At 62.5% G+C, this 113,377-nt stretch carries 108 protein-coding genes and 3 tRNA genes (1 of these 111 running past the window's edge); 45 read left to right on the top strand and 66 right to left on the bottom strand.

The window, feature by feature from the left end; genetic code table 11:
* A protein-coding gene (locus ABEA23_RS12860; protein ID WP_345478405.1) for a putative RNA methyltransferase crosses the window boundary here: on the bottom strand, positions 1 to 611 show its 5' portion. Its footprint begins 241 nt before the window's first position; 611 of the gene's 852 nt are visible here — the first part of the coding sequence; it begins with the start codon at positions 609 to 611; the stop codon falls past the left edge of the window.
* 360 nt (positions 612 to 971) lie between these two features.
* On the opposite strand from ABEA23_RS12860, the gene ABEA23_RS12855 reads away from it, so the two are divergent.
* From ABEA23_RS12855 to ABEA23_RS12835, 5 genes are all read left to right on the top strand, one after another.
* Positions 972 to 1,373, top strand: coding sequence for a DUF3054 domain-containing protein (locus tag ABEA23_RS12855; RefSeq protein WP_345478404.1), 402 nt, complete (start codon positions 972 to 974; stop codon positions 1,371 to 1,373).
* A gap of 171 nt (positions 1,374 to 1,544) precedes the next feature.
* Positions 1,545 to 2,735: an alcohol dehydrogenase catalytic domain-containing protein gene (locus tag ABEA23_RS12850; protein WP_345478403.1), complete on the top strand. Its 1,191-nt coding sequence runs from the start codon at positions 1,545 to 1,547 to the stop codon at positions 2,733 to 2,735.
* A gap of 51 nt (positions 2,736 to 2,786) precedes the next feature.
* Positions 2,787 to 3,677: an SDR family oxidoreductase gene (locus ABEA23_RS12845; RefSeq protein WP_345478402.1), complete on the top strand. Its 891-nt coding sequence runs from the start codon at positions 2,787 to 2,789 to the stop codon at positions 3,675 to 3,677.
* 88 nt (positions 3,678 to 3,765) lie between these two features.
* Complete coding sequence (locus ABEA23_RS12840; RefSeq protein ID WP_345478401.1) at positions 3,766 to 4,020, top strand: DUF7218 family protein; 255 nt, start codon at positions 3,766 to 3,768, stop codon at positions 4,018 to 4,020.
* Positions 4,021 to 4,141: 121 nt separating this feature from the next.
* A complete protein-coding gene (locus ABEA23_RS12835) occupies positions 4,142 to 4,984 on the top strand; it encodes an SDR family oxidoreductase (protein WP_345478400.1) in 843 nt (280 codons plus the stop codon).
* 7 nt (positions 4,985 to 4,991) lie between these two features.
* Here ABEA23_RS12835 and ABEA23_RS12830 read toward each other — a convergent pair whose 3' ends face one another.
* From ABEA23_RS12830 to ABEA23_RS12815, 4 genes are all read right to left on the bottom strand, one after another.
* Positions 4,992 to 5,444, bottom strand: coding sequence for a sensory rhodopsin transducer (locus ABEA23_RS12830; RefSeq protein ID WP_345478399.1), 453 nt, complete (start codon positions 5,442 to 5,444; stop codon positions 4,992 to 4,994).
* Positions 5,445 to 5,447: 3 nt separating this feature from the next.
* Positions 5,448 to 6,671 carry a D-arabinono-1,4-lactone oxidase gene (locus ABEA23_RS12825; protein ID WP_345478398.1) on the bottom strand — a complete coding sequence of 408 codons (1,224 nt, stop codon included), beginning with the start codon at positions 6,669 to 6,671 and terminating at the stop codon, positions 5,448 to 5,450.
* A 187-nt stretch (positions 6,672 to 6,858) separates the two neighbouring features.
* A complete protein-coding gene (locus ABEA23_RS12820; protein WP_345478397.1) occupies positions 6,859 to 8,550 on the bottom strand; it encodes a catalase in 1,692 nt (563 codons plus the stop codon).
* Positions 8,551 to 8,741: 191 nt separating this feature from the next.
* Positions 8,742 to 10,343, bottom strand: a complete 1,602-nt coding sequence (locus tag ABEA23_RS12815; RefSeq protein WP_345478396.1) for an NAD-dependent epimerase/dehydratase family protein — start codon at positions 10,341 to 10,343, stop codon at positions 8,742 to 8,744.
* Between the two features lie 133 nt (positions 10,344 to 10,476).
* Here ABEA23_RS12815 and panB point away from each other — a divergent pair, with 133 nt between their 5' ends.
* Positions 10,477 to 11,328: a 3-methyl-2-oxobutanoate hydroxymethyltransferase gene (gene panB / locus ABEA23_RS12810; protein ID WP_044494848.1), complete on the top strand. Its 852-nt coding sequence runs from the start codon at positions 10,477 to 10,479 to the stop codon at positions 11,326 to 11,328.
* A gap of 6 nt (positions 11,329 to 11,334) precedes the next feature.
* Here the strand turns inward: panB and ABEA23_RS12805 are convergent, their stop codons facing one another.
* Positions 11,335 to 11,547 carry an SPOR domain-containing protein gene (locus ABEA23_RS12805; protein ID WP_044494849.1) on the bottom strand — a complete coding sequence of 71 codons (213 nt, stop codon included), beginning with the start codon at positions 11,545 to 11,547 and terminating at the stop codon, positions 11,335 to 11,337.
* 71 nt (positions 11,548 to 11,618) lie between these two features.
* Here ABEA23_RS12805 and map point away from each other — a divergent pair, with 71 nt between their 5' ends.
* The 5 genes from map to ABEA23_RS12780 all read left to right on the top strand — a co-directional run bounded on the left by map (position 11,619) and on the right by ABEA23_RS12780 (position 15,170).
* Positions 11,619 to 12,506, top strand: coding sequence for a type I methionyl aminopeptidase (gene map / locus ABEA23_RS12800; RefSeq protein WP_345478394.1), 888 nt, complete (start codon positions 11,619 to 11,621; stop codon positions 12,504 to 12,506).
* A 133-nt stretch (positions 12,507 to 12,639) separates the two neighbouring features.
* The gene (ppgK, locus tag ABEA23_RS12795) at positions 12,640 to 13,500 is read left to right on the top strand and encodes a polyphosphate--glucose phosphotransferase (RefSeq protein WP_345478393.1); all 861 of its coding nucleotides are present in this window, start codon (positions 12,640 to 12,642) and stop codon (positions 13,498 to 13,500) included.
* A gap of 200 nt (positions 13,501 to 13,700) precedes the next feature.
* Positions 13,701 to 13,868, top strand: a complete 168-nt coding sequence (locus ABEA23_RS12790; protein WP_345478392.1) for a hypothetical protein — start codon at positions 13,701 to 13,703, stop codon at positions 13,866 to 13,868.
* Positions 13,869 to 14,025: 157 nt separating this feature from the next.
* Positions 14,026 to 14,102 (top strand) — tRNA-Val (locus tag ABEA23_RS12785).
* Between the two features lie 321 nt (positions 14,103 to 14,423).
* Positions 14,424 to 15,170: a CPBP family intramembrane glutamic endopeptidase gene (locus ABEA23_RS12780; RefSeq protein WP_345478391.1), complete on the top strand. Its 747-nt coding sequence runs from the start codon at positions 14,424 to 14,426 to the stop codon at positions 15,168 to 15,170.
* Here ABEA23_RS12780 and ABEA23_RS12775 read toward each other — a convergent pair.
* The 4 genes from ABEA23_RS12775 to ABEA23_RS12760 all read right to left on the bottom strand — a co-directional run bounded on the left by ABEA23_RS12775 (position 15,167) and on the right by ABEA23_RS12760 (position 18,830).
* Complete coding sequence (locus tag ABEA23_RS12775) at positions 15,167 to 16,810, bottom strand: PH domain-containing protein (protein ID WP_345478390.1); 1,644 nt, start codon at positions 16,808 to 16,810, stop codon at positions 15,167 to 15,169. The two genes, ABEA23_RS12780 and ABEA23_RS12775, sit on opposite strands and share 4 nt — an antisense overlap.
* Positions 16,807 to 17,373, bottom strand: coding sequence for a PH domain-containing protein (locus ABEA23_RS12770; protein ID WP_345478389.1), 567 nt, complete (start codon positions 17,371 to 17,373; stop codon positions 16,807 to 16,809). The genes ABEA23_RS12775 and ABEA23_RS12770 overlap by 4 nt, the downstream gene beginning before the upstream one ends.
* A 103-nt stretch (positions 17,374 to 17,476) precedes the next feature.
* Complete coding sequence (locus ABEA23_RS12765; protein ID WP_345478388.1) at positions 17,477 to 17,956, bottom strand: anthrone oxygenase family protein; 480 nt, start codon at positions 17,954 to 17,956, stop codon at positions 17,477 to 17,479.
* 13 nt (positions 17,957 to 17,969) lie between these two features.
* A complete protein-coding gene (locus ABEA23_RS12760; protein WP_345478387.1) occupies positions 17,970 to 18,830 on the bottom strand; it encodes an NmrA family NAD(P)-binding protein in 861 nt (286 codons plus the stop codon).
* 147 nt (positions 18,831 to 18,977) lie between these two features.
* Here ABEA23_RS12760 and ABEA23_RS12755 point away from each other — a divergent pair, with 147 nt between their 5' ends.
* From ABEA23_RS12755 to lplB, 8 genes are all read left to right on the top strand, one after another.
* Positions 18,978 to 19,931: an AraC family transcriptional regulator gene (locus ABEA23_RS12755; RefSeq protein ID WP_345478385.1), complete on the top strand. Its 954-nt coding sequence runs from the start codon at positions 18,978 to 18,980 to the stop codon at positions 19,929 to 19,931.
* A 196-nt stretch (positions 19,932 to 20,127) separates the two neighbouring features.
* The gene (locus tag ABEA23_RS12750) at positions 20,128 to 21,696 is read left to right on the top strand and encodes a sodium-dependent transporter (RefSeq protein WP_345478384.1); all 1,569 of its coding nucleotides are present in this window, start codon (positions 20,128 to 20,130) and stop codon (positions 21,694 to 21,696) included.
* Entirely contained in the window at positions 21,696 to 21,806 is a 111-nt protein-coding gene (locus ABEA23_RS12745; RefSeq protein WP_260073910.1) for a methionine/alanine import family NSS transporter small subunit, read from the top strand. Before ABEA23_RS12750 ends, ABEA23_RS12745 begins: the two co-directional genes overlap by 1 nt.
* A 44-nt stretch (positions 21,807 to 21,850) precedes the next feature.
* Positions 21,851 to 23,053, top strand: a complete 1,203-nt coding sequence (locus ABEA23_RS12740; protein ID WP_345478383.1) for an MFS transporter — start codon at positions 21,851 to 21,853, stop codon at positions 23,051 to 23,053.
* Positions 23,054 to 23,193: 140 nt separating this feature from the next.
* Complete coding sequence (locus ABEA23_RS12735) at positions 23,194 to 23,397, top strand: helix-turn-helix transcriptional regulator (RefSeq protein ID WP_345478680.1); 204 nt, start codon at positions 23,194 to 23,196, stop codon at positions 23,395 to 23,397.
* Positions 23,394 to 23,927, top strand: a complete 534-nt coding sequence (locus ABEA23_RS12730; RefSeq protein ID WP_345478382.1) for a hypothetical protein — start codon at positions 23,394 to 23,396, stop codon at positions 23,925 to 23,927. Before ABEA23_RS12735 ends, ABEA23_RS12730 begins: the two co-directional genes overlap by 4 nt.
* A 57-nt stretch (positions 23,928 to 23,984) precedes the next feature.
* A complete protein-coding gene (locus tag ABEA23_RS12725; RefSeq protein WP_345478381.1) occupies positions 23,985 to 24,728 on the top strand; it encodes a hypothetical protein in 744 nt (247 codons plus the stop codon).
* A 7-nt stretch (positions 24,729 to 24,735) separates the two neighbouring features.
* Positions 24,736 to 25,782 carry a lipoate-protein ligase small subunit gene (gene lplB / locus ABEA23_RS12720; protein WP_345478679.1) on the top strand — a complete coding sequence of 349 codons (1,047 nt, stop codon included), beginning with the start codon at positions 24,736 to 24,738 and terminating at the stop codon, positions 25,780 to 25,782.
* 33 nt (positions 25,783 to 25,815) lie between these two features.
* On the opposite strand, the gene ABEA23_RS12715 is transcribed toward lplB, so the two are convergent.
* A complete protein-coding gene (locus ABEA23_RS12715; RefSeq protein ID WP_345478380.1) occupies positions 25,816 to 26,307 on the bottom strand; it encodes a DUF2000 domain-containing protein in 492 nt (163 codons plus the stop codon).
* Positions 26,308 to 26,411: 104 nt separating this feature from the next.
* On the opposite strand from ABEA23_RS12715, the gene ABEA23_RS12710 reads away from it, so the two are divergent.
* Entirely contained in the window at positions 26,412 to 26,813 is a 402-nt protein-coding gene (locus tag ABEA23_RS12710) for an Lrp/AsnC family transcriptional regulator (RefSeq protein ID WP_345478379.1), read from the top strand.
* A gap of 168 nt (positions 26,814 to 26,981) precedes the next feature.
* Here ABEA23_RS12710 and ABEA23_RS12705 read toward each other — a convergent pair whose 3' ends face one another.
* The gene (locus tag ABEA23_RS12705) at positions 26,982 to 27,374 is read right to left on the bottom strand and encodes a MerR family transcriptional regulator (RefSeq protein ID WP_345478378.1); all 393 of its coding nucleotides are present in this window, start codon (positions 27,372 to 27,374) and stop codon (positions 26,982 to 26,984) included.
* A 56-nt stretch (positions 27,375 to 27,430) separates the two neighbouring features.
* Between ABEA23_RS12705 and ABEA23_RS12700 the strand changes: the two genes are divergently transcribed.
* Complete coding sequence (locus ABEA23_RS12700) at positions 27,431 to 27,751, top strand: DMT family transporter (RefSeq protein ID WP_345478377.1); 321 nt, start codon at positions 27,431 to 27,433, stop codon at positions 27,749 to 27,751.
* Between the two features lie 41 nt (positions 27,752 to 27,792).
* Positions 27,793 to 28,653, top strand: a complete 861-nt coding sequence (locus tag ABEA23_RS12695; RefSeq protein WP_345478376.1) for an SMR family transporter — start codon at positions 27,793 to 27,795, stop codon at positions 28,651 to 28,653.
* A gap of 152 nt (positions 28,654 to 28,805) precedes the next feature.
* On the opposite strand, the gene ABEA23_RS12690 is transcribed toward ABEA23_RS12695, so the two are convergent.
* Positions 28,806 to 29,750 (bottom strand): AraC family transcriptional regulator, encoded by a 945-nt coding sequence (locus ABEA23_RS12690; protein WP_345478375.1) that lies wholly within the window; start codon positions 29,748 to 29,750, stop codon positions 28,806 to 28,808.
* A gap of 80 nt (positions 29,751 to 29,830) precedes the next feature.
* Between ABEA23_RS12690 and ABEA23_RS12685 the strand changes: the two genes are divergently transcribed.
* From ABEA23_RS12685 to ABEA23_RS12670, 4 genes are all read left to right on the top strand, one after another.
* Positions 29,831 to 30,628 carry an NAD(P)H-dependent oxidoreductase gene (locus ABEA23_RS12685; protein WP_345478374.1) on the top strand — a complete coding sequence of 266 codons (798 nt, stop codon included), beginning with the start codon at positions 29,831 to 29,833 and terminating at the stop codon, positions 30,626 to 30,628.
* Between the two features lie 83 nt (positions 30,629 to 30,711).
* The gene (locus tag ABEA23_RS12680) at positions 30,712 to 31,557 is read left to right on the top strand and encodes an SDR family NAD(P)-dependent oxidoreductase (RefSeq protein ID WP_345478373.1); all 846 of its coding nucleotides are present in this window, start codon (positions 30,712 to 30,714) and stop codon (positions 31,555 to 31,557) included.
* A gap of 154 nt (positions 31,558 to 31,711) precedes the next feature.
* Complete coding sequence (locus tag ABEA23_RS12675) at positions 31,712 to 32,701, top strand: aldo/keto reductase (protein WP_345478372.1); 990 nt, start codon at positions 31,712 to 31,714, stop codon at positions 32,699 to 32,701.
* 35 nt (positions 32,702 to 32,736) lie between these two features.
* On the top strand, positions 32,737 to 33,492 hold the full coding sequence (locus tag ABEA23_RS12670; protein WP_345478371.1) for an SOS response-associated peptidase: 756 nt from the start codon (positions 32,737 to 32,739) through the stop codon (positions 33,490 to 33,492).
* A 10-nt stretch (positions 33,493 to 33,502) separates the two neighbouring features.
* Here ABEA23_RS12670 and ABEA23_RS12665 read toward each other — a convergent pair whose 3' ends face one another.
* Genes ABEA23_RS12665 through ABEA23_RS12650 form a run of 4 tightly spaced genes read right to left on the bottom strand, consistent with a single transcriptional unit; the run spans position 33,503 to position 38,644 of the window.
* Complete coding sequence (locus tag ABEA23_RS12665; RefSeq protein WP_345478370.1) at positions 33,503 to 34,978, bottom strand: NCS2 family permease; 1,476 nt, start codon at positions 34,976 to 34,978, stop codon at positions 33,503 to 33,505.
* Between the two features lie 50 nt (positions 34,979 to 35,028).
* Positions 35,029 to 35,964: a MaoC/PaaZ C-terminal domain-containing protein gene (locus ABEA23_RS12660; protein ID WP_345478369.1), complete on the bottom strand. Its 936-nt coding sequence runs from the start codon at positions 35,962 to 35,964 to the stop codon at positions 35,029 to 35,031.
* 5 nt (positions 35,965 to 35,969) lie between these two features.
* The gene (locus ABEA23_RS12655; RefSeq protein ID WP_345478368.1) at positions 35,970 to 37,346 is read right to left on the bottom strand and encodes a 3-oxoacyl-ACP reductase; all 1,377 of its coding nucleotides are present in this window, start codon (positions 37,344 to 37,346) and stop codon (positions 35,970 to 35,972) included.
* 2 nt (positions 37,347 to 37,348) lie between these two features.
* Positions 37,349 to 38,644 carry an acetyl-CoA C-acetyltransferase gene (locus ABEA23_RS12650; protein WP_345478367.1) on the bottom strand — a complete coding sequence of 432 codons (1,296 nt, stop codon included), beginning with the start codon at positions 38,642 to 38,644 and terminating at the stop codon, positions 37,349 to 37,351.
* A gap of 165 nt (positions 38,645 to 38,809) precedes the next feature.
* Between ABEA23_RS12650 and ABEA23_RS12645 the strand changes: the two genes are divergently transcribed.
* The gene (locus ABEA23_RS12645) at positions 38,810 to 40,876 is read left to right on the top strand and encodes an acyl-CoA dehydrogenase family protein (RefSeq protein ID WP_345478366.1); all 2,067 of its coding nucleotides are present in this window, start codon (positions 38,810 to 38,812) and stop codon (positions 40,874 to 40,876) included.
* A 136-nt stretch (positions 40,877 to 41,012) separates the two neighbouring features.
* On the opposite strand, the gene pepN is transcribed toward ABEA23_RS12645, so the two are convergent.
* A complete protein-coding gene (gene pepN / locus ABEA23_RS12640) occupies positions 41,013 to 43,715 on the bottom strand; it encodes an aminopeptidase N (RefSeq protein ID WP_345478365.1) in 2,703 nt (900 codons plus the stop codon).
* A 68-nt stretch (positions 43,716 to 43,783) separates the two neighbouring features.
* Here pepN and ABEA23_RS12635 point away from each other — a divergent pair, with 68 nt between their 5' ends.
* Genes ABEA23_RS12635 through ABEA23_RS12625 form a run of 3 tightly spaced genes read left to right on the top strand, consistent with a single transcriptional unit; the run spans position 43,784 to position 47,214 of the window.
* Positions 43,784 to 45,415, top strand: coding sequence for a circularly permuted type 2 ATP-grasp protein (locus tag ABEA23_RS12635; protein WP_345478364.1), 1,632 nt, complete (start codon positions 43,784 to 43,786; stop codon positions 45,413 to 45,415).
* A complete protein-coding gene (locus ABEA23_RS12630; RefSeq protein WP_345478363.1) occupies positions 45,415 to 46,350 on the top strand; it encodes an alpha-E domain-containing protein in 936 nt (311 codons plus the stop codon). The genes ABEA23_RS12635 and ABEA23_RS12630 overlap by 1 nt, the downstream gene beginning before the upstream one ends.
* Positions 46,351 to 46,359: 9 nt before the next feature.
* Positions 46,360 to 47,214 carry a transglutaminase family protein gene (locus ABEA23_RS12625; RefSeq protein ID WP_345478362.1) on the top strand — a complete coding sequence of 285 codons (855 nt, stop codon included), beginning with the start codon at positions 46,360 to 46,362 and terminating at the stop codon, positions 47,212 to 47,214.
* Here ABEA23_RS12625 and tatC read toward each other — a convergent pair.
* The 11 genes from tatC to ABEA23_RS12570 form a co-directional block, all read right to left on the bottom strand.
* Positions 47,198 to 47,968 (bottom strand): twin-arginine translocase subunit TatC, encoded by a 771-nt coding sequence (tatC, locus tag ABEA23_RS12620; RefSeq protein ID WP_345478361.1) that lies wholly within the window; start codon positions 47,966 to 47,968, stop codon positions 47,198 to 47,200. The genes ABEA23_RS12625 and tatC overlap by 17 nt on opposite strands.
* Positions 47,969 to 48,099: 131 nt before the next feature.
* On the bottom strand, positions 48,100 to 48,399 hold the full coding sequence (tatA, locus tag ABEA23_RS12615) for a Sec-independent protein translocase subunit TatA (protein WP_345478360.1): 300 nt from the start codon (positions 48,397 to 48,399) through the stop codon (positions 48,100 to 48,102).
* Positions 48,396 to 50,330: a helix-turn-helix transcriptional regulator gene (locus tag ABEA23_RS12610; RefSeq protein WP_345478359.1), complete on the bottom strand. Its 1,935-nt coding sequence runs from the start codon at positions 50,328 to 50,330 to the stop codon at positions 48,396 to 48,398. The genes tatA and ABEA23_RS12610 overlap by 4 nt, the downstream gene beginning before the upstream one ends.
* Before the next feature lie 31 nt (positions 50,331 to 50,361).
* On the bottom strand, positions 50,362 to 50,763 hold the full coding sequence (locus tag ABEA23_RS12605) for an FKBP-type peptidyl-prolyl cis-trans isomerase (RefSeq protein ID WP_345478357.1): 402 nt from the start codon (positions 50,761 to 50,763) through the stop codon (positions 50,362 to 50,364).
* A gap of 6 nt (positions 50,764 to 50,769) precedes the next feature.
* Complete coding sequence (locus tag ABEA23_RS12600; protein WP_345478356.1) at positions 50,770 to 52,035, bottom strand: FKBP-type peptidyl-prolyl cis-trans isomerase; 1,266 nt, start codon at positions 52,033 to 52,035, stop codon at positions 50,770 to 50,772.
* Positions 52,036 to 52,135: 100 nt separating this feature from the next.
* Entirely contained in the window at positions 52,136 to 53,653 is a 1,518-nt protein-coding gene (pafA, locus tag ABEA23_RS12595) for a Pup--protein ligase (RefSeq protein ID WP_345478355.1), read from the bottom strand.
* Positions 53,654 to 53,656: 3 nt separating this feature from the next.
* Positions 53,657 to 53,857: a ubiquitin-like protein Pup gene (locus ABEA23_RS12590; protein ID WP_044494877.1), complete on the bottom strand. Its 201-nt coding sequence runs from the start codon at positions 53,855 to 53,857 to the stop codon at positions 53,657 to 53,659.
* Positions 53,858 to 53,925: 68 nt separating this feature from the next.
* Positions 53,926 to 55,653: a depupylase/deamidase Dop gene (dop, locus tag ABEA23_RS12585; RefSeq protein ID WP_345478354.1), complete on the bottom strand. Its 1,728-nt coding sequence runs from the start codon at positions 55,651 to 55,653 to the stop codon at positions 53,926 to 53,928.
* Positions 55,650 to 57,188 (bottom strand): proteasome ATPase, encoded by a 1,539-nt coding sequence (gene arc / locus ABEA23_RS12580; protein WP_345478353.1) that lies wholly within the window; start codon positions 57,186 to 57,188, stop codon positions 55,650 to 55,652. Before arc ends, dop begins: the two co-directional genes overlap by 4 nt.
* Entirely contained in the window at positions 57,185 to 58,186 is a 1,002-nt protein-coding gene (locus ABEA23_RS12575; RefSeq protein WP_345478352.1) for a tRNA (adenine-N1)-methyltransferase, read from the bottom strand. Before ABEA23_RS12575 ends, arc begins: the two co-directional genes overlap by 4 nt.
* 183 nt (positions 58,187 to 58,369) lie before the next feature.
* The gene (locus ABEA23_RS12570; RefSeq protein WP_345478351.1) at positions 58,370 to 59,104 is read right to left on the bottom strand and encodes an HAD family hydrolase; all 735 of its coding nucleotides are present in this window, start codon (positions 59,102 to 59,104) and stop codon (positions 58,370 to 58,372) included.
* Positions 59,105 to 59,198: 94 nt separating this feature from the next.
* Between ABEA23_RS12570 and ABEA23_RS12565 the strand changes: the two genes are divergently transcribed.
* Positions 59,199 to 60,065, top strand: a complete 867-nt coding sequence (locus ABEA23_RS12565) for a proteasome assembly chaperone family protein (protein ID WP_345478678.1) — start codon at positions 59,199 to 59,201, stop codon at positions 60,063 to 60,065.
* A 70-nt stretch (positions 60,066 to 60,135) separates the two neighbouring features.
* Here the strand turns inward: ABEA23_RS12565 and mshC are convergent, their stop codons facing one another.
* From mshC to ABEA23_RS12550, 3 genes are all read right to left on the bottom strand, one after another.
* Positions 60,136 to 61,431, bottom strand: coding sequence for a cysteine--1-D-myo-inosityl 2-amino-2-deoxy-alpha-D-glucopyranoside ligase (gene mshC / locus ABEA23_RS12560; RefSeq protein WP_345478350.1), 1,296 nt, complete (start codon positions 61,429 to 61,431; stop codon positions 60,136 to 60,138).
* 48 nt (positions 61,432 to 61,479) lie between these two features.
* Complete coding sequence (locus ABEA23_RS12555) at positions 61,480 to 62,307, bottom strand: undecaprenyl-diphosphate phosphatase (RefSeq protein WP_345478349.1); 828 nt, start codon at positions 62,305 to 62,307, stop codon at positions 61,480 to 61,482.
* 78 nt (positions 62,308 to 62,385) lie between these two features.
* Positions 62,386 to 62,655 carry a hypothetical protein gene (locus ABEA23_RS12550; RefSeq protein ID WP_345478348.1) on the bottom strand — a complete coding sequence of 90 codons (270 nt, stop codon included), beginning with the start codon at positions 62,653 to 62,655 and terminating at the stop codon, positions 62,386 to 62,388.
* A gap of 87 nt (positions 62,656 to 62,742) precedes the next feature.
* Between ABEA23_RS12550 and ABEA23_RS12545 the strand changes: the two genes are divergently transcribed.
* Positions 62,743 to 62,994 (top strand): DUF5703 family protein, encoded by a 252-nt coding sequence (locus tag ABEA23_RS12545; protein WP_044494890.1) that lies wholly within the window; start codon positions 62,743 to 62,745, stop codon positions 62,992 to 62,994.
* Positions 62,995 to 63,125: 131 nt separating this feature from the next.
* Here ABEA23_RS12545 and ABEA23_RS12540 read toward each other — a convergent pair whose 3' ends face one another.
* Together ABEA23_RS12540 and ABEA23_RS12535 are read right to left on the bottom strand one after the other, a co-directional pair.
* Complete coding sequence (locus ABEA23_RS12540) at positions 63,126 to 64,448, bottom strand: M20/M25/M40 family metallo-hydrolase (protein WP_345478345.1); 1,323 nt, start codon at positions 64,446 to 64,448, stop codon at positions 63,126 to 63,128.
* Positions 64,449 to 64,626: 178 nt separating this feature from the next.
* Positions 64,627 to 65,040 (bottom strand): hypothetical protein, encoded by a 414-nt coding sequence (locus tag ABEA23_RS12535; RefSeq protein ID WP_345478344.1) that lies wholly within the window; start codon positions 65,038 to 65,040, stop codon positions 64,627 to 64,629.
* Positions 65,041 to 65,126: 86 nt separating this feature from the next.
* On the opposite strand from ABEA23_RS12535, the gene ABEA23_RS12530 reads away from it, so the two are divergent.
* Entirely contained in the window at positions 65,127 to 65,684 is a 558-nt protein-coding gene (locus ABEA23_RS12530) for a TetR/AcrR family transcriptional regulator (RefSeq protein WP_345478343.1), read from the top strand.
* Positions 65,685 to 65,763: 79 nt separating this feature from the next.
* On the opposite strand, the gene ABEA23_RS12525 is transcribed toward ABEA23_RS12530, so the two are convergent.
* From ABEA23_RS12525 to ABEA23_RS12475, 11 genes are all read right to left on the bottom strand, one after another.
* Positions 65,764 to 65,836: transfer RNA gene (locus tag ABEA23_RS12525), tRNA-Ala, on the bottom strand.
* 102 nt (positions 65,837 to 65,938) lie between these two features.
* Positions 65,939 to 66,313 (bottom strand): ribosome silencing factor, encoded by a 375-nt coding sequence (gene rsfS, locus ABEA23_RS12520; RefSeq protein WP_345478342.1) that lies wholly within the window; start codon positions 66,311 to 66,313, stop codon positions 65,939 to 65,941.
* A gap of 12 nt (positions 66,314 to 66,325) precedes the next feature.
* Positions 66,326 to 67,756 carry a hypothetical protein gene (locus ABEA23_RS12515; protein ID WP_345478341.1) on the bottom strand — a complete coding sequence of 477 codons (1,431 nt, stop codon included), beginning with the start codon at positions 67,754 to 67,756 and terminating at the stop codon, positions 66,326 to 66,328.
* The gene (gene nadD, locus ABEA23_RS12510) at positions 67,753 to 68,397 is read right to left on the bottom strand and encodes a nicotinate-nucleotide adenylyltransferase (RefSeq protein ID WP_425577219.1); all 645 of its coding nucleotides are present in this window, start codon (positions 68,395 to 68,397) and stop codon (positions 67,753 to 67,755) included. The genes ABEA23_RS12515 and nadD overlap by 4 nt, the downstream gene beginning before the upstream one ends.
* Positions 68,398 to 68,493: 96 nt before the next feature.
* The gene (locus tag ABEA23_RS12505; RefSeq protein ID WP_345478340.1) at positions 68,494 to 68,673 is read right to left on the bottom strand and encodes a hypothetical protein; all 180 of its coding nucleotides are present in this window, start codon (positions 68,671 to 68,673) and stop codon (positions 68,494 to 68,496) included.
* A 114-nt stretch (positions 68,674 to 68,787) separates the two neighbouring features.
* On the bottom strand, positions 68,788 to 70,194 hold the full coding sequence (locus ABEA23_RS12500) for a glutamate-5-semialdehyde dehydrogenase (protein ID WP_345478339.1): 1,407 nt from the start codon (positions 70,192 to 70,194) through the stop codon (positions 68,788 to 68,790).
* Positions 70,191 to 71,348, bottom strand: coding sequence for a glutamate 5-kinase (proB, locus tag ABEA23_RS12495; protein WP_345478338.1), 1,158 nt, complete (start codon positions 71,346 to 71,348; stop codon positions 70,191 to 70,193). The genes ABEA23_RS12500 and proB overlap by 4 nt, the downstream gene beginning before the upstream one ends.
* Positions 71,349 to 72,944, bottom strand: a complete 1,596-nt coding sequence (obgE, locus tag ABEA23_RS12490) for a GTPase ObgE (protein ID WP_345478337.1) — start codon at positions 72,942 to 72,944, stop codon at positions 71,349 to 71,351.
* Positions 72,945 to 73,074: 130 nt separating this feature from the next.
* Positions 73,075 to 73,332 (bottom strand): 50S ribosomal protein L27, encoded by a 258-nt coding sequence (rpmA, locus tag ABEA23_RS12485; RefSeq protein WP_345478336.1) that lies wholly within the window; start codon positions 73,330 to 73,332, stop codon positions 73,075 to 73,077.
* Positions 73,333 to 73,391: 59 nt separating this feature from the next.
* Complete coding sequence (gene rplU, locus ABEA23_RS12480; protein ID WP_345478335.1) at positions 73,392 to 73,700, bottom strand: 50S ribosomal protein L21; 309 nt, start codon at positions 73,698 to 73,700, stop codon at positions 73,392 to 73,394.
* 181 nt (positions 73,701 to 73,881) lie between these two features.
* Entirely contained in the window at positions 73,882 to 76,572 is a 2,691-nt protein-coding gene (locus ABEA23_RS12475) for an Rne/Rng family ribonuclease (RefSeq protein WP_425577218.1), read from the bottom strand.
* A 591-nt stretch (positions 76,573 to 77,163) separates the two neighbouring features.
* Between ABEA23_RS12475 and ABEA23_RS12470 the strand changes: the two genes are divergently transcribed.
* From ABEA23_RS12470 to ABEA23_RS12460, 3 genes are all read left to right on the top strand, one after another.
* Positions 77,164 to 77,820: a vitamin K epoxide reductase family protein gene (locus tag ABEA23_RS12470; protein WP_345478333.1), complete on the top strand. Its 657-nt coding sequence runs from the start codon at positions 77,164 to 77,166 to the stop codon at positions 77,818 to 77,820.
* A gap of 136 nt (positions 77,821 to 77,956) precedes the next feature.
* Positions 77,957 to 79,054 carry an S-(hydroxymethyl)mycothiol dehydrogenase gene (locus ABEA23_RS12465; protein ID WP_345478332.1) on the top strand — a complete coding sequence of 366 codons (1,098 nt, stop codon included), beginning with the start codon at positions 77,957 to 77,959 and terminating at the stop codon, positions 79,052 to 79,054.
* Positions 79,055 to 79,100: 46 nt separating this feature from the next.
* Positions 79,101 to 79,739, top strand: coding sequence for an MBL fold metallo-hydrolase (locus ABEA23_RS12460; RefSeq protein WP_345478331.1), 639 nt, complete (start codon positions 79,101 to 79,103; stop codon positions 79,737 to 79,739).
* A 66-nt stretch (positions 79,740 to 79,805) separates the two neighbouring features.
* Here the strand turns inward: ABEA23_RS12460 and ABEA23_RS12455 are convergent, their stop codons facing one another.
* On the bottom strand, positions 79,806 to 80,537 hold the full coding sequence (locus tag ABEA23_RS12455; protein ID WP_345478330.1) for a lipoate--protein ligase family protein: 732 nt from the start codon (positions 80,535 to 80,537) through the stop codon (positions 79,806 to 79,808).
* A gap of 52 nt (positions 80,538 to 80,589) precedes the next feature.
* Entirely contained in the window at positions 80,590 to 81,186 is a 597-nt protein-coding gene (locus tag ABEA23_RS12450; protein WP_345478329.1) for a TetR/AcrR family transcriptional regulator, read from the bottom strand.
* A 54-nt stretch (positions 81,187 to 81,240) separates the two neighbouring features.
* Between ABEA23_RS12450 and ABEA23_RS12445 the strand changes: the two genes are divergently transcribed.
* Positions 81,241 to 82,275: an alpha/beta fold hydrolase gene (locus ABEA23_RS12445; protein ID WP_345478328.1), complete on the top strand. Its 1,035-nt coding sequence runs from the start codon at positions 81,241 to 81,243 to the stop codon at positions 82,273 to 82,275.
* A 493-nt stretch (positions 82,276 to 82,768) separates the two neighbouring features.
* Here the strand turns inward: ABEA23_RS12445 and nrdF are convergent, their stop codons facing one another.
* The 7 genes from nrdF to ABEA23_RS12410 all read right to left on the bottom strand — a co-directional run bounded on the left by nrdF (position 82,769) and on the right by ABEA23_RS12410 (position 90,202).
* Positions 82,769 to 83,761: a class 1b ribonucleoside-diphosphate reductase subunit beta gene (gene nrdF / locus ABEA23_RS12440; RefSeq protein ID WP_345478327.1), complete on the bottom strand. Its 993-nt coding sequence runs from the start codon at positions 83,759 to 83,761 to the stop codon at positions 82,769 to 82,771.
* 57 nt (positions 83,762 to 83,818) lie between these two features.
* On the bottom strand, positions 83,819 to 85,996 hold the full coding sequence (nrdE, locus tag ABEA23_RS12435; protein ID WP_425577182.1) for a class 1b ribonucleoside-diphosphate reductase subunit alpha: 2,178 nt from the start codon (positions 85,994 to 85,996) through the stop codon (positions 83,819 to 83,821).
* Positions 85,963 to 86,406: a class Ib ribonucleoside-diphosphate reductase assembly flavoprotein NrdI gene (gene nrdI, locus ABEA23_RS12430; protein WP_345478326.1), complete on the bottom strand. Its 444-nt coding sequence runs from the start codon at positions 86,404 to 86,406 to the stop codon at positions 85,963 to 85,965. Before nrdI ends, nrdE begins: the two co-directional genes overlap by 34 nt.
* Positions 86,407 to 86,418: 12 nt before the next feature.
* Positions 86,419 to 86,667 carry a glutaredoxin-like protein NrdH gene (nrdH, locus tag ABEA23_RS12425; RefSeq protein ID WP_044492616.1) on the bottom strand — a complete coding sequence of 83 codons (249 nt, stop codon included), beginning with the start codon at positions 86,665 to 86,667 and terminating at the stop codon, positions 86,419 to 86,421.
* Positions 86,668 to 86,995: 328 nt separating this feature from the next.
* Positions 86,996 to 88,000: a zinc-binding dehydrogenase gene (locus ABEA23_RS12420; RefSeq protein WP_345478325.1), complete on the bottom strand. Its 1,005-nt coding sequence runs from the start codon at positions 87,998 to 88,000 to the stop codon at positions 86,996 to 86,998.
* A 25-nt stretch (positions 88,001 to 88,025) separates the two neighbouring features.
* Entirely contained in the window at positions 88,026 to 88,817 is a 792-nt protein-coding gene (locus ABEA23_RS12415) for a glucose 1-dehydrogenase (RefSeq protein WP_345478324.1), read from the bottom strand.
* Positions 88,814 to 90,202, bottom strand: coding sequence for a GntP family permease (locus ABEA23_RS12410; RefSeq protein WP_345478323.1), 1,389 nt, complete (start codon positions 90,200 to 90,202; stop codon positions 88,814 to 88,816). The genes ABEA23_RS12415 and ABEA23_RS12410 overlap by 4 nt, the downstream gene beginning before the upstream one ends.
* A 164-nt stretch (positions 90,203 to 90,366) precedes the next feature.
* Between ABEA23_RS12410 and ABEA23_RS12405 the strand changes: the two genes are divergently transcribed.
* Positions 90,367 to 91,062 carry a FadR/GntR family transcriptional regulator gene (locus ABEA23_RS12405; protein ID WP_345478322.1) on the top strand — a complete coding sequence of 232 codons (696 nt, stop codon included), beginning with the start codon at positions 90,367 to 90,369 and terminating at the stop codon, positions 91,060 to 91,062.
* 19 nt (positions 91,063 to 91,081) lie between these two features.
* Here ABEA23_RS12405 and ABEA23_RS12400 read toward each other — a convergent pair whose 3' ends face one another.
* Positions 91,082 to 92,032 (bottom strand): phosphoglycerate dehydrogenase, encoded by a 951-nt coding sequence (locus ABEA23_RS12400; RefSeq protein WP_345478321.1) that lies wholly within the window; start codon positions 92,030 to 92,032, stop codon positions 91,082 to 91,084.
* A 3-nt stretch (positions 92,033 to 92,035) separates the two neighbouring features.
* Positions 92,036 to 93,493, bottom strand: coding sequence for a gluconokinase (locus ABEA23_RS12395; protein WP_345478320.1), 1,458 nt, complete (start codon positions 93,491 to 93,493; stop codon positions 92,036 to 92,038).
* Positions 93,494 to 93,583: 90 nt separating this feature from the next.
* On the opposite strand from ABEA23_RS12395, the gene ABEA23_RS12390 reads away from it, so the two are divergent.
* Positions 93,584 to 94,240 (top strand): bifunctional 4-hydroxy-2-oxoglutarate aldolase/2-dehydro-3-deoxy-phosphogluconate aldolase, encoded by a 657-nt coding sequence (locus tag ABEA23_RS12390; RefSeq protein ID WP_345478319.1) that lies wholly within the window; start codon positions 93,584 to 93,586, stop codon positions 94,238 to 94,240.
* Positions 94,241 to 94,267: 27 nt separating this feature from the next.
* On the opposite strand, the gene glpK is transcribed toward ABEA23_RS12390, so the two are convergent.
* Positions 94,268 to 95,776, bottom strand: coding sequence for a glycerol kinase GlpK (gene glpK, locus ABEA23_RS12385; RefSeq protein ID WP_345478318.1), 1,509 nt, complete (start codon positions 95,774 to 95,776; stop codon positions 94,268 to 94,270).
* Entirely contained in the window at positions 95,773 to 97,611 is a 1,839-nt protein-coding gene (locus ABEA23_RS12380; protein WP_345478317.1) for a glycerol-3-phosphate dehydrogenase/oxidase, read from the bottom strand. Before ABEA23_RS12380 ends, glpK begins: the two co-directional genes overlap by 4 nt.
* A 247-nt stretch (positions 97,612 to 97,858) precedes the next feature.
* Here ABEA23_RS12380 and ABEA23_RS12375 point away from each other — a divergent pair, with 247 nt between their 5' ends.
* The gene (locus ABEA23_RS12375; protein WP_345478316.1) at positions 97,859 to 98,842 is read left to right on the top strand and encodes a GTP pyrophosphokinase; all 984 of its coding nucleotides are present in this window, start codon (positions 97,859 to 97,861) and stop codon (positions 98,840 to 98,842) included.
* Positions 98,843 to 98,852: 10 nt separating this feature from the next.
* On the opposite strand, the gene thiD is transcribed toward ABEA23_RS12375, so the two are convergent.
* From thiD to chrA, 4 genes are all read right to left on the bottom strand, one after another.
* On the bottom strand, positions 98,853 to 99,683 hold the full coding sequence (gene thiD, locus ABEA23_RS12370) for a bifunctional hydroxymethylpyrimidine kinase/phosphomethylpyrimidine kinase (protein WP_345478315.1): 831 nt from the start codon (positions 99,681 to 99,683) through the stop codon (positions 98,853 to 98,855).
* A 5-nt stretch (positions 99,684 to 99,688) separates the two neighbouring features.
* Positions 99,689 to 101,407: a gamma-glutamyltransferase family protein gene (locus tag ABEA23_RS12365; RefSeq protein ID WP_345478314.1), complete on the bottom strand. Its 1,719-nt coding sequence runs from the start codon at positions 101,405 to 101,407 to the stop codon at positions 99,689 to 99,691.
* Between the two features lie 71 nt (positions 101,408 to 101,478).
* The gene (locus ABEA23_RS12360; protein ID WP_345478313.1) at positions 101,479 to 102,684 is read right to left on the bottom strand and encodes a DUF418 domain-containing protein; all 1,206 of its coding nucleotides are present in this window, start codon (positions 102,682 to 102,684) and stop codon (positions 101,479 to 101,481) included.
* 130 nt (positions 102,685 to 102,814) lie between these two features.
* Positions 102,815 to 104,053, bottom strand: coding sequence for a chromate efflux transporter (chrA, locus tag ABEA23_RS12355; protein WP_425577180.1), 1,239 nt, complete (start codon positions 104,051 to 104,053; stop codon positions 102,815 to 102,817).
* 58 nt (positions 104,054 to 104,111) lie between these two features.
* Between chrA and ABEA23_RS12350 the strand changes: the two genes are divergently transcribed.
* Positions 104,112 to 105,284 (top strand): SGNH/GDSL hydrolase family protein, encoded by a 1,173-nt coding sequence (locus ABEA23_RS12350; RefSeq protein WP_345478312.1) that lies wholly within the window; start codon positions 104,112 to 104,114, stop codon positions 105,282 to 105,284.
* Here ABEA23_RS12350 and ABEA23_RS12345 read toward each other — a convergent pair.
* From ABEA23_RS12345 to mptB (ABEA23_RS12330), 4 genes are read right to left on the bottom strand one after another with little or no spacing between them, the layout of a single operon-like run.
* Complete coding sequence (locus ABEA23_RS12345) at positions 105,243 to 106,214, bottom strand: AEC family transporter (RefSeq protein WP_345478311.1); 972 nt, start codon at positions 106,212 to 106,214, stop codon at positions 105,243 to 105,245. The genes ABEA23_RS12350 and ABEA23_RS12345 overlap by 42 nt on opposite strands.
* A 50-nt stretch (positions 106,215 to 106,264) precedes the next feature.
* Positions 106,265 to 107,638 (bottom strand): glycosyltransferase family 87 protein, encoded by a 1,374-nt coding sequence (locus ABEA23_RS12340; protein ID WP_345478310.1) that lies wholly within the window; start codon positions 107,636 to 107,638, stop codon positions 106,265 to 106,267.
* Positions 107,639 to 109,345: a polyprenol phosphomannose-dependent alpha 1,6 mannosyltransferase MptB gene (mptB, locus tag ABEA23_RS12335; RefSeq protein ID WP_345478308.1), complete on the bottom strand. Its 1,707-nt coding sequence runs from the start codon at positions 109,343 to 109,345 to the stop codon at positions 107,639 to 107,641.
* Entirely contained in the window at positions 109,335 to 110,936 is a 1,602-nt protein-coding gene (mptB, locus tag ABEA23_RS12330) for a polyprenol phosphomannose-dependent alpha 1,6 mannosyltransferase MptB (RefSeq protein WP_345478307.1), read from the bottom strand. The genes mptB (ABEA23_RS12335) and mptB (ABEA23_RS12330) overlap by 11 nt, the downstream gene beginning before the upstream one ends.
* 93 nt (positions 110,937 to 111,029) lie before the next feature.
* On the opposite strand from mptB (ABEA23_RS12330), the gene orn reads away from it, so the two are divergent.
* From orn to ABEA23_RS12310, 4 genes are all read left to right on the top strand, one after another.
* Positions 111,030 to 111,560, top strand: a complete 531-nt coding sequence (gene orn / locus ABEA23_RS12325; protein ID WP_345478674.1) for an oligoribonuclease — start codon at positions 111,030 to 111,032, stop codon at positions 111,558 to 111,560.
* Between the two features lie 145 nt (positions 111,561 to 111,705).
* Positions 111,706 to 111,781, top strand: a tRNA-His gene (locus ABEA23_RS12320).
* Between the two features lie 88 nt (positions 111,782 to 111,869).
* Positions 111,870 to 112,691 (top strand): hydroxymethylpyrimidine/phosphomethylpyrimidine kinase, encoded by an 822-nt coding sequence (locus ABEA23_RS12315; protein WP_345478306.1) that lies wholly within the window; start codon positions 111,870 to 111,872, stop codon positions 112,689 to 112,691.
* Between the two features lie 112 nt (positions 112,692 to 112,803).
* A partial coding sequence (locus ABEA23_RS12310; RefSeq protein ID WP_345478305.1) for a bactofilin family protein occupies positions 112,804 to 113,377 on the top strand: 574 nt, incomplete at its 3' end.

The following is a 113,377-nucleotide window of genomic DNA, read 5'->3' as shown; positions in this document are numbered from 1 at the left end:
TGTCCAAGTAAGCCTGAGCCACGGAGTTCGTGGAGGTGTCCTGGGCGCGGGATCACGACGACGGCGCGGCCCTTCGGCGTCAGCACACGGCGGTATTCGGCCGGATTGCGCGGGGCGAAGACGTTGATGAGCAGATCTGTGCTGGAATCCGCCAGCGGCAGGGGTTGCCAGAGGTCCCACGCCAGTGCGAGGCTTCGGGGGTGCTTCGCAGCTCGTTTCAGCCCCGCGGGGGAGAGGTCTACGGCAATTCCTCTGCTGGTGGGATGAGCGTCCAGCAGCTGGTGCAAGTAATGTCCGGTGCCGGCCCCGCAGTCCACGATGAGTGTCGGGTCAGCTGAGGCCGCGGAATCGCTCAGCGCCGCGGTCACCGTTGAGAAGATCCCGGAGTCCTGGACGCGTTCGCGTGCCATGATCATCTGTGCTGAGTCCGGGGTGAACTTCACGGCCTTTCCGGCCAGCAAGTTGACATAACCTTGTCGTGCTGCGTCGAAGCTGTGCCCAGTGGGGCAGTGCAAGCCGCGAAGTCGGGAGTCCTGGTAATCCACAACCAGCTGTTCTGCGCAGTGCGGGCATCTCACCGGCCACTGTTGTAACGGCCCCTGGTCAGTCATGTCTCATACAGTATCGGTCGAAGTCTGCCGGTGTTCATGCGGCCTACAGTGTGATGGAACGGCGCGACCCAGACTGTGGTGCTGCCAGTTCGGCGCGCATCCGCAACTAACGGTCGTATTGGTCCCAACGCTGTTCCTGTCGATGGGTCCTGGCCCTGCGCAGTTCGAGCCACGGTATTCTGCGCCTTCTCCGCAGCACTGTCACCCCGGTGTAATGCACCGATAATCTACATTATGTCAAGCAACAGATCTGAAGGTGGAGCAGCGGACCAGCCGGACTGGCGTCCTGCGGCACACTGACAACGTGGGCCACCACCCCGCCGTCCCCTTCCTCGTGGTGCAGCTATAGGCTTAAGTGACATGAGCACAACAGAGAGATCTCGGGGTCCAGTACGGCATTCAGCGATCATCACCTTGGTTCTGTTGCTGCTGGATGCGGCCCTGGTGGTGCTGTTTGCCGTCGCTGGTAACCGCTCGCACAGCACGGGACTGAGCGTCTCCGATGTCGCAGGTACCGCTTGGCCGTTCCTTATAGGGCTCCTCCTCGGGTGGGCGCTCACCAGGAGTTGGCACCAACCTTCGCGGCTGTGGCCCGAGGGCGTCGTCGTCGTACTCGTCACTGTGGCACTAGGAATGACGCTGCGCGTGCTGCTGACCGACGGCGGCTCTCCCCTGTCCTTTGTAGCAGTCGCCACAGGTTCCCTGGCACTGCTGCTGCTGGGCCGACGATTGGTGAGCAGTCAGATGCTTCGCCGACGTTGAGTCGACAGGCTCTCAGGCCCGTAGGTGACGGGCGGTTATGACTGACGGATGCTTTGACCTCTCTCTCGGCTGATGTCCAGCAGCTCCTAAGGTGCGGCGGCCTACGGTGGGACACGTCCAGCTCATCCGACCCGATCCGGGTCGAGTCGCCGACCGTAGGAGGAAGCTGACGTGAAAGCTGTCACCTGGCAGGGCACCCGCAAGGTATCTGTGGAGAACGTTCCGGATCCCACGCTGCAGCAGCCCAATGACGCGATTATTGAGGTGACGTCAACGGCCCTCTGCGGTTCGGACCTCCACCTCTATGAAGTGTTGGGGCCGTTTATGACCCCGGGCGATATTGTCGGCCATGAACCGATGGGCCGTGTTGTCGAGGCAGGTGCGGAGTCAAACCTCAACGTCGGAGACCGCGTGGTGATCCCTTTCCAGATTGCTTGCGGTAAGTGCTACTACTGCCGCAAGGGTTTGCAGACTCAGTGCGAAACGACCCAAGTGACTGAGCAGGGCATGGGAGCCAAGCTCTTCGGCTACTCGCAGCTTTACGGCGCAGTGCCCGGCGGACAGGCACAATTTCTTCGTGTGCCCCATGCTGACTACGGACCGATCAAAGTCGGCGACGAATTGCCTGACCACCGGTACCTATTCCTCTCTGACGTGCTTCCCACCGCTTGGCAGGCGGTGGCCTATGCGCAGGTCGAACCCGGGGATTCCGTTGCGGTGATGGGGCTGGGCCCGATCGGTCAGTTCGCAGCGCGTATTGCCAAGCATCTGGGAATGACCGTCTTCGCCATCGAGCCCGAGGCAGACCGCCGGGCGATGGCTGCCCGCCACGGCATCATCGTGCACGAACCCGGCGAGGAGTCCCTGACGGCCATTCGCGAGGCCACAGACGGCCGTGGCCCCGACGCGGTCATTGATGCCGTGGGCATGGAAGCTCATGGGGACGCGCAGTCAGCTCTCGGAAAATTTGCTCAGCTGACCGCGCAGTTCCTGCCGGAGAAGATCAGCCAGCCAATGATGGAGAATCTCTCCATGGACCGCTTGGCCGCTTTGTACGCCGCCATCGAGTTGGTCCGTCGTGGTGGGACCGTGTCGCTCAGCGGAGTGTACGGCGGCCAGGCCTCTCCCCTGCCGATGCTGACCCTCTTCGATAAGCAGATCAACGTCACGATGGGTCAGGCCAACGTCAAGCGCTGGGTGGATGACATCTTGCCGCTTGTGGAAGATGCCGCAGACCCACTGGGCATTGACGATTTTGTCACTCACCATCTGCCACTGAGTCAGGCTCCTGAGGCCTACGAGATGTTCCAGAAGAAACAGGACGGCTGCATCAAGGTGGTCTTTGATCCGCAGCTGGCCTGAGGTATACCCACTCGTCGACGCAACTCATCCCTGAGGAAGAAGGAGAACACGATGACGACCGAAACCACCCAGGATCCCCGCGACAAGTACAAGAACGACGACTACCCTGCCCATGAGGATCTGGGGCAGCCCGGCCTCACCGACGAGACAAGCCCCTCCCCCGATCACGGCGAGGAATCCTATGTGGGCCATGGCCGGCTTGAGGGCAAGAAGACTCTCATCACCGGTGGTGACTCCGGTATCGGGCGCGCAGTGGCGATTGCCTTTGCCCGCGAAGGTTCCGATCTCGCCATTGTGTATCTGCCTGAGGAGGAAGAGGATGCCCAGGCCACAGCGGAGCTAGTCCGCGAGGCCGGCCGCAAGGTGGCCATCTACCCTCAGGACCTGCGCGAGGCTGGTGCGGCAGAGCGCATCGTGAGCAGCACACTCGAGGATCTCGGCGGACTGGATGTAGTGATCCTCAACGCCGCCTACCAGAAGGCCCGTGAAGGCATCGCCGAGGTGGACATCGATGAGGTGAAGAAAGTCTTCGATACCAACTTGGTGTCCCATATCGCTATAGCCCGCGAGGCCGTGCCGCACCTGCAACCCGGGTCCTCCATCATCACCACCAGCTCGGTCCAGGCTGAAAATCCCTCAGCTGCCCTGTTTGACTATGCCATGACCAAGGCTGCGCAGAAGGCATTCACCGAGGCTCTGGCCCAGGAACTGGGACCGAAGGGAATCCGCGTCAATGCGGTGGCGCCCGGTCCCATCTGGACTCCGCTGATTCCGGCCACTGGGTTCCCGGAGGACAAAGTCAAGGAGTTTGGCACCGACACTCCCCTGGAACGTCCGGGCCAGCCCGCCGAGCTTGCCGGAGCCTACGTGTACCTGGCCAGTGAGGAAGCTTCCTACACCTCTGGCGCGGTCATTCCCGTGACCGGCGGTAAGCCCTTCTGAGTGAGTCCCGACGGCGCGCCCAGGCGGGCGAGCCCGGCGGCACGATCTGGCACACACGTTCTCAGCAACGTTGAATGAAGGAGACTCCATGGCTAACTCGGTGAAGGACGAGGAGCTCTACGAGAAGCTGCGCGAGGAAGGCAACTCCAAGGAGAAGGCCGCTCGGATCGCTAACTCTGCAGCCAATGAGGGGCGGCAGAAGCAGGGCGAGAAGGGTGGTAGCGCAGAGAACTACGAGGATCGCACGGTGGATGAGCTTCAAGACCGCGCGAAGGAACTCGGTATCGAAGGGTACTCGCAGATGAATAAGGGTGAGCTCATCGACGCTCTGCGTCATCACTGAACTTATCTGCTACACACAGCTGTGCCGTCGGGGCGTTTCCCTGGCGGCACAGCTGTGTGTGGGGCGGAACGCTTCCGAGAGTTAGGCTGAACTCCCTGCCCCCTTGTGAAAAGAGGCCACGATGCACAGCTCCTCTCCCGCACTACCGGCTCGGGTCCTGCTTGCCGGATGCGGCGATCTCGGCTCCAAGGTAGGTGCGCTTCTGCATGCTGGGGGTATCGAGGTGACCGGGCTGCGTCGTCGTGCCGCAGCCACTGATGTACCGTTCCCGGTCATGAGCCGGGATCTCAGCGCTCCCGACGGTGAGGCACTGCCGGAGGTCGACGCCGTCGTCGTGGCGCTCACCTCTGACACTTCTGACGCAGCCGGATATGAACGCACCTATAGACAAGGGCTCAAGGGGCTTGCTGCCGCGCTCCCCCATCGTGGCATACGAGTCATTTATGTCTCCTCCACCAGCGTGCTGGGAACCTTGGCCGGGCAGTGCGTCACAGAGGAAACCGTTCCGCAACCGGAACGTGCCACGGCCCGGGTGCTGCTCGACGCCGAAAACCTCGCACGAGAGCTGTTCCCTAACCTCACAGTGCTCAGACCCGCCGGAATCTACGGGCCGGGTCGCACACGGCTGATACATAAGGTCCGCAGCGGCGAACCCGTAGACCACGGACTTATCACCAACCGCATTCACCGTGATGATCTTGCGGCGGTGATAGTGCAGCTACTGCGTCAGCCGCAGCCGATACCCCTGCTGCACGCTGTGGACAAAGCGCCGGTGCCCCTCGGAGAGGTGCTCAGCTTCATCGCCGCGCAGCTGGGCGTACCCTCACCGCCTGATAGCGGCAGCGGCAGCCCTCACGGAAAGAGGATCGATGCCCGCATGATGCATCACCTGATGGAACCCAAGGGTCTGAAGTACCCCACCTACCGCGAAGGCTACCTGCAGGTGTTGGTGCCGCCCTCATAGACAGCACTCAGTCCAGCGGGACAGGGTTCAGGTGCGAGACCGCGAGATTGCCGCCACGGGAGTCGAGGTAGAGCAGCTGCGCTACCACCGGTCCATCGGCATCGAGTACCAGCCCGTAGGGCGCGTCCAACGGCACCGCTTCAGGTTCGATCAGGTCATTGATCCGTTGGTGTTTGACCCTCTGGGGTTCCACAAGGATCTCGTAGGGTCCCACCGGTTCACGATCAGCGTGGAACACGGTGACGCTTACACAGACCGGGGCGGCGGAAGTATTGAGCAAACAGAGCGTATTACGTGAGGTGAACTCCGGTTCGGCCCCTGTGCTCTGACTCGGCGCAAATCCCGCAGAGAAGACCCACTGCTTTCTCCCCAGGTCCGCGCCCCTTACTGCCGAAGTCTTATCCCTGACTGTGTCGGAGACGGTGTCCTTCAACTGACTGAGCGAATCTTTCAGCGCCATCGGCTACTCCCCTGTCTCAACGAATAGTTCACGCAAGTAGTCGTTCAAGAAGACGCCCTCTGGGTCCATGTCCTGCCGGATCTGCTGGAATCGCTCCCACCCTGGGTACAGCGGAGCCAACTCAGCGGCTTCCAGGGTGTGCTTCTTGCCCCAGTGCGGCCGGCCATCGAACTCACGGAAGAGCGGTTCGAGATCATCAAAGTAGGCCTTATAGGGCAGCGTGTTGTTCTGCAGCAGAGCGATGGTCATTGTTGGTGCGCCCTGGCGGTAAACAGTCTCCGCGTTGGAGATCAAGCCATGATCGGCAGCGATAGTCCGCACCAGCACACGCCAACCCACAGTGGCGCGGTGTTTGGCTTTGACGCGTTCTCTCACCTGCTTGAAGGCTTCCAGCTGGGTATCCAGTGGAAGCATGTATTCCATTTCTTCGAAGTGCAGGGCTCGATCATTGGGGATGATCTCGTAGTTCGGCCCGGTCTCGTCCTTCTTCAGTTCACCCTCAGGTTGAAGATCAGGCTCTTCGCCTGGTTTGTTCAGCATGCGTACCTGCGCGAGGTCACTGCGCGGATACCAGTAGAAGTCGACACTGCGGTTCACCTCGATCAGTTCGGCGAAGTTCTCCAGAACCCAGTCAATATGCGTGATGTAGTTCTGCCGGTGAAGCTCATAGGCCTCTTCCAGGCGCAGGGTCAGGGAGGTGAAAATACCCAGTGACCCCAGGGACACTTGAGCTGCACGCAAGAGATCATGATCTTCGCCCTCCCCCGCGTCGACGCCGAAGGGAACCTCCTCGCCCAACCCGTTGATCAGACGGCCGCCGATCATGGTGGAGGATAGGTTGCCGAGCCGAACTCCGGAGCCGTGAGTTCCCGTCCCGATGGCACCGGCAATGGCCTGGTAGTCGACGTCGCCGAGGTTCTCCATAGCCAACCCGTGTTCGGCGAGCTGACCTCCCAAGTCACTTAATCCTGTTCCCGGCAGAACTCTTGCCTGCTGACTCTGAGAGTCGGCCTCGATCACGCCGGCGAGGTTCTCCAGAGAGACCAGGGTGTCATTGGTATTGAAGATGGGAACTGATGAATGTCCTGAGCCCACAGGCCTCACGGTGCCACCGCGTCCTCGGGCCGCGGTTACGAGCTCCGCGACTTCCTCAGCACTGGAAGGCGCTGTTCGCCGGGCGGGTGTGAAGGAGATGCTGCCAGACCAGTTGGTGAACGTCTCAGCCATGTCGGTACCCCTGATGGTCGCGTGCGTTTCCGCATGTCAGTCTTCCCACCTGACCTGGACATTCGCTAGATACTGCCCCTATACGACGACGGCGCCAGAGACAGTCCCATGAGACCGTTCTCTGGCGCCGTGGCGCAGTGTCTTACTGACCTGGGCTGATTGTCCTCAGCCCTGGACGGCAAGAGCCTTAGTTGGCTGGCGCATCCTCGCGGGTGTACTCGAGGTCGCCCAATCCTTCGAGCACCTGCTCGGCTGTCACCTGGTGGTTCACCACGGAGGAGGTCCAGGTGCCCCATACGGTGGGATCGATGGTGTCACCGTTATTGCCGAGGTTCTCCAGACGCTTCTTCTCATCCTCAGTGAAATTCTGAGTGGGCAGCGGCTGCAGGTGCTTCACATCCTCAGCGGTCTTGTTGATGTACTCACCCACACGGGCGCCGTACTCGTCGTGGACCATGAACAGGTGCCACAAGAAGCGCTCCTGAACCTGAGGTGCTGCCTGCTGGATCATGCCACCGAGCTCCTTGACCAGCTCGTCGCGCTCCCACTGGTTCATGGTGGAGTAACGAGCACGGGCCTGCAGGTAATCGTTGGTGCGCTCGAGATTGGAGGAAGCCAGGGTGCCGTTGACCGCAGGTGGGTTATTCGGCTTCTTCTCCGCTTCGACGAGACCGCCGGTGACCGAAGGCTCGTAGTTCACGTGCGGGTTCTGGCCCGGTGCCAGGTCCACGCCGTAGCTCATCTGCCCGCCGCGCTGATTGGTGTGCACGCGTCCCTTGACGCCCTTGGGCGAGTTCACCGGCAGCTGCAGGTAGTTGGGGCCCACGCGGTAGCGCTGGGTGTCTGAGTAGGAGAAGGTTCGTCCCACCAGCATCTTGTCGTCGGAGAAGTCCAGGCCGTCCACCAGCACACCGGTGCCCATGGCGATCTGCTCGTTCTCGTTGTGGTGGTCCTCCACGTTGCGGTTCAGCGTCATTGTGCCCACGTGGCGCAGCGGGAACTGGTCCTCGGGCCAGATCTTGGTGTCATCCAGCGGATCCCAGTCCAGCTCCGGGTGATCAGTGTCTTCCATGATCTGCACGTACATGTCCCACTGCGGGTACTCGCCGCGCTCAATGGCGTCGAAGAGGTCGCGGGTGGCATGACCGGTGTCCTGGCCCTGCACCTTGGCGGCCTCGTCACTGGAGAGCGATGCCACGCCGGCACGCGGGTGGAAGTGGTACTTCACCAGGACGGTCTCGCCTTCGGCGTTGACCATCTTGTAGGTGTTGACGCCGAAGCCCTCCATGTGGCGGTAGGTCGCGGGAATGCCGCGCGGGCTGAAGAGGTGCGTCAGCATGTGCATGGACTCGGGGGTCTGGCTCATGAAGTCCAGGATGCGGGCGGGCTCCTGGCGGAAGGAGACCGGATCCGGCTTCAGCGAATGGATAACATCGGGGAACTTGATGGCATCACGGATGAAGAAGACCGCGAGGTTATTGCCCACCAGGTCCCAGTTGCCGTCCTCGGTGTAGAACTTCACGGCGAAGCCACGGGGATCTCGTGCAGCCTCGGAGGAGTCGCGACCACCGATCACTGTGGAGAAGCGAATGGCCAGCTCGGTCTTCTTACCCGGCTCCTGGAACAGCTTGGCGCGAGTGTACTTCGACGCCGGCTCATCACCGATCTTGCCCGTGGCCTCGAACTCACCGTAGGCGACGAAGCCGCGCGCGTGCACCACTCGCTCCGGGATGCGCTCGCGGTCGAAGTGGGAGATCTTCTCCAGGAAGTGATAGTTCTCCAGGGTTGCGGGGCCACGGGAACCGATGGTCCGCATGTTCTGGTTGTACTGGACAGGGTGGCCCTGTCGCGTCGTGAGAATCTGGTCGTTATCTGCCATGTCTCTCCTTTTTCGCTGTGCGGTCAACTACAGCAGCGCCGGTGCGACGCCACCGCTCCCCTCGCCTGAAGAGGCCGCACGGTATGAGTGGACACCTCCAGTCTAGGCCTTATTACTAGTAATTCAGAACAACCTGGTCGCTTCAATTTCTGAGAGTTTCCTGACAGTCACCTCGCATCCAGCCGGGAGTACTAGTTCCCCGGGACGAATGTCTCGCGGTCGGTGCGGAATGCGCGCTCACGTGCATAGCGGTGGACCTGTTCAAGGGCGTCACGCTGATGATCGGCCGCTGCACTGAGTTCATCAAACACCTCCGGCGGTACGCCCAACGCGTCGGTGAAGCACCGCAGCACTGTCCATCCGTGTTTCTTGGCAGTCACCGCGCCCATCATGAGTTCGGCCTCCAGCACCATGGCCGAAGGCGACCGTGTGAAAGGTGGCCGCCCGTACGGCTTCAGGCGAGACACTCGCTCCCCCACCCAGAGCAGCGGTGCCTGTAGTCCCGGCCGAGGAAAACCCTGACGCTTCATCAGCTCAGCGAGGAAATCATGCTCATCCCCGATCGCCACTGCGACTTCAGACAGCCGTGCATAGACGGGAGTATCGATGAAATCATCTGCCATCGCGCGGATACGCTGCAGTCCAGCCGTGGCACCGGAAAGGTGATCCGCCATGTATTGACGCAGCAGCGTCACGTCGACGTCGTCGTCCTCCATCAGGTGGTCCGCTGCAGGTAGGGGATACTTCTGCGTGGCATCGGTAGTCCGCGGGCGCATGGGGATCGAGGATTCACCGCTGCCCTCCCCCAGGCCCTCAATGAGGTCATCCAGGGCTTGGGCCGCGGACATAGTGGGCTGCCACCCGAGCTCAGCTTTGGCTCTGGAGTTATCCATGATGGGCACCCTTGTTGCCATGTCTAGCCAGCCTTCATCCATGGGCAGCAGGTGCATTCGGTGAGCCGCCTTGACCAGTGACCGCAACGGTGCAGCGGGCAGCGCGATACTGGCCCGAGTTTTATCTCTGTGTGCGACGACTTTGGCGATGGTTTCCCCGTCGAGAAGGTCATCGGCGCAGATATTGAAACCACCGTGTGCACCACGCAGTACAGCTTCTGCATAAGCGGAGGCGACGTCACGAGCATGGACTGCCTGAGAGCGGACTCCTGCGGGCATAGGCACCATTGGCGGTCGCAGGGTCTTCAGAATCTGCACCGGGGCCCAGCGTCCGGCGAAGTAGCGCTGGATCTCGGCCCCCGCACGGCCCTGAAAGATCAGTCCGGGTCTGATGCGCGCCAGCGTGATTTCCGGATGCGCAGTCTCGAATTCATCGCAGACGCGTTCTTGGGCCGCCTTGTCCACGCTGTAATGCGAGGTGGGTATGCCCTCTGTGGGCCAGTCCTCGGTCCGTGGCTCGTCGTCTTCCACCGGGGAGTAAGCGCCCACAGACGAGGCCACTGCAATGTGCTTGACCCCCGCCGTCGCGGCGGCCTGCAGAACATGTCGGGTTCCCTCGACATTGACCCGACGCAGCAGCTCACGTTTTGAATTGGGCTGGATGAGCCATGCCAGATGGATCACGGCGTCCACGTCAGCAAAGTGCTCGGCGAGATTCTGCACCGAGTCCGCGAACTGGATGTCGGCCGTCTTCCAGTCCGCGTAAGCGTAAGGTGTCGCGTCGAGCTCCGGGAGGCGCCGAGCAATACCCAGCACCGAACTGACCTCGGGACGCGAATGCAGTTCCTCAAGCAGTGCGGTTCCGGTGTTTCCTGTGGCCCCTACGACGGCAATGCGCATCTCTACCAGCTCCTATTGCTCTTATGGCGGCGCGGCTCGTAGTCCTTAGGTGACCATGCTCACCTGGACATACGCTCAGGGCCAGCCCGATTTCTCAGCGATTACGTGCTCGTGTCGCGCTAGGGTGGTTGCCATGTCGAATGAGGAGCAGAATCCCTATGGTGCCGCGCAGACTGCGGCTGTGAACCCCAAACGAATGCGCACAGTTCACCTGAAGCAGTTCAAGGATGCTGGCCAGAAGTTCAGCATGCTGACCTCCTATGATGCGATGACTGCGCAGCTCTTTGACGCAGCCGGTGTGGAGGTCCTTTTAGTGGGAGACTCTGCGGCAAATGTGGTGATGGGCCGCAGCACCACACTGCCCATCACCGTGGAAGAGATGCTCGTCTTCGCCAAATCCGTAGTCAACGGTGCCACTCGGGCCCTGGTAGTAGTGGACCTTCCCTTCGGCTCCTACGAGGTCTCGCCGCAGCAGGCAGTAGAAACCTCCGTACGTGTACTGAAGGAAACCGGAGCCCAGGCGGTAAAGCTGGAAGGCGGGGCAGCCAGGGCTGAGCATATCCGCGCTGTGGTAGCAGCCGGTGTACCGGTGATGGCACATGTGGGATTCACTCCGCAGTCCGAACACGCCATCGGCGGTTACCGAGTGCAGGGCCGCGGGGAGGCTGCTGAAGCCCTGCGTGCTGATGCACTGGCGGTCGAGGAAGCAGGGGCTTTCGGTGTAGTCATGGAGATGGTCCCCGCTGAGATCGCCGCGCAGCTGGAGTCCGAACTGACCATCCCCACTATCGGAATCGGGGCCGGTGCTGCGACTACCGGACAGGTGCTGGTCTGGCAGGACATGCTGGGCCTGGGCAGCGGTCGGGTGCCACGGTTCGTCAAGCAGTACGCGAATCTGCGCGAGGTCATCACTGAAGCGGTCACGGCATACCGCGCCGATGTCACTGCCGGCACCTTCCCTGCCGCTGAGCACACCTTCGAGTAGGCGGGCTCAGCGGGCGTCGTCGTCCTCTGCGGTGAAACTGTCGAGCAGAGAATCCTCCTCCGCCTCGTCCTCATCCCAGCGCTCGTTATTGGCCTGGACTTTCTCCATGGCCTTCAGGGCTTCCTCCCGAGTGGCATAGGGGCCCAGGAGGTGCTTCCAACTGGACTGAGCGCCTTCTTCGACTTCACCGCTTCGCAGGTTGTACCAGTAATCAGTCATGTACCCAGCCTACGCCGGCCCCCACTGTCCAGGCTGTCTTCCCACGTGCTTGCGGCGATAGGATGGCAGCCATGGCTTCTGCACTTTCGACTGCTCCCGTAGGCACTCTGACCAAAGGCACCGTCTCCCCCGAGCGTGCCGTGCCGGCTTCAATCGCCAAGCCGAATTATGTGGGGCTGGCGGAGCCGCCGCGCTATACCGGGCCTGATGCCTTTGACGCAGAGACCATCAACAAGATTCGCAAGGCCGCTCAGCTGGCCGCAGATGCCATGGTCGCCACCGGTGAGCTCGTTAAGCCCGGTGTGACGACAGATGAACTGGATGCTTTCGCCCATCAGTACCTCATTGACCGCGGCGCCTATCCGTCGTGCCTGAACTATAAGGGCTTCCCCAAAGCCATCTGCACCTCGGTGAATGAGGTGGTATGCCATGGCATCCCCGACTCCACAGTTCTCAACGACGGGGACATCGTCAACCTGGACATCACCGCTTACCTTGATGGAGTTCACGGCGATCACAACGTCACCTTCCTCGTCGGCGACGTCGACGAAGAATCTCGTCTTCTGGTGGAGCGCACTCATGAAGCCATGATGCGTGGAATCCGCGCGGCTAAGCCGGGACGCCCCATCAATGTCATCGGCCGGGCCATCGAAGTGTACGCCCGCCGCTTCGGCTACGGCACAGTGCACGAGTTCATCGGCCACGGGGTGGGTCCGGCATTCCACACGGGATTGGTGATTCCGCATTATGACGCGGCGCCGGAATACTCCCAGCTCATCGAACCCGGCATGGTGTTCACCGTTGAGCCGATGCTGACACTGGGCACCCGCCACTGGGATATGTGGGAAGACGGATGGACTGCAGTCACCCGAGACCGTAAGCGGACCGCTCAGTTTGAGCACACAGTGGTCATCACCGACGACGGAGCCGAGATTCTTACGCTCCCCAGCCAGTCCTAGCCGGGCCACCGGCGTCGTCGTGACGGGCCGCTGTGCCCCTGGACACACTCAAGCACGATAGTCTGTATCCGCACTGGCGCAGCGTCGCGCCCTTTCCTGCATTCCCTTGTTCTATCAATGCTCGTGGAGAACTATGACCAAGCCAGATAAGAAGGCCCCTGCCACTGAATCTCTCGGCCCGGCCAGCGCGACGCTGCCGGACCTGCCCAAACGGGCCATTGGCATCGATGTCGGCGGCACCGGGATCAAAGGTGGCATCGTCAATCTGCGCAAGGGCACTCTGATAGGAGATCGGTTCCGCATCCCCACCCCGAAACCGGCAACCCCTGAGGCGGTGGCCGAGGTGATCGGTCAGATCCTTGAGGAGTTGTTGGGGCGCGAGAAGGCGCCGTCGCGGACAGACCTGGTGGTAGGTGTCACCTTCCCCGCCATTGTCATTGACAATGTGGTGCTGACCGCGGCAAATATCGACGAATCATGGCTCGACTGCGACACGACAAAGCTGCTCCAGCACCTGCCTGGACGTGTGGCCACTCTGAATGATGCTGATGCGGCTGGTCTGGCGGAGGCCCGCTATGGTGCAGGTGCTGGCAGGGCCGGCACCGTAATGATGGTGACGCTGGGAACAGGCGTAGGCAGCGCGTTGGTGCACGACGGCGTCCTGGTGCCGAATTCAGAGTTGGGCCACCTGGAATTCGAGGGCGTCGTCGCAGAGACCAAAGTTTCCGCCTCGGCACGCGAACGCGCGGACCAGCCCTGGGATGAATATGGCGAGACGCTGCGTCGGTATCTGAAGCATGTAGAGCGCATTCAGCCCGTGGGACAGTTCATCATTGGTGGCGGCGTCTCCAAGCGAAGCGAGGATTTCCTCCCCTATGTCACCGGATTGCGCGCAGAGGTGGTTCCCGCCGTCTTGGTGAATAACGCTGGCATTGTCGGCGCTGCGCTCTACGCCGCGGAACAGGCGCGACTGGCTGAGGTGCGCGCGGCCTAGAACTTGCAACGAATCAGCGCCTTCGTCTTCCAGCGTCGTGGAAGATGAAGGCGCTGATTCGTGTCTCGGAAACTTTCTCCCGATATCCCGTGATCTTCAGCACAAAATCCATGTAAACGCGGTGTTACAGGAATGTTTCATGAAAGGCTTCTCTTGAACTCACCGACACCAAAGAATGGATACAGAAAGGACGAGGCCGAATGAACGCTCTCAAGCAGAAGCTCTTCAAGACCGGAGTCGACAAAGCCCCGCATCACCGCATCCTGCAGATGCTCAGCGCCTCCGAGCGCCGCGACTTCGAGGTCGGACCCCACGACCTCCCCTTCCGCAGCCAGCCAGCACGCGACGTCATGGCTGTGACTCGCTAAGACAGCTCAGCAGCACACATGCGCCTCGCCGCTCCGGACACTGCACCGGCGGCGTGGCGCTTTTGTTTGTACACGTTCTGGGCTGTTCGACCAGCGTGTCCACAGCACTGCCGGAAAGACAGTACAATAGATTCTCGTGCCCAGCAGATGGGCGCATGGGCCGATAGCTCAGTTGGTTAGAGCACTGCGTTTACACCGCAGGTGTCGGGGGTTCGAGTCCCTCTCGGCCCACCAGAATGATAGGGAAGTAGATTCTGATCTCCCCCCCCCATTGGTGGCAGACCATTCCTCTGGTGCCTGACATGCCGTGGAGTTTGCCGCAATTACATGGACCGGTGACCAGGCCCTGAGCCACTAGCTCGGCGGGGCCTCTGGATGTGCTCTGAAAGTCACCCATGACTCACGGCACTGTTGCCCTCGATAATGCGGGCCCTAGGGTGAGAGACACCCGACACTCTGGAGCAGGAACCGATGACAACGGACAGCTTCCGTCAACCGCCTCTCACGATACGTATACTCATTGTCTTCGCCGGCACAGTCACGATCTGGACCTTGATGAGATGGGCCAGCAGCACTTTCGGCGACGACGAGCTCACCATCTCCACACGATTCATGAACGCGCTGCTGGTCTGCGGTCTGGCTGTGCCGATGCTGATCGCAGCTCGCCGATACCTGGACCACCGTCCATTCGCCGACCTCGGTCTGCAAAGCCCGCGCAGAGCGTGGCAGCCATTCCTCGTCGGAGTGGCAGCGTTCGTGGTGCCCTCCGCCCTTGGCCTCACCATTGCCCTGGCGACTGGATGGGTGGACCTTCAGCCGCAGGTCCCATGGACCACGATTCTGGGTTGGGCGGCACTGCTGATCGTCCTCGTTTTCACCTTCGAAGCACTGCCTGAAGAGCTGATATTCCGCGGCTACCTCCAGCGGAACCTGACTACGGTGATGCCGCCCTGGGTGGCCGTGCTAGGACAGGCTGTGCTGTTCACCGCCTTCGGTACTGGCCTGTGGGTGGCTTCCGAAGGGTGGGGCGTCCTGACCGAGCGCGGGATCATGTTCTTCGCAGTGGCGGTGGTGCTCGGTCTACTCCATATTCAGACCGGAAGCCTATGGACTCCGATCGGGTTCCACCTTGCATTCCAGGTCACGGCACAGAGTCTGCTCAGCGACCGGATGACCACCAGCAACGAGAACGGGTTGCTGCTGGCGGGCGTCGCCAGCGCCTTCGTCCTGGCAACAACAGTGACCGCTTTCCTGAGTCAGCGCCAGCATGTGAACTGGTCACGTCCTGAACCGGAGCTCTAGCTGGGCGAAGCACCAGCCTTCGTCGCAGATAGTCCGTGTTCATCAGCTAGTCCATGACTAGCAGCAACGAACGGGTCAAGAAGACCTGGTGCAGCTTCAAGCGCGAACTGAAGACTGTCCAGTCGGTCCATATCAGGGGCATCGTAGCCGCCGTCTCCGGCGGCAGTCATCGCAGACACTGTGCGCAGCTTCAGCCACCTCTGCAGTACTGATTCCCGGATCACAATGGTGCTCACCGCAGACCGTTCCAGGACAGTAGTGGCCCGGTTCAGCAACCCCGAGCGCATGATCACATAATTCTCGTTAATCTTGTGACCCAAGGCCCGGTAGGCGACGAGTGCTGCCAGCAGACACAGCGGCCACACAATCAATACGCCCCAGATCGCCTGGTACGGGATAACACCGGTGACTGCCAGGACCGTGAGCGCCGCGCCGATGACAACGGCGAATAGTGTCGCCCACCACAACCGGCGCCACAGCGCACGGCACGGATGGGAGTGGAGATCCAACTCGAAAGGGTTCTCGGTGGCCCCGAGTACAGCACCGGCCACCGCTTGGGCCCGTTTCCGCGGGCCGCGTGGAATGATCGCCGCTGGATCAGAGGCCGCCCACTGGTCTAGCCCGGTAGTGATCACACTGGTATCACTGGCACCCATCCAGCGCCAGAGAACAGGCTGGGAGATTTGAGCCCCGCGGATCCTGCTTTCGTCACGGATGATCTCCCGCCTCGTGAAGAGGCCCTTCCGGGTCCGCAGCATGGTGCCATCCCTGCCGGAGACCCGAGCCAGTTCCAGGTTCCAGTTCTCGGTGAAGTAGAGGACGCCCAGCCCCACCGCACCAAATGCGCCGACGCCAACAACTGCAATGAGCACCGAACCCGCCAGGCCAATCGACTCCCAGTCCAACAGTCGGGCTAGAAATCCGTAGAGATCAAATCCGACACTGCTCACCAACCAGAGTGAGCCCCATCCCAGTCCTAGAGCCAGGACATAGGCCCAGATATTGAACATGTTGTAGATGAACCAGCTGGGCTCGAACCGGGCGAGGACTCGCACAGGCTCATTGCAATGCTGCGCAGCAGGACTCTGGTGACCGTCGTCGCTGGTGGTCTCTGAGGTGTCCCCCGGCAGTGCCGCATCCTTGTGCAACTCGTTCTGCAGCGCCAGGGCATCAGCTGCACTAAGGGCGTCCAATGACAGCGCCGATTCACCAGTTGCCGCCTGCTGGCCTGCCCCAATGTTCACCACGCGCATCCGGGCCAATCGGTGACGCAGCTTTGCCGCGGTGTCCACGCTGCGGATCCTGTCGCGCTGTATAGAGCGGTGTTGCCGCCAGATGACGCCGGTTTTCAGTTCCACAAAGGTCTCGGTGATTCTGAAGCGGGTATACGTCCACCTCATCACATCGAATATCGCGCCCACGACGCCGACGACTGCCAGGCCGATCAGTGGCCAGAGCTGACCGCCGGTGGTATCGCCGTCGAAGAACACGATGGCGGCTGCGGCCGGGAGAACCGACAACACACTTATAGCCAAGTCCGCCCAGATGATCCGGGCGCTCAGCCGCTGCCACGCCGTCGTAGTAGACACGGAGCTGGGTACTTCCTGGCGGCCTGCAGCCTGCTCGGCTACGGCACTCATGTGGCATCCCCCGGGATCTGCTGAGTGATCTCGGTGAGGTCCTGGGCCAGCCGTGCGGCCCGCTGGTGATCCAGTCCGCCGATGTCGATCGCACCGTAGGAGGACGCTGTGGTCACCCGCAGTGTGGAGAGCCCCAACAGTTGTTCCAAGGGACCGCGCAGCGCATCTACGGTCTGCACACGGGATAGTGGTGCCGCTCGCCACTCACGCACCAGCCAACCACTCCTGGCATACACCGCTTCCGCGGTGGTCTCCCACCGATGAACCCGGTACCGCCACAGCGGTTCGACGATGACCCCGACCACGAGCAACATCACCGCGCCGATAACGGCCAGGATCAGCCACGACCGGGCAGCTTCCCACCATACGTAGGCCACAATGGTCGCAGCCAGAACCGGTGCGCATAGCAGAAAAGACTGCAGAGCCCACCACCCGACGGCTCGCCGTTCAACTTTGTGCTCGGGCAACCGCAGAGAGAGTGTGGAGCTGGCTGGAGTGCTCGGCACAGTGCCGGCATTCTCATGGGCACTTGCAGCAGAGATGGTGTGGGCGTCAGTAGTCACTGCTTCAGTCTGGAAGCCGACGCTGGTGCGTCAGAAGTGCCGAAAGTCATGTAAGCGGCAGTGACGGTCAGAACCACATCATCGCTGACCTTGCCACCTCACCTCATCCGAGGCTCAGCGATACGGCGAACAGAATGAGTGCACCCGAGCTGCTGAGAGTCCGGGCGAAGTTCCATCGGTTCCAGCGACCCTCAAATCGTCGGCGTGCGGCTCGGCAGTCCTGATCGCTGGTGATAGGAGATCTTTCCAGTTCACGGTTGAGCGGCACATTCCCTAGTGCCGTGATGCCAAAGCTGAGTACCGAGCAGACTGCCCCGGCTGCAATCCATGGCAGGGACGTTGGATCTCCGTGCCACAGTTGCAGTGTGATGCTGACGACCGCAGCCAGCGGGGCGACGATGAACACCGTGAGGAACATGCCGTTGAGGATGGCCGCATTGATCGCCCGGAATGAGCGAACATAGGTGCGGTCATCGACTCTCCGGAATCCCGGGCTGACGGCGACGCTGAAGACGAAGAACACTCCGGCCAGCAGTCCGTTGGCGATGGTCGCCGTTACCAGTGCCGCATCAATAGGGTCCACGGCAAAGTCCACCTCAGGCGCTCAGAACGTGGGCGATGGTGGTCTCCACTGGTGTTGAGACGTCGATCCTGCGATTGCCGCGCGGGGCCAGCAGGCCCTGTTCATCGGCTCGGTGGAGTTCGGCCAGGCTCTCGGCGATGTGCGGAGGTAGACCGGAATTGATCAGTGTGGGCCCCCATGCCTCTTCAGGGATGGTGACGACTTGAAGCTCACGTCCCAGTGCTGAGCCCAGCGCGATAGCGACGTCGCGCTCAGAGTATTCGGGTCCGATGAGATCAAGTGTTTCGCTTCTTTCCGGTGGTGATTGCAGGGCGCGGGACGCTGCTTCTCCAATGTCTGCGGTGGCCACCATCGGCAGCGGAACATCGGCCGAAGCGGCAAACACGGGGTAGATTCCGTCCCCGCGGACGCTGTCGAGCACATCGGTGAACTTTTCCTGGAAGTGGCCCGAGCGCAAAGCTGTCAAGGTGGTGCCGGTAGCCAGCAGGGCTCGTTCCATCCGGTGCAGGCCAGCGATGGGACCGGTCCCCTCTGCAAGGTCTGCTCCTCCTGAGGAGAGCATGACGACGTGAGGAACCTTCTGGTCCGCGACGGCGCCGGCAAGAGAGTTGATTAGTCTGTCGGCGTGGACGGCGAGATCTTCAGCGGTCATATCGAAGGGAAGCAGCACGAAGAACCCGGTACAGCCTTTGAGTGCTTCACCCAGTGCCGCGCGGTCCTCCAGATCAACGCATCGGGCTTCAGCCCCCTGCTCTTCCCATCCTTGCGCAGCGCTTTCGCCGCGCACCAGGACTCGGACCTCCGCTCCTGCGGCAAGCAGATTCCGTGCTGTGGCTGATCCGACTCGGCCTGTGGCTCCGGCGACGACATACATAACAGTTCCCTTCGGGTAACGGTGATTGATTACGCTATCAACGCTAGTTGGAGAACTCTGGCTGTACCATGCTTGTTCGGACGAGACTCTTGCTCATTCGTCCAGGTTAGTCAGCTTCTGGTCATCGCCTTGTGACAGGATTGCCTCATGGAGGCAACCCGCGAACAGGACCGAGATCGGCTGGCGCGTGTGCTGCACACCCTGCGAATGCGCAGCACGTTCTACTGCCACGCCGAACTGACTTCGCCGTGGGCACTGGAGATGCCTGCGATTGCGGACTCAGTGAGCTTCCATGTGGTGACGGCAGGAACGTGTTGGCTGCAGCTTCCAGACGAAAAGCCGCTCGAGCTACGCGCCGGGGACCTCGTACTGGTACCACACGGCCTTGGACATCTGTTGCTGAGCGAGCCAGATGCGACGCCGAGCCAACGGGTCGATCTTCTCCCCCAGCAGTACTTGAGCGAGCACTATTCGCTGCTCAGGCACGGTGGCGGGGGATCTACCGCGCAGCTGATCTGTGGAATTGTCTCATTCGATGAACCCGCAGCCCGGCTTCTCATGCGAAGTCTTCCCTCTCTACTGTTTGTTAACGGGAGTAGCGTCTCCGCTGCAGCCTCGATTCACGACACCCTGCGCCTGATGGCAAGTGAGCTCGGCCATCCGCAGCCGGGTGGCGAAGCGGTGGCCACGCGATTGGCCGATATCCTCGTGGTGCAAGCCATCCGTGGCTGGCTCGGGACCGCGGAAGATGCCACTCGGGGGTGGCTCGGGGCGCTGCAGGATGATCGAATCGGGCGCGCAATTGAAGCCATTCACGATGACCCCGGGCATGCGTGGACTCTGGAACGCCTCGCGCGGGTGGCCGCCATGTCACGGTCCTCGTTCAGCGCGCAGTTTACTCGCTTGGTGGGGGAATCGCCGATTGCCTATCTCACCCGTTGGCGAATGCACGTAGCCCATTCCCGGCTGCGCAATGAAGACACTACAGCGGCACGACTGGCCGCTGAGCTTGGCTACCAATCCGAAGCAGCATTCAATCGAGCTTTCACACGAATCATCGGGCACACACCCGGTTCCATCCGGAGGCAGCGAGGGCGTTGACTGCGCCGCCCGTGGTGTCTTTCGCCGGGGTCGCCGACAGGGCGATGACCAGCCGCCAGCGCAGAGTCCGCGCCGCTAGCGTTCCACGTGCTGGAATGATGCCCTGCACGGTTACCTCGGCAGCAGCACCCTGGATAGACTCCCTGCGTTCTGACGGTGCACACCTATGCCGTCCACGTTTCGACGAAGGATTCACATGAGCGAATCAGCCGCCACCTCAAAGCCTCGCCTTCGCGAGAGCTTCTCCGGCCGCACCGCGTTCATCCTCGTTGCCATCGGCTCTGCCGTGGGCCTGGGCAATATCTGGAGATTCCCGTACATCACCTACGAAAACGGTGGCGGGGCATTCCTTATCCCGTACCTGATCGCGCTGCTGACTGCCGGCCTGCCCATTCTCTTCTTCGACTACGCCGTCGGACATAAGTTCCGCGGGTCTCCACCGCTGGCGTTCAAGCGCATGCACCGCAGCGCGGAGCTCGTGGGCTGGTTCCAGGTGGGTATCTGCTTCCTGATCGCCATCTACTATGCCGCGATCGTTGCATGGGCGGCGATGTACACCTGGTTCTCCCTCACCCAAGCCTGGGGCGACGACGCCGAGGGCTTCTTCTTTGCCGAGTTCCTGCAGTACGACGGCGGAGGCACCGAGGGCAGCGGGATCTCGGTGGACTTCGTCGCTCAGGTCGGCTGGCCATTGATCGCGGTGTGGATCCTCATACTCATCGCGCTGGCCACTGGTGTGCGCAAGGGACTGACTGCAGTTTCCATGTGGGGCCTGCCCCTGCTTTTCCTGATGTTCGCCATCCTGGTGGGCTACTCACTGACGCTCGACGGCGCGATCACCGGCCTCAACGAGCTCTTCACCCCGGACTGGGGCGCCCTGACCAGTGCCACGGTGTGGATTCAGGCCTATGGTCAGATCTTCTTCAGTGTCTCGGTCGGCTTCGGCATCATGATCACCTATGCCTCCTATTTGAAGCGCAAGTCCAATGCCACAGGGTCTGGACTCGTGGTGGGCTTCGCCAACTCCTCCTTCGAGCTCCTGGCTGCCATCGGCGTCTTCTCAGCACTGGGATTCCTGGCCGTGGCCGCCAATACCGCCGTCGATGAAGTAGCAACTTCAGGACTGGGACTGGCTTTCGTTGCCTTCCCCACCATCATCTCCCAGGCACCGGCTTCGGCCCTGCTCGGCGTGCTCTTCTTCGGCTCCTTGACCATCGCGGGCATCACCTCGCTGATCTCCATCCTGGAGGTAGTGGTCTCCTCAGTGAAGGACAAGACCGGCTGGTCCCGACCGGTCTCGGTGGCGGTGGCCGGCGGTTCGGCGGCGATCCTCTCCGTAGTCCTCATCGGCGGGGTATCAGGCGTGACCATTCTCGACGTCGTAGATGCCTTCTCTAATAACGTGGGCATTGTCCTGGGAGCCTTCTCCGCGGTACTGCTGGCCACCTGGGTCTACCGGAAGCTGGATGTGCTGGCCGCAGCTCTTAACGCTTACGGCTCGTTCAAGGTGGGACCCATCTGGAAGGGGCTCATCGGCGTCGTACTCCCCGTGGTGCTGGGTGTGCTGCTGGTGATGGACATCCGTGACAAGATCACCAACGGGTACGGAGACTTCGATACTTGGGTGGTAGCCACCTTCGGGTGGGGTTCACTTGCCCTCGTGGTGGTTGCCGCCATCGGCCTGAGCCTGATGCCCTGGCGCAGCAATTCCGCGATGCATATGGAAAGTCCTGACCACGAGCAGGTTGAACGGGAGAAGATCTGATGGATATCGACGCTGTCATCATGATGATCGTTGCACTGGTGACCGTGTGGGGCGGCCTGCTGGGCGCTGTTCTGCACCTCTCCCGCCATCCCGAGGACACCTCCGAGTAGGAGTCGAGACTCATGGGCAGTGATGAAGGACTGGTCGTCACGCGATGACTGGCGCCTTCGACGGCGCGGCCGCTAGGTTTCCTCGCCGGTCTCGCATTGCAGCCACGCTCGCCTTTGCGACTAATGGCGCACTGCCTGCTTCTCTGCTGGCCCGCTATGCCGAGGTCAAGGAGCTCCTTGGTGTAGAAGCCGCCTTCTTCGGTCTAGTTGTCGCCGGCTATTCCTTGGGCGGTATGGTCGCACTGCACCTTCCCGGCGTGGTCTCCCGCTGGATCGGCGTCCCGAGATCGGCCGGACTAGGCACGGTGTGGATTGGATTGGCCCTGATACTGGCCGCCTGGGGCGCCACAGCGGGCAGCCCATGGGTTGTGCTGATTGGCCTTGCCCTGGCGGGAGCAGGCGATGCCGTGGTGGACGTGGCGCAGAACTCGCAGGGTATTCGGGTGCAAGAGGCCTATGGCAGGTCGCTGCTGAACTCTATGCATGCCGGCTGGAGCATCGGTGCCGCGGCCGGCGGTGCCGTGGGCACTCTTGCTGCTGTGGCGGGCCTTCCCCTGATGATTCACATGAGCATCTGGGCGGCCCTCTGCATGGCGACCATGCTACTAGCAGCACGCGCATTCCTGCCGGAGAAGACCGCAGCGCCGCTGCACCAGGATGCGCCAACTCCGCCTCGCATCGGCAGAACTCGCATGGCTGTCATACTGCTGCCGCTGGCCTTGGTGGCTCTGGCCGGCATTTCGGTGGAGGACGCCGGAGCCAATTGGTCTGCAGTTCTCCTTGCCAGTGAGCGCGATCTGCCCGCGGCATCCGCTGGAATCGGCCTCAGTGTGCTGCTCGGCGCGCAGTTCATTGGGCGTCTGCTCGGGGACAGAGTCATCGATACTCTAGGCCGACACGGAACACTGCTACTGAGCCTGACTGCCATCATTGCGGGACTTCTGGGTGCCGCCTGGGCTCCAACAGTGGCTCTTACTTTGGCAGGACTGGCGCTGGCCGGGCTGGGAAGTGCAGTCACGGTGCCCATTGCTTTCGCAGACGCAGATGCGGTACCCGGCCTCCCCGCACACAGCGGGGTGACCTGGATCAGTTGGGCCATGCGCACGGCAGCGATTGGACTCAGCCCGCTCATCGGGGCCAGCAGTGCAGTGTTCTCCCTGCCGGTGGCATTGACCGGACTGACACTTATCGCCTTGATTGCCCTGGTACTGCAGCTGTGGCGCGGGGTTCAGCCGTCGAGCCGGTGAAACCCCAAGAACGGAGCTCCGCGCCTCTTAAGGTGGATGTCAACTCCACTTGACACTGCATGTCAAGGATCCTTAACCTTGTTCATGTACATGATCTTTGACATTCAGGAGCTGCTCTCGTGACACCGGAATCTCCCCCGATGGCTGTGGGTGTGCGCGAACGCCGTAAAAGCTTGGGACTGACACAGGCTCAGCTGGCCGAGGCCATCGGCGTCTCCCGGCAAACCATCATCTCTATCGAACGCAGCGACTACGCCCCCAGTGTGTATCTGGCACTGCGGCTGGCGGCACGCCTGAACTCCACTGTTGAACAACTTTTCCCGCTTGAAGGAGAACGCCGATGACCAACTCACCATTGATGCGCGCCGCCTATGCCCTCACCGGTCTCAGTGATCCCTCCATGGGAGACGAACGCGAGCAAGCCGTTATTCTGCGCGCCTACGCCTTTGCCATGGTGTTGGCAATGTTGCTGGGATTCGCCACCTCGATCCTCTTCGCGGTGTTCGGACTCGGACTGTGGTCCGTGGCCCCACTGATGATCGTGGGCATCCCCTCTTGGGCCACAATCTGGTTCGCTGCCCGGGAGGGTGTGGATCTCGTCGCACTCCTGGACCGCGCGGGGAAGAAACGCATGACCCTGGTATGGGCGGGCACTATTGGATACCTGTTGCTGTGGTGCGGCGCCCTGGCATTCCACATCCTCACCGGCAATCCGCTGATCTCCGTAGATTTTGACTTCGGTGGTGACCCCGGCTCTGAGACGCTAATCGGGGGCGTCATCGGCGGGACCGTGGGCCTGCTGGCCGCGGTGATCGCACTGAAGCTCAAGTCACGCACTACGCAGCGGCGTCTCGCGGCAGAAGACGCGGACTGAAGCTCTCAGCCTGGTCCCGTAGCCTGACCGCCCACGCACCCTAGTGGAAGGCAGCCTGTGAAAGCCCGTATTCGCCGCAACGTCAATCTGGTATCAACGCTCTTTGCTGGGCTGGCCCGAGCACGCAATGCTCGCGTTTTCCATCCCCACGGAGTCTTGCTGCACGGGACTCTGATACTGCGGGAAGGCCCCATACAACAGCCCAACAGCTCAGCGGCTGTCACCGCACTTGGCGGACCAGCCCAGCACCCCGTCGTCGTACGTCTGTCCAAAGCGGTCGGCACCCCCGGGGCCTGGCCAGACTTGTTGGGCATCTCGGTGAAGATAGACCTCGACGGCGGACAAGTGGACCTGCTGACGGCCACAGTGGGACAGTCAGGCTGGCGCCGACTGTTTTTTAGGCCCACCTCGAGCTGGTGCCGCACCCCCTACAGCACGGTGCTGCCCTATCAGGCCGGTCAGCGGCGGTTGCTCCTGGGGCTCTCTCCGGAGCGACGGCGATCGGAACTGGCCGGTCTTGAGGCCCTGAAGCATGCCGCGGATTCAACACTGAGAGAGGATCCGCTGGTTTTCTCCTTCGAGGAGCGCGACCGCGCCGGCTGGAGTGCGGTGGGGCGGTTGGTGATTACTGGACCCATAGCCGAGTCCGATGCCAGTTACGACCCATATCTCAATGCGCTGGCGAGCTTCGCACCGGTGCCGCTGCTGTCACGGCTGCGCTGTGCCGCCTACGCGGGGTCGAGACGAGGACGCGGAGCAGCTGATCTGCCTGCGGAAGCAAATCCCGCTGCGAAGCGTTGAGGCAATTGTGCACGGAGAATTCAAAGTACCCCAGGGCAAGCTCGTGGTCGCAGACCTCGAGGTCACCGACGGCAAACTCGCAGATATTCGACTCTCTGGGGACTTCTTCCTAGAACCAGAGGACGCCCTGGGACGAATGTCAGACGCGCTGGAAGGGCTCCCAGCGGATGCTCCGGTCCGCGTGTATGAAGACGCTGTGGAACGGGCCCGGCAGGACGCTGTGATGGTGGGCTTCGATCGGCACTCCATAGTGATCACCGTTCTGCGCGCCCTGGGCCGCAGCTCCAGCTGGGCGGACCATCAGTTTGAGCTCTTGGACACGGGACTGCAGCATCCGGCCATGCAGATGGCTCTGGATGAAGTCATCACTCGACAGGTAGGCGACGGTCAGCGGCCGCCCACACTCCGGGTCTGGGAATGGGCCTCCAACGCGGTGATAATCGGTTCATTCCAGTCGCTGTCCAATGAAGTGGATCTGGAGGCAGCAGCGCGTCACGACACCACTGTGGTGCGCAGGATCTCCGGTGGCGGAGCGATGTTCGTGGAACCGGGAAACACCATCACCTATTCGCTGTATGTGCCGGCCACACTGGTGGAAGGGATGAGCTTTGTTGAGTCCTATGCCTTCCTCGACGCCTGGGTCATCCGGGCGTTACGAGAACTCGGGGTGGAGGCCTCCTATGTGCCCATCAATGACATTGTGTCTCCCGGCGGCAAGATCGGCGGGGCCGCGCAGAAGCGGGTCAGCAATGGCGCAGTGCTGCATCACGTGACGATGTCCTATGACATGGATGCCTCCAAGATGATGGACATCCTGCGGATTGGCCGCGAGAAGCTCTCTGACAAAGGCCATATCAGCGCGGGCAAACGGGTGGATCCACTGCGTTCCCAGACCGGGCTCTCCCGGGCAGAAGTGGTGGACGCTATGCTGCAGTCCTTCAAGTCCAGCTACGGCTTCAGCCGGGTTGCGCTCGATGAGTCCACCCGGCAGGCCGCCGAGGAACTTGCCCGCAGCAAATATGAGGACCCTGCCTGGCTCAACCGAGTGCCATAGCGAGATGCCGGTCAGCGTCGTCGTCCCGGGCCATTAGGACAACAGGCTCAGGCCGCCCACCAACCGCTCCACATACTTGCGCGGCCCCACCAGACTTATCGCTGCATAGTCGATCGCCTCTGACGCGGCCGTGGAGATCTGGTCTAGATACTCCTGGTAGACCCGGGTCTGCTGAGCGATTACGGGCATGTCAGCGATGAAGACCTCCTGTCTCCCCAGGGCTTTGCTGCGAATGCGGCGCAGCTTCTCGTCACCAGCGGCCACCACGGTGCACCCGAGCCAGGGAAGCCCGGCATGGTGTGATTCGTCGGCATCTGCTGAGCCGGGTCCGAGCAGGCCACTGACCGCTGGGGATGTGGCAGCGGCGACGGCGGCGGCCGCGTTGGCGGCGCGCCCCGGGGAGAGCGTCTCATTGACGATCACGACCCATTTCAGCGCAACCTCACGCGTCGGCAGGTCGAGCTGCATCTCCTCCTGTGCGAAGCCCACCAGTTGAGCTGTGCGTGGCGTTACGACGTCTGTCATGTCCGAAGTTCCTGTCGAAGAAGATCACGGTCTGTGGCCGTAATGGTAGACACTCTTCGACTTCTCTGCTGACTTTCCGTATCTTGTACGGCTAGTATCCGGGTATGGCGGCTTTGGACGAACTTGATCAGGCGATCCTGCGTGAACTCCAGCGGGATGCTCGGCGCACCAACAGGGACGTCGCCGCTGCCGTCGGTGTCTCCCCCACCACGGCTTTGGACCGCACACGGGCCCTACGGACCCGGGGGGTCATCACCGGCGCCAGGCTGGATGTGGACCTGCAGAAGCTGGGGCGCGGGGTTCAGGCGATGGTGGCTGTTCGAGTTCGCCCACCCACGCGTCGGAATATTGAGGGTTTCCGTGAGTGGGCCTCCCGCCTGCCGGAGACCATCGGCGTGTTCGTCACCAGCGGCGCCGAGGACTTCCTGCTGCATGTGGCGGTTCCGGACAATGAGCACCTCTACGCCTTCGTCATTGACCGACTGACGGAGCGCCGAGGTTGCTGATGTTCGAACGTCGATCGTCTACGAACATCGCCAGACCCAGGTCGTGCTGCCGCCGCCGCAGCGGTGAAGCGGGACCCTAGCTGTCCTGGCGTTCGAGGCAGAACGAGTCCACTCCGTCCCAGTCGAACAGCGACGCATCGAAGCTCAGGTTCATTGGCATGCCGCACCTCATCCGTCTTGCTCGTATTCCTCGATCACCTCGTTGAGGATGTTGATGGTCTCCTGCTGTTTTCGCACTTCTTCCGTCAGCCGATCTCGATGTCGACGCAGCTCATCCATGAGGAACTTAGTGCGCTGTGATTCATCGATCATGCAGGGCAGGATCGGGTAGATGTCCTGGCTGGAGAGCCCGGCGGCGAACATGTGCTGAATGAGCACCACTCGATCCACCACTTCGGGCATGAACCGCCTGTGCCCGGAACCGGTCCGCTCCGAGACCAATAGGCCCTGCTGCTCGTAGTAGCGGATCGACCGTGGGCTCACCCCGGTTCTGCGAGAAAGCTCACCGATACTCAGAAGCTCGTCGGACTTGAATCTAACACCGGTGTCAGCTTTCACCATGGAGGAACCATACCTCATGGCCTGATTCACTCCGACTTCTGAAAGGAACAAGCATCATGGCTTGGCTCTACCTCTCCATCGCCGTCGTCTTCGAGATCGCAGTCGCCATCTCAGCCTCCCACGCCAAAGGCTTCACCCGCCTCAGGTGGACGGTCGCCACGCTCGTCAGCGGCGCATTCGCCACGGTCTTCCTCTCGTTGGCCCTGCTGACCTTCGACGTCGGCGTCGGGTATGCCATCTGGGTCGCAGTCTCCGGAGTCGGCATTGTCGTCCTCGGTGCCATCTTCCTCGGGCAGAAGCTCAGCTGGAGCAAGTTCGTCGGCATCGCCCTGGTTGTCGGCGGGGTCACCGGGCTCCAGCTCTCCGGCGCAGCCTGAACACCCCTCCCCCATCGAACTTCCGAGAAAGGACCAGCATCATGGCAACGGCATCTGCTGAACCCACCACCGTCACCACCGAGAACACCACCCCTGAAGCACCTGCCACGGAGAGCAACCTCGGCTCTTGGATCCTCCTGATCGTCGCCGGGATCATCGAAGTCGGATATGCCGTCAGCGTCGGAGGTAGCCAAGGCTTCACCCACGCAGGATGGTCCATCTCCGCACTGGTGTTCTTCCTGTTCACGCTGTTCTTCCTCTCCCTAGCTCTGCGGAGGATCGACGTCGGCATCGGCTACGCAGTCTGGGTCGGCATCGGAGCAGTCGGCGCGGTGGTCGCCTCAGCCTTCTTCTTCGACGAGCCGGTCACGTTGACCCGCGTCTTCTGGCTCAGCATCATCATTGCCGGAGTCGTCTGGCTCAAGCTCGCCGACAGGCCAGCACCCTCGGGTGCTGCTCGTCCCACTACTGTCTCCAACCGCTCGGTACGCCAACTTCGCGTCGTGGTGGAGGCGGAAGACTATGAACAGGCTCTGGCGTTCTACCGCGACGCTCTCGGACTGCCGGAGGTTGCCGCTGTGGCCGAAGGAGAGGGCGAAAAGGTGGCGATCCTCGACGTCGGGAGGGCGACATTGGAGCTCACCAATCCCGCTCACCGTCGAGCGATCGACGCGGCAGAAGCCGGCGGGGATCTCAGCCGGAGGATCAGACTGGCCTTCGAAGTCGACGACGCCGCAGGCGTCACCACCGAGCTGGCCGCTGCGGGGGCGAAAGTCACCTCAGAACCGGTTCTGACGCCCTGGCGTTCTCTTAACTCTCGCCTCGAAGCTCCCGCAGACCTGCAGATCACGCTCTTCCAGGAAGATGCCGAGCAGGCACACCCGCTGCATGGATCTTCGTGAAGCACTCAGTATGAGGCTGAGGCGCGGTCCAGGACACCTGTCCGGCTGGGCACTGGACCGCGCCACGGTTGCCCTCGGGACGAGCGACCTGACGCCGGCACTGAGGTCGCTCTCGCCGTTCAGGCGCTGGCGGTGCCCCTGTGGGAGTCCAGTCACGCGCGCGGTTTCAGGCCTTGCCGGTGCTGACTGGGACGGATGCCGTACTCACGCTGGAAAGCGGTGCTCAGGGCATAGGCACTGGAGTATCCGACGTCGCGGGCCACGGACTCAACGGTCATGTCTTCCCGCTCCAAGAGGTCCGCAGCCATGCATAACCGCCAGCCGGTCAAATATGACATGGGCGGCTGTCCTAGCAGCTCGCTGAACCGCCGGGCCAGGGTTGCGCGGGAGACATGCGCTTCGCGGGCCAAGAGTTCAATGGTCCATGGATGCTCTGGGTTCTCATGAATGGCCGCCAAAGCAGGTCCCACGACGGGGTCTGACGTCGCGTGATACCAGCCAGGAGACTTCGCCCCTGGAAGGCTGAACCAGTCACGCAACGCACCCGCCAGCACGAGATCCAACAGCCGGTCCAAGATGGCCTGCTGCCCTGGCTCCTCCCGCAGTATCTCTGCTTCCATGAGCTGGAGCGTCGGAGTGCGATGAGCCTCTCGCGGCACGATGAGCACTCGGGGAAGTGCGTTCAGCAGCCGCTCGGCCACCCGCCCGGACGCCGTGAACGACCCGGTGAGCATGGCATGTTGTGCATCCTGGTGGGTTCCGCACGTCCGGGTGCCCAAGGCGATGGATTCTGCAGGGTTGCCCGCGGCGTCCAAACAGAGCCCGGTTGCGGTCTGGATGTAGAGCGGCGTGGGAGTGGCTTCAGGATCGCTGGTCACAGTAAAGGGACCAGGGCCGACGACGACGGCGATGTCGTGCGGGTTGAGCGGGTGGCGATCGCTCCCATCCAGGATCCAGGCATCACCGCGCAGCATGGTGACCAAGGACAGTGAGGCCTGTTCCTCGAACGCGGCGGACCACGGAGGGTTGGCCAGGGTCTGGCCCAGCAGGGCTCCAGAAGATCGAATGTGAGCGAGCACATCGGTCAGGGCATCCATCCCTCCAGTCTAGACGCTGAATTATCTTTCTGAGAGTTTGGGTGATTCATCGTCTCACTTGACCACGCTTGAATGGGTGCATGAACTCATTTCATGAACCAATGCCAGGCCGGGCCCACTGGGTGTACACACATCCTCGTTCGAATTCGCTAAACCGGCGTCTGCTGCGTGCGGGCAGTGCCGCACTCTCCGAGCGATACGATGTGGCGGTCTCTGACCTCTATGCCGATGGTTTCCAGCCGGCGCTTGGTGAGCGCGACCTGGGCAGTTTCGCCGCTGATCCGGGCAGCACCTCGGAGCTGACGGGGAAAGCCTATGAGCTGGGAGAGGTGGCCCCTGAAGTCCGGCGGGAACAGGAGAGACTCGCGGCCGCTGAGCTGCTCGTCTTGCAGTTCCCCCTGTGGTGGTACGGCCCGCCCGCGATGCTGAAGGGCTGGGTGGACCGGGTGCTGCAGACCGGGTTCGCCCAGGGAGAGTTCGATGAGTCCACCGGTCTTCCACGGCGCTATGGTGATGGCCGCCTGATGGGCAGGAAAGCCTTGATCGTTGTCACTGCCGGTGATGATCAGCGCACATTGGGGCCGCGTGGCATCAGTGGTGACATTGAGACGCTGCTATTCCCTCTGACCCACGGAGCGCTTTGGTATGTGGGAATCGAGGCCCTGGATCTTCATGTGGTCTACGACGCCGACAGCTTGGATGAGGCGGGACAGGAGCGTGAGGCGGAGCGCCTGACCACACGAATCTCTGGGCTGCAAGACGAACCGGGCCGTCCCTACCGGCGGCTGCTGGATGGGGACTATGGCAGGAGCAGCCGGGCTTTGAGAACAGACATTCACCCCGGCCGCACCGACCTGGCTATCCATCGCAGAGAGTGAGCTGCAGGAGCTGCCTTAAGCTGCCACCCTCATGCACCTCCCATTGACCACTGGTGCGGCATGCCACATTCTCAATACATGACATGTCATACAAGGACCACTACATGCGGACGGTAATCATCACCGGTGCAAGTGACGGCATCGGGGCCGCAGCTGCACAGCAGATGGCATCGTCGGACATCAGGCTGATATTGGTGGGACGCTCACCTGAGAAGACACGGAAAGTCGCCGAAGCGCTGGGAGCAGAGCACCATAGTGCCGACTTCGAGAGCCTGGAGCAGGTGCGCGAACTTGGCCGAAAAATCAAACAATCCTGCGCCCGAATCGATGTTCTTGCCCATAACGCTGGCGGACTTTTCCCCGGCCCGCGCAGGACCGAGGACGGCTTTGAGAGGACCTTCCAGATCAACCACTTAGCGCCCTATCTGCTGACGAATATCCTCATCGACCAACTTCTTCAGAGCCGTGCCTCTGTCATCAACACGTCAAGCATCGCGGCGAAGATCTATGGGCGCCTAGATCTTGATGACCTGCAGTCTTGGAAGAATTTCCGCTCCAACAGGGCCTATGGAAACGCTAAGCTCGCCAACATCCTCTTCACCAAAGCTCTGCACGCACGCTTCCATGAGCAAGGACTATCTGCCGTCGCTTTTCATCCGGGGGTGGTCGCCACCAACTTCGCTGCAGATTCCACCAACTACTTCCGGTGGATCTATCACGGCCTAGTGGCACGTTTTCTCACCACGAGCACCGAAGGAGGGCGAAGACTCAGCCATTTCATCACGAGCGCACCTGGAACCACGTGGGTCTCTGGAGAGTTCTACGGATCCAACCTCAAACCTGCGCGCACAAACCCTGCGGCCTACGAGTCGAGCATTGTGCAGGGGCACTGGAGGCAGAGCGCGGCAATGCTGGACGTTGAATGGTGATGTGAAACGGCAGGAAGATCCGCCGGAGAAGAGCCCCAGCGGACACCGCTGACGACGACTGACGTTGCCGCTTCACTCAGCGCAGCGGATGCGGCCCGACGTACACTGTGGTGTGCCGCAGATAGTGCGGCGCCCGTCACACGAAGGAGCAGCTGTGGAGCACCGAACCCTGGGAAGAACTGGCCGTGAAGTGTCAATTATCGGTTTGGGAACCTGGCAGCTCGGCGCCGACTGGGGTGATGTCTCAGAAGCTGAGGGCCTGAGCGTCTTGGACGCCGCCGCGGCAACAGGTGTCACCTTCTTCGACACCGCCGATGTATACGGCGATGGCCGCAGCGAGACGCTCATCGGGCAATGGCTGCGGAATAATCCCGAATGGAACGGGACTGTGGCCACCAAGATGATTCGCCGGGCCGCGCAACCCTCGCTGGAGTACGCCACCGCCCAGAACTTTCGGGATTGGACGGACCGTTCCCGGAGGAACCTCGGCGTCGACACCCTGGATCTGGTCCAGCTGCACTGCCCCACCGACGATGTCTACACCTCCGACGCAGTCTTTGATGCCCTCGATGATCTAGTCGAAGCAGGCGCCATCGCCTCCTACGGGGTCAGCGTCGAGACATGCGAGCAGGCCCTGCGTGCCATTGCACGCCCACACGTAGCCACTGTGCAGATCATTCTCAATGCGTTCCGGCAGAAACCTCTGGAGCAGGTGCTCCCAGCAGCTTCCGAGGCCGGGGTGGGCATCATCGCCAGGGTGCCACTGGCCTCCGGGCTGCTCTCAGGGCGCTACACCGAGCAGACGACCTTCGCGCAGAACGATCACCGGACCTACAACCGAACTGGTGAAGCTTTTGATGTGGGCGAGACCTTCTCAGGTGTGGATTTCAGCACTGGAGTTCAGGCCGCAGCACGTTTCTCCGCCGCTGCCCAAGCTGCAGGCTACGAGCCCGCCGCCGCAGCGCTGGCCTGGGTGGCTCAGCAGCCCGGCGTGACCACGGTGATCCCCGGGGCGCGCAATACTCAGCAGGCCGAGGCAAATGCGGCGGCCGGTCAGCTACCTCGCCTGGATGAGCAGTTCCTCAGCGCTGTGCAGAGCATTTACGACGACGCCATCCGTCCGCTGGTTCACCATCGCTGGTGAGACCTGGCTGACTCTGTAGGGAACGAGCTGAAGCAATGTGTGGACGCTATGTGATGGCCAGGGCCACCGGGGATCTGGCCGCCGAGCTTGAACTGACCAGCCAGCCCGAGTTCGACTTCGCTCCGCACTGGAATATTGCCCCGACAAGTGCCGTGCCGATCCTGCTGGAACGCACAGACCAAGGCCACCAGCTGCGGGAGCTTCACTTGGCACGATGGGGTCTACTCCCCCGCTGGGCCAAAAACCTCGCCTTCAGCGCACGCACCTTCAACGCAAGGTCAGAGACCGTCACGCAGAAGCCCGCGTTCCGTGACGCTGTCACCCGCAGGCGCGCCGTCGTCCCGGTGGAGAGCTACTACGAATGGCACACGGAGACCGACGGGGACGGCAAGGCTCGCAAACGCCCCTTTGCGGTGCGCCCGGCGGATGGCTCCCTGATGCTCTTTGCCGGCCTCTACGAGTGGTGGAAGGACCCTGCAGCCGGACCGGATCAGAACCCTTGGCTACTCTCCACTACCATCCTCACCACCAGCGCCCCGCAGGGCACCAACGGCTCCCTGAACGCCCTGCAGCAACTGCATAATCGCACTCCCCTGGCGCTCTCCTGGGAGGACGCTCGTGCCTGGATGAATCCGGCAACTCTAGACCGCGCCGTCGTGGAGACGCTGCTCGAGGAGATGCAGGACCGGCTCCCGGCTGTGGCCGCAGGCTGGGAGATCTATGAAGTCTCTGCCGCGGTGGGCAACGTCCGCAATAACGACGCCGCGCTGGCGGTTCCACTGACTAGTTAAACAGGGCTATTCAGCTCACGCCGAGAGCGTCTTGGATAGGTCCAGAGACGAAGTACAAGATGAACATTGCTGCAGTGACATACATCAAGGGGTGAACCTCGCGGAACTTACCGCGCAGGACCTTGATGATCACGTAGGTGAAAAAGCCGGCGCCGATGCCGTTGGTGATGGAGTAGCTGAAGGGCATAATCACCACGGTCATGAACGCCGGAATAGCGATCTCGACGTCCTTCCAGTCAATGCGCACAATCTGCTGCATCATCAGGAAGCCCACCAGTACCAGGGTGGCCGAGGCAGCCTCAGTGGGGATCACCGCTGCCAGCGGCGCCAGCACGATGGTGGCAAGGAAGAGCAGGCCAGTGACAACGTTAGCCAGACCGGTGCGCGCGCCGTCGCCCACACCCACGGTGGATTCGATGAAGCCGGAGTTCACTGAGGTCGATCCCATGCCGCCACCGATGGTCCCAAGTGCATCGGAGACCATGATGCGTTTGGAATGCGGGATATCGCCATGCTCATCTTTGATGTTGCCGGCGTTGGAGACGCCCACCATGGTGCCCAGCAGGTCAAAGAAGTTGGCCAGCAGCAGAGTGAACACCAGAAGCGTGGCGGCCACCAGACCAATGGACTCCCATGAGCCGAGCAGGTTGAACTGCCCCAGCAACGAGAGATCCGGCAGGGTGAACCACTCCTGGTCCAACGTGGGGACCGTCAAGTCCCAGCCGTAGGGCTGGTCCTCACTGGCCGGTCCCACCCGGAGGATGGACTCAATGGTGATGGCCAGGACTGTGGCGCCGACGATTGAGTACAGGATGGCGCCGCGGACATTGGCCGACCACATGACGAACAGCGCAAAAAGTGCCACAAGGAAGATCAGCAGCGGCCATCCGAAGACGAAGCCGCCCACGCCCAGTTCCAGGCCAGCACCGCCGGAGTTCTGGATGAAGCCTGCGTTCATCATGCCGATCAGCGCGATGAACAAGCCGATGCCCACACTAATCGCGATCTTCAGCGGACTTGGCACGGCATTAAAGATGGCGGAGCGGAACCCGGTGAGCACAAGCACCAGCAGTATCACACCCTCGATGACCACCAGACCCATGGCATCGGCCCAGGTCATTCCCGGCAGCACCACGATGCCGTAGGTAATAAATGCCGAAAGGCCCAGTGAGGATGAGACAGCCATCGGGAACTTGCCCACCACGCCCATCAGGATGGTGAGCACACCGGAAATCAGCGACGTGGCCGCAGCGACGGCGGGGAGGTTCGGCTCCGTGCCTCCGCCAAGATAGTGCCCTGTGGAGTCTGCAGCGGCGCCGATAATCAGCGGGTTGAGCACGATGATGTAGGACATGGCCAGGAATGTAGCCAGACCACCACGAACTTCACGGCCCACACTGGAGCCCCGCTCGCTGATGTGGAAGTAACGGTCGACGGCGCTGATAGTGTTCCCGCCCTTGGCGGGCTGCTGCTTGTCTTCACTCACGACATGGCACTCTATCGCGGCTTACAGCGCCGCCGACAGTTGATGACGAATCAGATGATCAGTTCACCAGTGAAGTGCCGCCGCACCTTGCGCGGGTTCCAGCCGGTGAACCGTATGGTGTGGTCATCCACTTCCTCAGCGGCGAAGGCCACAGTGGCAGGCAGCGTGACCGGTGCCTCAAAGTGGATGCTCCAGCGGTGTCCAGCCTGTTCCGGCTCGCGCCCTTCGAGCATCCGGCCAGCGGAGTACATTCCGTGCACAATGGCACTGGGCATTCCAAGGGCCTTAGCACCAAGGCTGGACACATGGATGGGGTTGTAGTCCCCGGAGACCGCCGCATAGGCACGTCCGGCATCAGCCCCGAGCTTCCAGGACGCAGTCTTGGTAGGCGGCACGAAGGCCGGACCCGGCTCATCATTCCTGTCAGGTTTGCCCGCCAAGTAGGTTCCGCGGTTCAGATATGTGGACACGCTGCTCCACAGCGGCTGCGTACCTCCATCAGCGGTGACATCGACATCCGCGGAGAAAATCTCCACCACGATGTCCACCTGGGTCCCTCGGCGATGTGCACGCAGATTCTCCGCGCGCGCCAGAATCTGCAGGGCCTCTTCAGCGCCGATCGGCTGGTGATGCTCCACCTGGTTCGACAAATGAACCATGCCCATCAGCTGCAGCGGGAAATCATCCTGGCTCATCAGCGCCATCTGCACCGGGAAGGCCGCGATGTGCACCAGCACCGAAGGCAGCGAACGGCGGTGCACGCCGTCGAAGACCTCGCCGCCGAAGAGCGCTCGGTACTGCTCAACCTGTTCGGGTGTGATCCCAGGGTGGCTAGCAAGCACCGGCACTTGCGGCAGAACTCTTAAGTTCCCGCTGGAGCTGATGGCATTGCGCGCAGCATCCAGTGCCGCACCGAGGTAGAGCCGCGAGAGCTTCGGCGTACGAATGCGCCGGGGTTCTTCGAAGGAGGTGGCAGCTGGTGTCATACCCCTCACGCTCCTACCAGGTTCTGTCCGCAGACTCGCAGTGTCAGACCACTGGTCCCACCGGCTGCCGGTGAGGCGAGAAACGCGATCGTCTCGGCCACATCCTCTGGGCGACCGCCCTGGTTCAGGGAGTTCAAGCGCCGGGCTACCTCACGGGTGGCGAAAGGTATCTTCGCGGTCATCTCCGTTTCAATGAAGCCGGGGGCAACAGCGTTGATCGTGCCATGCCGTGCCTGAAGCTGCGCCGAGGTGGCAGAGACCATACCGATGACGCCGGATTTCGACGCCGCGTAGTTGGTCTGACCGCGGTTGCCCGCGATACCTGAGGTGGAGGCCAACGACACGATCCTGGGACCCGATGACCCGCCGTCGGGCCCGGTCGCTTCGCTGCGGCTGAAGAACTCAGAGGCAAGAAAGATCTTGTTCATGCGAAGCTGAGATTCAATATTGACCGCGATCACGGACTCCCAGCGGGCCGGGTCCATATTGGCCAGCAGCTTGTCCCGGGTGATTCCGGCGTTATGCACCAGGATGTCAAGCCGCCCGTAGTGCTGCTCGGCGTGGTGGAGGATACGCTGTCCGGCGTCGTCGGCGGTGATATCCAGCTGCAGGGCAGTACCGGAGACCTCGTTGGTCACCTGCGCCAGCTGCTCCCCGGCAGCAGGGATGTCCACCAGGATCACCTGGGCACCATCGCGGTGCAGTATGCGTGCGATGGAGGCCCCGATCCCCCGGGCTGCGCCGGTGACCACCGCTACCTGGCCTTGCAGTGGGCGGCTCCAGTCAGCAGGCAGCGAACCGTTCACGCTGGAGACGGTGATGAATTGACCTGAGACAAAGGCAGAACGGCCAGAGAGCAGGAAGCGCAACGCCCCAGCGATTCCCGGAGCGGCAGCATCGAGGTTCTGCTCCAGAATGATCCCGTTTGCGGTACCACCTGCGCGCATCTCATGGGCGAGCGACCGGGTCAGCCCCTCCACGCCCTTTCGCGCCGCGCGTGCCGCTGGATCCTCAGTTCCTGCTGGATCCCGGTACACGGTAATGGCACGGGAGGACGAGCCCAGCTGTTTGACCAGTCCGCCCAGTTCCAGAGTCACCTGACTGAGATCACCCGGTGTGGCCACCGTGTCGAACACTGCGACCACTGCCGCGATCTTCTCTTTGGCGCCCACATGCCGGCGCACATCCACGTCCCAGCTCAGCAGCTGCTGGGCAATGGCCTCGCTGGCTGCGGAGTCTCCCAGAACCACCACGGTGCCTGGGATCAGCGGCGCCTGCGGGCTGTAGCGGCGCAGCTTGGCCGGCTGGGGCAGGCCTAGCGACTTGGTCAGTCGCTTGCCCAGGTGCGTATTGGCAAACTCCGTGTAGGTGTCTTTAGCCATGCTCACCGTCCCTCAATGATGGCGGTGATGCCCTGACCGCCAGCGGCACAGACGGAGATGAAACCGAGCTTGCCGGGCTTGCCGTGCAGCTGCTTGGCCAAAGTGGCCACGATGCGTCCACCAGTGGCTGCGAACGGGTGGCCTGCGGCGAGCGATGAACCTGCGACATTGAGCTTGGTGCGGTCGATGCTGCCCAGCGGGGCATCCAGACCGAGCTTCTCGCGGCAGAACTCCTCAGACTCCCAGGCCTTCATCTGGGCCAGCACTGTGGAGGCGAATGCCTCATGGATCTCGAAGTACTCGAAGTCCTCGAAGGTCAGCCCATTGCGGGTCAGCATGCGGGCTGCTGCATAGGCAGGAGCCATCAGCAGGCCTTCGGCGCCGTCGACGAAGTCCACCGCGCCTTCTTCGTAGTCCACGAAGTTCGCCAGTTTCGGCAGGTCATGCGCGTCTGCCCATTCCTCGCTGCCCAGCAGGACAGTAGCTGCACCATCGGTCAGCGGGGTGGAGTTGGCTGCCGTCGTGGTGGCCTGATCTCCGAGGTCCTTGCCAAAGACCGGGGAGAGCTTGCCCAGCTTCTCCAGGGTGGAGTCAGCGCGCAGATTGTTATCGCGAGTCAGGCCCTTAAAGGGCGTGACCAGGTCATCGAAGAAACCCTCGTCATAGGCTTTGGCCAGATTCTTGTGGCTAGCCAGGGCCAGCTCGTCCTGCTCTTGGCGGGTGATGCCCCACTGATGAGCTGTGATCGCCATGTGTTCACCCATAGAAAGGCCGGTGCGGGGCTCATTGACCCCCGGTGCCTGCGGGGCCAGATGGCCGGGGCGGATCTTCGCCAGCGCCTTCAGCCGCTGGCCTACCGAACGGGCGCGATTGGCCTCCATCAGGATGGCGCGCAGCTCATCGGTCACCACGATAGGAGCGTCCGAGATGGAGTCCACCCCGCCTCCGATACCGGATTCGATCTGCCCCAGCTTGATCTTATTGGCCAGCGAACCAATGGCCTCCATACCGGTGGCGCAGGCCATCTGGACGTCGAAAGCTGGGGTGGCGGGATCCAGCGGGGTGCCCAGCACAGATTCGCGGGACAGGTTGAAGTTCTTGGAGTGTTTGAGCACTGCACCTGCGGCCACCGTGCCGATGCGTTCGCCCTGCAGACCATAGCGAGCTACAAGACCATTAAGCGCTGAGGTGAGCATGTCCTGGTTGGAAGCCTTCGCATACTTTCCGTGAGCACGGGCGAAGGGGATGCGGTTGCCGCCGATGATCACGGCGTTGCGGACGGGAGTTTCAGCAGGCATCAAATGCTCCTTCAGAGGGTCAGCTGCTTTTTTATTACTCGCCAGTATCTTAGACTACTTTGTGTTGAACATCACGTTCACTCCAGCACCGAGTGAGGATGCCGCTTTGACCAGCGGTTGGTACCCACTCTGTCATCCCGAACCCTGTACGACCAGGAGGTCCCATTGGCCGAGCAACTGAACACCGAACCCACCGATATCGTCGCCTCTGTAAATATTGCGGAACTCGAGGAACTGCTGTTGGGCAAGTGGGCCGAGGCTCGCCGCGGATCACGCAAGCTGGTCAAGGACAGTCGCCTGCACAAGATTGAAGGACTGACTAAAGAAGAACACCGTGCTCGGGTCATGGAGCAGATGCACCTGCTGGCCGAAGCCGGGATGGTCCGCAAACCCTTCCCGGAGGAGTTCGGCGGTGAGAGTGACAACGGCGGCAACATCGCAGCCTTCGAAGAGCTGGTGACCGCCGATCCTTCCCTGCAGATCAAGGCTGGTGTGCACTGGGGACTCTTCGGCTCAGCCGTGCTGCACCTGGGCAGTGCTGAGCATCACCGGCGGTGGCTGCCTGACATCCTGGATCTCACGGTGCCAGGAGCCTTCGCCATGACAGAAGTCGGGCATGGATCCGACGTCGCCTCCATCGGCACCACCGCCACTTACGACGCCGATTCTGAAGCGTTTATCCTGCACTCCCCCTTCCCTGCCGCTACGAAGCGCTACCTGGGCAATGCGGCTAACGATGCCAAGGACGCGGTGGTCTTCGCCCAGCTGATCACCAACGGGGTCAATCATGGAGTGCACTGCTTCTACGTCAATATCCGTGATGATCAGGGCAATCCGCTGCCAGGCATCACCATTACTGACGATGGCCATAAAGGCGGACTCAATGGCATTGACAACGGGCGCTTCACCTTCGACCACGTGGAGGTCCCCCGGACACATCTGCTTGATCGCTACGGCAGCGTAGAGCCTGACGGCACCTACTCATCCCCCATCGACTCCCCCGGCCGGCGCTTCTTCACGATGCTCGGCACCCTGGTGCAGGGTCGGGTCTCGCTCACCGGCGCAGCTGTGGCAGCCAGCAGAATCGCGCTCATCGGCGCCGTTACCTACGGCAACCAGCGTCGTCAGTTCAATGCCGCCTCGAGCACAGAGGAGGAGGTGCTGCTGGACTATCAGCTGCATCAGCGGAGGCTGATCCCACGCCTGGCCACTACACTCGCGGCCGGTTTCGCCCAGGAGAAGCTGCTGGAGAAATTCGACGACGTCTTCTCCGGCCGTGATGATACCGATGCCAACCGGCAGGAGCTGGAAACACTGGCAGCGGCCATCAAGCCCACGGCCACCTGGCACGCGCTGGATACTATCCAAGAGGCCCGCGAGGCCTGCGGTGGTGCAGGTTTCATCAGCGAGAACCGGTTCACCTCATTGCGGGCAGACCTCGATGTCTATGTGACCTTCGAAGGTGACAACAACGTCCTGCTGCAGCTGGTGGCCAAACGTCTGCTCTCGGACTACGCATCAGAGTTCAAGAACGCCGATGTTGCCGCGCTGGCCAGCTATGTGGCTACCCAGGCAGGGTCAACGGTGATGCACCGGTTCGGTCTGCGGCAGGCTCTGCAGACTGTTCAGGACACCGGTGATGAACGACGCAGCGCCAACTGGTTCAAGCAGACCGAGGTCCAACGGAATCTGCTGACGTCTCGGGTTCGCCAGATGGTGGTGGATGTAGCCAATGAACTTCGCAGCGCTTCCAAACTGCCGCAGGCGGAGCAGGCGAAGGTCTTCAACGAGCACCAGTACGAGATCATCAATGCCGCCAAAGCTCATGCCGATCTCCTGCTCTGGGAAGCCTTCACCGATGCACTGGATCACATCAAGGATCCCGGCACCAAGGAAGTGATGACCTGGCTGCGCGACATCTACGCGCTGACCACCATCGAACAGACCCTGGACTGGTACTTGGGCAACGGGCGGATCTCGGTCCAGCGAGCACGGACGCTGAGTCCCTACATCAACCGCCTGTTGGCCCGGGTGCGTCCGCATGTGCAGGACGTGGTGGATGCCTTCGGCTACGAGCCCGAGCATATCCGCATGGAGGTCGCCTCAGGAGATGAGCTGATCCGTCAGGAGGAAGCTATGGAGTATTACCGCAAGATGCGCGCCTCCACGGATGCCCCAGTGGATGAAAAGGTCCTGCGCGAACGTGAGAAGACAGCTGCCCGCCGCCGCTGACTTCCCTTTACCATCCACTTTTCGCGCTACCAGCCCGGATACGGCAGTGTAAAGCGAAAAGTGGATGGTAAAACGGCTGAGTTGGTGCGAAACAGCCGGCATCTGCTGTTGGGCAGCACGCTGCGGCCGAACCCGCTTAGCCGGCGGCAGCCTGGGCGCGCAGCGCCCGCAGCAGATGGTCTCGTTCCTCGATGACAATCCGCCGCAGTGCTGAAGGGGCGTCGTCGTGCAGGTCCAACCACCGCGTAGCCAGCAGCGCCACGGGGTGGTTCTCAGGCTCGGCATCCCCAAGAGCTTCGGAGCCCGGGAAGAGCCCGCGCACCACACGGGTGGCCTGCCCCTGAGTCATCTGCGACCAGATGTCCTGCAGTGCGGTGAAGTACTCCACCACATAATCCCCGGTCAGCGCTGCTCCCGGTGAGGTATCGGCCATGAAACCGTCGACGACGGCGGTGAGGTGGTCATTGGAAAGCTCTTGGCCCTGCTCGTCGGTTCCAGCTAATGCTTGCCGGAAGGCACCCTCTTTCACCTTCGGGTCCGGCTGCGCAGCCAGCGCCAACCGATGGGCGATCTTTGCCCGGGCTGTGGTGCGTGAAGCCAGTTCTGCATCCAGCTGATCCTTCCCGACCCGACCGTGGGCCGAGAGTGCCTGTAGGAAGGCCCAGCGGAGCTCCTCATCAACTTCCAATCCGCTGATCCCATGCTCTGCTGCTCCACCGTCGAGCAGCGAAGCCAGCAGATCAAGCTGCGAATCGTGCCGCCGCGAGATCAGCGCCAGGGTACGGGCAGCCGCGCGCTGGACGTCGCCGCCGTCGACCTCGGTGAGGAACTCGGCCAGCCGGGAGGCGAACTGAGCCTCCAGCGCCGGCCGCGCGTGGGCCGGGGTGAAACGCTCGCACGCCATATTGGCCTGACGCAGCAGAGTGCCGGCTACTGCGACCTCGGGGATCTGCAGTCCCAGTCTGCTCACGGCCTGCACGAACCGTTCGGCGCTGAGCTCAGCATCACGGGTCATCGACCACAGTGAGGCCCACACGGTGGCCCGAGCCAGTGGATCAGCGATCGGGTAGCTCAGCGCGGCAGCCACTGATTCTGCGTCCAGGCTGAGCTTTGCGTACGTTAAGTCCTTCTCATTCGGCAGGATCAGCCGCGGCCGATCGGACTCCGTGAGTCGCAGAGCGGGAACTTTGGTGAGCCCGTCAGGCGCATCACTGGACAGTTCCACCGGCACGCTCTGAGTCAGCGCCAGCTCGCCGTCGCCGTTGAGCTCATAGAGTCCCACCTCGATGACATGGGGGCGAGCCACCTGCTCACCGGTGGCCGGGTCCAGGCCGGTCTGCCGAATAGCCACACCGCTGTCGGTGAGCTCGGTACTGAGCACCGGAATGCCCGAGGTCTGCAGCCAAGCGGTGGCCCATGCGCGCATATCCTTGCCCGTAACCTCCTCCAGGATGCTCAGGAAATCCTCCAGCTGTGCATTGCCGAAGGCGTGACGGGAGAAATAGCGCCGTGATGCTTCACGGAAATCTTCCCGGCCGGCAAAGGCCGCCAGCTGCTTGAGCACACTGGCCCCTTTGGCGTAGGTGATCCCGTCGAAATTCTGGTCCGCGGCCTCCAGGTCCGGAATATCGGCGACGATGGGATGAGTGGTGGGCAGCTGATCCTGGACGTAGGCCCAGCCTTTGCGGGAGTTGGCAAACGCCACCCAAGCGGTGTCGAAGTCGGTGGCGGCATCCACCGCGAAGGTGCCCATATAGTCGGCGAAGGACTCCTTCAGCCACAGATCGTCCCACCAGCGCATGGTCACCAGGTCGCCAAACCACATATGGGCCATCTCATGCAAGATCGTATTGGCCCGCTGCTCATGCTGTGCCTCTGTTGCGGCGGTGTCGAAGACATACGCCTCGGTAAAGGTGACCAGACCCGGGTTCTCCATGGCCCCGAGGTTGTACTCGGGCACGAAGACCTGGTCGTATTTGGCCTCACCTCCGGGGCCACGACCCCAGGGATAGCCGTAGGCGAACTCTTCGTGGAAGAACTCCAGGCCCTGCACCGTGATGGTGAGAATCTCTTCGGCATCGAGGTGCTCTGCCAGCGCAGCCCGGCACAGCACGGCGAGGTCAATATCGCGCCATCGCCCGGTCTCCAGGTGGTAGGGGCCCGCCAGCAGCGCGGTGATGTAGGAGCTCATCGGCTCGGTCTCAGCGAAGTCCACCCGGACCAGCTCGACGCCATCGAGCCCTTCGGCTTCACCGGGCACGTGTTCGCGACTGATCTCCGGTGAATTGGAGCGCAGCTGCCAAGTCTCGGGACCAGTGATCGCGAATCGGAAGCGTGCCTTCAGATCAGGCTGTTCGCACACCGGGAACACTCGGCGAGAATCAGCGGCCTCGAACTGGGTGTAGAGATAGACCTGACCATCGGAGGGGTCCACGAAACGGTGCAGTCCCTCGCCGGAGCGGGAGTACTTCGAGGTGGACGAGATCTGCACGGTATTGGCGCCGTCGCGGAGACCCGGCAGCAGGATCCGAGCGGCACTGACCGCCTCCTCCAGGGCAATGTCCTCGCCGTTGATCTGCAGTGATTCCACGGAAACACCGATGTAATCCAGGAATGGCACACTGCGGGCACCGGCCGCGGCGTCGAAGGATAACTCCACAACGGTGGTCACGCCGAACGTGGTGGCACCTTCCGCCGCGGCTCGGGAGAGATCCACATGCACCTGATAGGAGGAGACCGAGATGGCCGATGAACGATCAGCAGCCTCATCGCGGCGGAGATTCTCCTCGCCGGCACGTGGGAACGGGGACTCTGCGGCAGACACGGTGGGTTCAGACATAGGAACATTCAAGCAGACTCCCAGCTTCGCGGCTTTCTCGGCACAGTCGTCTGTGGAACAGTAAGCACATGGCAGACCTCTTCACCGATTACGCCGCAGCTATGCAGCGTTCCAGCGCATTCGATGAGATGTTCGGCCATGATGGTTTGCTGCGCGCCGACTACACCGGTGTCAACGAGGTGCTTCAATCGCTGACCCTGCCAGATGTGGAAGCTCGCGCTGAGGCCATGGCCCGCACATTCTTGGACCGCGGGGTCACCTTCGACTTCGCCGGGGAAGAGCGCGCCTGGCCACTGGACATTGTCCCGCGCATCATCGCCGGCGCCGAATGGAACAGCGTCTCCACCGGGGTGTCCCAGCGGGTACGGGCTCTGGAGTGCTTCCTCAACGATGTCTACGATCGCATGGACATCGTTCGCGACGGCGTGATCCCCCGTCGCCTGATCACGACCAGCGCCCATTTCCACCGCGAGGTCCATGGGTTCCCCACCCCGGGCGGGGTACGCGTACATATCTCCGGTATCGACCTAGTCCGAGATGACCGCGGAACGTTCCGCGTTCTCGAAGACAACGTACGGGTCCCCTCAGGTGTCAGCTATGTCCTGGAGAACCGCCGAGCCATTGCCAAAGGTCTGCCCGAAGCCTTCAGCGGAGCCAGTATTCGTCCCGTGGAGGAGTATCCTCGGCGGCTGCTCTCTGCACTGCGGAAAACAGCCCCCGAAGGGGTGGACGATCCCACCGTTGTGGTGCTGACCCCCGGGGTCTATAACTCCGCCTACTTCGAGCACACGCTGCTGGCCGGGATGATGGGCGTAGAACTGGTGGAGGGTCGGGACCTGGTCTGCCGCGGCAATCGGGTCTATATGCGAACCACAGAGGGTGAGCAGCGGGTGGATGTGATCTATAAGCGCCTCGACGACGAGTTCCTCGATCCGCTGCAGTTCCGCGCGGACTCCATGCTGGGCGTGGCAGGACTGGTCAATGCGGCCCGGGCTGGAAACGTCACCATTGCCAATGCAGTAGGCAATGGTGTGGCTGATGACAAGCTGGTCTACACCTATGTACCGGAGATCATCCGCTACTACCTGGGCGAGGAACCCATCATCCCCAATGTGGACACCTACCGGTTGGAAGAACCTGAGGCTCGTGAAGAAGTCATGGATCGGCTCGCGGAACTGGTGGTCAAACCGGTCGATGGTTCCGGTGGTAAAGGGCTGGTCATCGGCCCTGCTGCCAGCGCTCAGGAACTTGAAGACTTGCGCCGTAAGGTCCTGGCTGACCCGCGTGGGTGGATTGCGCAGCCGGTGCTGCAGCTCTCTACCGTGCCCACACTGGCGGACTCCACCTTCGGGCCTCGCCATGTTGATCTTCGCCCCTTCGCAGTCAATGACGGCGAAGAGGTCTGGGTGCTTCCCGGCGGCCTGACCCGAGTCGCGCTGCAGGAAGGCTCCCTGGTGGTCAATTCTTCACAGGGTGGCGGATCCAAGGACACCTGGGTTCTTGACGATGATGAGATCCCCTCCGATGTGCCCACCGGCGCAGTTCCACTGTCTTCGCGACGCCGGCCCTCGGCCCAGCGGGTATGGCCTAGTGCCTTCCGCTTAGGGGGCACTGCCTCAGAACAGTTCGACGAACAGCAACAACAGCAGAACCAGCAGTGCATCTCCGCAGAATACGACGACGGCGGGAAGGGCTCCTGATGCTCAGTAGGATCGCAGAATCGCTGTTCTGGATCGGACGCTATGTGGAACGCGCAGATGGAACAGCTCGGATCTTGGATGTCCACCTTGAACGGCTGAACCAGCTTCCGCTGAACGAGCAGCGCACTGTCTCAGCCAATCTCCTGGCGGTCATGGGGGCTACGCCCGGCACCCAGGAGGACGGTCCTCCCGGGGTCCAGGAACTGCTGGCCCGGCTGGCTTTTGACACGGCCCAGGCCAACTCGATTGCTGGCTCCCTGGCTGCGGCACGGGAGAATGCCCGCCGGGCTCGGGAAACCGTATCTACACCGGTATGGGAATCCCTGAACGCCACGTGGAACGGTCTCGCTGCGCATCGCCAGGATGTAGTGGGCACCTATCGATTCTGCAGTTGGGTCATCGAACGCACAGCCACTGTCCAGGGCCTAGCGGATTCAACCATGAGCCGCGATGACGCTTGGCAGTTCCTTTCGCTGGGGCGCTCACTGGAGCGCGCCGATATGACAGCCAGAATGCTGGCCACCGGCGATGAACAGGCGTTTCGGCTCTCCTGGGTTAATATGCTGCGTTGCGCCGGGGCTTACGAGTCCTTCCTCCGCAGCCGGCGGGCAGCCTTCGGCGAAAGCTTCGCAGCGGAGTTCCTGCTCCTGGACCGACTTTTCCCCCGCTCCGTAGTTTCCTCACTGCGCCAGGTCGAGCAAGCACTGATCGCACTTGATCCGCAATACCACCGCACCGGAGCGATGGATCAGGCGCGGCGGCTCGTGGGTCAGGCGCGGACTTTCCTGGAGTTCCACCACACTGAGGACCTTATGGCCGAGCTTCCTGAGCATCTGGAGCGTGTCCAGGCTGCCTGTGCAGGAGCCTCGGACGCCATTACCGCCAAATACTTCTCGCAGGCTGCAGAGCGAGCTTGGACCGGCGAGAAGATCTAGGAGACTGCCGTGACCCGCCTCTACGTCCAGCATCGAACTCGCTATCAGTATGAGATTCCCGTCCAGGTCTCCTATAACGAGGCCCGGATGACGCCTCAGACCGATGCCCAGCAGGTGGTCCTGGAGACTGCGCTGAGCGTCCGCCCTCAGGGTGCCTCAGTGGCGACATACCGAGACTACTGGGGCACCAAGGTGCACACTTTCGACCTGCATGCTGCCCACGAGGAACTCACCGTCGCCGCGGAGGCACTAGTGGAGGTTCATCGCCTCGAGAAGCAGCATGCACCAGAAGAGCTGCTGGACTGGCATGAACTCAGCGGCGCTGAGACCTTTGAAGAATTCAGTGACTTCCTCCCGCAGTCTGCGCTCTCTGAGCCTGGTGAGGAGCTGGCCTTGGCTGCGGCGGGGATCGCACGGGGCCGGACGCCCCATGACGCGGCGCATGCTCTCTTTGCCTGGCTGCGAGAAGAGATGGAGTACCAACCTGGCCACAGCCAGGTCAGCTGGGATGCGCGAACAGCATTCCACGCTCGTAAGGGAGTCTGCCAGGATCTCTCACATGTAGGCATCGGAGCACTGCGCAGCCTGGGACTTCCAGCGCGCTACGTCTCTGGTTATATCCATCCCGACCCGGAGGCAGCTGCCGGCACCCCGGTGGCCGGACAGTCACACGCTTGGCTAGAATGGTGGGACGGGCGCTGGCACTCCTGGGATCCGACGAACCATCAGCCCGCTGGAGACCACCATATTTTCGTCGCGCGTGGTCGCGATTATGCTGATGTGCCGCCCTTTAAAGGGATACTCTCCGGCGGCGGCGGTCAGACCACCCTTGATGTGGAAGTCACTATTACTCGACAGGCGTAGCGCCCAGGAGTTCCTCGCGTTCGCGGGCTTCGCGCTTGTCCCGGCGGCGGTCATTGAGCAGGCACATCACAATCGCCACAGCGAAGAGCAGAGTCAGCGGAGCCATGATGAAGAACATGGTGATGGCCTCGCCACCTGGAGCGGCCAGGGCGGAGACCACGGCGATACCCATCACCACCCCGCGCCAAGACTTCAGCACCTGTTTGCCGCTGACTAGCCCCATCATGTTGATACCGACCAGAATCACCGGGATCACCATGGCCGCGCCGCAGGCTAGGAAAAGATGCAGCACAAACGTGAAGTAAATGTCGAGCGCGATGAGGTTGGATGTGCCTTCAGGATTCAACCCAAAGAAGAAGTGGATAGCCCGCGGAAGGATCCAGTACGCCAACAGGATGCCACCAAGAAACAGCGGAACCGACGCTGCAATGAACGCCAGCGCATAGCGCTTCTCCGTCTTCTTCAGCCCCGGCATGATGAAGGCCCACAGCTGGTAGAGCCAGATCGGTGAGGAGACGATTATGCCGACAAACAGCGACATGCGTATCAGCAGATCCAGTGGCTGACCTACCGTATTAAAGGTCAGTCCTACCAGTCTGCGATCCTCAGCATCGACATAGCTCATGACCGGCTCCGCGAGCGCCGTCACTACCCAGTCATAAAGAAAGAAACCGGCGACGGCACCTGCCACTACGCCGAGTGCGGCAATCAGCAGACGACGACGAAGTTCCCGCAGATGGTCGCGCAGGGACATGGTGCCTTCGGGGTCCCGGCGTCGGCGTTTGCTCCGTTTGCGCCCTGCTTGAGACTCCGCTCCCCCGCGTGGCGGATTCCCGGACGACACACTGCTGCGGGGATCGCTGGACTGCGTCCTCGCCATCGCGGTCAGCGGCGGTCTTCCCGCTCAGACCCGTTGGCCTCCGGCTGGCGATAGCCCTCGGCCTCTGGTTCGCTGCGGCGGGATTCCTCACGCGTTGCGGGATCGATGACGCGGCCTTCAACAGTCGGCTTCTCAGCATCTGAGTTGCGGGGCTTATCATCGTCCCGCATGTTGCGCACCTCGGACTTGAAGATACGCGCAGATTCGCCCAGGGACTTAGCCAGCTTGGGCAGTCGGGTTGCGCCAAAGAGCAGCAGGACGATGGCCAGGATGATCAGCCACTGGGTCGGTGAAGGAGGGGTCATGCGTCTATGGTACGCCCTATCAGGAACTCCGCACGCTGACGCACCTGCTCACGCAGAGCCTCAGGTTGGAGCAGTTCGATGTCCCCGCCAGCGTCGAAGATCAGCTGAATCAGTGCCGCCGCACTGCGGTAGTGGGTGGCGATGACGCGGGCGCCGTCGTCCTCGATCTTATGCCGCTGCGGAGCGAAGGCATCTGCCTCAGCTGCCGCGGAGGGAGCAAAGCGCAGCACCGCGTCCACCGACTCGGCGGTACGCGGAACACGTGCTGCCGGTACCTGATGCAGCGGCAGCTCTCGCGCCGCTTGGCTTCGCTCACTGCCGGCGAGCACTGTCAGGGTTCTCATCCGATCCAGTCTGAAGAGCCGCTCCCCACCGGCGGTGTGGCAGAAAGCACGCAGATAGCTGCGGGGTCCGTCATGAACCAACTGGACCGGGTCGATGATTCTGCGGCTGATAGAGCCTTCAGCATCTTGGTACTCCATATCGGCTGCAGTGCCTTCAGCGATGGCCTGCGCAGCAGCAGTCAGTACGGTCTCGTCGACTCGGCTGGCAGTCATGGTCACGCTCCGAGCACTTTGGGCCAATGCCTCAGGGACCAGGGTGAGGATCTTTCGGCGCAGGCTTCGGGCCGCCTCGGAGAGGCTCTGCTGCCCTTCGGAACCGAGATCGATCACTACCTGCAAGGCGATGAGCAGCGCCAGAGCTCCGGGCTTGCTCAGTGAAACAGGTCTGGCAAGCGGGGTGGAGTCATCCAAGGAACTGTCCAGCAGGACAATGGGCGCATCGGCAGGCAAGTACTGCTGTTCGAACTCCTCATAGCTCAATGGCGGCAAAGGACTGACGGTGATGAAATCGGCAAAATAGTTCCGGTCGAATGAACCAACCTGCTGCAGGCTCAGCAGGTCCCGCTGCAATTGTCGCGGGCTGATCCCATATTTCTGCAGAAGCTCGCTCGGGGGCACCCCATCATGAGCGAGCAGATAAGCAGCCATATTCAAGACCCGCTCAATCTTGGTCTCTGCGGGGTCGCTGCTGCGTCCTGCGGTTAATGGCCGAAGCCGCGGAACTTCCGCAGGCTGGGCGTGGAGCCTGTAGATCTCGTGGAGTCCGTCATGACGTTCCTGGCCCGCGGTGAAGGCCTCCAGGACAGCGCGGATATCCAGTTGCGCGTAGCGCGTTCCTGCGGCGATCTCATCGATGGCCTGCTGAACATCAGCGGAAAACGGCGGCTTCAGCGGCACCGGCGTTCCCTGGATGCGGTCCAGCCGAAAACTGCGCTGCTGATCCCGGTCCAGATCGTGAGCGATGAGGTACCAATGCCCTCGGGCACCCAACCCCAGCGGCACCACCCGCCGTTGCTGCACACCACGCCTGCCATGAGCCGTGTACCCGAAGCTGAGCGGACGGTCAGTGCCCAGTTGCGCCAGGATCACCAGCTGATCCAACTCCTGCTCAGAGCCGAGACTTAGCTGCAGTGCTGGGCCAGGGTCAGGCAGCGGTTCCTGCTGTCCGTCGGCACCGCGGATCTCTGCGACGGATTCGAGAGCCCAGAGTGCGTGATCAAGACCGCGCAGCCGACTGCCCGAGAATAACGTCCGGGCACGCTGTAGGGCGATCCGTTCGGCAAGCTCCAGGGTCAGTGGCGGGAGCCCATAATCGGCAGCGGAGATGGTGTAGCGGTACTCCTCGCCGTCGGCCTGTGGTTCTTGGATGTCGATGCCACAGGCACGCAGGTGCTTCTTATCCCTGCTGAACTCACGATCCCAGCTCTCCCAGGTCTGCCCGTTGGCTTTGGCAGAACGGTAGAGCTCGACGCGTTCACGGATTTCGGCTTTGGTCAGTCCCAGCGGCCCGGCGTCCATAATGGTCCGGGCCACCGAGAGGGCCCGGGCTACTCCGTAGTCCGCGGTGGCCTCCTGCGCAGCGCTCATCTTTTCACGCTATCAGCGTCTTCGGCGCTGCTCAGGCCTTGCGCACCGAGACCAGATCCACCACAAAGATCAGGGTCTCGTTGGACCCGATAGCTGATCCAGCGCCGCGCTCGCCATAAGCCAGGTGCGGCGGAATCTCGAAACGACGACGAGCGCCTTCCTTCATGCCGATCAGTCCCTGGTCCCAGCCCTGGATGACCTGACCCACACCCGCGGTGAAGTCGAGGGTCTGTCCACGGTTCCAGGAGGCGTCGAACTCTTCGCCGGTGGACCAGGCTACGCCCACGTAGTGGCAGGAGATCTGGTCACCGGGTTCAACGGCTGCACCGCCGCCCGGGATCAGTTCCTCGATCACCAGCTCCTCGGGAGGGGTCTCACCGGGGAAGTCGATTTCCGGCTTGGTGCGGTCGTAGCTGCGCTCTCCGAATGACATTGTTCTTTACTCCTCGTCCTGGTCGCCGTCGTTCTCCGCGGCGTCTTCCTCGGTCTCTTCATCTGCGGGAGCCTGGTCCTCGGCTGGAGCGTCGCCGCCTTCGCCGCCGCCCTGGCTTTCCTGCATCTGACGCAGGAGCTCCTCGAGCTCCTCTTCACTCATATCGCCCATGTCAGGCTGCTGGGCAGGTGCCTGTGCTTCACGCAGGGTGGCGTCGTCGATGGCTTTGATGATGTCCACCACGAAGATCAGCGTGCCGCCTGGGCGCCCATCGGCGGTCATGCCGTCTTCACCTTCGGCTTCGCCGTAGGCCTGGTCTGCAGGGATGACCAGCAGCACGCGGTCGCCAACGCGGTGACCCTTGACGCCCTCGATCCAGCCCTCGATGACCCCTCCGGTCAGCGAGAAGGGGAAGGGCTGACCGGGATCTCCGGCATCGCCCAGCGGCGGTGTTGTCGGGCTGGGCTCTACCGATTCTTCACCGTCGGAATCCTGAGCCTCTTCCGCGGCCGCAGCTTCTTCTTCGGTGATCCAGGAGCCGTCAAACTCCTCGCCGTCTTCCCAGCGCCAGCCGCGGTACTGGACAAAGACGTAGTCGTCGTCGGCCAGCTGCTCTCCCTCGCCGGCGATCAGCACTTCGCTGGTCAGCTCCTCGGGAGCCTCAGCCTCGGTGTCGTGATCCACAAGCTCAGGCGCCTGGCCAATCTCATTGTCGATCTGTGGCAGATCTCCGGACTGTTCCTGCACCTCTCCGGAGGCGTGGTTGGGGTACTGATCCTCCAACCGCACGGCGAACAGCTGATCGCGGTTGCCGGTCTCTGCGGAGGCCGCCATGAAAATAGCCAGCTCGCTTCCTACCGTGACGCCGTCCATGGTGAAGGCGTCGTAGACGAAGTCATCGGCGGCATTCTGCGAGGCCTCCAGCTGGGGCAGCCACATCATAGATGGCAGCGGCTGTCCGAAGCTGTCAGTTTGGATGTCGCCTGACTCAGGGTCTACGGCAGCCAGGTTGTATTCGATGATCGAGGACGTGTCCACCTCTTCGCCGTCCCCAGCGCTGAGTACACGTGAGGAGTTCTCCGCGGCGTCGATCTCGCCGTTGATCAGTACCTCAGCGCCGCGCTGCCCCTCCTCTTCCCGGACAGTGAGCTCGACGACAGACAGGGAATCGCTATCACCAAGACCGGTGCCTTCAACGCCTCCACAGGCGGTAAGCGCAAGGGCGGAGACGGACAGCAGAACGGTGGATGTGCGTAGGCGTGAAGTATGCATCAGAGGGCACCTTACAGGGTTGTGCGGATGAGCGGGGAATATTGGACGGTCACAGGCGCGTGGCTTTCGAAGGTTGGCCGTCGGCTCAGCTCAGGGTGTCTTAGATCAGCGGTGGTTCGGCCGCTGCGGCTGGTCCGGCCAGTACGTAACGGTCTGAAAGCGCCACGGAAGCGCTCTGCTGCTGCCGCTCTGCCAGGCTGAGTTCGCGCAGTTGGGTACTTGGATCGCCTAGTCGTGCCAGCAGTGACTCGATACGAGGATCTTCGGTGGCGAATGGATCCTTCAGCATCACGGTCTCCAGCGGGCGGTCCACCAGTTTGTGGTGTACCCAGTCCACCGTGCATTCTGCGCCGTAGGCCCGTGCGGTGGAGAGGAACTCCCCACGGATAGCTGCTCGGGTGGCCGGCGGGGTGACCATGGCCTGCTGAACCTGTTCGTCGGTAATGACTTCGTTGACCAATCCACGACGCCGAAGCAGGTGGAAGAGGCCGCGCTGGGGATTGACATCGTGGTAAGCCATGTCGATTTGCTCCAGACGTGGGTGATCAAAACCGATCCCCTGCCGGTTGGCGACGTCTTCTACCAGCCGTTTCTTAATCGCCCAGTCGATATCGCGGTCGATGAGACTGTGGTCACCGGTCTGGACGGCTTCCAAGGCGCGCTCCCAGAGCTCAAAGATCTCTTGGACGTGCTCATGGTGAGCACCGTGCTGGCGGACGAACCGCTGAGCGCGTTCCAGCAATCCGCGTTGGATCTCCACTGCGGTGAACTCGTCACCTCCGCGGATGCGGACCTTGGCCTCGCCGGTGATGTCATGGCTGATATGCCGGATAGCCCCGATCGGGTTCTCCAACTCAAAATCACCCACCGGCACACCGGACTCCACCATTCGCAGCACCAGATCCGTTGAGCCGTAACGCAGCAGCGAGGTGGTGCTGGACATATTGGAGTCGCCCACGATCACGTGCAGCCGGCGGTGTTCAGCGGCGTCGGCGTGGGGCTCATCCCGGGTGTTGATGATGGGACGCGAGCGCGTGGTGGCCGAAGAGATGCCTTCCCACATGTGATCAGCACGCTGGGAGAAGGCGAAATGCGCCTCGCGCTCAGTGTCACTGGGCACCACTCGTCCGGCACCGGCGATGATCTGCCGGGTCACCAGGAAGGGCAGCAGGATGCTGGAGAGCCTGCGGAAGTGGGTGGTGCGCGGGATGAGGTAGTTTTCGTGGCTGCCGTAGGAGTTCCCGGCTGAGTCCACGTTGTTCTTCAGCACGTAGACCTGTCCGTTGAACCCATCGGCGGTGATGCGCTCCTGGGTCCATACCGCCAAGTCGTGCATGATCGCTTCACCTGCACGGTCGCAGGCGATGAGATCCAGCAGATCCGCGCACTCGGCCGTGGCGTATTCCGGATGCGAGCCGACATCAAGGTAAAGCCGGGAACCATTGGGGATGAAGATATTGGAGCTGCGGCCGAACTCCACCACCGGGCGGAAGAGGTATCGGGCGAGCTCATCCGGCGGCAGTCCCCGTCCTGGACCCGCGGCGACCCCCTCCGGGGCTGCTGCGGGCCGATGGACCAGCCCGAATTCGGTCTCAACACCGTAGACGCGTCGATCCACGCGCTACTGTCCGCCCTTCTGCACGAATCCCTTGACGAACTCTTCAGCGTTTGACTCCAGCACCGTGTCGATTTCATCCAGCAGGCTATCCAGTTCCTGGGCCCGCTGGGATGCCTGCGGATTGCTCTGCGGCTGGGAGGCGTCGACGGCGGCGTCGTCGTCTCCTGAGGGGCGGTGTGGCTGCTTCTGCGGCTGGGCTGCCATAGGTTCTCCTCCAGAAGGACGGTAGTGGTGTCATCGTAGGTTATCTGCCCCGGTGCCCGGGCGTTGTGTCAGCTGGAAGCCGAGAGCAGCTCGTCTAAGCCACTGATCAGTTCCTCGGCTGACTGCGCCTGGCGCAGCACTGGTTCGGCCTGGATCCGGCGTCCACCCAATGGGTCCGCCAGTGCGAGCCTGTGCGGCGGAGTCACCGGGTCTTTGCGCAGCAGCACCTGGTCCCAGCCGGCACCGGCGAGCACATCGGCGTGGTCTTTGACCAGGGTGCCCCGCAGCCAGGCGCGAGTCTCCTCGGGGGGATGCGTTGCGGCCCAGCTGACCTGCTCATCGGTGAACAGTCGGCGCATGCGGCCTGCTCTGGACAGCTTGTAGTAGAGCCCCTTCTCCGCACGGAGGTCGTGATACTGCAGATCGATCATCCCCAGCAGCGGGGCGGACCAGTCCAACCCATCCCGGCGCCGGTACGACTCGAGAACCTGCAGTTTGGCGATCCAATCCACCCGGTCAGCGGCACGCCAGAGGTCCGTGCGCAAATCCTCGATGAGGTTTTGCCAGGCCTCCAGCATTTCGGCAGTCTCTGTATCCGGGGCGGTGTGGTTCAGCGCTGATGCCATGATCCGATCGGCTCGCTGCTGCGCTGCTTCCAGGTAGAGCTGCTGGATCTCCAGGGCCGTCATCTGCCCGCGGCTGGTCTTGACGGTCACTGTCAGTGTCGGGTCATGGGAGATCGCCCGCAGTGCTGCCACCGGGTCGTCCAGTTCCAGCTTGGGGGCGGCGCCGGATTCGATCAGATCCAGCACCAGGGCTGTGGTGCCCACCCGCACCCAGGAAGAGTATTCACTCATATTCGCATCGCCGATGATCACGTGCAGGCGGCGCCACTGGTCACGGTGGGCATGGGGTTCATCACGGGTATTGATGATGGGCCGGCGGACGGTGGTCTCCAGGCCCACTTGCTCCTCGAAGAAGTCCGCGCGCTGGGAGATCTGAAACCCTGCAGTCTGGGCCTGCTGGCCGATACCTACCCGGCCTGCCCCGCAGAGCACCTGCCTGGTCACAAAGAAGGGCAGCAAGCCGGCCACGAGATCATCGAAGTCCACTGACCGTGGCACCAGATAGTTCTCGTGCGCCCCGTAGGAGACCGACTTATTGTCCGTGTTGTTCTTATAGAGCAGGACCTCCGGGGCGCCCTCCTCCTGCGAGAGTCGTTCGGCGGCCGCCCGGGCGATCTCATCACCGGCCACGTCATAGAGCACCGCCCGTTTGGCTCCCACTGCCTCAGGTGCGGAGTATTCGGGGTGGGCGTGGTCCACATAAAAGCGTGCACCGTTGGTGAGGACCAGGTTCATCAGCAGTTGGGGCTGTCCCTGCCGCAGCTGGAAGAAGTCGCCGCGCCAGTGCGGAGATCCTGGGGCGTGGAAACTCCGGCCATGCTCGGCCACATCCGCTGGTGTGGGGTCTCCCCCGGTGACGTTGCCCAGGGCGTCACGAACGTTGCCTTGACCGGCCTCCTGTTCGGTGGCGTAGCTGAGCGCTTCGTCGGTGTCAGTGAGCTGGCTGGGGTGAGCGGCTGATCGCGGCAGCACCCAGCCACGGGCGTCCACCAGGGGCGATTCACCGCTGTAATCCCATTCGGTGCCGGCCACTGAGCTGCCGTTCTCGGTGGCGTAGGCGGCATAGGCGTTGATGAGTTCAATCGAGAGCGCCACATGGCTGGCCCGCGGATTGGCTGGAGCGTGGATCCCGTATTCGGTCTCCATGCCGATGAGTCTGCGCACGCTCATCGGTTGAACCCCAGCCCTGCACCCATGGCGTGCTGCTCTGCCATCTCGTCTTCCACCGCCGCCAGCAGGTGCTCCACGGTGATGCCCTTGGCCTCAGGGTCTTCTTCCAGTGCCAGGAACTCCTTGATAGCGGCTTTCTTGGCGCGGTCCACAATGTTGCTCAGCACCGCACCGGACATGAACCCGGCCTGGTCCGGGTAAAGGGCAGTGACCACGGCGTCGATCAGTGCTTCCCGGGCCGCTGCGGGTCCACCGTGATGCTGCAGCAGAGAGCCTCTGATCGGCACTTGCTCGCCTAGGTGGATACGCAGGATCTCGCGGGCGCCTTCGGCAGAGGGGCGCTGGACTCTGATCTTCACGTCCAGACGTCCCGGCCGCAGAATGGCCGGATCAATCATGTCTTCGCGGTTGGAGGCACCGATGACGATCACATTATCCAGTGATTCCACGCCGTCGATCTCTGCCAGCAGCTGCGGGACGATGGTGGTCTCCACATCCGAAGAGACTCCGGTGCCGCGGGTCCGGAACAGGGCTTCCATCTCATCGAAGAACACCACCACGGGGTTTCCGGAGGAGGCGCGCTCCCGGGCGCGGGAGAAGATCACCCGGATATGCCGCTCGGTTTCGCCCACGTATTTATTCAGCAGCTCCGGGCCTTTGATGTTCAGGAAGTAGGCCCCGGAGGCTGTGTCCTCAGAGAGTGAAGAAGCCACTGCTTTGGCGATCATGGTCTTACCGCAGCCTGGGGGCCCGTAGAGCAGGATGCCCTTGGGCGCGCGAAGTCCGTGCTCACGGTAGAGCTCTGAATGCAGGAACGGCATCTCCACGGCGTCGCGAATCTGCTCGATCTGCTCGGCCAGGCCACCGATATCTGCGTAGGAGACGTCCGGGGACTCTTCCAGCACCACATCTTCGACCTCAGAGAGCGGCACAATTTCAGTAGCGGTGCCGGTGCGCAGATCAACGACGACGGCGTCGCCGATCCTCACTACCTCGCCCTCGCCGCTGGCGGCGGCGGAGAGTTTGACCAGGCGTTCCTCCTCGCCGCGGGTGATGATGACCAACCGCCCGTCGCGCAGGACCTCTTTGACGCGGGCGATTTCTCCGGTGCCCTCGGGCTCCAGGATCGCCACGATGGTGTAGTTCTCGTTCAGCAGCACTTCGCTGCCTGGGCTCAGCTCCTCGGGCTGGATCAGCGGGGAGACAGAGACACGCAGTTTCCGGCCGGAGTGCAGCACATCGCAGCCGGGGGCGACGGCGGCCTCGATCTCCCGTCCTTGGACAGCCTCGCGGGCCGGCCGGTAGGCAATCACGGTGGCAAAGGTGAACGGAGCCTGACCGTCGGCCTCCAGCGCCTGCTTGAGCTGCTCGATCTGGCCCCGTGTGGCTTCGAGCAGACCGGTGAGGCGATCGTTATTGCGCCCGGCAGCCTGGAGCTTCTGCTCGAGCTCGCGGTCACGCTGCCGGAGATTGTCGATCTGCCGGTGGGCCTGGCTGAGCTTGGACTGGAGTTCTTCGGTCAGGGCTTCGGTCACTCTTGGGGCACTCCTTTGGCCTTATCAGCAATGGTCTGGGCGTTGGCCGCTGCTCGGCGCGCCTTCTTCTTCGATACCACGCGAGTCTTAAGGCTCTCCTCATCCCAGACCGCATCTTCCTGGTTGCCGCCCCAGGCAGCCTTATCCTCGGCGGAGGGCTCGGAGACCTTTTCGCGCTTCTTCAGCTGCAGCGGACGGTGGTCACCGGCCAGCCGTCGGGTGGCCAGGAGGAATCCGGTATGCGCCACCATCCGGTGATCAGGGCGAACCGCCAGACCATCCAGGTGCCAGGTGCGCAGCATGGTTTCGTGGGCTTCGGGCTCAGTGAATCCCTCGGAGTCGCGGATGGCTTCGGCCAGCCGGCTCAGCTGGGTCACCGTGGCCACATAGGAGACCCAGACACCTCCGGGTGCCAGGACAGTCTTGACCATATTCAGGCAGTCCCATGGGGCAAGCATGTCCAGGACCACGCGATCTACTGTCTGCGGCTGCTCGATCTCCAGCGGCGTGGTTCCGGCATCGCCGAGGTGGATCTCCCAGCCTGGATGCTGCTGCCCGAAGAAGGCCTCGACATTACCGCGGGCGATCTCAGCGAACTCCTCACGCAGCTCATAGGAGTGCAAGCTGCCGGTGTCTCCCACCGCTCGCAGCAGCGAGATGGACAGCGCACCGGAGCCCACTCCGGCTTCAAGCACGTGAGCACCGGGGAAGATATCGGCCACTTGGATGATCTGCGCTGAGTCTTTGGGATAGACCACGGTGGCACCGCGCGGCATGGACAGCACAAAATCGTTGAGCAGCGGCCGGAGCACCTGGTACTCGTAGCCGGCGTCATTGGCCACCACAATGCCTTCGGTTTGGCCGATCAACTCGTCATGGCGCAGGACCCCCTGGTGGGTATGCCATTCGCCGCCTTCGGCCAGAGTGATGGTGGACTTACGGCCCTTATAGTCGGTGAGCTGAACTCGCTGGCCGGGTTTCAGCCTGCCCTTGCGCATATGAGCACCGATGGCTTGGCGCTCAGCGGATTCGGCGGTCTGGGGTGCGGTGGTCTCGGAGATGACGGTATGTCCTTCAGTGATGCGGATCTATCGATGGGCCCGTCAGCAACGGGTTGCCGGTGCGGGCCTGGGCGGTGCCCTTGGGTAATGACCCTGGGTAGTGGGCCTTAACAGGTGGTCCTAGACAGCTGCCCCGGCCGGAGTTTTGCTGAGCAGCTGTGTGAGGTCTTCAGTGCCGAGGCCCTGCAGTGTCTGGAGAAGATGCCACTGGCCGTTCTCGGGCAGCGGGGTGTAGTGCGGCACGGCCAGGGTGACCATGCCGGAGGCGGCCGCGGCTGCGGTTCCTGGCACCGAATCCTCGATGGCGACACATCGCTCACGTACTAAGTCCTCACCGGTGCGTTCTCGGTGGTCCTGGCTCATCGTGTCAAAGGCCAGGTTGTAGGCCTCCGGATCCGGCTTGCCGGCGCTGACCATGTCACCGGAGACGATGAACTCCATCTGTCCATCCGGCAGAGCGGAGACAATGGCTTCGGCAAGTGGCTTCCAGGACATCGTCACCAGCGCATTGCGCACGCCCTGGGCGTGAAGGTCGCTGAGCAGTTCACGGGCCCCTGGTCTCCAGGGGATCTCTGCTGAACATTTGGCGATGACCTCACCGATGAGATGGGTGATGATCTCCTCGGTGCCCATCCTCACCCCCGATTCCTGAAGAATCTTGGCTGAGAAGTCCAGCGCCTGACCCACCAGCAGGTGAGCCTTCTCATCAGACCACGTTCCACCGTGGGCTTCGACGAGTTCGTGCTGACTTTCAATCCAGTAGGGCTCAGTGTCCACGAGGGTACCGTCCATGTCCCAGAAGACGGCTTGAAGTTCTGACATGCCCACCATCGTACGCTTCTCATGATGGGTCATCGGGGCTAGTGTGAGAATTGTGAGCGAGCATTACCGGCAGTCCGAGTCAGAAGATCCAGACGCACCGGCCGAGAGCATCGACCGGGCTGCGCGACTGGCCGCTCACCTGCGCGAACTAGCTGCCGCCGAGGATGAGCAGGGTGGCCGTCCCACCCTGATGGTGCTGGCCTTCGAAGGGTGGAACGACGCCGGGGGCGCAGCCTCTGCAGCGGTGCGGACCCTCGCCCAGGCGATGGGCGCCGAGGTAGTCGGCAAGATCACCGATGAGGAGTACTACGACTTCCAGTTCTCCCGTCCGAAGGTCGTCCGGAGCCAGGGCCACCGCGAGATTGTCTGGCCCTCCACCACTATCCTGCGCGCCGCACCAACAACCGGTGAGTTTGATGTGCTCTTTGTCCACGGAGTGGAGCCCAGCTTCCGTTGGCAGGCCTATACCGCTGAACTGCTGACTCGTGCCGCTGAGCATCAGGTCTCCGCGGTGCTGCTGGTGGGCGCGCTTCTGGCAGATGTCCCGCATACCCGGCCTATCCCGGCGTCGTTCTCCAGTGAGAACGAAGACCTGCAGGAGCTGTTGGATATTGATGCTCCTACTTACGAGGGACCGGTAGGGATTGTGGGGGTGCTGGCGCACACCGCTTTCCAGGCGGGAATCCCTGCAGTGTCATTGTGGGCCGCGGTACCTCATTATGTGGGGCAAGCCCCGTCGCCTAAGGCTCAGCTGGCGCTGATTCGCCGACTTGAAGAACTGCTGGGCCACCCGCTTCCCACCCAGGAGATCGCCGAGGATGCCGAGGCCTGGGAGCGCGGGGTCGATGAGCTGGCCCAGGAGGACGAGGAGATCGGGGATTACGTCAAGCGCCTGGAAGAGGCCACCGATACCACCAATCTCCCGGAAGCCTCTGGTGAGGCGATCGCTGAGGAGTTCGAGCGCTACCTGCGCCGTCGCAAGCCACCTGAGTAAGAGTGACCGCGCCGGTGATCGGCTATTTCAGGTCCCGGTTACTTCAGGTCCCCGCTACATCAGGTCCCTGCTACTTCAAGTCAATGCCCAGCAGCGCCAGCACGACGTCGCGGACTCGGCTTGCTGAGGTTCCTTGGGCCACGTGCCCTACGGCCCACATATCCAGCTGATCCAGCGCTGCTGGGGCGTTGAGGTTCAGTGCAAGTGCAGAAGTCAGCGCGTATTGCAGCTGATCGGGGGTCTCGGTTTCATCGCCGGCCTGAGTCTCATCACCCGCCTCTGGGGCATTCTGCAGAGCCTGCTGCCAGCGCGCGAAGCGCTGCTGCGCTGCCTGAAGGTCTGCAGCGGTGAAGCTCCAGTCTGACTGCCAGTGATTGCTCAGCAGCAGGGTGCGGATCACCCGTGGGTCTACGCCTTGGGCCCGGAGTGTGGAGACCAGCACGAGGTTGCCCTTGGACTTGGACATCTTCTCGCCGTCGAGTCCCACCATGCCGGTATGGGCGTAGTGCTCAGCAAGCGCCACGCCATCAGCTGCGGTGGCGTGGGCGGCGGAGAACTCGTGGTGTGGGAAGCGCAGATCTGAGCCGCCTCCCTGGACCGTGAAGGGAGCCGGAAGATGCCGACGGGCGATCACCGAACATTCAATATGCCACCCGGGCCGCCCCTCCCCCAGGCTCGCGCCGTCCCAGTAGGGTTCGCCGCTGCGGCGGGCCCGCCAGAGCAGCGGATCAAGGGCATCGCGTTTACCCGGGCGCGCCGGATCTCCGCCACGTTCGGGGAAGAGTTCCTCCATTGCGGTCCGGTCGTAGTTGCCGATGGAGCCCAGCCGCCAGTCTGTGCGGGACTCGGCAGCAGCAATATCAAAGTAGAAGTCCGGGCCGGTAGCGGCGTCGTCGTCATTGACCTCCACCGGATAGGCGATGCCGAGCTCCACCAGGCGCTCAACATCCTCTACCACTGCCGGGATCATCTCCACCGCGCCGAGATAATGCTGGGGTGGGATGACTCCTAGGGCCGTCATATCCTCACGGAAGAGCTCGGTCTGGTTCTCGGCGAGTTCGCGCCAGTCCACATCTGTCGCCTCGGCGCGCTCCAGCAGCGGGTCGTCAATATCGGTGACGTTCTGCACGTAGCGGACATCCAGGCCGCTGGCCAGCCAGTAGCGGACGAGCAGATCGAACTGCACATAGGTATTGGCGTGTCCCAGGTGGGTGGCGTCATACGGGGTGATGCCGCAGACATAGAGCGAGGCGGTATTAGCTCGGGAGCTGACGGGTACGACGTCGCCGGCTGCGGTGTCATGGAGCTGCAGGCTCTCTGCCAGTGGGGGCAGGGTAGGCACTTCCGGGGCGCTCCACGATCTCACGCGTTCATCCTTACGTTGGGGTACTTGTCCAGCAGGGGCCAACAGCGCCTAGGCGTTGATAATTCCGAAGCCGAGGCAGATGAACACGAACAGGCCCAGCAGGATGCGGTAGTTCACGAACAGGGTGTATGAGTTGTTGGAGACGTACTTCAAGAACCAGCCGATGATCACGTAGGCCACGCAGAAGCCCACCGCTGTGGCCAGGATGGTCTGGCCCATGGAGTAGGGGCCGCTCTGTTCGCCGATAGCGCCTGCCAGCTTGTAGAAGCCTGATCCGAAGACCGCGGGGATGGCCAGCAGGAAGGAATAGCGCGCAGCGGCCTCGCGGGTATAACCCATGAGCAGGCCGGCGGTGATAGTGCCCCCGGAGCGTGAGACGCCGGGGATCAGGGCCATCGCCTGAGCGAATCCGAAGATGATGCCGTCCCGGACGCTCAGTTCCTCCAAGGGTTTGCGCTGCTTGCCGTAATGATCCGCTACTGCCAGCAGGAAGCCGAAGATGATCAGCATAGTGGCCACCAGCCAGAGCGTGCGGAAGACAGAGTCGATGTAGTCCTCCAGCAGCAGGCCCAGGACCACAATGGGGATAGTGCCGATAATGATCAGCCAGCCCATGCGGGCATCTGGATCGCTGTGCGGAATCTTCCTAGCTAGCGCGGCGAACCAGGCTTTGGCGATGCGCAGGATGTCTCGCCAGAAGTAGACCAGTACGGCAGCTTCAGTGCCCAGCTGGGTGATGGCGGTGAAAGCAGCTCCGGGATCTGCGGCGCCGGGAAGGAACTCACCGACAATGCGCAGGTGCGCAGAGCTGGAGACGGGGAGGAACTCGGTCAGGCCCTGTACCAGGCCCAGAATGATTGCTTCGATCCACTGCACGGATAGAGCTTAGAGCACCTGAAGCCATGTGCCACTTCTCCCCCGGGACGACGGCGCGCCGCCCGCGGGTCCTATGGTTCAGTCTTCGGCGAGCTCATCCTCGAGGTCATCGTCCTCATCGAGCACGTCGTCGACGTCTTCTGCGTCCTCATCGTAGAGGTCCAGCGGAGTCACCTCGCCAGTGGCGGCGAAGAGCGCATCTTCATAGGCCTCAAAAGCGTCCTGGATGCCGTAGAAGGCAGTTTCGACAGAGGGGTCATCCTCGCCGCGCCGGTTCAGGGCGGCAGAGAGGTGCTCTTCCAGAGCATTCGTCAGCGCACTTAGGGCGACGCGCGGATCCAAGTTCATAAGGCACACAGTACCAACGCCTCGCAGACTGCACTAGGGTGGGCTCTCAACCATTGAATGAAGTCCTCAGATGGAAGCGAGGAACCCATGGCTGAGCAGTTCTCCTCACCGGCCTCACATGCTGGGACCCGGTATGTCACCCAGCACGACGACGGACGCAGCTGGGAGTATCTGGTGCTGACATGTCAGCCTCGTGAGTCTCTGGCAGAGGTCAGGCGTCAGGTCATCGACTATGCCGAGTACGGACGCTGGGAGCTGCGGCGTTCGGCCATCTATACCGGGGGTCTGCGCAAGTACTGGCTGCGTCGGCGCATTATGCGCGTGCAGCGCACGATCTAGTCCGACGACGCGCACTGCGGCTGCATCTTGGCAAGGCGCGCACCCCACTTCGCGCATTCACACCCCACTTACGCGGAGGCAGTTTTGCGGAAGTGGGGTGCGGCTTGCGTTAACTGGTGCGAGTCCTTCAGCTACTGGGCGGCGAGGAAGCGGTGCAGTACGCGCACTCCGAACTTCAGGGATTCCAGCGGGACACGTTCGTCGACGCCGTGGAACATGCCGGTGAAGTCCAGGTCTGCTGGAAGCTGCAGCGGGGCGAAGCCGTATCCGGCGATGCCCAGTCGACTCAGCTGCTTGTTATCGGTGCCACCTCCGAGCATGTAGGGCAGTACCTTGGCCTCTGGGTCCTCCTGCAGCAGTGAGTCCACCATCTGCTCCACGATCGCACCGGAGAAGGGCAGCTCCAGGGAGACGCCGTGTTTCTTCAGCTCAAAATCGACTTTTTCGCCGGCGAGTTCCTTGAGTTTGGCCGCGACCTTCTCATCTTGTTCGGGCAGGGTGCGTGAGTCCACCAGGGCCGAGGCTTCTCCTGGGACCACGTTGTGCTTGAACCCGGCCTCCAACAGGGTCGGGTTGGAGGTGTTCTGCAGCGTGGCGGCGATGAACTTCGCAGTGGATCCCATAGCGTCCAGGAGCTCCTGGGGGTTCTCTTCATCGAAGGGAATGCCGGTGATGTCGGAGAGCTGTTCAAAGAGCGCCCGGGTGGTCTTGGTGTACTCGATGGGCCATTTGTAGTTGCCGATGGCTGTGACTGCTTCGGCAAGGGTCACCACTGGATTGTCATGCTGAACAGCAGAACCGTGTCCGGCGGTGCCGCGGGCGGTCATCTTGGTCCAGTGAATACCTTTTTCGCCGGTCTGAATCAGGTAGGCGCGAGTGCCTGCGATGTCCACGGAGAATCCGCCGACTTCGCTGACGGCTTCGGTGGCTCCAGCGAAGACCTCCGGGTGATTGTCCACCATCCAGTCCGCACCGTAGGTGCTGCCGTCTTCTTCATCGGCGAAGAAGGCGAAGATCAGGTCGCGCTCCGGGGTGTGACCTTCACGGGCCATCTGCAGCATGGAGGCCAAGATCATGGCGTCCATATCTTTCATATCTACCGCACCGCGGCCCCAGATCAGCCCGTCTTTGATCTCTGCGGCGAAGGGATCCACCTGCCATTCATCTGCCTGGGCGGGCACGACGTCGAGGTGTCCGTGGACCACCAGGGCGCCGGCCTCGGGATTGGAGCCCTTCATCCGGGCGACCACGCTGGCCCGTCCGGGTGCTGACTCGTAGATTGCAGGCTCCAGACCGGCTTGGCGCATAATCTCCGCACAGTATTCGGCAGCCTCGAGCTCCCCGTTGGACTTCCCATCGCCCCAGTTGCTGGTGTCGATCCGAATCAGATCCCGGCAAAAATCAATGACATCAATTTCGGCCTGCTGTGCTGGGGTACGAGTGGGTTCAGTCATGATCCCAGCTTAGCCGGAGGGTCACCGCCGCTACCCCGTGTTGCACTGCTCAGCGCGTCCGTGGCCGAGAATCGCCGTAGTGGCGGCCTCTTGAAGTGATCTATCACAGATACGTAGCGTCGCTCATAGTGACGCTACGCCAAATCCACCGCGTGCTAGTAGCCTCCCTGAGTCCGCTTTACTGCGCAAGGAGCAGCCCGAGACCACACGCCCCCAGTCCGGCGATGAGAAACAAGGCGCCGATCCATAGAAGGACCACTAGTTGGTTCGGGCGGGTTCGTCCTCGACCAAGAGCCGACAGGAAGAATCCCGCCGGCATGAGGATCGCTGAAACGAGGACACCAGTTCGAGATACCCATTGCAGGAAGCCAGTGAGTTCTGTGGCTTCGGTCAGCAGCAAGCAAACTAGTCCCAGGATTATGAGCACGCCAGCATGGGCATGGCCTGCCCGATAGAACGACTTTTGAAAATTCGTCGCCGATACTGACCCTCGGATTACACGAGTAAGGAACCAGCCGCCGCTGGTCACGGTGATCGCAGCAAGCAAAACGAATCCCGCGGTGACCCTTGCCGGATCGGACAGCTCTAACATAAGACATCCTTGCCTCGGGAACTAATCCTAACACTGTTATATAACAGCGTTTTGGAACTTTTAGCAAGATGATTAGGATGCTGAGCATGGCCCGGCCCCGCACGCACGACAGCTCTGTCCGCCTACGCTTGATCGAGGCAGCGTCCGAGCAGCTTGCCAGCGGGGGGCCTGGGGCTGTGTCGCTGAGGTCTGCGGCCGCCGCGGCCCAGACCACTACTGCAGCCGTCTATTCGCTGTTTGGTGATCGCGAATCCCTTATCCAGGCTGTGATTGATGAGGGGTTCCGTCGATTCGCGGCCTACCTAAATGATGTAAACCAGACTGACAATGGGTGGGCAGACTTGCTGGCGCTCGGTATCGCCTACCGCCGCAACGCTTTGGAGAACCCGCACTTTTACCGGTCGATGTTCGCGAGCGGCTCCCCCCAGTGCGCGCGTCCCACCTTCGAACGTCTTGTCACGGCGGTTGCACGTGCCAATAACCTCGATCCAACAGACGCTGAAACCCCCGCCGTGCGGGTATGGGCATACGTTCATGGCCTAGTGATGTTGGAACTTAGTGGCTTGATGCCAGGTAGTGACGAAGAAAGGGAAAACGCGTACATCGCTGCTCTGAGAGCCGCGGGTTCAATCATCACCGGATGAGGCGCTGCGGCCGCCTGGCCAAGAAAAAGGGAACAGGCGACACCATAACAGTGTCGCCTGTTCCCTTTATCAAGATGGGTGGAGGTAACGGGACTCGAACCCGTGACCTTCTGCATGCCATGCAGACGCGCTACCAGCTGCGCCATACCCCCATATTTTCTTCTCTGTTCCCTTCGCTTTCCCGCGTTGGCAACCCCTATACACTACACCGGCTCGAGCGAATTCTGCAAATCGCGCCCGAACCGGTGCAGCGCTTAACCGTCCTGGTCAGGCAGCTCTAGGTCCAGTGCGGGCACATCGGCGTAGAGGCGGTCCAGCCCGTAGACGGCACGCTCTTCCTCGTTCTGGACGTGGATGACCATGTGGCCGTAGTCCAGCAGAACCCAGGTACCGCTCCCCCGGCCTTCACGGCGCAGTGGAGCTGATCCGTGCTGGGTTTTTACCTGGTGTTCGATCTCATCGCAGATCGCGTTGATCTGCCGCTCCGAGGGAGCCGAGCAGATGAGGAAGGCATCGGTGATGCCCAGGCGGTCGCCCACGTCGAGGCCGGCGATATTGGTGGCAAGTTTATCGGCTGCGGCGGCAGCTGCGGTGCGCAGCTCGGCCAGCACATTCTCTGGAACTGTCATAGGGGCCATAGTCTATGGCACGAACACAATGATGAGCACCACGATGGCCACCAGCAGCAGAGCTGCCAGCACGATCACCAGCCACTGCATCATGTTCTGCCGGTCTGCCTGACGTGAGGCTTCGTCTACCATCTGGTCCAAGTCCAGACCATGGGCACCCTGAGCCTTCACCGGTTCGATCGAGCCGGTCGCCAGATCGATGTAGTCCTCATCCCCGGTGTCCAGGGAGTCACGCACCGTGCGGCCGGTGATGATCTCAGACTCAGGACGTTCACGGCGACGACGACGGCGCTCCTGACGCTCGGCTTCTTCGCGTTCTTTGCGCAGGCGCTCCTGATTCGCCTGCATGGCCTTGGCCGCCAGGGCCTGCTGGCGCTTGAGCAGCTCAGGATCCACCGCGTGGGGATCCTGCGGCATACGAGAGATTTCGCCGGTGACATGGTCGAGTTCTTCCAGCAGATCAGGGCTCATCTCCGGAATAGACTCAGTCTCCCGCAGCAGCCGGCGCGCCCGGCGCGAGGCTGGGATGGGCGCATCCTGGTCGTCGTAGAACTCTTCTGCGACTGGATCCTGCTCGACGCTCTCAGACTGCTCATCGACGTCGTCTTCGTCGTCTAGCTCGCCCGCAGTCTCGAGCTCGTCCTCCCCTGCAGGGTCGTCCCCCTCAAGCTCGTCCATCTCGACAGGCTGTTCGTCCTCGGACGCATCAGCTGCCAGCTCGTCATCCGGGGCCTCTTCTTCAGGAAGGTCCTTATCAAAGGCATCGGCGATATCTTCTTCGGGCCGTGCGGGCTCGTCCTGCTCTACCGGAGCTGGCAGGGCTGCTTCAGGAGGTTCTGGGAGGCTGATCGCCCCAGCTGACGCCGCATTGTCCTCGAGGTCGTCCTCGTCGTCCTCATCATCGAGCTCTTCAGCCAGCAGCAGCTCGTCGACGTCGTCGTCTTCCAGGTACCCGGTGTCTTCTAAGGACTCAGCGTCTTCCGAGGGCTCAGCGTCTTCCAGGGACTCTTCCGCGGGCGAAGATTCCGACTCAACGTCGATCCAGTCCTCAGCCTCGAGTTCAGCTGCGGCCTCATCGCTTTCATCAACCGGCTCCTGGTGCTCGGCAGCCGGAGCCTCAGCTTCCACAGCGGCGGAAGCTACCAGGGTGCGGTTCAGCTCCGAATCGGCCTCACTCAGCGGCTCTTCAACAGCCGGGTCTGTGCTGTCAGCAGCCGGGACTTCGGTGTCCTGGACAGCGTTATCGACAGGGTCCTCACCAGAGGCAGCGTCATCTCCGGCAGCCAGCTCATCAGCGGTGGCCTCAGCTTCTTCCTGGGCCTCGCGCTGGGACGTCAGTTCGGCCTCGCGGCGACGACGCAGCTCCTTGCGGGAGACCGGCAGGTAGCGTGCACGCAGGTCATCGCCGCCGGCTGCCTGCTGCTCGGTGGTGTCTGCACTCATCGTGGAGCCTCCTGGTGGTTGTCCTCCATGGTATGCCCCGGATGTGGGGCCGTTGCGGAATCTGCGGCGCGTGTGGCCGGATTCGCCATGTAGAGGCCGTGCTTATTGATGTACTGCACTACGCCGTCGGGCACCAGGTACCAGACGGGTTTCCCCGCCTTGGCCCGGTCCCGCAGGTCCGTAGAGCTGATAGCCATCGCGGGGATCTCCATCAGTGAGATCTCCTCGGTGCGCCCGAAGTCCTCGCTGACGTATCCGGGCCTGGTCACCGAGACAAAATGCGCCAGCTTCCACAGCTCATCCACGTTCTTCCAGGACATGATCTGCGCCATCGCATCAGCACCGGTGATGAAGAACAGCTCATCCTCGGGGAACATGGTGCGGAAATCCCGCAGAGTGTCAATGGTGTAGGTGGGACCGTCGCGATCGATATCCACCCGGGAGACGCTGAATCGCGGATTAGACGCGGTGGCGATCACGGTCAGCAGATAACGGTGTTCTGCTGGGCTGACATCCCGATCAGCCTTCTGCCAGGGCTGGCCGGTGGGGACAAAGATCACCTCGTCGAGGTTGAACTCCGCAGCCACTTCACTGGCCGCCACCAGATGGCCGTGGTGGATGGGATCAAAGGTCCCGCCCATGATGCCTAGGCGCCGTCGTCGTCCGTCTGTGGGTGCTGGATGCAGCGCAGTGCGGTGGGTCAAACTGGCCAGTGTCCTGTTATCCCGTCTGGATGATCAGTGGTCAGCGTTGGGGTCAGCGGGAAGCTCCCGACCCTTATTCGCGAACGACAGCGTGATCATCAGCGCGCCCATCAGCAGGATAAACATGATGATGCCGTACCAGACTGCCGGGATGGGCAGTCCGTGGCCGTGAGATTCCTCAGCAAGCAGCAGTGCAATGATCGGCAGGTTCATGCCTCTCCTCTGTCAAGACGTAGTGGACTTGCGATATCTGGCGTCAAGTCTACAGGGACGCCGGCTCCACGGCGCGGAAGACAGGCATCGAGCCGACGACGGCGCGGCCTGGACTCAGACGCGGATCTGACCTTCTCCGCGCAGCACCCATTTGGTGGTGGTCAGCTCAGCCATGCCCATCGGTCCGCGGGCGTGCATCTTCTGGGTGGAGATCCCCACTTCGGCCCCGAGTCCGAACTGGCCGCCGTCGGTGAAGCGCGTGGAGGCGTTGACGATGACCGCTGCGGCGTCGACCTCTGCGATGAACCGTTCAGCGTTGGCCACCGAATCGGTGATGATGGCTTCGGTGTGGCCTGTGGTGTAGCGGGAAATGTGCTCGATGGCCTCATCCAGTGAATCGACCACGCCCACAGCCATTTCCAGGTCACCGAATTCGGTGGCGAAGTGCTCCTGTGTCACCTCAGTGACAACACCGGCAGTCTCCGGGGAGCTGAGATCAGCTGCATGAGTTTCAGCTGCTACTTCGTCCTGAGCCTCAGCAGGCAGCCAGTGCCGGACTCGTGGGTCCACGTGCAGGGTCACCCCCGCCCGGTGCAGAATGAACAGCGCCTCGCGTCCTGCTGCTTCAGTGTCTTTGTGCAGCAGCAGGGTCTCAGCGGCATTGCAGACACTGGGTCGGGAGGTTTTGGCGTTGAGCACAATGTCCCGGGCGATCCCGGGGTCTGCGCTGGCATCAATGAAAATGTGCACATTGCCCTCACCGGTTTCGATCACCGGGACCCGGGCGTTGGTGACCACATGCTGGATGAGCTCACGGCCGCCGCGCGGGATCAGCACATCCACAGAGCCTCGCTGAGTCATCAGTTCGGTGGCGCCCTCACGGCCGAAGGAATCGATGCTCTGCACCGCGTCCACCGGCGCCCCGGTGGATCGTAGCGCCTCCCGGATTACTGCAAGCAGCATGTCGTTGGTGCTGGTGGCAGCAGACCCGCCGCGCAGTACTGCGGCGTTGCCGGATTTCAGCGTCAGCGCCGCAATGTCCACGGTGACGTTGGGGCGGGCTTCATAGATGACGCCGATGACGCCTAACGGAACCGTGGTCTGGGCAAGCCGGAGTCCATTGGGCAGAGTCCGGCCCTGCACGATTCGGCCCACGGGATCATCCAAGGCGATGATCTCCTCTACGGCTGCGGCCAGGGATGCGATGCGCTCATCAGTCAGCGCCAGTCGATCCAGTAGGGAACGGCTCATCCCGTTCTTCCGGCCGCGTTCTAAGTCTTCCTTGTTCGCCTGAGTCAGCGCCGCAGCTGATTCGCGCAGCCCCGCGGCCACTGCAGCTAGGGTGCGGTCCTTATGGTCACGTTCCATGCGGGCCAGTGCCCGCGATGCGCTGCGGGCACGGCGGCTGATACCGGCAATGGCCTCAGCTGTATTGGACTCCGAGCTGTTGGACTCTTCTGCTGGAGAGTCTGCCGTGCTGGTAGTCGCAGTGCTGGCTGCTGCGGTGCTGTCCTGGCTCATACACTCCTCATTTCCAGTCTGACCATGTCATCGGTATGAATTACTGGCCGCTCGTAGTCAGGGCCCAGCCGGGCAGCAAGCTCTGCGGTGCTGCAGCCGAGCATCTGCGGCAGTTCGGTGGAGGAGAACGCGGCTACTCCCCTAGCCTGCACAGTACCGCCGGGACCGGCGATCTCCACAACATCACCGGTCTCGAAGGCACCCTCGATTCCGGTGATTCCTGCAGGCAGCAGCGAGCGGCGCCCATGGACCACGGCCTTCACTGCGCCATCGTCGATCAGCAGCCTGCCCTTGGTGTGCGCGAGATGAGCCAGCCAGGCCGAGCGGGCTCCGCGACGTCGTCCCCTGGCCTCGAAGAAGGTGCCCACCTCCTCGCCGTTGAACAGCGCCTGGGCTTTGGCTGCGGAGGTCAGCAGCGCCGGTGTCCCATTGGCGGTGACAATCTGTGCGGCCTCAACTTTGGTGACCATACCGCCGGTGCCTACACCGGCGCGCCCACGCGGACCCAGGGTGACGCCTTCAAGATCCGCGGGACTGCTGATTCGAGCTACTGGTTTTCCGCCTTCGGACGGGGGGCCGTCGTAGAGAGCGTCGACATCGGAGAGCAGGATCAGCGCATCTGCATGGATGAGATTGGCCGTCAGCGCCGCTAGCCGGTCATTGTCACCGAAGCGGATCTCAGCAGTGGCCACGGCGTCGTTCTCATTGACTACCGGAACGGTGCCCAACGCCAGCAGCTTCTCCAATGCGCGCAGCGCGTTGGTGTAAGTGGAGCGCCGGATCAGGTCCTCCACGGTCAGCAGCACCTGGGCCACGGTGGCTCCGTGCTCGGCGAAAGTCCGAGTGTAATGAGCCAGCAGCAGGCCCTGCCCTACCGCCGCGGCAGCCTGCTGAGCTGCCAGATCCTGCGGCCGCGTCTCTAGCCCGAGGGGGTACAGGCCTGCGGCGATGGCACCGGAGGAGACCAGGACAACTTCGGTGCCGCGCGCACGCAGGCTCTGACACGCGTGCACCAACTGCTCAAGGGCCTCCACACTGATTCCGCCCTGAAGGGTGGTCAATGAGGAGGAACCGACCTTGATCACCAGCCGCCGCGCCTGTGCCAGGTCTGCAGCGGAGGTGATGGTCGAGCCCCTGAGCTGCCGTGTGCTCATCTAGTTCTCCCGCTCCGTGTGCTCGGAGTCCTCGCCCTCGGGGTTGCCCTGGGTGTAGACCACTTCGACGTCGTCCTCGTAGTTCTCCTCGGCAGCGTAGAGCGCCTCCATCTCCGCGCGGGTCGCGACTTTGGCTGCACGCCGGTCGGCCTGCTCCTGACGCTTCTCGGCGCGAGTGGGGCGCTGCTGGTCGGCAAAACGCAGGTCGGTGCCGCGGGGTCCGGCCAGGTGTTCTGCACCTGCGGCCATCGTGGGTTCCCAGTCGAAGACCACACCGTTGTGTTCGGTGCCGATGACCACAGCGTCACCGGGTTTGGCGCCGAGCCGGAAGAGCTCATCTTCAATGCCGATGGCCTGCAACCGGTCCGCCAGGTAGCCCACAGCTTCTTCGTTGTTGAACTCGGTCTGCTGAATCCAGCGCTCGGGTTTGCTGCCGCGCACCCGCCACAGCGGTTCTCCGCCCTTTTCTTCGCGGGTGATGGTGAAGCCCTTGTCGTCAATGGCTTTGGGCCGGATGGTCACTGGCACAGGAGCCTGTTCCACCAGCTGCTGAGCGCGTGCCTGTTCCACCAGCTCAGCCATGGCGAAGCTGAGTTCCCGCAGTCCCTTGCGGGAGACGGCGGAGACCTCGAATACCCGGTAGCCGCGTTCCTCCAGGCTGCTGCGCACCATCTCCGCCATCGCCTCGCCGTCGGGAAGATCGGTCTTGTTCAGCGCGACTAGCCGGGGCCGCTCGTTCAGCGGAACGGCTGCGTCGTCGCCGCTAGTGGAGGTCACTGCATCGGGTGCGTAGGCGTCGAGTTCAGCCTCGATGGCATCCAGATCGGCCAGCGGATCGCGGTCAGATTCCAGTGTGCCGCAGTCCAGAACGTGCACCAGGGCCGCACAGCGCTCCACATGACGCAGGAACTCATGCCCGAGGCCCTTGCCCTCTGCTGCGCCGGGGATCAGCCCGGGCACATCGGCCACGGTGAAGCGGATCTCCCCTGCCTCGACCACGCCCAGGTTGGGGACCAGGGTGGTGAAAGGGTAGTCGGCAATCTTGGGGCGGGCCGCTGAGAGCGCGGCGATCAGGCTTGATTTACCGGCTGAGGGGAAGCCCACCAGAGCAATATCCGCCACTGATTTGAGCTCCAGGACTACTTCGGCTTCTTCTCCGGGGATGCCCAGCAGGGCGAAACCGGGGGCTTTGCGCTTCTTGGAGGCTAGTGCGGCATTGCCGAGGCCGCCCTGTCCACCTTCAGCGATGCGGGCGCGCGCGCCGGCCCCCACCAGGTCTGCCAGGACGTTGCCCTCTTTGTCTTTAATGACGGTGCCGTCGGGAACCGGCAGTTCGAGGGTCTGCCCCTTATGGCCGTTCCGGTGGCCACCCTGGCCAACGCCACCGTTTTCAGCTTTGCGGTGGGGCCGGTGGTGGTAGTCCAGCAGTGTGGTGGTCTGCGGGTCGACTACGAGGTCGATATGGCCGCCGTCGCCGCCGTCGCCTCCATCAGGTCCGCCCAGCGGCTTGAACTTCTCGCGGTGGACGGAGATGCAGCCGTGGCCTCCGCTGCCGGCGGTGGCGTGCAGCACCACGCGGTCGACGAAATGTGCCATGAATCTGCTCCTGACGGTTGGGGTGGTGGTGTTCTTAGTCTAGAGACGACTCAAGGGCGGGCCCATATCGGGCCCACCCTTGAGAAGTTAAGACGTTTGGGGTGTCTTAGATATCAGCCAAGGCCCGTGATTACTGGGCGGCTGGGACGATGTTGACGACCTTGCGGCCGCGGCGGTTGCCGAACTCAACAGCACCGTCGGCGAGGGCGAAGAGGGTGTCATCGCCGCCGCGGCCAACGTTGGTGCCGGGGTGGAACTTGGTGCCGCGCTGGCGGATGAGGATCTCACCGGCGGAGACGTTCTGGCCGCCGAAGCGCTTCACGCCGAGGCGCTGTGCGTTGGAGTCGCGACCGTTGCGAGTGGAGCTCGCACCTTTCTTATGTGCCATGGCTTATGCCTGCCTCTCGAAGGACTGGAATTCTTATCGGGTTGAGCTTATCGCTCAGGTCAGGCGATGGAGGTCACCTTGACGCGGGTCAGCTCAGAACGGTGACCCTGGCGCTTCTTGTAGCCGGTCTTGTTCTTGTACTTCTGGATGACAATCTTCTTACCGCGAAGGTTCTCCAGAACCTCGGCCTGGACCTTCACCTTGGCGAGGTCATCGGCACCGGTGGTGACCTCGTCCCCGTCCACCAGCATCACTGCCGGCAGCTCGATGGTGCTGCCTGCCTCGGCCGGGACGCGGTCAAGGGTCACGAGGTCTCCAACGGAAACCTTCTCCTGGCGGCCGCCTGCGCGGACAATCGCGTACACCACTTGGGACTCACTTCTCTCGTTGAACTTGCTTGGGACATTTCGCGCCGTCTCTCACCGGTTGAAGCAACCAGCGGTGTCAGCGCAGAAAAGACTGTGGGTGCCATTTGACACCAGGGGTCTATATTACGCGAACGACTTCGCCGGGGCAACATGAGCGCCCCGGCGCGTCGTACGCAGGTGATCAGCCTCGGCCGATCTCCTCAGCTTTCACTCCCACACCGAGCATCACTGGCTCGCTGGCAGGCTTGGGCTTCTCCGCATCGGGCTGAGCCGCCTTGGCGGAGAAGGTCACCTCCGCGCCGGAGGCCTCCGACTGCACCTGGTGAACTTCGCCACCGGCTCCCTGGGCAGAACCAGCAGCACGACGACGCCGCTTGGGGCGGGCCGGGCGCTCACTGCTCTGCCGGGAGGCCAACGCCTGATCCAGGGAGTCCAGGCTCACTGGCTGCTGAGCTTCGGCGGCTGCCTTGGGTTCAGCCGTACCGCGCGGGACCTCAATGGGTTCACCAGCGATGGTCAGCACGGCCTTGGACTCAGCCTCGTCTTGCTTGCCCTGCGGCTCCTGCTGTTCTTGGTGCTCAGCGGCATTGCGTCCGGACCGTCCGCGCTCAGAACGCTCACGGCCCCGTCCACGGCCGCGAGAGCGACCTTCGCGGCTCTGCTTTCCGCTGCCGGAGTGCTGGGCCTCCCCCGCAGTCTCAGCTGCTGCATCATCCCCGGCCTGTCCGGAGTCCACGCTGTGTTCGGAATCGGAGGACTCGGCGTCCTCGGCCTTGGTGGTGGCTGCAGCGACCTGGGCCAGACCTTGGCGGGCCTTCTCCAGCTTCTGCAGATCCGGCTGCTCGGATTCGTTGCTGCTGGGGGCGGCGTCGTCGTTCTTCCGGCCCTTCTTGCGGCGCTTCTTATTGCTCTTGGCCTGACGCAGTTCACCGTCGGCGGTGTAGGCCGGGCGGTTCTCCACTGGCTCGCCGTGAGTGATGATGCCGCGGCCAGCGCAGTGCTCACAGGTCTCGGAGAAGACTTCCAGCAGACCGGTGCCCATGCGCTTGCGGGTCATCTGCACCAGGCCCAGGCTGGTGACTTCGGCCACCTGGTGCTTGGTGCGGTCACGGCCGAGGCATTCGACCATGCGGCGCAGCACCAGGTCCCGGTTGGATTCTAGGACCATGTCGATGAAGTCGATGACGATAATGCCGCCGATATCGCGCAGCCGTAGCTGACGGACGATTTCCTCGGCCGCTTCCAGGTTGTTCCGGGTGACGGTCTCTTCCAGGTTGCCGCCGGAGCCGGTGAATTTTCCGGTGTTGACGTCAACTACGGTCATCGCCTCGGTGCGGTCGAAGACCAAGGAGCCGCCGGAGGGCAGATTGACCTTGCGGTCCAGTGCTTTGTGCAGCTGCTCATCGATCCGGTGGTGGGCGAAGATATCGCCCTGCTCGTCCTCGTCCCACTGGTGGAGACGGTCCAGCAGGTGCGGGGCCACATAGGTGACGTAGGCCTCGATGTTGTCCCAGGTCTCTTCGCCCTGGACCTCCATGGAAGAGAAGTCCTCGTTGAAGACGTCACGGACCACCTTGATGGTCAGATCCGGCTCGGCGTAGAGCAGCTCCGGTGCCAGGACCTTCTTGCTGTCAGCCTGGCCCTGGATGGTTTCCCAGAGTGACCGCAGCCGGTTGATGTCGTTGGTGAGCTCCTCCTCGGAGGCACCCTCGGCGGCGGTGCGGACAATGACGCCTGCATTATCCGGCATCTGCTCTTTGAGGATCTTCTTCAGCCGGGCCCGCTCGGTGTCGGGGAGCTTGCGCGAGATTCCGGTCATGGAGCCGCCGGGCACGAAGACCAGGTAGCGTCCGGGCAGCGAGACCTGGCTGGTCAGGCGCGCACCCTTGTGCCCTACCGGGTCCTTGGTGACCTGAACCAGGACGGAGTCTCCGGATTTCAGAGCGTTTTCGATTTTGCGCGGGGCGTTGCCGATATTGGCGGCATCCCAGTCCACTTCACCGGCGTAGAGCACAGCGTTGCGGCCGCGTCCGATGTCCACGAAGGCTGCCTCCATGGAGGGCAGCACGTTCTGCACCTTGCCCAGGTAGACGTTGCCGATCAGGGAGTCCTGGGTGGTGTGGGAGACATAGTGCTCAGCCAGCACGCCGTCTTCGAGCACGCCAATCTGGATGCGCTCACCACGCTGGCGGACGATCATCTTCCGGTCCACGGATTCACGGCGGGCCAGGAACTCGGCCTCGGTGATGATCTGGCGGCGGCGGCCGCCTTCACGGGAGGCACGACGGCGCTGGCGCTTGGCTTCTAGGCGGGTCGAGCCTTTGACGCCGGTGACTTTGGCCGGAGCATTGTCGCTGGTCTCGCGGCCGGAACGGATTCGAGTGACGGTGTGGCCGTCCTCGGACTCCTCTTCGATCTCCATATCCGCGGTGCCGCGGCGACGGCGACGCTTCTTACGAATGACCTGTTCTTCGCCGTCCTTCTCAGATGCCGGTTCGGCATTGGAGCTTCCGGATTCGGCTTCGGTGGTCTCAGCCTCGGGGTCTTCGCTGCTCTCAGCCTTGTCCTGCTGCGCTTGGGCTGGTGAGGCCTTGGTCGCGGGGGCCTTCTCCTGGCGCTGGGGCTCCTCAGCGGTGTCCTTATCGTCCTTCTCGCGATCGGAGCTGGTGTCCTGGTCGCTCTCGCTCTTATTGCGGTTGCGGCCGCCACGGCGACGCTTGCGACGGTTGCGACGCCCTGCGGAGGATTCCTGCTCATCCTCGCCCTCGTCGTCGTTCCAGTCCTCGTCAGCGTCCTCCGGCTCTTCCTCTGTGGCTGCCGGGCGGGTTCTCGCAGGCTTGATGGTGGAGAGGTCCGGTGCCTGGAACATCACGTCGACGACGTCGTCGACCACAGGCTCGGAAGGAACTTCTTCAGGATCTGGGGTGGCGTCGGATCCGGGGAAGCCGGGGATCGGCGCGCTGAAGGGGTTGAAGATTGCGTCGAAGTTTGTGGGTTCGGCAGATGCTTCCGCCGGACGGTCCGCGGATGAGTCAGTCTCGGTCATATGGGTGATGTGCTCCTGCCATCGTCCTGCCGCTGCCACACTCAGCGGGTCCGATGGCTTCTCGTGTGAAGTTTTTCTTCCCAGCCGTCTTTACCGGGCGCTGCCCCTCTATCTGAGCGCGCTCTTCGCGGTGCTGACGGCCGTCACTCGCGTACAGAACAATGTCCGGCTGCGTCTGTGGCGGCATCTTCATTGGTTGGACCGTGCGGACCTTGAAGGATCCGGGTTTCTCCCGGTCCCGGTCCACGACGGGTGCCTGCCCTACTTATTGTGCAGTTTTCGCTGTTCTTGCGTGTGAAAGCCTTCTCGAGCGGCAGGTGTGGTCTGCCTTCTCGTGCTTCTCAGTATGGCACACGCTTAAGTTGCAGCCAGATTGCAGAAAGCACTCCGGTTTGAGCAACTGCGTACCATGGACATATGTCTTCCCAGCTTTCCGCGCCGAGTGACCAGGCACTGGAGTACGACGACGCCCCTGTGGCTGCCGCAGACTCCGGGCGTGTCGCTTTAGGGCGCCGGACTATTGGTCTCTGGCTGTTGATCACTGGCCTGGTCGGGGCCGTGGCCAGTTTCCTGCTGCTGCATGAACGTGTCCAGCTGTGGCAGGACCCAAATCACACCACTGCTTGTGATATCAACCCTTGGGTGTCCTGTGGACAGGTCATGGGGTCCTGGCAGGCCTCCACCTTCGGCTTCCCGAATATCTTCATCGGCGTGGTGGGCTTTCCTGTGCTGGTGGCAGTAGCAGTCAGCATTCTCGCTGCGGCTCGGTTCCCGCGGTGGTACTGGCTGGGGCTGCAGGCCGGCGCAATTTTCGCCTTTGGTTTCTGCATTTGGCTCTGGGCCAACGCTGTCTATGTAATCGGGGTGCTGTGCCCCTATTGCATGGTGGTGTGGGCTGCGGTGATCCCCTTCTTTGTGGCGACCACTGCCCGGAACATCATCCACGGGGTCATTCCGGCCTCGGCTGGGGTGAAGCGGATCGCCTCGGAATGGTGGTGGGTAGCGGTGGTCGTGATCTACCTGCTGGTCTTCGCTTCGATCCTGGTGCAGTTCTCCTATGCCTTCACTGGCTGACCTGCGGAAATGGCGGCCCGCGCACTAGATGATTCCGCTATTCTGCGCCCCGCAGCTCTGTTAGGTTCGAGGGTGTCAGGCGCTGCTCAAGCGCCCGATCCTATCTCCTGCACCAACTTTCAAAGGAGTCGCTCCCATGCCGCAGACTGTCAGCGCGGTGGTCGTCACCGAAAAGAACGCACCGGCCACCATCCAACAGATCGTCATCCCGGATCCCGGACCCGGCGAAGTGGTGGTGGATGTCCTCACATGTGGGGTGTGCCAGACCGACCAGCACTTCCAGCAGGGCGAAGTAGGCGACAACTTCCCGTACCTGCTGGGCCACGAAGCCACTGCCCGTGTCTCTCTCATCGGCGAAGGCGTGACCAACGTCAAGGTCGGCGACAAAGTCATTCTCAACTGGCGCGCTGTCTGCGGCGAGTGCCGCGCTTGCCGCAAGGGTGAGCTGAAGTACTGCTTCAACACCCACAACGCGGACCAGAAGATGACTCTGACTGACGGCACTGAACTCGAGGCTGCTCTGGGTATCGGAGCTTTCGCTGAAAAGACCCTGGTGGCCGCCGGCCAGTGCACAGTCATCGACGACGTCGAGGACTCTTCCAACGCCGCCGTGGGCCTACTGGGCTGCGGCATCATGGCCGGCATCGGCGCAGCTATCAATACCGGTGAGATCAAGCGCGGTGAATCCGTGGCCGTGATCGGCTGCGGCGGCGTAGGCACAGCGGCGATTGCTGGCGCCAAGCTCGCCGGCGCCACCACAATCATCGCAGTGGACATCGACCCCCGGAAACTGGAGAAGGCGCAGGAGCTGGGCGCCACCCATACGGTCAACTCGAAGGAATCCGACCCGGTGAAGGCCATCCAAGACCTCACCGGCGGCTTCGGAGCTGACGTGGTGATCGACGCCGTGGCCCGCCCCGAGACCTACAAGCAGGCGTTCTACGCCCGCGATCTTGCTGGCCGGGTGGTGCTAGTGGGCGTACCGGACCCCAAGTTCACTCTTGAACTGCCGATGATTGACATCTTCGGCCGCGGAGGCTCGCTCAAATCGTCCTGGTACGGCGACTGCTTGCCCTCGAGGGACTTCCCTATGCTGGTGGACCTCTACCAGCAGGGCAAGCTGGACCTGGACGCCTTCGTCACTGAGCGCACCACCCTGGACAAAGTCCAGGAGGCCTTCGACACGATGAACCGTGGCGATGTGCTGCGCTCTGTGGTGGAGCTCAACGCCTGATCCTGACGATGACCTCTAATCTCCCTACGCACAGAGGAGTGCATTCATGAACGCGAGAATCGAACACCTGGAAACGTCTGGAACATTCTCCCTCGATGGGGGCACCTGGGATGTGGACAACAACGTATGGCTCGTCGGCGACGACCACGAGGTGATCATCATCGATCCAGCGCACGACGTCGACGCCGTGGTGAAGGCCGTCAACGGACGCACGGTCCGGGCCATCCTGCTGACCCACGGCCACGACGACCACATCCGCCAGGTGCTGGAGGTCAAGGACAAGGTCGGCGGCGAGGTCCACCTGAATCCCCAGGACAGCGTTTTATGGGAGCAGGTGCACTCAGCAACGACGCCCGGCCGCGAGATCCAGGATGGCGACGTCTTCACGGTGGCCGGAGTGAAGCTCACGGCTCTGCATACGCCCGGCCACTCCCCCGGCTCCACGTGCTTCCTGGCTGAGGGCATCCAGGATGCGCCTGTGCTGTTCTCCGGCGACACCCTGTTCGCTGGAGGTCCCGGGGCTACCGGACGCTCCTACAGCAGTTTCGAGACGATCATCGAGTCTATTCGTGAAAAGCTCTTCAGCCTCCCGGATACTACCGTGGTCAACACCGGTCATGGTCCTTCCACCACGATCGGTGCTGAGAAGCCGCATCTGCAGGAATGGATAGAGCGCGGTCACTGAGTCTTCACTCAGGCGATGTGGCGGCGGTTGTCTCCTGTGAGGTGGGAGGCGACCGCCGTCGTCGTCTTAGGACACCAGCGCCGGCTTCTGCTCGCTGAGCTGCCAGTGGTTGCCGTACACCTCCAGCACCGCCTGCTCGACCTGTTCGACGGTGACGCCAGGGACGAGGTCATTAGCGGCTCCGCCGGTGAGCGGATCCCATTCCAGTTCCATAGCGGAATACGCTTCGCTGAGCACCCGGCGGATGGCAGCGCCTTCTTCTACGACTATCGAGCTGGAGAAAAGCCATCCGGTGGCGATTTGTCGCTGGGCGGTGCCGATGAGTTTGACGCGGATGTCCTGCTCGGTGGGGTGAACGCCGTGGACGGAGTGATCGCCGTAGCAGTATTCGTGCGGGATGGGCCCAAGCCGGGCGTCTACGCCGGCTCGAGTGAGGGCTTCGGTGAAGAGTTCCCCGAAGGCTTGGAAGCGTGCTTGGGATTCGCGGATGGGATCCGGATCCGGCTCAATGTGGTCGATGACAAGGGAGCCCGGGTGGTAGGCGGCGGCCCGACCTCCGGCGCGGCGAATGAGGGGTTCGAAGCCGAGGTCTCGGCAGGCTTGCCGGGCGGCGTCGAATCCCGGGAGGCGGGCATCGCGTTGTCCGAAGGCGACAGTTGGTTCGGGCCGGTAGATGCGCAGCATCGGTTGTGTGCGGCCGGTACGTGTTCCGGAGAGCAGCTCCAGGGCAAGATCGAGATCCTGCTCGGCCCCCAATGATTCTTTCTGCCGGTAGACCAGCAACCCCTCGGTATTCATAGGGTGTCCAGTCTAGAGACGTTCAGTAGTTGTTCAGAAGTCAGAGCCGGACTCAGGCCGACTCTGCGGACCAGACAGGGCGGACCAGGTTGATCAATTGGTCTGCCGCCGCATCGCCGTCGAAGTCGGGATCATTCAGGCATTCCAGGAGCACTGAGTCAATCGCGCCGCCGATGATGACTGCCGCACTGCGGGCACTGGCATGGGGGTCAACGCCCCGTGCGGCTCGAGCAGCTCGGATCAGCTCGGCGAGCGGCCTCCATCGAGCTGAGGTGTCGCGGCGGCCTTCGTGCCCGCTCATCGCCTCGATCATCATCCGGGTGTGCTGCCGGTTCTCACGGAGGTGCCGCAGCATCGAACGCACATAAGCCTCCGGGGCTTGTGCTGGCCCCGCATCGTCCACGGCCTTCCCCACGTGGGCGACCAGCAGCTGGAGCACATGTTGATATGCCGCCTCCACAACCGCCGCCTTGGTGGAGAAGTGATAGAGCACCGCAGCTTTGGTGATCCCCGCCCTTTCTGCGATTCCCGAGAGCGAGACGCCGGCGTAACCCTTCTCGTCGACCAGCGCTATGGTCATGTCGATGATCTGGTCACGCCGCGCCTGCTGGGTGAAAGTCGCTGCCTTGCCGCTGTCCATGCTTGCCATAGCATCGAGTTTACCTTACGGTTGGATCGCTGACCGATCGGTAAGGAGATTATTATGGGCCCCTCGCAGGAGCAGAACCAGGCACTCACGCACGCAAGCACGCCGTCACATCAGGCCAAGCCCAGGCGCACAGGATGGTGGCGACGCCGCCGATTCCTGATCCCCGCTGGGCTGGTCCTCGCTGCGGTACTGGTATTTAGCTGGTCCATGCGGTCCCCTTCCCCGGTGGGGCACTGGGACTCTGCCGAGGGTCAGGACCGATTCTTGAATGCCTATGACGAGTCGTTCACGGACATGCCGGAGACCGCGGAGACTTTCGACATTCGCACCGACTTCGGGGTCGTCCGGGCCTACCAGTTCGAGGGGCAGGGCGACGGACCACCGAGCGTGCTACTGCCCGGGCGAGCCTCGGCCAGCCCCGTCTGGGCGGACAACATGGCCTCCCTGCTGGCCCTCGGAGACGTATACACAATCGACCTGCTGGGAGAGCCAGGCCGCAGCGTTCAGGAGCGTCCCATCACCAACGACGCCGATCAGGCGGCTTGGCTAAACCAGGTGCTGCTCCAGCTGCCTCCCGATCAGTTCCACGTCATGGGCCTTTCCATCGGCGGCTGGACGGCAGCGAACCTTGCTCTTCACCACCCAGAGAGTGTGACGGCAATGACTCTCATCGATCCCGTCTTCGTCTTCGACGACATGCCCCTGGAGACAGTCCTGCGCTCAATTCCGGCAGCGTTCTCCTGGATGCCGAAGAGCTGGCGGGACGGTTTCAACTCATACACCGCCGGCGGGGCGCCCGTGGAGGATGTACCCGTCGCCGAGATGATAGAGGCCGGCATGCAGCATTACTCCCTGCGACTGCCGCAGCCAACGCGGATTAGCGAGGACCAGCTTACTGAACTGGAGCTGCCCGTGCTGGCTATTATCGCGAGCGAATCTGTGATGCTCGACGCTGAGGACGCGGCACAGACTGCCGAGCGCGCACTGCCTGCAGGCACCGTCCGCGTCTACGAGGGCGCCTCACACGCGGTCAGCGGAGAAGAGCCTGAGCAGATCGCTCAGGATGTCTTGGACTTCCTGGCTGACTGATTCCTCCGGCGCCGGGTTCACGTGCTGGGGCACTGGACCATTACCGAGTGCTCAGGGAGGCCAGCGCGCGGATCCGACCAAGAGAGACCAGCTGCTATCTACTTGCTGGCTCTGTGGCCTGCGTTGCCCTGAGTTGTCACCCCCTTTCCACGTGGCGTTGACAACTCGTGCCACTAGGTCTGGAGGACCCTCTGAAGCGGGGTCTGACAACGTGGACTGACATGGGGGTCTCCGTCATCCTTGGAACCCTCTATGGAACGTTATGGCACAAGACTGACGTGGATACCGGGCAAGAGTAGAGCTCGCGGTCCGCTCTGCTTGCACCCGGAAGGTGTGCGTGCCACCTTCGTGCCACTGCCTAAGGCTGCTGGTGTACATATTCGTCCTCCTGTGTCCGTGAGGAGAAGGCATGAAAAAGGGCCCGGACCGCACAGATTTCTGCGGATCCGGGCCCCATACCAGGCCTTACGGTGACAACTCAGGACATCAGTCTTTAGAAGTCCCAGTCCTCGTCTTCTGTTTCGACGGCCTTGCCGATCACGTAGCTGGAGCCGGAGCCGGAGAAGAAGTCGTGATTCTCGTCCGCATTAGGGCTCAGCGCGGAGAGGATCGCGGGGTTCACGTTGGTGACCTCTGCGGGGAACATCGCCTCGTAGCCGAGGTTCATCAGCGCCTTATTGGCGTTGTAGTGCAGGAACTTCTTGACGTCCTCGGTCAGGCCCACACCGTCGTAGAGATCCGCGGTGTACTGGATCTCGTTCTCATAGAGCTCGAACATCAGATCGTAGGTGTAGGCCTTCAGTTCCTCGCGACGTTCTGGGGTCTCCTGCTCTAGGGCGCGCTGATACTTATAGCCGATGTAGTAACCATGGACAGCCTCATCGCGGATGATCAGACGGATGATGTCCGCAGTGTTGGTCAGCTTCGCCCGTGAGGACCAGTGCATCGGCAGGTAGAAGCCGGAGTAGAAGAGGAAGGACTCCAGGATGGTGGAGGCCACACGCTTCTTCAGCCCGTCGCCGCCGTGGTAGTAATCCATGACGATCTGAGCCTTGCGCTGCAGATTCGGGTTCTCCTTGGACCAGCGGAAAGCTTCGTCGATCTCCTTGGTGGAGCACAGGGTGGAGAAGATCGAGGAGTAGGACTTCGCGTGCACGCTCTCCATGAACGCGATATTGGTCAGCACCGCTTCCTCATGCTGAGTCAGCGAATGCGGGATCAGCGCCACCGCGCCCACCGTGCCCTGGATAGTGTCCAGCAGGGTCAGGCCGGTGAAGACCCGCATGGTGAGGACCTTCTCCTCCTCCGTGAGGGTGGCCCAGGACTGGACGTCATTGGACACCGGCACCTTCTCAGGCAGCCAGAAGTTGTTGACCAGCCGGTTCCAGACCTCTCCGTCCTTCTCATCCTGGAGGCGGTTCCAGTTGATGGCCTCCACGTGTGAGAGCAGGGATGAAGAGGTGGGGGCTTCTGCTGATGTGGTCACGCCGGTGTTGTCCTTCTTCTCGTGGCGAATGCGGTAGGCAGGTTAGAACGGCATGCATTAAAGCATGCAGGACACGCAGCCCTCGACTTCGGTGCCTTCCAGTGCGAGCTGGCGCAGACGGATGTAGTAGAGGGTCTTGATGCCCTTACGCCATGCGTAGATCTGAGCCTTGTTGATATCGCGCGTCGTTGCGGTGTCCTTGAAGAACAGCGTCAGGGACAGACCCTGATCCACGTGCTGAGTGGCAGCAGCGTAGGTGTCGATGATCTTCTCGTAGCCGATCTCGTAGGCATCCTCGTAGTACTCGAGGTTGTCATTCGTCAGGTACGGCGCCGGGTAGTAGACGCGACCGATCTTGCCTTCCTTACGGATCTCGACCTTCGAAGCCACCGGGTGGATCGAAGAGGTCGAGTTGTTGATGTAGGAGATCGAGCCGGTGGGCGGCACAGCCTGCAGGTTCTGGTTGTAGATGCCGTACTGCTGGATATCAGCTTTCAGCCGGCGCCAGTCTTCCTGAGTGGGGATGTGCACATGAGCGAAGAGCTCACGCACCCGCTGGGTCTTGGGCTCCCAGGTCTGCTCGATGTACTTATTGAAGAACTCGCCGCTGGCGTAGCTGGAGTTCTCGAAGCCATCAAAGGTCTCGCCAGTCTCTTGGGCGATCTTATTGGACGCCCGCAGGCAGTGGTACAGCACCGTGTAGAAGTAGATATTGGTGAAGTCCACGCCCTCTTCGGAGCCGTAGTGCACATGCTCACGTGCCAGGTAGCCGTGCAGGTTCATCTGCCCCAGGCCGATGGCGTGGCTGCGCTTATTGCCCTCAGCAATGGAGGGAACCGACTCGATATAGGACATATCCGAGACTGCGGTCAGCGAGCGGATAGCCGTCTCGATGGTCTGCCCGAGGTCCGGGGAGTCCATGGTCTTGGCAATATTCAGCGAACCCAGGTTGCAGGAGATGTCCTTGCCAACCTGCGCGTAACCCAGGTCAGGGTTGAACTGGCTGGGCTCAGAGACCTGGAGGATCTCGGAGCACAGGTTAGACATGGTGATCCGGCCAGCAATCGGGTTGACGCGGTTCACGGTGTCCTCGAACATGATGTACGGGTAGCCGGACTCGAACTGGATCTCAGCCAGGGTCAGGAAGAACTCGCGAGCGTTGATCTTGGACTTGCGGATGCGCGCGTCGTCGACCATCTCGTAGTACTTCTCGGTCACCGAGATCTCGCTGAACGGTTTGCCGTAGACGCGCTCGACGTCGTACGGGCTGAAGAGGTACATGTCCTCATTCTTCTTCGCCAGCTCGAAGGTGATATCCGGGATCACCACGCCCAGGGAGAGGGTCTTGATGCGGATCTTCTCATCCGCGTTCTCTCGCTTAGTGTCCAGGAACCGGTAGATATCCGGGTGGTGAGCGTTGAGGTACACCGCGCCAGCGCCCTGGCGGGCACCGAGCTGGTTGGCGTAGGAGAAGGAGTCTTCCAGCAGCTTCATCACGGGGATGACACCGGAGGACTGGTTCTCGATCTGCTTGATGGGCGCGCCGTGCTCACGGATATTGGTCAGTGACAGGGCGACGCCGCCACCGCGCTTGGACAGCTGCAGAGCAGAGTTGATGCCCCGGGCGATGGACTCCATGTTGTCCTCGATGCGCAGCAGGAAGCAGGAGACAAGCTCGCCGCGCTGCTTCTTACCGGCGTTGAGGAAAGTAGGAGTAGCAGGCTGGAAGCGCCCGGAGATCATTTCCTCCATGACGCGGGTAGCCATCTGCTCATCACCGCGGGCCAGGTGCAGGGCCACCATGCAGACGCGGTCCTCGAAGCGCTCCAGGTAACGCTTGCCGTCGAAGGTCTTCAGCGCATAGGAGGTGTAGAACTTAAAGGCACCCAGGAAGGTGGGGAAACGGAACTTATGTCCGTAGGCCTGGTCCCAGAGGCTGCGGATGAACTCCCGGCTGTACTGCTCGAGAGTCTCGATCTCGTAGTAGTCGTTATCAACCAGGTACTTCAGCTTCTCGTCCAGGTCATGGAAGAAGACAGTGTTGACGTTGACGTGGTCCAGGAAGTACTTCCGGGCCGCCAACTGGTCGGCCTCGAACTGGATCTTGCCATCGGCACCGTAGAGGTTCAGCATGGCGTTGAGCTCGTGATAGCTCAGCCCCTCCCACTGCGGGGGGACATCCTTGGCCAGAGGCGGCTCTTCTACGCGGCTGAGAGGCTTGACTGCTGTTTCCAAAACTCTTCCAATCCCTTGTGAACCCTGGACACGTCTTCGGTGGTACCCATGAGTTCAAACCTGTACAGGTGGGGAACTCCGCATTTAGCGGCGACAATATCGCCTGCGATGCAGTAGCTCTCGTGAAAATTTGTATTGCCCGCGCCGATGACGCCGCGCAGCAGCTTCCGGTTGGACTCCACATTGAGAAATTTGATGACCTGCTTTGGCACCGAGCCCTTGCCCCCGTTAGCCCCATATGTGGGGAGGATCAGGACGAAGGGCTCGGTGGCTTCCAGGGTGTCGTCGCCGGTGTGAAGCGGAAGTCTGGCGGCCTGCCCTTGGGGCAGCCGCAGCTTCTCTACGAATCGGTGCGTATTATTCGACACCGACGAGAAGTAGATCAGCTGTGCAGCGGTCCGCACGGGCATCTCTTCCGGCAATCAGGCGACTGCTGCAGCCTCTTCAGCTGCAGCCAGCTCAGAGATCTTGTCAGGGCGGAAACCGGACCAGTGATCGTTCTCGGTGATCACCACGGGAGCCTGCATGTAGCCCAGTGCGCGCACACGCTCCAGAGCCTCGGCATCCTGGGAGATGTCCACGGTCTTATAGGTCACGCCGTTCTTGTCCAGAGCACGGTAGGTGGCATTGCACTGCACACAGGCTGGCTTGGTGTAAACGGTGACGCTCATACTGCTCCCCTTGATGATCGTGGTTTTGATGCGTCCATCAGACGGCTATAACGCCTGTCTTGCGGCGGTGGTTCAATACTACATCTTGGGTTTGGTGAAGTCATCAACCACTAGATGCTGTACTCACACCAGTGTAGTTTCTCCACCGGCTATGCACAGCCCCTGTGGAGGCCGCCCGGGGCGGAATGACGCGGATGGCCTCACTTTCACGGGTGATTCTCCACAGCCGGGCAGGGTCAAACTCCACCGGAAAAAAGATCTGCGCCCACCACGCCGTCGGCGTGTCGTGAGCGCAGATCCACTTTGTGGAGCTTCAGCTACCGGGCGTTCAGAGCTTCAGGACGACCTTCCCGCTGGCCTGGGAATCCCGGGCGGCAGCAAAGGCCGCTTCAGCCTCCTCAAGACTGAACTCATGGGTGATCACACTTTCGATCCCAGGATCGGCAGCCAGCAGCTTAACCGCCGCGGTGATCTCATCCTTGAAGCGGAAGGTGCCCAGGAGTCTCAGCTCCTTCGCAATATAGGGTGCGAGATTTACCGGTCTGGGCTCATTGGGCACCATACCCACCTGCACCACAGTTCCAGCCGGTCGTGCCGCAGCCAGTGCCGCCGAGATGGCGACGGGCGCTCCAGAGCATTCAAGGACCACGTCATAGGCGCTGACCTTCAGCTGGGACTCGGCCACATTGATGACCTCATCAGCGCCCAACTGCCGCGCTCTCTCCAACGGTCCTTCCAGCACGTCGCTGATATCCACCGTGGCCGCTCCGGCGGCGCGTGCCGCCACCAAGGTCAGCAGGCCGATAGGACCTGCACCGGAGACCAGGACTCGCTGACCCTGCAGGTCCCCGGCCCGGGCAACCCCGTGCATGGCCACAGCCAGCGGCTCGGCCAACGCCGCTCTGCGCACGGGAAGGCCCTCCGGCAACGGAATGACCATCCGCTGGTCTACCACCAGCTGCTCAGCAGCAGCGCCTTGGGTGTGCGGCCACGTGGAGGCGCTGCCCAGGTAGGAACCACCTGGCCACAGGTGCGGGAACTCACGGTAGCCAGCCTGCTCGGTTCCGAACCGTGCCGGATGCACTGTCACCGGCTGACCAGGACTGAAGACCCCCGAGGGATCCAGCGCCATACGACCGCTGAGCTCATGACCGGGAACCAGAGGTTCACGGACAACGAACTCCCCGTTGGCGCCTTCATAGTAATAGTGGAGGTCCGAGCCGCAGATGCCGACGTAGTCGACGTCGATCAGCACTTCTCCTGCCTCAGGACGCGGCGGATCAATATCCTTCAGCACGGCCTGCTGAGCGGACTCGATGAAGAGGGCACGCATTGTTCTCCTTGACTGAATCTTGGTGCTACACGACCGCGGTCATGCCGCCGTCGACGAAGATGTTCTGACCAGATACGAAGCTGGATGCCTCTGAGGAGAGGAACAGCAGCGCTCCAGTGAGTTCCTCGAAGCTGCCCCAGCGGCCAGCCGGAGTTCGGGCGCGCAGCCAGGAGTCAAAGGCTTCATCCTCAACCAGCGCCTTGTTCATCTCGGTGGCGAAGTACCCCGGAGAAATGGCGTTGACCTGAATGTTGAAGCGGGCCAGATCCGCAGCCATCCCCTTGGTCAGCTGGGCGATGCCGCCCTTAGTGGCTGAATAGGGAGCAATGGTCTGCCGCGCCAGATGGGACTGAACCGAGGCGATATTGATGATCTTCCCCGACCCGCGCTCCACCATGGCCGGCGCGATGAACCGGGTGACGTAGAAGGCACTGGTCAGGTTGGCTGCCACCAGCGCATCCCAGTCCTCCGGGTCGAATTCATGGATCGGAGCTCGTCGCTGCAAGCCAGCGTTGTTGACCAGGATGTCCGGCACCCCGTGCTGAGTCAGGAGCGTCTCGACGGCGTCCTGGACGGCTGCCTTGTCAGTGACGTCGAAACGTACGCTGACTGCAGGGCTTCCGGTGCGTTCCTGGATCAGCCGCGAGGTCTCCTCCAGGGCAGCCGCATCGCGGCCGTGCAGGATGACCTGCGCGCCGGCATCGGCCAGGGCACAGGCCAGGGCCCGCCCAAGCCCCCGGGAAGACCCGGTGACCAGGGCGAGCTTGCCTGTCACATCAAAGAGCCGAGCAGAGCCAGATGGTGCCTGTGCGCTCACAGTGCTGAAACTCCCAGGTAGATGATGGATACCAGAGCAAAGCCGACAACCGACTGGAGGGCCTGCTGCACGGTCCAGGTCTTCAGGGTGGTCTTGACGTCCATCCCCATGAGTCGGCCCACCAGCCAGAATCCGGAGTCATTGACATGCCCGGCGAAGACCGAGCCCGCTGCGGTGGCCAGCACAATACAGGCCACCTGAAGTTCATTGAAGTCTCCGGCAATCACAGCCGGGGATGCCAGGCCTGCGGCGGTCACCAGCGCGACCGTGGCAGAGCCCTGGGCCAGGCGGATCGCCACGGCGATCAGGTATGCGGCCAGGATGACCGGCATGCCCGTGCCGGAGAGGGTGTCAGCAATGGCCTCACCGATGCCGGAAGCCCGCAGCACCCCACCGAACATGCCACCAGCACCGGTGATCAGGATGACCGAGGCCACCGGGCCCAGGGCCGAATCCAGCAGCTTCTCCAATGCGGTGCCGTTTTCGCCGCGGCGGTAACCCAGCACCAGGGTGGCCACCACAACGGTGATCAGCAGCGCGATGCCGCTGGTGCCGATGAACATCAGGCTCTGGACCCACAGCTGGTCGCCGTCAACCACTCCGGCTGAGGACAGCGTGTTCAGTCCGGTATTGAAGAGAATGAGGGTCATAGGAGTGAGCAGCAGTGCCACAATGGTGCCTACCGACGGCGGGTTGGCCGGCTGGTCGTCGTCGCGCTCGCCGAAGATCGTGGGCACCGGAACCATGACACGGTCGGCCACGAAACGGCCCCACAGGTATCCAGCGATGTGCCAGAGCGGGTAGGCGATCACCAGACCGACCAACAGCACCAGGCCGATGCTGGCTTCATAGAACTCACTGGCGGTGACCGGGCCCGGATGCGGCGGCAGGAACACGTGCATCACTGAGAATGCCGCTGCGGTGGGGATGCCGAAGAGCAGCACCGACTTATCCGAAATGCGGCGCGCCACGGCAAAAACGATGGGCAGCATCATGACCAGGCCGGCGTCGAAGAACATCGGGAAGCCCAAAAGCAGGGATGCGATACCAAGCGCCAGTGGAGCGCGTTTCTCGCCGAAGACGCTGATCATCTTGTCCGCCAGGGCCTTCGCACCACCGGAGTGCTCAATGAGCCGGCCCAGCATGGCACCCAGAGCCACCAGCAGGGCCACACCAGCTAGTGTGCTGCCGAAGCCGTCAGTGAGCACATCGCTGATGGCGTTCATCGGCACGCCGGCCACAATGGCAGTCAGCGCCGAGACGATGATCAGGGTGATGAAGGCATGCACCTTGAACTTGATGATCAGAATGAGAATGAGAGCGATCGCTCCCGCAGCTATGGCCAGAAGTGGCCCGGTGCCCAGAGTCTGGGTCCATTCGTCCATGACAATCTCCATTGATGTAACAGGAACTCGTGCGATTCGCAGTTGCTGTGTCGCGTATCACAGGAAAGTGATCGCGGTCGAGCCTGCCACAAACATCACACCTTTAGCAACAACTAGTCATATCTGTGACGCGCTGCACGCGCTGATCACCTAGTCTTAATCCCATGTCCCAGGGTTCTCACACTTCCGTACTCGACGACCTCGGCCGCCGAATAGCAGGCGGCGAACTTCCGCCCGGCACTGTCCTGACGCTGGCCGGACTCGAGCAGGAGTACGGAGTCTCCCGCACTGTCATCCGGGAGTCGGTGCGGGTCCTTGAATCCAAAACCATGGTGGCATCCAAACGGCGCGTGGGGGTGACCGTGACGCCCATGCACCGCTGGCATGTACTGGACCCGGTGCTGATCCGCTGGCGGCTGGAGTCTCCCGCCCGTGCCCAGCAGCTTGTGGCGCTGACGGAGCTGCGCCTGGCTGTTGAACCAGCTGCAGCCCGGCTCACTGCCATCCGAGCCTCCGAGGACGCCCGGGCAGAGATCGGCCGGCTGGCCGCGGTGCTGAAGGAACTTGGGGACTCAGGCCGCGGTGACACCGAGGAGTACCTTGCCGCCGATATCGCCTTTCACAATTGTCTGCTCGAGGCCTGCGGAAACCTCATGCTGAGCGCCATCAAGGAACCGATTGCCCAGGTCATCAGTGGCCGCCATCGGGCAGGCCTCACTCCAGCAGAGCCGGTGCACGCCTCACTGCACAACCACGTGGAAGCCGCCGCGGCCATAGTCCGTGGAGACGCCGACGGCGCAGAGTCCTATGTGCGGGCCTATGTCGAGTCAATCCTCGGTGAGGTCCGCACTATCGGCTGAGCCTGGGCCTGACCAGGGCTTAGTCCACCGGGTTGAGCGGCTGGCCTCCATCCAGAACCGCTAAGAGGTTCTTCACCGCCGCGGCGGCCGTACGCTGCACCGACTCTTCACTGTGTGCTCCGGAATGCGGTGTGGCGACCACCCGGGGGTGTCCGACCAGCGGGGAGTCGGTAGGCGGTTCGGTCTCATAGGCATCCAGCCCGATGCCGTGAAGATGCCCGGCATCCAGCGCCTGGGCCGCCGCCTGTTCGTCGATGAGGCCGCCGCGAGCCGTGTTGATGATGATCGCACCCTGCGGCATAGCGTTGATGCGCTCGGCAGAGACGATATGCCGGGTGTGCTCGTTGAGCGGGATATGCAGGCTCAGGACGTCGCTGTGGGCGAAGATCTCTTCGAGTTCCGCAGCAGTGACACCCAGCTGGCCGATCTGCTCTGCGCTGAGACCGGGATCACACCCGAGGACTTCCATGCCTATGCCCTGCGCCATTCGCGCGGTGGCAGCCCCGATGGCACCCAGGCCCAGGACTCCGAGCCGTCGCCCAGCCAGTTCGATGCCTTGGAAGCGCGGCCATTCGCCAGCTGCCACCGCGGTTGAGGTCTGCGGGATCTGGCGTGCGACGGCGAACATCAGACCCACGGCCAGTTCCGCCACGGAGTGGCCATTGGCACCCGGGGTGTTTGTCACGCGCACACCGGCGGACCGTGCTGCCTGAAGATCGATCCGGTCGTAGCCCACGCCGTAACGGGCGACGACGGCAAGCTGAGGCGCAGCCGCGAAGACCTCTGCGCTGAAGGTGTCCAGTCCCGCGATGACGCCGTCGACGTCACCGAGCGCAGGGACCAGCTCATCGGCGGTCATGGGACGGCCGTAGGGGTTGGCGACCAGCTCTGCCCCGCGCTCGCGCAGCGGATCCAGTGCGGCAATGCCGAGGTTCTGTGACAACGAGGTCGGGGTGATGAGGATCTTCACTGCTCACTCCATCAGGGTTGATGATTCGGGATTGGTACGGGTATAGCCCTCGAGGTAGCGGTCAAATTCAGCCGCATAGTAGTCCGCCAGCTCTGGCCGGGGGCTGACGATGCGCCGGTTCTCCTCACGGAAGGCCGGCTGATCGTCAGCGATTCCAGCGGCACGCAGCCCCATGCGGACAGCACCGACCACCGAGCTGTGCTGCAGGGCTGAGATCTCCATCTCCGCGCCGAATACATCGGCAGTCAACTGGGTCCAAAACGGAGAGGACAGCACTCCCCCGGAGAGGATGATCCGCCGCGGGGTGCCGTTGAGCGCCGTGAGTTCGCGGTAGCAGTGGTAGAGCGAGAACGTGACCCCATGCAGCACCGACTGGTACATCTGCGCACGGGTATGAGCCGGGTGCAGCTCCAGGAAACCGCCGCGGCGCTGATCCTGCCAGCCGGGACACCGTTCACCGAAGAGGAAGGGCATGAACAGCGGAAGGTCTACAGGCCCTGCGGTGAGCTGAGGTTCAAGATCGGCGTAGGTGGTACCGGGTTCAAAAAGCCGGTCTTTGGCCCAGTCCACGCAGTTGGTGCATCCCGAAGCTGCCGCGCCGGAGAGCCATCCCACTGGAGAACGGTAGGACCAGGTACTCATCCGCGGGGAGAACGACGGCGCCGAGACCGCAAAGCGCAATGCCCCGGACGTCCCCATGGAGAAGGTCATGTCCCCTTCGGCGGTGGCGGCATTGCCGACCTGGTTCATCCCACCGTCGGGTCCCGGAACCAGCACCGGGATTCCGGGGGTCAGTCCCAGCAGCGCAGCTGCCTCAGCAGTCAGTGGCGCAGTAGTGTCCTCGGACTTCAGCTCTGGCAGTACCACATCCTCCAGTTGCAGGCGCGCCAGCACTTCGCTGTCCCAGTCACAGGTTTCGGCGTTGAGCAGACCCGTTCCCGAGGCTTGGGAAATACTGGTCCACCGCTGTCCGGTCAATCGCGCAAAGTTGTAGCTGTTCTGATCCAGCACCAGCCCACCAGAGATACTGACTCCGCGTTCCTTCAGCAGCATGAGCTTGAACGCCGGGTAGATGGCGTTGACCATGCACCCGGTGCGCCCGTAGAACCAGGCGGTGAAGTCAGCGTCCTCACGCAGCGCGGAGCAGAGATCCTGCGCGCCGGTATAGGGCCACTCCTGCACCGGCGAGATCTCACCGAGACTGGACTCACCCTGCTGAGAACTTCTCAGGGTCATCCCGTGCCAGGTTCCGGACAGCGTGAGCATCTCCACCTGGCGCCCGGCTGCGGCTTCCCGCCCCAGACTCATCAGCTGGGTGAAGATGCTCTCGGCTTCACGGACGGAGGAATCCTCTCCGGGGATATCAAAACGGCGAGTGGCGACCTCCACTTCTTGGGTGGCGGTATCGAAGAGCATGGACTTGGCCGACGTCGTGCTCGCTTCGAGGGCGAGAATAATCATGCAGTCGCTTCCTTGGGTCTGCGGTGAGAAACTTCTCCAATGGTATGATCATTTCGGATAAAAAGTGAACTGGAGCACAGGAGGCCAAGGATGTCCACCCACGCCAGCAGCGGTATTCTCGATCAGCTCTCGGTGGTCGGAGTCATCCCGGTGATCTCTGTAGACAGCGCTGCACAGGCGCAGGACCTCGCCTCAGCACTGTGCGACGGCGGCCTCCCCGCAGCCGAAATCACTTTTCGCACCCCCGCTGCCGCCGAGGCCATCGCGGCCGTGGCTCACGCTGGCACTGACATCCTGCTGGGCGCCGGAACGGTCATCACCGTTGAGCAGGTCGACCAAGCCGCCGCAGCCGGTGCCAGCTATATCGTCTCCCCCGGCACCTCCCGGGCAGTGGTCCAGCGCGCTCAGGAGCATGGTTTAGCGGTGCTGCCCGGTGCGGTGACCGCCACTGAAATTCAGGCGGCCCTGGAACTGGGCGTGGAGACGGTGAAGTTCTTCCCTGCCGGAACCTCAGGCGGTCCAGCGGCCATCAAGGCGCTGTCTGCGCCATTCGGCGGTGTCTCCTTTGTGCCGACCGGCGGTGTCAACCTGACCAACCTCGAGGATTACCTCAGCATCCCGGCAGTACGCGCCGCCGGCGGGTCGTGGATGGTCCCGCAAGACAAGATTCGGGCCGGCCAGTTCAGCGACATCCGTGAACTTGCCGCAGAGGCCGCTGCCGCAGTCGCACGCATCCGCGCCAGCTGATCGGTCTGTGGAGGCTTACCTCCGGGCCTAGCTCTCGACCCAGTCGAAGGACCGCGTGACGGCTTTCTTCCACTGATCCAGCCGCTGCTGCCGGTCCTGAGCACTCATCTGCGGAGACCAACGGGCGCCCTCCCGCCAGTTGTTCTTCACATCCTCAGTCGAATCCCAGAAGCCCACCGCCAGTCCAGCCGCATAGGCAGCACCCAGAGCGGTGGTCTCGATGACCTCAGGACGCACGACGTCGACCCCGAGGATGTCAGCCTGGAACTGCATCAGCGTGTCATTGACGACCATGCCGCCGTCGACCTTCAACTCAGTGAGGTCCTCCGGAGCCGAGGCGTTCATGGCCTCCACCACCTCAGCAGACTGGAACCCTACTGCTTCAAGGGCCGCCCGGCAGATGTGGTCGGCGTTGACGTAGCGGGTGAGCCCCACGATCACCCCGCGGGCATCAGAGCGCCAGTACGGGGCGAAGAGACCGGAGAAGGCCGGCACCACGAAGCAACCGCCGGAATCCTCCACCTGCTGAGCGCGGGTCTCTGACTCAGCGGCCTCGGAGATGATGCCCAGGTTGTCCCGCAGCCACTGGATCAGGGATCCCGTCACGGCGATGGAGCCCTCCAGGGCATAAACCGGCTTCTGATCCCCGAACTGGTAGGCCACTGTGGTCAGCAGACCGGCGTCGTTGTGCACCGGCTCCTCACCGGTGTTCATCAGCATAAAATTGCCGGTGCCATAGGTGTTCTTACCCTGTCCGGGCTCAAAGCAGGCCTGTCCTACCGTGGCCGCATGCTGGTCGCCCAGCATCCCGGCGATGGGCACTCCTAGCACCAGGCTGCGGTCATGGCCTTCGGCATAGACCTCTGAGGAGGAGCGGATCTCCGGCAGCATCGCGGTGGGGACACCGATCTGTTGACAGATCTGCTCATTCCAGTCCAGGGTGTCGATATTCATCAGCAGCGTGCGGGAGGCATTGGTGACATCAGTGATGTGCACTCCCCCGCTGCGTCCTCCGGTGAGGTTCCACAGCAGCCAGGTGTCCATGGTGCCGAACGCCAGCTCGCCGTTCTCGGCCCGCTCCCGCGCACCGTCCACATGGTCCAGAATCCAGCGGATTTTCGGACCGGCGAAATAGGTGGCCAGAGGCAGACCAGTCTCGGCTTTGAATCTGTCCGAACCGCCGTCCTGGGCCAGTTCATCGCAGATGCTCTGGGTGCGGGTGTCCTGCCAGACGATGGCGTTGTAGATGGGCTGCCCGGTATGGCGATCCCAGACCACTGTGGTCTCACGCTGATTGGTCAGCCCCACTGCGGCCAGCTGGTTGCGGCTGATATCCGCATCGGCCAACGCCCGCCCGATCACCTCACGGGTATTGCGCCAGATCTCAGCGGCGTCATGCTCCACCCACCCGGCCTGCGGGAAGCGCTGCTGGTGTTCCTTCTGACTGGAACCGGCCACCGCCCCGCTGTGATCAAAGACGACGGCGCGGGTGGAGGTGGTGCCCTGGTCAATGGACAGTACGTATTCGCTCATCATTCTCCTGGCACGCCGGCTTCTGCTGCGGACTCTTCAACTGAGGCGTCTTCTAAGGGCGTGGGCTCCACCTGCTGGCCCGGGACCGGATAGTTCGCTGCGATCAGTTCTGCTGCTTCTGTATCTGAGGTGGTCTGCTCGGCCGCTCTCTGGGCCTTGATATAGGCCCGGTAGGAGTCGACTTCCGCCTGTTCCTGCTCCGCATTCCAGCCCAGCAGCGGCGCGGCGATCGCTGCGACCTCAGCGGCGGCATCAACCCCACGGTGGCGGGTCTCATAGATCATCCGGGTGCGCCGGGAGAGCAGGTCATCCAGGTGCAGGGCACCTTCGCTGGTGCAGGCATAGGCGATCTCAGCACGCAGATACCCCGGTGCGGCCTCCAACGGCCGCCCTAGAGAGGCATCCTCATCGATAAGCTCCAGCACTTCACGGATCAGACTGCCGTAGCGCCCCAGCAGCCGGTCCACCCGCTCTGCATCCCAGCCGTAGTCTTCAGCGATCTGCTCTGCGCGTTCGCTCCACTCCCCGAAGCCCACTGCCCCGGTCAGCGGCATAGTCTCGGTCAGCGAATCGCGGTTCCGATACTCATCGGCAATGGCGAAGTCCACAGCATCCTCGGCCATCACCCGATAGGTGGTCAGTTTCCCTCCGGCCACACCGGTCAGACCGGGGGCCAGCTGCATCACCGTATGTTCGCGGGAGACTTTGGCGGAGGCGTCGTCGTTGGTCTTCACCGGCTGCAGCAGCGGCCGCAGTCCGGCCCAGGTGGCCAGCACGTCATCGCGGGTCAGGTCCTCTCCCAGCACCGCATTGGCGTGTTCTAAGACATAGTCGATATCTGCAGCGGTGGCAGCCGGAGCATCCACTGCCTGGTGCCAGGAGGTATCGGTGGTGCCTACTGCCCAGACATCGCGCATGGGAATAATGAACAGCACCGATTTTTCGGTCTGGCTGATGATGCCCACTGTCCCGGACGCGGCAATCCGGTCCTTGGGCACGGTGATGTGGATCCCCTTGGAGGCCAGCACCTTCAGCCCCGCACTGTCTGCCCTGCCGGAGGGTGTGTCCTTCAACGCCATCTGCTGGGCTTCTCCGGTCCAGACACCGGCGGCAAGGATGATCTGCCGTGCGTGAATGCGGTGCAGCCGAGCAGTGAGATGGTCCACGACGACGACGCCGGTGATCCGCTCCCGATGCTGCGGATCCTCCCGCAGGTACTCGGTGACCTCGGTGCGGGTGGCCACCGCCGCGCCCAGACTGTGAGCCGAGCGGGCAAGGGTCAGCACCAGCCGGGCGTCATCAACTTGGGCATCGTAGTACTCCAGCCCACCGCGGTATTTCTGCTGGTCCAATCCGGCAAACCGTTCAGCCAGGCCCTTATTGCCCAGATGTCTGTGGAATGGCACTGCCCGCGAGCGCGCCCCACGCAGCAGCGAGGACCCCGAGGCCAGCGCGTCATAGAGCGAAACACCAGAACCGATGAATGCGCGCTCCACCACATGACGTTCGAAGGGAAAGATGAAAGGAAGCGGCCGCACCAGATGCGGGGCGAGCTGGCGCAGCAGCAAGTCCCGCTCGCGCAGCGCCTCGGCCACCAGTTTGAAGTCCAACATCTGCAGGTAGCGCAGCCCGCCGTGGATGAGTTTCGAAGACCGTGAGGAGGTGCCCTCACCAATGTCCCGGGCTTCCACCAGGCCGGTATTCAGGCCCCGAGTGGCGGCGTCGAATGCCGCGGCCGAGCCGACCACGCCACCACCGATCACCAGAACGTCCAACGGATCCTCGCGCGTGGTGGCGGCCATCCGGGCCACCGCTTCATTGCGCGAAGAAAGGCTCATCGGCTGAGGCTTCACTAGGGCTGCGACCTCCTCTTATGCGTGGTCATCCCAGCCTAAGCTATTGACCCGACGATGTCTCAAGGGTCTTCACAGCCAGCGCATTTAGGGTCGATGATTGAGGATGTTGCGCCGGTCACGCTCGGCCAGAGCGACCGCGCCGTCGTAGCATCATCAGTACAGCACGATCGATTAGATGCACCACGTATCTGAAGCAACACCGAACAGACACCACCGAGGAGAGGCCCCGATGTCCTCTGGCCTGACCCCCACCGATGAGATCCCTACACAGGGAATCCCGGGCCGGCATCATCCGGCACAGGAGATCGCCAAGCATATCCCCGAGAAGGAGATGGCCAGCACTGAGCTGGGGGCCAAACTAGCGGAGAAGGGCGACGCCGACCTCTACCGTCAGCTGCTGAATCAGCTTCACAGCAAAGCTGATGAGAACGGTTCCACTGACTCGGTCAATCGGATGATCGATATTCGCCGCCAGCTCACAGAGTTTCAGCTGCACTATAAGTTCGGCATGGATGAAGTGCTGACCAAGATCAATGTGCTGCGCGAAGAGTTCGAACACACCCGGGACTACTCCCCCATCGAGCACGTGAACTACCGACTGAAGTCCCTTGACCGGATTCTGGACAAGGTACAGCGCTATGGCTGCGAGCCCACGCTGGAGTCCATCCGGCACGCCATCCGCGACATCGCCGGGATCCGCATTACCTGCAGCTTCGTCTCCGACGCCTACTGGGTGGCGGAGATGCTGTGCTCGCAGCCGGATCTGCGCGTGGTGGAGGTCAAGGACTATATTCGTACGCCCAAGCCCAACGGCTACCAGAGCCTGCATGTGATTCTGCAGGTGCCGGTGTTTCTCTCCAATCGCACCGAGTTCGTCTACGTGGAAGTCCAGATCAGGACTGTGGCCATGGACTTCTGGGCCTCGCTGGAGCACAAGATCTACTACACCTACGACGGCGAAGTGCCCGGCCACATTTTGGATGAGCTGCGCGACGCCGCGTCAAAGGCCGCCGCATTGGATGCCCAGATGGCTGATATCCGCGATAAGGTCACCGCCCTGCGCCGTCAGGCCCCCAGCGCCGGTGAAGGCGCCACCGGACCGACTCCCTCAGATAGGCCCGATCCTGCCCAGTGGTTCCAGCGAGCCGGCGACGGCCCGGCATGGAACTGGGACCAGATCGTAGACCGTGCTGGCGGGGATCCACTGAATTGAAACGGCAGGGTCACCACAGCTGTGCGAAGTGCTGGATGGGACCATGACCCCGGCCCACTTCAAGCTCATCTGCGGCGCCCAATGCGGCAGTCATCCATTCTTTGACCAGCGGCAGGCTCTCAGCCCAGCTGTATCCTCGCGCGGCCAGCGTGGCAAACGCCGCCGAGACTGAGCAGCCGGTGCCATGGGTGTTCTTGGTGTCCACCCGCGGGCTCACCGCACTGACGGGTTCTGGCCGCTGGCCGTCTCGCTCGGGGAACACCAGGGTATCGGTGACTTCAGCGCCAGTGAGGTGCCCTCCCTTAGCGAGGACGACGACGTCGTGGGCATCGGCCACCCGCTGAGCCTGATCCAGCAGATCCTGCTCCTCAGCGACGGGCTCTGCACCGGCCAGCAGCGCCAATTCCGGAACATTGGGGGTGATCAGATCAGCCCGGTGCAGGAAGTCTATGAGGGCGCCCTCGGCTTCAGCATCCAGCAGCCGATCTCCGCTGGTGGCCACCATTACCGGGTCCAGGACCAGGGCCGGGCGCTGGCATTGCGGGTAGGTTGAGTCCCACCACTGAGCGACTGTGTTGATTATCGGCACAGTGCCCAGCATCCCGATCTTCACTGCATCTACCGCGACGTCGTCACTGACCGCGTCCAGCTGTGCGCGCAGGAAGTCAACCGGCGGCACGTGGATCTCCCGTACCCCTTGAGTGTTCTGCGCCACCAGAGCAGTGACCACACACATGCCGTAGCCCTGGAACGCGGCAAAGCTCTTCAGGTCGGCCTGGATGCCAGCGCCACCTGTGGGGTCGGTGCCGGCGATAGAGAGGATATTAGGGATCTGGCGCATAGGGATCAGTCTATGATCCGGTGGGCCCCCTCACGGCGCGAGTCATCCACGCTAGTCACCGAGCCTTCTTCATAGTTGATCTCCAAGGGTTGGACTGAACCGAAACTAGAGGAGGCATCTGGCCATATTTCTGTGGCCCATCCGGCATCCTCGAGCGCTTCGGCTACTGCATCGTCAGTGCCTTCTTCCAGGTATATGGACTCCTGATCCGCCCGGAATCTGGGCAGAGCCACGGCGTCCTCCAGGCTGCGTCCGTGCAATCCCCACTGGGTGAGAACGCTGCCGAGGATATTGAGGATCTGGTGCCCTCCTGGGCTGCCGATGATCAGCACAGGCCTGTCCTGATCATCCAGGACCATCGCCGGATGCGACCAGGTGACGGTACGCCGTCCCGGGGCGGGTTGATTGGCTCCTGAAGGAATGGCGTCGAACCGGGAGAGGTGGTTATTGACGAAGTAACCGTCCACCATTTGTCCCGAACCCCAGAAGTACATGATCGTATTGGTCATTGAGACACTCAGCCCAGTCTCGTCCACCACGCTGATATGGGTTGTGTTGGCACCGCGCTGACTGTCCGGAACGCCCTGACCCTCTTCGGCTGACCCTGCCTGAGGCTCAGCGCTGACTGCCGCTGCCTGCGGGGAGAGGTCGATCTGGGCATTGACATCGGCATCAGTGAGCCGCTCCACCGGCACATCAACAAAGGCCGGATCGCCGATCTCGCTGTAGACGGTCTCCTCGGCCACCAGCCACGCATCCGAGAGCAGATCGATGTACTCGGCCGTTCCGGGTTCGGTTTCCGCAATGCCGTGTGCCTCGGCGATCTGCAGCATCTGCACCATGGCCGGTCCCGGCAGCGATGGAGCTGGCGCGAGGATCTGATACTCGCCGAAACTGCCTGCAACCGGCTTATCCAGGACCACCTCATAGTCCGCCAGTGATTCTGTGTCCACCCCCTCGACCTCCTCGGCCAGGGACTCAGCGAGCTCTCCGGTGTAGTAGTCCTGCCATCCCGCCTCGCTCAGACGCTGCAGGGTCTGGGCCAGCTCCGGCTGCACCAGCTGTTCACCGGCACTGAGCGGTTCTCCCCCGGGGGCATAATTCTCCAGATCCGCGATGGCAGCCTCGCCGTCGGGCTGGGACATCCGCAGCGCGAGGAATGGGCTGAGTTCGAAGCCCTCAGCGGCCAGCTCCTGGGCCGGTGCCAGCAGCTCACCCCACTCCATAGACCCATACTCTTCATGGAGCTGACCCATACCGGCCACAAATCCGGGCACGCCGCTGCCGGAGTCGGGAATCTCGCCGTCGTTATTGACCACTTCGCGGTAGTCGTGGAAGATTGGCTCGCCTTCGGGCCCGGCGATGATCACCGAGCCTCCCCCGCCGATACCTGAGGCATAGGGTTCCACTACCGAGACTGCGAAAGCTGTGGCGACCGCAGCATCCACCGCATTGCCGCCGTCGGCCAGTATGCGCTCTCCTACCTCCGCTGCCAGCGGATGCCCCGCACTGACGCCCTGCTGCTGCAGCAGCTGCTCACCGGATTCGGGGCGCTGGTCAGGGGGCTCGGGTGAGGTCGACGGCGGTGGGGGTGTCTCCTCCCCCACCGGGGGCCCCGAGTCCTCGTTGCTGAACTCATCGAGCACCCCGCAGGAGGTGAGCGCCAGCGCGGCCGCGGCGGTCAGGGCCAAGGGGGCCGCGAGGGGGCTTCCGTGGTGTCGCATAGTGTCACTTTCTCTACGGGTCACGTCGGGATCGGGTCACTTCAGAATCTGCGTCATCTCGGGATCACAGCTCAGAACGGTTCTGCGGCCGGCTCAGTTCCCTGCGCCGGATCCTTTTGCAGGGCTGTGCCCGACGGCAGTTCAGTGGCGGAGCGTCGTGGGTGGCGCGGGTGGGGGCGCTCGTACCTGCGTCGGCGGTGTCGTTCCGGAGGACGGTAGGACACCTGGAGGAACGACGGCGGCTTGCGCAGCAGCATTTCCAGCGGACCATACCGCAGATTCGCGATCCACACTGTGGCGAACAGCACAAGCCCTCCCATCATCGCCACACTGATCAGCAGTCCCTGCGCCGGGGTTTCTGGGGCGGGCCGGACGATGAACGCGATGATGATCAAGTGTGCGGTGTAGGCGGTCAGGGGCATCTGGCCCACCGCCACCAGAGCCTTAATGCCTCGGCCCATCCGCGGCACCACTATCAGCAGCAGGCCAATGGTGAAGGCCGCGGTGCCCGAGGCGCTGATCAGCCACAGCGGCATCTGGGAATGACCGAACGCGGAGACCATTCGGTCCCAGCCCACCTGGGTCTGATCCGGGTGTCCGAAAACTCGCACCAGCACCTGGGACAGCAGCCAGGCACCGGCGCCGGCCGCTGCCCCGCCGCCCAGCAGTCTGCGCTGGATGCGGGGGTTGCCCAGGGGCTGTCGACCCAGCCATACTCCCAAGAAGAAGGGAGCGATCCAGACCACCAGCGGGTAGGGTCCGGAGACCAGGATGGCCGCGGCGATCGCCCAGGGGCTATCCCCCAGCTCAGCCGGGTCGATATGGAAGTCGGTCAGCTGCCGCACCAGGATCCACACCACTGGCCCCAGGAATGTGGAGGCCATGGCTGTCCAGAAAAGCCATCTCATGGGCATCCGGACCACGAATGCCGCGAGGAAGAACAGTGCCGCATAGGTAGGGAGAATGACGTTGACGTCATGATTCAGAAGCTGCAGCACTAGGCCGAGTCCCAGCAGCAACAGCCCGCGCCACATCAGGGTGGAACGTCTCGTGATGCCCTTATTCAGGGCACGACGGGCCAGGAACGTCACCCCAATACCGGCCAACACGACGAAGAGGATCGATGCCCGACCATTCAGCGCTCTGATGATCCAGGAGGCAATGCCTTCTGTGGTGTAGGGCCCCACATTGACGATGATCATGCCGAACACTGCCAGGGCACGTGCTACATCCAGCGCATAAAGGCGTGTGGTGCCTCGGGATTGGCTGCTCACCATCGTGGAGGCGCCTTTCGCTGATGGGGGCGGTGTCCAGTGTGCTGCATGGTCGCCGGACACGCTATCCAGCTCACCTGCAGGATTGCTGAACGCCCAGCTCAGCCGGTGCTTTCTCCTGTTGGTGCCAGTTCTACAGCAGCACCCAGCCGAGAAGTCCGGCTGCAATGACCACACCCCAGGCGGGAACCCGCCAGTTGTTCAGCGCCACAAAGGCCGCCACCGTGAAGCACAGTGCCAGGGTGGGGTTATTGACGTCCATAATCCCTGCGGTGAACACCGGAGTGTAGAGGGCAGCGGCGAGGACACCGACCACCCCGGCGTTGAAGCCCAGCAGGGCCTTGCGCGCGGTGCGGTTTCCGCGCAGTCGCTCCCAGAAGCTGACACAACCGATCACCAGCAGGCCCCCGGGCAAGAAGATAGCGACGACGGCCAGTGCCGCTCCTAGCAGCCCGGTGGGCCCTTCCAGGGTGGAGGCGCCGAGGAATCCGGAGAAGGTGAAGAGCGGCCCGGGTACGGCCTGGGCCGCTCCATAGCCGGCGAGGAAGACGCTGGGGTCGATCAATCCGGTCCCCACAGTTTCGGACTCCAGCAGCGGCAGCACTACATGGCCGCCGCCGAACACCAGGGCACCGGCGCGGTAGAAGGTGTCAAACAGCGCCAGCGCGGAGTTGCCGGTGGCTGCCACCAGTGCGGGCAGGCCGAAAAGCAGGCCGAAGAACAGCGTCAGACAGGTCACTGACACGGCCTTGGGGATCCGCAGCGGGAAAGCGTCGTCTCCGTTGGGGGCATCATCGGGCGCTTTGAGCCACAGCAGTCCCACCACACCGGAGAGCGCGATGGCCGCGACCAGAATGAACGGGCTGGGGACCAGCAGCACCACGATCATGGAGCCCACCGCAATAGTGGCCCGTGGCGGATCCGGTGTGAGGTTCTTGGCCATACCCAGCACCGCATGGGCCACCACTGCCACCGCGGCTGCCTTGAGTCCGTGGATCCACCCGGCGTCGGAGAGATCACCGGCCGCGGAGACACCGTAGGCGAAGGCCACCAGCAGCAGCACCGAGGGCATCGTAAAGGCGAACCATGCTGCGAAGAGACCACCGACTCCTGCGCGCTGAAGCCCCAAGGCCATACCCACCTGGGAGGATGCCGGTCCGGGAAGGAACTGGCACAGCGCCATCAGATCCGCATAAGCCTTCTCGGTGAGCCATTTGCGCCGGACCACAAAAGCCTCGCGGAAATACGCGATATGGGCCACCGGTCCGCCGAAACTGGTCAGTCCCAATCGCAGGAAGACAAGAAAAACCCCCAGGACACTGCCGGGCTTCTTCTGTTCGGGACTCTCAGGGTGGGTAGCTTGGTGACTCACGATCCTCGATCCAACGTCAAAAAGGTAAACAGCTGGGAAACAGCTTAAACTGCCCCTCATGAGCGTGAGCTGGATCACCACTGGAATCACTGAGGCCTTTCTGCGCGGCGTCGTGGAATGCGAGCCGACGACGGCGGGGCTCACACCCCAACGCCTTCCCGCCTGGGCACGCGCTCAGATCCCTGACCCCCAGGCACAGCGGACGGTTCAGCTCAGCTCCGGGGTCACGGTGACATTCTCTACCCGAGCCACCCGGCTCCAGCTGGTGACTCGGGCTGAGAAGAACTCCGCTGATGAACCGTGGAAGCCAGAGCCGGTCTATGACGTCTATATCGACGGTGAGCTGTTGACCCAGCGCGTCTCTGAAGTTCAGCCAGACGGTACAGCGGTCCTGCACCTGGAAGGTCTGCCGCAGCGGAACAAGGTCGTGGAGCTGTGGCTGCCATATGACGAGCTCACGGTGCTTCTGGCTGTGCGCAGTGACGCCAAGGTGGTACCGGTGGCCGAAGAGTCCCGACCGCTGTGGCTTCACCACGGCAGCTCGATCAGCCACGGCTCCGATGCGGTGGGTGCCTCCCACACCTGGGTGGGCACTGCCGCGCGTGCCGCAGGGGTCGAGCTGCTCAACTTAGGCTTTGCCGGCAACGCGATGCTGGATCAGTTCACCGCCCGCACCATCAGGGACACCTGCGCCGATGTCATCTCCTGCAAATTAGGCATCAATGTGGTCAACGGGGATACCCACCGGCTGCGCAGCTTTGTCCCCGCCCTGCATGGTTTCATCGACACCATTCGCGAGGGCCACCCCGATACGCAGCTGCTGATCATCTCCCCGCTGTGGTGCGGCATTCATGAATCGACACCCGGTCCGGTGGCCTGGGATGTGGTGGAGGAGAACGGGGTGCGCAGACAGAAGTTCTGGTCCACCGGGGATCCGCAGGAGATTCAGTACGGACGGCTGAGCCTGGAAGTGGTGCGGGAACAGATGGCTGCCGTACTGTCCCAGCGGATGCAGACTGACCCGTTGCTGCACTACATGAATGGTCTGCAGCTCTACAGCGAATCAGATGCCCGCCAATTCCCTATGCCTGATGATCTTCATCCCGGACCAGCCGCACATCAGCTCATCGGCGAGCGGTTCGCCCAGCTGGTCTTCGGTAGCGATGGAGTGTTCTCCGCAGCGAGCGGCTCAGAGCAGGAACTCAGCCACCAGCGGCAACGTGATCAGTGAGAGTCCGGTGCTTGCCACCAGAATCGCAGCAGCCAGCCGACCATCGCCGTCGTATTCCTGGGAGAAGAGGAACACTGTGGTGGAGGACGGTGTGGCGGCCAGGATGATCAGTGCCCCCGCCCATACCGGGCCCAGCTGCGCGGAGAAAGGCAGCACCGCGACAGCTGTCAGCAGCGGCAGTACTGCGAGCTTTGCGGCGGTTCCCAGCGCGATCGGTGCCAGCGGGACACCGCCGCTGCGTATTCCTTCCAAGGCCGGGTGCAGTGCCAGCCCCACGCAGAACAGCGCAAGCGGAACCGCAGTGCCGCCGAGCATCGCCACCGGCTCATCAAACAGCTCCGGCATCTGCAGCGGCGTGAAGACCACGGTCAGGGCCAGCACCATGAACAGCAGCACCGGATTTAACAGCACAGCACGTTTGACGATCGGCCACAGCCGGGTCCGCCACAGGTCGCCCAGCCCCTGAGGCGCACCGTCGGCTGCCGCTGAAGCATTGACCGCTGTGCGTACCAGCGGATATGCATTCATGAAGAAGATGTTGTGGGTCATATGCACAATCCCGGCCGCGAGACCAGCTTCGGGACCGATGATGCCAATGGAGATGGGGATCCCGAAGTAGCCGACATTGCCGAAGCTGCCAGCCAGCGCAGTCGGTGCGGCCCCGGCCCGGGAAGCCGCGCCGAAGACCCGGCACAGGAAGTAGAGCGCAACGGAGAGAGCCGGGGTCACGACAAGGATGATCACAAACACCGACGGGGGCACCGCGCCCAGTGGTGGGGCGGTCACCATTGCGGTATAGATGAACGTCGGCAGCGCGAAATAGAAGATGAAGGCATTGAGATGTATCGCGGCGTCGCGGAAGCGGCGGATGAAGCCGGCAGCGAAGCCCACCAGCACCACCAGGAACATCGGCCCGATGACGGCGAGCATCTCTAGCATTGTGGTTGCCTATTCTCGTGGTCTTAAGCAGCTGAAAGGTTCTACCAGCGCAGGGTCAGCTGAGATTTCTGTCCCAGACCCGGCAGCGTGAAAGTATCCCTCCGGCCACGCAGGGTGCCCGCCAGTGGATCCTCCCCCACTGATGGTGCGTCCCCTGACTCCGGGGAAGGCTCTCCCGCTGTGCGCTCCTCGGCTGCTTCGGCCTGTCGCACGGCATCGCGGTGCGGGTGCAGAATATCGCCCACCACCAGGACCATCAGCCAGATCACCGTGATCATATGCGCTGCGATACCCAGCCCGTAGGCGGTCTCGATCAGCGAGTGTCCGCCGCCGAAGCTGCCACCGGAGGTAATTTTTGCGCTCATCATCCACACCGCGGCCCAGTGGAAGACTTCAGCTGCCTGCCAGATGACCAGGGCCTTCAGCCGCGGATACGCCAGCACAGCCAGCGGGATCAGCCACATCACGAACTGTGGGGAGTAGACCTTCCCCAGCAAGATAAAGCTGGCCACGATCAAGAAGCACAGCTGAGCAACCCGCGGACGCACAGGTGCCGCCCATCCCAGATACGCAATCCCCAAGCAGCACACCAGGAACAGACCATTGGACAGGACAGAGAAACCAGCCCCGTCCAGCGGAAGCCAGCTGAATGCCAGCCACATGGAGGAGAAGCTGACCTCACGCTCAGAGGAAAAACGGTAGAAGGTGGCCCACTGATCAAACTGAGTGATCATGAACGGCACATTGACCGCCAGCCAGGAGCCGATCCCAGCACACAGCACCGCTGCCAGCGATCGCAGTCTGCCCGCACGCAGGCACAGCACCAGGATCGCCCCGAGGAAGAACAGCGGGTACAGCTTCATGGCCGCACCCAGCCCCAGCAGGATCCCAGCCCACACCGAGTGCCCGCGGCCCCACAGCAGCAGCGCGAAACCACCGAGGAATACCGCCCACATATCCCAGTTGACCGAGAGGGTGAGAATGATCCCCGGGGCCAGCGCCACCATCAGGGCATCACGACGCCGGGATGCGGCAGTGGAGAAGGCGGTGATGATCACCACCGCCATCCAGCATAGCACCACAGCCATATGGTTGAGGTCGTAGAAGAACAGCACCCGCTCATGTCCGGCACCTTCGCCGGGGACAAGAAGCGCCAGCACTCCGGCTACCACGGCAATAAGCACCGGGTACTCCATGACCTGATCGTCCGCGACGTCGTGCACGAAGGGAAAGAGCCCGTCGGATAGACCACGCTGGGTAAAGAGCAGGGAGAAATCGGAGTAGCACATATGGATGTGCTGATCAGGATCAGACCAGCCGTTAATACGACACCAGTGGACCGCCAGCAGGGACAGGGCCGCGCCGAGGGCTGTGGCAGCGAGAAGCACCCACAGGAGCTTGGATCTGGTTTTCACTCAACGGGCTTTCTGGTCTGGGTCAATAGGGCGGTGGACCGCTGGAGCCCCGTGGTCCTGGTAGATATCGGCGCGTGACCAGGAGGTATCCGGCGTGGACAATTCTCGCAGCGGCAGCCAGCCATCAGCGGCATTCCAGCGCTGTGATTCTTCCCTCATGCTGAACAGCTCAGTGGTATTGGGGTCGAGGAACACAATATAGATCAGGTAGACCGCCGCCACCGCAAAGGCAATCCCCTGCACCACCGCGGTATCAATCCACTGGGCCACTGAAAGCTGACTGACCATGGAGTTCAGCACCATCACCGTCAGCAGCAGAGTCACCAGCACCAGAACCCTGCCGCGGTATACATGGACCACCGCGTACAGCGGCAAGATCCACAGCACATACCAGGGCTGGATGATGGATGAAGATACCACCACTACGGTGAGCGCATAGGCCCCCCAGAGCACCGGATTGCCAAGCCGACGGCGCAGCAGCATCAGCGCCAGCACTATCCCGGAGAACAGCCGTGCCAGGTGATAGAAAGCTTCGGCCACTGCGGCGGAGTCCCAGCCCAGACCCAGTTGGGCAACCCAGCCCAGTGCCAGTCCAATCAGCCCGACCGGTGCCGACTGCAGTATCGCCGAGCCTGCGCCGAGGGCCGCGGTGAACCATCCAATACCCACACCGAGGGAGTAGCCGCCTCCGATGAGCAGCACCAGAGCAATCACACCGGCGAAGCACCATTCGCGAAATCGCTGGGCATAGCTGACGGTGGAATCCAAGGTCAGCAGCACGGCGAAGGGAAGCAGCACCAGGGCAATCGGCTTGACCGCCACGGCTGCTACCAGCAGCAGCACCGCCAGCAGTCGACGCCGACGCAGCGCATACCAGGTACCGGCCAGTATCAGCCCGATCATCAGGGCGTCATTATGAGCAGCCGGGATGAAGACCATCAGGCTCAGCGGGTTCAGCAGGCACAGCCACAGCGCCCAGCCCGGGGCTGAACCGAAGGCTCGGGCCAGCTTGGGGATATAGACAGCCATCAGCACTACGCCGACCAGCGCCACGAGCCTGAACAGCGCGATGGAGATCTCCGGGATCTCGAAGGAGACGAACCACACCCCACGGGCCAGCAACAGAAACAGCGGTCCGTATGGTGAGGGAGACTCAGCCCAGAGGGAGTCAGCCCCAGCGGCGAACCAGCCCGGCAGCTCCGAAACACCGCTCTGATACGGATTCAGCCCCGCGTGGAGCACTCTGCCCTGTGCCAGGTAGGAGAAAACGTCGCGGGAGAAAATCGGCAGGCAGAACATCAACGGAATGCCCCACATCAGCAGTGCCCGGCGCACCACCGGCACCGACTGCTCATCCCAGGTGCCGATCCGCTGGGAGAGTCGCAGCCAGGATCTCAGCAGCAGCAGCGCTCCGAGCACCAGCAGCACCGTGCAGATGATCACGCCCGTGGTCGTGGTGCGCACCGGCAGCAGCCATGGGTTCCGGGCGAGCACCGAACCCACCGTCTCGGCCACCCAGCCCACTCCCCATGAACCAGCCATGATCATCAGTACCGCCAGCAGTCCCTGGCGCAGGGTATGTGAGACTTGCCCCTCAGGTCCGCCGATCAGCCACGAGGTGCCGGCGAAGGAACCTAGCAACTCCCGGAACCGCAGCGCTGCCCTCCGGGCTGACTGGACCGGGGCCGACAGAGTCCTACCTGACACCCTGGGACCGCTCTTCCTGTTCACCTGCAGGGATCTGGTGGTGTTCAGCTGTGGTCAGCGGAGGCTCCACCGGTGTGGCCGCTCGCTTCCACGGCAGACTCAGTCGCGCGCGCGGAAGATCCCAGCCGGTCCACACCACCCAGCGGGTGCCTGGGTCCACAGTGGCCATGATGGCCAGGCATATCCAGGAGACCGCGAGCGAAAGCGCGACCATCTGCTGCTCCATCTCCAGGAACTGGTAGATGGAGAGTTGATCCATCGCGCCGAACGCCAGGAAGAAGGCGACCGTGAAGACCACCCACTTGAACTCCCAGTTACGTCGGATACCGGTGACGGCGAACAGCGGCAGCAGCCACAGCAGATACCAGGGCTGGATAATCGGGGAGAGCACCACAAGCGCGGTGAAGGCCCAGGTCATGCGTTTGACGATGCGATCATCACTGCCGCGGAACATCAGATACAGCACCACGATGACGCTGCTGACCCGCGCGACGAGCTTGAGCGTGTCCAGGGTCCAGAAGTACTCGATACCCAGATTGCCCAGCAAGGTGGCGAGCCAGCCGTTGACAATTCCAATAGGTGACCAGAAGGTGCTGCCAGTGCCGGTACCGGCAAGGACCGCCAACCATCCGAATCCGTAGCCCTGCAGCAGACCCACAACCAGCAGGATCATCCCGGCAAGGCCCGCGGTATAGAACCAGTACTGGAACTTACGCACCCAGGAGGAGCCCGGTCCTGCCCACAGCAGTCCGATAAACGGCAGCAGGACCATCGTGATGGGTTTGATGCCAATGGAGACCACCACCAGAAGGACGGCCAGCACTCCCCTGCCGTGGGCCGCAGCCCAGATACCTGCCAACGCGAAGCCGACCATGATGGCGTCGTTATGAACGCTGGAGATGAAGCTGATAATCAGCAGCGGATTGGCCACGGTGATCCACTGCGCTCGCGCGCCGTCCACCCCATGCAGTCTGGCCAGCTTCGGCACGTAGTACATGATCATTGCCACTCCGCCGACACAGGCGAGCCGGAAGAGGAAGATTGCCAGGTCGGGATTGTCCCCGGAGACACGCATAGTGGCCGCCTCCAGCCACAAGAAGAGCGGCCCGTAGGGCGTCTCGGATTCTGCCCAGACAATGTCTGTTCCCAGATGGAACCAGTTATCCAGTGTGGACACGCCTGTGGTGTAAGGGTCCTGGCCGGCCAGCACCAGACGGCCCTGATTCAGATACGCGAAGACGTCCCGGGAGAAGATCGGGATGACGAACAGCTGCGGGGCACACCAGAGGATAGCGGCGAGATTCACGGTGCGCAGACTGCCCTCTGGCCACTGATCGGCCGGGTCCTGCCCGCGCAGGCGCCGACCCAGCCGCAGCCAGGCCCGGAACATCACCCAGCAACCCAGTGTCAGCGCAACGGTCGAGACAATCACGCCTTCAGACTCAGTGCGCAGCGGAATAATCCAAGGGTGGCGGGCTATCGGCGAGACTGACACCAGCCAACCCACACCGAAGGAGCCAAAGAGGATGAGCAGGGAGCCGATGAAGCCCTCGATGATGGGCCCAATAGGGCTTTTCCGCTCACTCGTCATTCCTAAGAATCTACCATCGGGCCTCCTGCATACAGGAGGCTTCTCTGTAGAGTGTCCGTCGTGACTGAACATTCAACTGACTGGTCCGGACGGATGGTCTGGATCGACTGCGAGATGACCGGGCTGAACCCTGAGCGAGATGTGCTCATCGAGGTTGCCGCACTGGTAACCGACGCTGAGCTGAACATCCTGGGAGAGGGGGTCGACGTCGTCGTTCGCCCCGAACCCCAGGCCCTTGCAGGCATGTCCTCCTTTGTGCGAGCGATGCACACCTCTTCGGGCCTGCTGCAGGAACTGGAGGACGGCATCTCCCTAGAGGCCGCCGAGCGCAAAGTTCTGGAGTATGTGCAGACCTGGATCCCGGAAGCCGGAGTGGCTCCGCTGGCCGGCAACTCCGTGCATGCCGATAAAGCGTTCCTGCGTCTGGGGATGCCTAAGCTCACACAGCATCTGCACTACCGAATCATCGACGTCTCCACGCTGAAGGAGCTGGCCCGGCGCTGGTACCCCGAGGCCCTGGCTGGGGCGCCGAAGAAGACCGGCAACCACCGTGCCCTGGGTGATATCCGGGATTCCATCGAGGAGCTGCGCTACTACCGCGGCGCTGTTTTCCGTCCGGCCTAGATTCCGCGGTGATCCCCAGGCCGCGACGGCGGGCGTAAGCTTGCTGTAGGCACCGTCACCGGAGCCGATGTGCTGAAGCGGTCGGTTTAGGTGTATGATGTACGGGTTGCTTTCGAGGGCCTCAAGCGCCTGGAGAAATCACATGGTGGGCGTAGCTCAGCTGGTAGAGCATCGCGTTGTGGTCGCGAGGGTCGCGGGTTCAAGCCCCGTCGCTCACCCCATGTGGAACGGCCCTGGTCACATGACCAGGGCCGTTTTTGTACATCCCGTGGCACTTCTCAATGACCGATCAAGAAAGTGGACAAGACGATGACATCAGCCAAGACACCCGCCATCACACTCACCATCGCCGGTTCCGAAGCCACCGGCGGCGCCGGCGCGCAGGCTGATCTGAAGACCTTCCAGGAGCTGGGCACTTTTGGCATCGTCGCCCTGACCTGCATCGTCTCCTTTGACCCCAAGGACAACTGGAACCACCGCTTTGTGCCAGTGGAGACCCAGGTCATTGCCGACCAGATCGAAGCCACTTTCAGCAACTACGGCCCCGAGCTGTTGGACACGGTGAAGCTTGGCATGATGGGTTCCCCCGCCACGATCAGCACGGTGTCTGCCGCGCTGCAGGAGCGCCAGCCGAAGAACCTGGTGCTGGATCCGGTGCTGATCTGCAAGGGGCAGGAACCCGGCCACGCGTTGGACACCGATAACGCACTGAAGGCCGAGCTGCTGCCTAAGGCCACCTTTGTCACGCCCAATCACTTCGAGACCGAACAGCTCTCGGGGATGACGGTGGAATCAGTCGAGGACCTCAAGGCCGCTGCCGTAGAGATCCACAGGATCTCCGGGGCAGCAGTGCTGGCCAAGGGCGGAGTCCGCCTGGCAGGCTCCGAGGCTGTTGATGTCTTCGTGGATGCACACGGCATGGAGGTGCTCTCCGCGCCGAAGATCGGCGAGCACGCTGTCTCCGGTGCTGGCTGCTCCCTGGCAGCTGCTGTAGCCGCTGAACTGGCCAAGGGGGCCACACCGCTTGACGCCGCGCGCCGGGCTAAAGCCTTCGTCACTGAGGGCATCAAGCAGCGCGTGGCCGGCAACACTCCCTTTGATGCGCTGTGGCAGGGCGGCCTGCGCCCGTAAGTTCTCTCATCCGTTTCTCACGGTGGTCTCACCGACGTCTCACAATGGGTCACTACCTTGAGATCATCTGGCGGGGATCGGCTCCGCTGGACCGATCCGAGAGGACACTCCCATGAAGATTCGCCGCATCCTGACGGCTGGAGCCGTCACAGCCCTGTTGATCACCGGAGTTCCCAGCGCCGCTATGGCCGACGACGATGTCAACCGCAAGGGCAACTACACCCTGTCTGCCGGCAGGACCATTGACGGCAACCTCACTGTTCGCGACGGCAACGTCATCATCCGCGGCAAGGTCGATGGCAATATTCGCCAGATCGGCAACGGTTCGGTCACCATCGCCGCCACCGGAGAAGTCGATGGCAACGTCACCGAAAGTGGTGCCGGCAACGTCCGCGTTGAGGGTGAAGTTGATGGCAACGTCATGGAGGACCACGGAGGCGACGTCGCCATTGCCCGCGGTTCGACTGTGGACGGAAATGTGACTGAGAAGGCCGCCGGGAAGCTGGGTGTGTCCGGCAAGGTGGACGGAAACGTTGAGGAGCAGGGAACCGGTCACCTCTATCTCTACAAGACGGCCCGTGTCGACGGCAATGTCTTCGAGAAGAGCACCGGCAATCTCTATGTCTACCGTGGAGCCAAGGTGGAGGGAAACACTTACGAATCCGGCTCCGGCAAGCGCATCAACC

Source organism: Nesterenkonia rhizosphaerae, assembly GCF_039544555.1.
Lineage (GTDB): Bacteria > Actinomycetota > Actinomycetes > Actinomycetales > Micrococcaceae > Nesterenkonia > Nesterenkonia rhizosphaerae.
This window is presented reverse-complemented; position numbering and strand designations above follow the sequence as displayed.

Bases quoted from the DNA above. Each gene is read 5' to 3' on its own strand.
- ABEA23_RS12710 (WP_345478379.1), top strand. From the start codon at position 26,412: ATGGCGGCTTTGGACGAACTTGATCAGGCGATCCTGCGTGAACTCCAG.
- rpmA (WP_345478336.1), bottom strand. From the start codon at position 73,332: ATGGCACATAAGAAAGGTGCGAGCTCCACTCGCAACGGTCGCGACTCC.
- map (WP_345478394.1), top strand. From the start codon at position 11,619: ATGGCTTCTGCACTTTCGACTGCTCCCGTAGGCACTCTGACCAAAGGC.
- ABEA23_RS12680 (WP_345478373.1), top strand. From the start codon at position 30,712: ATGTCATACAAGGACCACTACATGCGGACGGTAATCATCACCGGTGCA.
- ABEA23_RS12505 (WP_345478340.1), bottom strand. From the start codon at position 68,673: ATGAACCTGCCGATCATTGCACTGCTGCTTGCTGAGGAATCTCACGGC.
- ABEA23_RS12535 (WP_345478344.1), bottom strand. From the start codon at position 65,040: ATGTTAGAGCTGTCCGATCCGGCAAGGGTCACCGCGGGATTCGTTTTG.
- ABEA23_RS12315 (WP_345478306.1), top strand. From the start codon at position 111,870: ATGACATCAGCCAAGACACCCGCCATCACACTCACCATCGCCGGTTCC.
- tatA (WP_345478360.1), bottom strand. From the start codon at position 48,399: ATGACCCCTCCTTCACCGACCCAGTGGCTGATCATCCTGGCCATCGTC.
- ABEA23_RS12715 (WP_345478380.1), bottom strand. From the start codon at position 26,307: ATGACAGACGTCGTAACGCCACGCACAGCTCAACTGGTGGGCTTCGCA.
- ABEA23_RS12500 (WP_345478339.1), bottom strand. From the start codon at position 70,194: ATGAGCCAGGACAGCACCGCAGCAGCCAGCACTGCGACTACCAGCACG.
- ABEA23_RS12650 (WP_345478367.1), bottom strand. From the start codon at position 38,644: ATGCCTGCTGAAACTCCCGTCCGCAACGCCGTGATCATCGGCGGCAAC.
- ABEA23_RS12635 (WP_345478364.1), top strand. From the start codon at position 43,784: ATGGCAGACCTCTTCACCGATTACGCCGCAGCTATGCAGCGTTCCAGC.
- thiD (WP_345478315.1), bottom strand. From the start codon at position 99,683: ATGCGCCAGATCCCTAATATCCTCTCTATCGCCGGCACCGACCCCACA.
- ABEA23_RS12420 (WP_345478325.1), bottom strand. From the start codon at position 88,000: ATGCGTGCCCTCTTCATCGAGTCCGCTCAGCAGGCCGTGCTGAAGGAT.
- ABEA23_RS12345 (WP_345478311.1), bottom strand. From the start codon at position 106,214: ATGCTCGCCGTCATCGGGCCGATGTTCCTGGTGGTGCTGGTGGGCTTC.
- pepN (WP_345478365.1), bottom strand. From the start codon at position 43,715: ATGTCTGAACCCACCGTGTCTGCCGCAGAGTCCCCGTTCCCACGTGCC.
- ABEA23_RS12790 (WP_345478392.1), top strand. From the start codon at position 13,701: ATGAACGCTCTCAAGCAGAAGCTCTTCAAGACCGGAGTCGACAAAGCC.
- ABEA23_RS12700 (WP_345478377.1), top strand. From the start codon at position 27,431: ATGGCTTGGCTCTACCTCTCCATCGCCGTCGTCTTCGAGATCGCAGTC.
- ABEA23_RS12840 (WP_345478401.1), top strand. From the start codon at position 3,766: ATGGCTAACTCGGTGAAGGACGAGGAGCTCTACGAGAAGCTGCGCGAG.
- ABEA23_RS12405 (WP_345478322.1), top strand. From the start codon at position 90,367: ATGTCCCAGGGTTCTCACACTTCCGTACTCGACGACCTCGGCCGCCGA.
- rsfS (WP_345478342.1), bottom strand. From the start codon at position 66,313: ATGACAGTTCCAGAGAATGTGCTGGCCGAGCTGCGCACCGCAGCTGCC.
- ABEA23_RS12835 (WP_345478400.1), top strand. From the start codon at position 4,142: ATGCACAGCTCCTCTCCCGCACTACCGGCTCGGGTCCTGCTTGCCGGA.
- ABEA23_RS12670 (WP_345478371.1), top strand. From the start codon at position 32,737: ATGTGTGGACGCTATGTGATGGCCAGGGCCACCGGGGATCTGGCCGCC.
- ABEA23_RS12655 (WP_345478368.1), bottom strand. From the start codon at position 37,346: ATGGCTAAAGACACCTACACGGAGTTTGCCAATACGCACCTGGGCAAG.
- ABEA23_RS12570 (WP_345478351.1), bottom strand. From the start codon at position 59,104: ATGACCCATCATGAGAAGCGTACGATGGTGGGCATGTCAGAACTTCAA.
- ABEA23_RS12530 (WP_345478343.1), top strand. From the start codon at position 65,127: ATGGCCCGGCCCCGCACGCACGACAGCTCTGTCCGCCTACGCTTGATC.
- ABEA23_RS12685 (WP_345478374.1), top strand. From the start codon at position 29,831: ATGAACTCATTTCATGAACCAATGCCAGGCCGGGCCCACTGGGTGTAC.
- ABEA23_RS12350 (WP_345478312.1), top strand. From the start codon at position 104,112: ATGAGCGTGAGCTGGATCACCACTGGAATCACTGAGGCCTTTCTGCGC.
- ABEA23_RS12630 (WP_345478363.1), top strand. From the start codon at position 45,415: ATGCTCAGTAGGATCGCAGAATCGCTGTTCTGGATCGGACGCTATGTG.
- ABEA23_RS12740 (WP_345478383.1), top strand. From the start codon at position 21,851: ATGACTGGCGCCTTCGACGGCGCGGCCGCTAGGTTTCCTCGCCGGTCT.
- ABEA23_RS12360 (WP_345478313.1), bottom strand. From the start codon at position 102,684: ATGGTGAGCAGCCAATCCCGAGGCACCACACGCCTTTATGCGCTGGAT.
- ABEA23_RS12575 (WP_345478352.1), bottom strand. From the start codon at position 58,186: ATGCGCAAGGGCAGGCTGAAACCCGGCCAGCGAGTTCAGCTCACCGAC.
- ABEA23_RS12695 (WP_345478376.1), top strand. From the start codon at position 27,793: ATGGCAACGGCATCTGCTGAACCCACCACCGTCACCACCGAGAACACC.
- ABEA23_RS12365 (WP_345478314.1), bottom strand. From the start codon at position 101,407: ATGCGACACCACGGAAGCCCCCTCGCGGCCCCCTTGGCCCTGACCGCC.
- ABEA23_RS12805 (WP_044494849.1), bottom strand. From the start codon at position 11,547: ATGACTGATTACTGGTACAACCTGCGAAGCGGTGAAGTCGAAGAAGGC.
- ABEA23_RS12445 (WP_345478328.1), top strand. From the start codon at position 81,241: ATGGGCCCCTCGCAGGAGCAGAACCAGGCACTCACGCACGCAAGCACG.
- dop (WP_345478354.1), bottom strand. From the start codon at position 55,653: ATGAGCGTGCGCAGACTCATCGGCATGGAGACCGAATACGGGATCCAC.
- glpK (WP_345478318.1), bottom strand. From the start codon at position 95,776: ATGATGAGCGAATACGTACTGTCCATTGACCAGGGCACCACCTCCACC.
- ABEA23_RS12705 (WP_345478378.1), bottom strand. From the start codon at position 27,374: ATGGTGAAAGCTGACACCGGTGTTAGATTCAAGTCCGACGAGCTTCTG.
- nrdI (WP_345478326.1), bottom strand. From the start codon at position 86,406: ATGCCCGTGCGGACCGCTGCACAGCTGATCTACTTCTCGTCGGTGTCG.
- ABEA23_RS12830 (WP_345478399.1), bottom strand. From the start codon at position 5,444: ATGGCGCTGAAAGATTCGCTCAGTCAGTTGAAGGACACCGTCTCCGAC.
- ABEA23_RS12545 (WP_044494890.1), top strand. From the start codon at position 62,743: ATGGCTGAGCAGTTCTCCTCACCGGCCTCACATGCTGGGACCCGGTAT.
- ABEA23_RS12755 (WP_345478385.1), top strand. From the start codon at position 18,978: ATGGAGGCAACCCGCGAACAGGACCGAGATCGGCTGGCGCGTGTGCTG.
- nadD (WP_425577219.1), bottom strand. From the start codon at position 68,397: ATGGGCGGGACCTTTGATCCCATCCACCACGGCCATCTGGTGGCGGCC.
- ABEA23_RS12660 (WP_345478369.1), bottom strand. From the start codon at position 35,964: ATGACACCAGCTGCCACCTCCTTCGAAGAACCCCGGCGCATTCGTACG.
- ABEA23_RS12760 (WP_345478387.1), bottom strand. From the start codon at position 18,830: ATGTATGTCGTCGCCGGAGCCACAGGCCGAGTCGGATCAGCCACAGCA.
- obgE (WP_345478337.1), bottom strand. From the start codon at position 72,944: ATGGCACATTTCGTCGACCGCGTGGTGCTGCACGCCACCGCCGGCAGC.
- ABEA23_RS12450 (WP_345478329.1), bottom strand. From the start codon at position 81,186: ATGGCAAGCATGGACAGCGGCAAGGCAGCGACTTTCACCCAGCAGGCG.
- ABEA23_RS12610 (WP_345478359.1), bottom strand. From the start codon at position 50,330: ATGAGCGCTGCGCAGGAGGCCACCGCGGACTACGGAGTAGCCCGGGCC.
- ABEA23_RS12820 (WP_345478397.1), bottom strand. From the start codon at position 8,550: ATGGCAGATAACGACCAGATTCTCACGACGCGACAGGGCCACCCTGTC.
- ABEA23_RS12780 (WP_345478391.1), top strand. From the start codon at position 14,424: ATGAGATGGGCCAGCAGCACTTTCGGCGACGACGAGCTCACCATCTCC.
- ABEA23_RS12600 (WP_345478356.1), bottom strand. From the start codon at position 52,035: ATGCATACTTCACGCCTACGCACATCCACCGTTCTGCTGTCCGTCTCC.
- ABEA23_RS12380 (WP_345478317.1), bottom strand. From the start codon at position 97,611: ATGAGCCTTTCTTCGCGCAATGAAGCGGTGGCCCGGATGGCCGCCACC.
- ABEA23_RS12845 (WP_345478402.1), top strand. From the start codon at position 2,787: ATGACGACCGAAACCACCCAGGATCCCCGCGACAAGTACAAGAACGAC.
- ABEA23_RS12855 (WP_345478404.1), top strand. From the start codon at position 972: ATGAGCACAACAGAGAGATCTCGGGGTCCAGTACGGCATTCAGCGATC.
- mptB (WP_345478307.1), bottom strand. From the start codon at position 110,936: ATGACGAGTGAGCGGAAAAGCCCTATTGGGCCCATCATCGAGGGCTTC.
- ABEA23_RS12815 (WP_345478396.1), bottom strand. From the start codon at position 10,343: ATGCGCATTGCCGTCGTAGGGGCCACAGGAAACACCGGAACCGCACTG.
- nrdH (WP_044492616.1), bottom strand. From the start codon at position 86,667: ATGAGCGTCACCGTTTACACCAAGCCAGCCTGTGTGCAGTGCAATGCC.
- ABEA23_RS12690 (WP_345478375.1), bottom strand. From the start codon at position 29,750: ATGGATGCCCTGACCGATGTGCTCGCTCACATTCGATCTTCTGGAGCC.
- ABEA23_RS12540 (WP_345478345.1), bottom strand. From the start codon at position 64,448: ATGACTGAACCCACTCGTACCCCAGCACAGCAGGCCGAAATTGATGTC.
- ABEA23_RS12590 (WP_044494877.1), bottom strand. From the start codon at position 53,857: ATGGCAGCCCAGCCGCAGAAGCAGCCACACCGCCCCTCAGGAGACGAC.
- panB (WP_044494848.1), top strand. From the start codon at position 10,477: ATGTCGAATGAGGAGCAGAATCCCTATGGTGCCGCGCAGACTGCGGCT.
- ABEA23_RS12460 (WP_345478331.1), top strand. From the start codon at position 79,101: ATGAACGCGAGAATCGAACACCTGGAAACGTCTGGAACATTCTCCCTC.
- ppgK (WP_345478393.1), top strand. From the start codon at position 12,640: ATGACCAAGCCAGATAAGAAGGCCCCTGCCACTGAATCTCTCGGCCCG.
- ABEA23_RS12390 (WP_345478319.1), top strand. From the start codon at position 93,584: ATGTCCACCCACGCCAGCAGCGGTATTCTCGATCAGCTCTCGGTGGTC.
- ABEA23_RS12515 (WP_345478341.1), bottom strand. From the start codon at position 67,756: ATGAGTGCAGACACCACCGAGCAGCAGGCAGCCGGCGGCGATGACCTG.
- proB (WP_345478338.1), bottom strand. From the start codon at position 71,348: ATGAGCACACGGCAGCTCAGGGGCTCGACCATCACCTCCGCTGCAGAC.
- ABEA23_RS12375 (WP_345478316.1), top strand. From the start codon at position 97,859: ATGTCCTCTGGCCTGACCCCCACCGATGAGATCCCTACACAGGGAATC.
- ABEA23_RS12410 (WP_345478323.1), bottom strand. From the start codon at position 90,202: ATGGACGAATGGACCCAGACTCTGGGCACCGGGCCACTTCTGGCCATA.
- ABEA23_RS12470 (WP_345478333.1), top strand. From the start codon at position 77,164: ATGTCTTCCCAGCTTTCCGCGCCGAGTGACCAGGCACTGGAGTACGAC.
- ABEA23_RS12465 (WP_345478332.1), top strand. From the start codon at position 77,957: ATGCCGCAGACTGTCAGCGCGGTGGTCGTCACCGAAAAGAACGCACCG.
- ABEA23_RS12825 (WP_345478398.1), bottom strand. From the start codon at position 6,671: ATGGCTGAGACGTTCACCAACTGGTCTGGCAGCATCTCCTTCACACCC.
- ABEA23_RS12730 (WP_345478382.1), top strand. From the start codon at position 23,394: ATGACCAACTCACCATTGATGCGCGCCGCCTATGCCCTCACCGGTCTC.
- tatC (WP_345478361.1), bottom strand. From the start codon at position 47,968: ATGTCCCTGCGCGACCATCTGCGGGAACTTCGTCGTCGTCTGCTGATT.
- ABEA23_RS12395 (WP_345478320.1), bottom strand. From the start codon at position 93,493: ATGATTATTCTCGCCCTCGAAGCGAGCACGACGTCGGCCAAGTCCATG.
- ABEA23_RS12605 (WP_345478357.1), bottom strand. From the start codon at position 50,763: ATGTCATTCGGAGAGCGCAGCTACGACCGCACCAAGCCGGAAATCGAC.
- ABEA23_RS12550 (WP_345478348.1), bottom strand. From the start codon at position 62,655: ATGAACTTGGATCCGCGCGTCGCCCTAAGTGCGCTGACGAATGCTCTG.
- orn (WP_345478674.1), top strand. From the start codon at position 111,030: ATGGTCTGGATCGACTGCGAGATGACCGGGCTGAACCCTGAGCGAGAT.
- ABEA23_RS12750 (WP_345478384.1), top strand. From the start codon at position 20,128: ATGAGCGAATCAGCCGCCACCTCAAAGCCTCGCCTTCGCGAGAGCTTC.
- ABEA23_RS12775 (WP_345478390.1), bottom strand. From the start codon at position 16,810: ATGAGTGCCGTAGCCGAGCAGGCTGCAGGCCGCCAGGAAGTACCCAGC.
- ABEA23_RS12455 (WP_345478330.1), bottom strand. From the start codon at position 80,537: ATGAATACCGAGGGGTTGCTGGTCTACCGGCAGAAAGAATCATTGGGG.
- ABEA23_RS12735 (WP_345478680.1), top strand. From the start codon at position 23,194: ATGGCTGTGGGTGTGCGCGAACGCCGTAAAAGCTTGGGACTGACACAG.
- ABEA23_RS12745 (WP_260073910.1), top strand. From the start codon at position 21,696: ATGGATATCGACGCTGTCATCATGATGATCGTTGCACTGGTGACCGTG.